This window comes from Streptomyces sp. NPDC047917 (genome assembly GCF_043204345.1).
GTDB lineage: Bacteria > Actinomycetota > Actinomycetes > Streptomycetales > Streptomycetaceae > Streptomyces > Streptomyces sanglieri.
Window position 1 is genome coordinate 108,479 of sequence record NZ_JBIDCA010000007.1, and the last position, 111,008, is coordinate 219,486.

A 111,008-nucleotide genomic window follows, 5' to 3' on the forward strand; every position below is an offset into this window, starting at 1 on the left:
CGGGTCGGCAGGCACTCGCTCTCCCTCAACGCCTTCGTCGTCCGGCATCCGGACGAGAACGACGCAGCGGTCCACCGCTGGCTGCTGGAGCGCAACCTCCGCCTCTTCGGTGTGAGTTACGCGATCGACCCGCTCGGCGACATCTATCTCGTCGGCAAGCTGCCGCTCTCCGTGGTCACCCCGCAGGAGCTGGACCGGCTGCTCGGCACGGTCCTCGAAGCGGCCGACGGCTCCTTCAACACCCTGCTGGAGCTGGGCTTCGCGAGCGCGATCCGCAAGGAGTACGAGTGGCGGGTGTCGCGCGGCGAGTCCACGCGGAACCTGGACGCGTTCACGCATCTGACCCAGCGCCCGGCCGACCGGACCGACTGACGGCTCGACAGGTCCGGCCGGTCCGCCGTCGCCCCCCGGTCCGGCCAACCTGCCCATCACCTCCCGGTTGGACCAACTAGCCGTCACCTTCCGGGAGTTCCGGCCCGAGATTCCCCGGTGCACGCCTCTTTCGGCGTCCCCCGGGGCCGTGGCATGCTCGCCGCCGACGCAGATATGAACGTCGTTCACATGGATGAAAGGCGGCTCGGATTCATGGCGATCGGATTCACCGAGAACGACCAGGGGAACATCAGCAGGCGCGGGCTGCTGGCAGGCGCCGTGGCCCTCGCCGCGGCGGCGGTCGGCGCCACCGCCGCCGGCAGCGGCCCGGCGTCCGCCACCGCCCGGCGGGCCGCGGCCGGTGCCCCGCGAGCGGCCACCCCGCTCTGGCGGGAGTTCGCCGCCGCCCCGTTCACCCACCCGCAGATCCCGTTCATCGGCCGGGCCGGTCACCGCGGCGGCTCCCGCCCGCCCCGCCGCCCCGGCCGCGGCTTCGTCGTCGACGTCCGGCGCCACGGTGCGATGCCGGACGGCTCCGCCGACGCCGCCCCCGCGATCAACCGTGCCATCGCCGTAGCAGGCGAGCGCGGCGGCGGCACGGTGCTCATACCCGCGGGCACGTACCGGATCGACGACATCATCCGGATCGGCCACAGCGACGTGGTGGTGCGCGGCGCGGGCAGCGGGCGCACCAAGCTGTACGCGACCAGGAACCTCACCGAACTGGTCGGGGCGTACGGCAGCCGGTACGGCGGCGACAAATCCAGCTGGTCCTGGGCCGGCGGCCTCATCTGGGTCTGCCCGCAGGGCCGTTGGACCTCGCTCACCGAGGCGATCCGGGCGAAGTCCTGGCCCTTCGAGGGCTGGACCGGCAACCGGCGCGACGAGTGGCGCACCCTGACCACCATCGCCCCCGCCCGCCGGGGCGACCGCTCGATCACCGTCGACGACCCGACGGGGCTGCGGCGCGGCCGGCTCGTACTGCTCCGGCTCGCCGACGACGCCGGCCACACACTCCTGGAGCACATGGCGGGCGGCGGCCCCGGCCCCGAGGCGTACCACTGGGACGACAAGACCAAGCTGACCTCCTACGTCCCCTACGAATGGCCGGTCCGCGTCATCTCCGTACACGGCCGCCGGGTCACGCTGGAGCGCCCGCTCCCGCTCGACGCGCGGCCCGAGTGGGATCCTCGGCTGACCACGCTCGTCACCCCGCTCACCGGCTCCGGCGTCGAGGGCCTCACGCTCGAAGTGGTCGAGACCCCGCAGTCGCCGCATCTGCTCGACAAGGGGTACAACGGGGTCGCGTTCCAGTGCGCCTACGACTGCTGGGCCGACGACATCACCGTCCGCCACGTCGACAACGGCTTCGGCCTGATCGCCGCCTCGGCCTGCACCCTGCGCCGCACCCGGGTCGAGGGCCGCGGCTCGCACCATCCGTACTACTGCCGCGAGGGTTCGCACGACAACCTGATCGAGGACTTCACCGTCGCGCGGCGCACCGTACCGGCGCCCGCCGGAACCCAGTTGCACGGCATCAACGTCGAGGGGCTGTCCAGCGGGAACGTCTGGTCGCGCGGGCTGATGGAGATGGGGACGTTCGACTCGCACCGGGGCATGCCGTTCGCCAACGTCCGCACCGACATCACGGTCGAGAACAACGGGCGGCACGGCGGCGACGCGAGCGCGGGGCCGCTCTTTGGAGCCCGCTTCACGCACTGGAACATCCGGGTCACCAACGGCCGGGCGGGCCTGATGCGGATCGACGGGCTCGCCCCGTACAGCGCGACGGTCGGCATCAGCGAGGTGACGGAGTTCGACCAGATCGACGTCCCCGACTTCACCGGCGACCTGCACACCAGGCTGGAGGCCTACGGCACGCCGGGGGCGGTGTGGCCGCCCAATCTGTACGAGGCCCAGCGGGCCCTGGCAGGCTGAGGGCGAGGGGCGGCGGGCGCTGCGCTCAGGCCCCGGTGCGCAGCGCCGACTCCACGTCCGCCAGGGCCGATTCGAGCTGCGGGGTGACATGCGTCCACGCCCACTCCCGGTCCTCCCGGGACGCGCGGCGCGGGACGGTCTCCACCAGCATGATCAGGTAGAGGTAGCAGCGGTAGAGCGCGAGCCGCAGCCGGACCGACGCGTCGAACGCCACCGGCCGCCCGCTGCCGTCCGCGTACCCGGCGAGGAAGTCCTCGTCCTGCGCCATGTTCCCGAACAGGGCGAGCGATACGAAGTCGGCGACCGGGTCGCCCCAGAACATCCGCTCGCCGTCGACGATCCCGCCGATGGTCCGCGCACCGGGCCCGCCGTCGACGAGGAGGTTGCCCTGCCACAGGTCGAAGTGGACCAGGGCGGAGCGCGTCACGTCGTCGAGCACCGGCGACGCGGCGGCGAGCAGGGCGCGGATGCCTGCCGTCGGGCGCGGCAGCCGGGCCCGGTAGGTGTCCGCGTCGGCGAGGACGGCGTCGGTCATCGCGGTGAACGCCTGCCGCCAGGACGGGGCCAACGGGCCCACCGCCAGGGAGGGATAGCCGAAACCGGCCGGGGTGGTGACGGTGTGCAGCCGGGCGACGATCCGCCCCAGGTCGCTGCGGAGCCGGCGCCCCTCCGCGGCCGACAGCGAGCCGGCGGCGAGCTCGTTCCACGGCTGCCCCGGACAGGCCGACATGATCACGTACGGTCCGGTCGGCGCGGCCGGGTCGAGTTCGCTGTGCAGGACGCGGGGGACCGGTGCCGCGCCGTCCGCGCAGGTGTAGAACGTGGCCTCGTTGACCAGTAGATCGCGCTCGTATCCCATCAGCGTTCCGGGGGTCGCGGGCGGCGGGATCTTCACCACCCGCTCGCTGCCGTCCGTGAGCGTCACCCGGGAGACCGTGTTGAACGTGCCTCCGGTGAGCGGTGCGCGGACGGCGATCCGGTCCTCCGTCAGGCCGACGGAGTCGAGAACGGCCGTGGTTGTCGCGTCAGTCTGCATGCGGGATCGCACCTCGGTGTCGGATGTGCTGGATTCCGGTCCCGTCAGTGTGGAGTAACGCAGCACCGGACGGCACATTCGGCGCATTCACAGGATGATCACAGCGTCGTCACGATCGCATCCCATGCCCGACTTGATTGATCATCAAACCATTTTCCGCTCATACAGTGAGCAAAACCGAACACCCTGCTCATAGAGACGGACCGGATCCATGCGTTCCACCGCCGTACGCCGTACCGCTGTTGCCGCCACCGCGGTGTCCCTGGCCCTGTTCGCCGCCGCATGCGGCGGTTCGGACTCCGGTTCCTCCGACAAAGGGAACAAGGGAGCGGACGCCAAGGGCAAGGAGTCCGCTGCCGCCGCGCCCGCGGCCGAGGCGCTGAGCGCCGCCGAGCTGGAGAAGGCCGCGCTGGCCCAGGGTGACGTCAAGGGGCACAAGATCTCCAAGGCCGCGGCCAAGGACACGGTCGCCGTCGCCGACATCAAGACCGGGAAGACGGTCTGCGCCCCGTTCGCCCATGCGCTGATGGGCGCTCAGGTCGGCGAGCCGGGCGCGTTCACCAAGCGCACGGTCGTCAGTGAGCCGAAGAAGGGCGACCTGGCGAAGCAGGACAGCGGGGACGCCGAGGAGGCGTTCAAGGCCGCGTTCGACATCACGACGACGCAGCTGGCCCTCGGTTCGTACGACGGCAAGGGCGCGCAGGAGTCGGTCGCCTCGCTGCGCACCGCGGCCACCGAGTGCGCCGGCGGCTTCGAGTTCACCGCGGCCGGTGAGAAGCAGAAGGTCAGCAAGATCACCGAGGAGCAGGTCAAGGGCGGCGAGGAGGCGGCCGCCTGGACCGTTCAGGTGGAGCAGGGCGGGGAGAAGGTCGAGTTCAAGCTCGTGGCCATGCGCCAGGGCGCCTCGTTCGCCTCGTTCTCCTCGATGAACCTGGCCGCGATGGGTGGCGGCGGGGACTTCGAGCTGCCGACCGCGGTGATCGAGGCGCAGGCCGCGAAGCTGGCCTAAGGGCTGTCCCGCCAGGAATTGCGGGACAGCCCTCAGGGACGGATGCGGGGCGCGCGAGTACCGGGCGCCCCGCACGTGAGTATTCGTACTCATGATCGGTGTTTTGCGCTCCGGGCAGGCTGGTGGCATCAGTCAGCAGCGAGGAGCGACCATGTACAGGATCAGTCGAATCAGCCGGACGGCGTCCGCGAGGCGCGGGCGTCGCGCGAGCCGTTCCGCAGCGGGGCTCGCCCTGGCAGCCGCCACCACGGCGGTACTGGCCACGGGCTGTTCGATGCAGGACGCGACCTGCGGCGGTGGCGAGTACCCGGTCATGACGATCGGGGGCACCGGATCGGCCTGCGTGTCCGACGACGAGGACCCGCCGAAGGGGTACGTCCGGTACCCGAAGGGCAAGGTCCCCGAGCACGTGGACGACAAGTGGGACAAGTACTGGCGCACCCACAGCGTGGACAAGGACGGCCGGATCATCGAAGTCCCGGCCGGTTCCTAGGAGTCGGGCCGCCGACGGCTTCAGGGCGGCGGGACGAGCTCTCGGTCGGCACCGGCTCAGGGCAGCGGGACGAGCCTCACCACGGTGACGATCAGGACGGACCCGGAGACGTAATAGAGCACGATCGCCCCGGCCACGGTCGCCTCGCGGCGGTCGCGCTCGCTCTTGACGGCCGACGAGCCGTGCCCGTACGGGTCGAGGCCCAGGGTCCGCGCCATCTCGGCGCGGAAGGTCTCGCCGTCGCGCATCTTGGCCAGGGAGTCGTCGGCGGGCGGTGCGTAGGAGATGCGGAAGCTCAAGCGACGCTCCGCCTCTCGGCCTCGTCCTGCGCCAGCCGGTCCAGGATCTGTTCGGCCTCCGGATCGGGTACAGCCTCCAGCATCCAGTGCCGCATCACGGCCTGGATCTCGTGCACCCCCGCCTCGTTGATGGCGCGGTCGAACTCCTCGCGTCTCTCCTCCGGCAGCGTGGCCCGGATGGCCGGAATGCTGTTGGGCACGTCGACCTCGGCACCGCCGACGAAGGTCTTCAGGGGCTCGCCCATGATTGCTCTCCCCGCTCTCCTTGCGTCCTCCGCACGGCCCGTCCGATCGGTTCCGCCGTCGCGCGGGCCGGTGCTCGGGACACGGTAGCGCCAGTGCCGGCGATGGACACGGAACCCCACGCGATACGTTCGCCCGGTGACAGCGACATCATGGGACATATTGCTGATAGGTGGAGCCTCGGGCGTCGGCAAGAGCCGGGCAGCGGCCCAACTCGCCGGTGAACCGGGCGGGTCGAGGGGATTCGTGGTCGAGTTCGACGACGTGGTCAGCGCCGTCGAGGCCATGACGACACCCGAACACCATCCCGCGCTCCACCACTTCGGGACCGTCCCCGACACGGCGCCGCTCTCCGCCGACCGGGTGCTGGACCTCCAGATCGCCACCGCCAGGGCCCTTGAACCCGCGGTGCTGGGCGTGGTCCGCAACCGCCTGACCGTCGACGTACCCGCCGTGATCGAGGGCGACTACCTCACCCCGTCCGCCGCGGCGGAGGCGATCCACGAGGGCCGGACGGCCGGTCGCCGGGTGCGGGCGGTCTTCCTGCACGAACAGGACCCGGAACAGATCCTCGCCAACTACACGGCCAGGGAACCCGACAGCGGCGAACAGCGCCACCGCGCCGAGGTCAGCGCCGCGTACTCGCACTGGCTCGCCGGCCAGGCGGCCCGGCACGGCCTGCCGGTGGTCGAATGCCGCCCCTGGACCGGCCTCGCGGGGCGCGTGGAACGGGCGTTGGGGCAGCACGTGGACGGCGCGTTGTCACACCCCCGCCCTACGCTCGGCCCATGAGCGTCTCCATCTACTACAGCGCCCGCCGGACCACGCCGCTGACCGCCGCCGAGTCGGCCACCGTCGAACGCATCGTCTCCGCCCGGGCGGAGACGTTCCCGTACGACGACGAGGAGGGCCTGTACCTGTACGACCCGGGCGACGACGGGGACGACCAGATCCTCACCGGCTCCACGAAACTGCCGGGCGGCGACCCCGGCCGGTGGCTCCCGGTGACGTCCCATGTGCTGGACTCCGTCACCGAGTTGCGCCGCGCCGTCGGGGGAGCGCAGTGGCACGTCCACCTGGACGACACCGACGTCCCATGGGACGAGACCGAGGGCTACGCCCTGCCGGGCATGCGGGACGAGGCACTCGCCGCCGAGCTGGGCGGCCTCTGCGACGGCTCTGGTGGGCAGAGCGGGTGAGGCCGGGGCGCGACGCCGGGGCTCATCAGGGCGGGCCGAGCACCTCGTCGGGACTGCGGGGTTCTGTCCGGGGCTGTTGGTTGAGTCTGTGGCGCTCGATGGAGGATCTCCGGTAGACCTCCTTGCGGGCCCGCATGATGTTGCCCAGGGGCGCGTGTTCGGCGGTGACCCGCCAGGGCGTGAAGGACAGCGCGTCCATCTTCTCCAGGTTCTCCGGGCCGGAGATGTCCTGCCGCGGCAGCCGCAGTGTCGCCACCGTGGTCGACGGTGAGAGCTGCTCGGGCCACTCCACGGTGGTGTCCTCCACCGGCATGCGCTCCAGGTCGGTGCAGAGCTGGACCTGGATGTCGAAGACGTAGGGCCGCTCCCGCAGTTCGGCCTGCAGGGCCGGCCGGAAGACCTCCTGAGCGGTCGGATCGATGTCTCGCCGGACCACCGCGGCGGCGGAGGACGGGTCGGGGGTGATACGGACCTTGGCGATGTAGTCCCCGTGCCGGACCGCCCCCATCGTCCAGTAGCTCGACAGCAGCAGGTTCGCCGGAGGAGTCTTCGACAGGCGCAGGAAGGCCAGGAACTCGTCCCACGCCCAGTCGTCCTGGTCGAGGGTCCCCTTTCCAGTCACGAAATCGGTGAAGAAACGATGTGCGCCGGGTCGGCCCCGGGCGAAATAGGCCGGCGCGTTCAGGAACAGTTCCTGGATGAACAGGTAGTGCTCGACCGTGTTGCAGAAGAAGACCGGTCCGTTGATGTTGGCGTAGTCGAAGGTGCCCGTGTCCGGTTCGTCCTCCAGCAGGGTCGGGCCGGGGATGCCGAAGATCTTCAGAGCCAGCCCGGTGGCAGCCCCCAGCCGCGCGTCGGCTCCGGTGTGCGGCGAGCCGTTGGAGAAGCGGATCAGCGCGTCGTGGGTTCCCGGAGTCGCGTAGATCCCCTGGGCGTACTCGGGGGGCAGCCCGTCCAGGATCTCCACTTCTCCCCGGACCAGCCCGTAGCCCTTGGCATGGGCGTCGCGCAGTGCCCGTCCGGTGCCACCGGCCTCGACCGACTCGGCGATGTAGCTCTCGGTCTTCTCGATCACCGTCTGCACGTTCCGGTCGAAGTGCGGATCGTCGTCTTCGACACCGGGCGTGTAGCGGACGAACTGTGCTGCCATGGCTTCGACCTCTCCTCGGAGACCGTGACGGGTCCTCGGCGCGCAGGAAGCGCCCTCAGTCCTCCAGTTCGGCCAGCCAGCGCAAGGCACGCAGCCCCGGCAGGAAGCAGTACTCGCCGCCACGGGTGGCCACGAAGCTGGGCAGGTTCCGCAGGCGGCGCCTGACCGGCTTCTCGGGGATGGTGACGGTGCCGGTTCCGCCGTGATGCCCGGCTACCGGATCCTTCTCGCCGGGGTAGCCGATGAAGTTGCCGTCGTTGACCCACTCGGCCTTGATGAACTCGAACTGCCGTTCAAGGTGGGCCCCGATGAAGGCGCCGACCAGGCCCCGGTCGGCGCCGTCGTCCTCCAGTACGCCCTCGGGCAGCGGCGGCCCGTAGGTGGTGCCGCGACGGATGAGGCGGTGCATCCGTGCGTCGCCGATGATGGTGGAATCGCGGGGGTTGGTGCGCCGGATGTGCGCACCGGCGGGACACCGGTAGCCGCGATCGTCGTTCTCCCGGTACAGGAAGTTGTTGACGCGGTGCGGATCTGCCGCCAGCTCCGGATCGTCGTGCTCCGGTGCCAGCGTCAGCGGCGCCCCGCTGGGCCAGCGTCCGACCATCTTCGCCGCCAGGAGCGCCTCTTCCTCGGCGCCGGAGCTGTTGGCGCGCAGGTACCGCCGCCAGGCCGCCACATCGGTGTGGACCTTGCGAACAGCCACGTACGTCCCGTTGCGCCCCAGCACATCTGGGCTGGGCATGGGCGGCAGATTGCCGGTCTCGTCGGGGTAGCCGAGGATGAACTCGCCGGCCTTGATGGGCGTCTCCTGCGGGTTGGAGCCGGGCAGTCCGACGCCCTCGATGTTCGGATGGCTGATGCCGTCACGGAAGCCGAAGGTGGTGCGTCCGGTCGGGAGCTGACGTACCTCCTGCTGCCAGATCACCTGGACACCGGGCGCGTTCTCGTAGGCGGCCCGGGCCCGCTCCAGCTCCCCGGCCAGCCGGGCCGTGTCCGAGGAGAGGGCACTCAACGCGATGTGGACATCGCCCGTTCCGAAGGGGGTCTCCCAGTGGGCCGGCGCACTCTCGCCCACGTCACCGATCAGCTCCGCCCGGGCGGCCATGCCCTCGCGGAACGCCCGCGGAAAGCTGTCCAGCGATTCCTGGGGCACCCCCAGGGCCCGCAGCCCCTGGTAGGTGAACGCCACGGCCACCCAGGCGTCCTGGCTGCGGTCGGTGCCGGGCAGGCCACCCGAGGTCACCGGGAGCAGCCGCCGCAGCAGGGCGCGCCCGGCGTGACGGTCGTCGACCCGCAGGAAGATGAACTCTCCCTCGTAGGGCACCGGCCGTGGACGCAGTGCTCCGCTCTGGACATCGTCGATCTCGACGCGCACGTCGGCCGGGCCGCCGCTTCCTGTCGCATTCATGATTTCTTGTGCCTCCACATCGGTCTCCGCCCGGAAAGCCCGGCAGCGACCGGTCCGCGTCCGCCGACGCGGTCCACGGATGTGGGGTCGGCTCCGAGAGTCGGTCGTGTCCTGGTTCTAGGCCGAGGCTTCCGCCAGCAGCTTCTGGAAGGCCGGGGCGGCCACCAACTCGGCGTTCGCCGGGTTGTCCAGCGCTGCCCGGAACTCGTCGGTGTCCAGCACGTCCTGGAACGCGTCGTCCACGCGGTGGTCCTTGTAGATCTGCTGAACGGTCAGATCGGGGTAGGCGCTGACGAAGACCCCTGCGGGTTCCTGGTGGGCGAGGAACCAGTCCTTGACCCCTGGATCTTTGATGCCGGGGAACCCTTCGCTGTGCGAGAAGACCTTGTCGAAGCGGGCCCCGACCACCGTCTGGGCGAAGTCGTCGATATAGGTGTCCCAGGAGCCGTCGAAGACGCTGGCGAACATGAACCGGGTGTCGTTGTCGAAGATCACGTGCCGTGCGTCATGCAGCGTGCCGATCTGTCGCAGCGCCGCGTGGACATTCTCGTCATTCGCCGCGTCGCCGAGCCAGGTGAGATCCTCACGCAGCGCGTCGGCCTCGCCCGGCTTGATCCTGGTGAAGACGGTGAACTCGCTGCAGACCCCGTCCGACCTGCCCGGCCGCTCGGGGTGAGCCGTCCGGGCTGCACCTGTTGCCGCAGTCATTGTGAGATTCTCCTGCCACGGATCGATGCGAGGCTCACCAAGCGCCCGAGTCATGGGGCACCATCGCCCTCACACATCAATCCTCACCAGGGACGCGCCACCTCGCATTTCGGGACGCCGGGGCGGACGCGGCACGGAACGCGACCGGCTCCCGAGGACAGATCGGGCCAGGCGCAGGAGGATGGAACCGGGACATGCCGGGTGCGTACGCGTCACCACTCCTAGCAGCCCCTTTCGCCACCCTGACTCCCGTACGGAGGCAACCATGGGCGAAGTTCTCGGTGACGTACTGGGTTTCTCGGCCGCCGTCGCGGTCAGCCCGCTCCCGATCATCGCCGTCATCCTCATCCTCGCCACACCCCGGGGACGTCTCAACGGAGTCCTGTTCACCGTCGGCTGGATCCTGGGACTCTCGGCGCTGGGCGCGGTGATGCTGGCGATCGCTTCCCCCGCAGGTGCCTCCGCCCACAATCACCCGGCCACCTGGGTGGGCGCCCTCAAGCTCGCGCTGGGCCTGTTCCTCGTCCTCTTCGGCGCCCGGCAATGGCACCGGCGCCCCAAGGACCCCTCGCAGGCCCGGCTGCCGAAATGGATGAGCGCGATCGACCGCCTCACGCCGGTCAAGGTCTTCGGACTCGGAGTGGCCCTGGCCGCGCTCAACGCCAAGAACGCCCCACTGACCATCGCCGCCGGCGCCGCGATCGGCTCGGCCGGACTGCCGGTCGGGCAGCAGATCGCATCGCTGGCGATCTTCGTCGTGATCGCCACCCTCGGCCTGCTGGCCCCGCTCGGAGTTTTCCTCCTGGGCGGACAGCGTGCCAAGACCACGCTCGGCAACTGGAAGGACTGGGCAGCTCAGCACAATGTCGCCGTGATGGCCGTCCTGTTCTTCGTCCTCGGGCTGAAACTGCTCGGGGACGGCATCGCCATCCTCGTCTCCTGACAGAGGCTCGTGACAGAGACTTCTGACGGAGGTTCCTGAAAAAGTCCCCCGACAGACCTGCCGCCGTCACCGATACGGCCCCAGGGCAGCGACAAGCCCCCTGCTCGCGGGCAATCCGCAGGCAGGGCGCTCGACCGGTCGGGGCTACTTCTTGCCCTGGTTCTTCACGGCCTCGATGGCGGCCTTCGCCGCGTCCGGGTCGAGGTACGTGCCGCCCGGCTTCACGGGGCGGAAGTCGGCGTCCAGCTCGTAGACGAGCGGGATGCCGGTCGGGATGTTCAGGCCCGCGATGTCGGCGTCGGAGATGCCGTCGAGGTGCTTGACCAGGGCCCGGAGGCTGTTGCCGTGGGCGGCGACCAGGACGGTGCGGCCGTCGAGCAGGTCCGGCACGATGTCGTCGTACCAGTACGGCAGCATGCGGTCGACGACGTCCTTGAGGCACTCCGTGCGCGGGCGCAGCTCCGGCGGGATCGACGCGTAGCGCGGGTCGTCGCTCTGCGAGAACTCGGTGCCGTCCTCAAGGGCGGGCGGCGGGGTGTCGTAGGAGCGGCGCCAGAGCATGAACTGCTCCTCGCCGAACTCGGCGAGCGTCTGCGCCTTGTCCTTGCCCTGCAGGGCGCCGTAGTGGCGCTCGTTCAGCCGCCAGGAACGGTGGACCGGGATCCAGTGGCGGTCCGCGGACTCCAGCGCGAGCTGCGCGGTGCGGATGGCGCGCTTCTGGAGGGAGGTGTGCAGGACATCGGGGAGCAGACCGGCGTCCTTGAGCAGCTCACCGCCGCGGACTGCCTCCTTCTCGCCCTTCTCCGTGAGGTTGACGTCCACCCAGCCGGTGAACAGGTTCTTCGCGTTCCATTCGCTCTCGCCGTGGCGGAGGAGGATCAGCTTGTACGGTGCGTCGGCCATGGGTCCGAGCGTAATCGAACCCGTACGAGCTCCGCGCTACCGGTCACAGGGCGGACAGCGGGCGGGCCCGGCGGCGACGGGACGGGCCCGGCGGTGGCCGGGAGCGGCGACGATTGACGGCAGGCGTCAATTGAGTGGCGGACCGGAATCCAGGATTCGTAACGTTCGGACAGCAGTCGGGCCTCTTACCGGCGCTGTCCGTTCCGTACTTCCCTGGGGGGATTCCGTATGTCTGTCGCCGGTCTCAGACGGGCCGCACGCGAATCCGTGTCCGGGCTCCCCAGGCAGTTCTGGTGGCTGTGGACCAGCACGCTGGTCAACCGCCTCGGAGCGTTCGTCGCCACCTTCATGGCGCTCTACCTGACCCTGGACCGCGGCTACTCGGCCTCGTACGCCGGTCTGGTCGTCGCGCTGCACGGGCTCGGCGGGGTCGTCTCCTCGCTGGGGGCGGGGGTGATGACCGACCGGCTCGGGCGGCGGCCCACCATGCTCATCGCGCAGACGTCGACGGCCGTGTCCGTGGCGGTGCTCGGGTTCATGGTCCACCCGGTGGCGATCGCCACGGTCGCCTTCTTCGTGGGCATGGCCAGCAACGCGTCGCGGCCCGCCGTGCAGGCGATGATGGCCGACATCGTCCGGCCCGAGGACCGGGTGCGGGCCTTCTCGCTCAACTACTGGGCCATCAACCTCGGCTTCGCCGTCTCCTCGGCCGGTGCCGGCTTCGTCGCCGAGTACAGCTATCTCGCCGGATTCCTCGGCGAGGCCGCGATGACGCTGTTCTGCGCCGTCGTCGTCTTCATGAAGGTGCCCGAGTCGCGGCCCGACAAGCCGGTGGTGTCCGGCCGCGCGGTGGACGACGGGGCGGACGAGGTCCGGCTCTCCACGGTGCTGCGCGACGGCCGGTTCATGAGCGTCGTCGGGCTGTCCTTCGTCATCGCCCTGATCTTCCAGCAGGGGTACGTGGGGCTCCCGGTGGCCATGGGGGCGGACGGGTTCTCCAGCTCCGACTTCGGTACCGCCGTCGCCGTCAACGGGGTGCTGATCGTGGTGCTCCAGATTCCCGTCACCCGTTTCATCCAGCACCGCGATCCGCGCCGGCTGCTCATCGTGTCGTCGCTGCTGGCGGGGTACGGTTTCGGGCTGACCGCGTTCGCCGGGTCGGTCGCCGTCTACGCGCTGACCATCTGCGTCTGGACGGTCGCCGAGATCGTCAACGCGCCGATCCAGAGCAGCCTGGTGGTCAGGCTGTCGCCCGCCCGGGGCCGGGGCCGCTACCAGGGCATGTACACGATGTCGTGGTCGGCGGCCGCGCTGATCGCGCCGCTGATGTCGGGCCTGGTGATCGACCGGTTCGGGGCCCAGTGGCTGTGGAGCGCGTGCGCCGTCCTGGGGACCGGGGCCGCGCTGGGCTACTGGCTGCTGATGCGGAACCTGCCGGGGGAGGACGTGGCGGTACCCGAGGGCGGCAGCCGGGTGGCGGAGAGCGGTGCCGCGGTCGCCTCCGGTGCCGCGGTTGCTTCCGGGGCCGGGGCCGGGGCCGGTGCCGACGCCGATACCGCCGACGGCACCGGGCCCGCCGTCGAACGGGCGGGCTGAGGGCGCGGGCCGCACACGGGGGCGCCCCGCCCGGAGCCGGAAGGTTCCGCGCGGGGCGCTTTCGGCATTCCGCGGCAGCCGGTCAGCCGCAGCAGCCACCGCACTGGCACGGGGCCCCGGACTGGCAGCCGCAGCCGCAGCCCGAGCCGCAGCCGCAGGCGCCGAGCAGGGTCAGGTGCACCACCTCGGCGGGTGCCTCCTGCTGTGGGTCGGTCGTGGGGGAATCGGCCATGGTTCCTCCTCAAGGCATACGACAGGGCCGCACGCCGCGAGAACGCGCGTACGACCGGGGCGTACGGACAAGGCGTGCCGCCCCACCCCATTTCATGCCCACCCCGGCGGGCGCATCAACAGCGCACATACGCAGAAACACTTGTGCGACGCGATGCGCCCGCGCACACCTGAACTCACGCCCGTGCGCACGCCCGTACGCACGCCGGCACGCGCCTCCGCCAGGCGTCTCCGCACGCGCCCTGGTCACGCGTCTCCGCCTACGCGCCCTCCACCGTCGTCTGCTGCTGGATCTCGTCGGCGTGCTCGCCCGTCACCAGGTACACGACCCGCTTGGCCACCGACACCGCGTGGTCCGCGAAGCGCTCGTAGTAGCGGCCGAGCAGCGTCACATCGACGGCCGTCTCGATGCCGTGCTTCCAGCGGTCGTCCATCAGGTGCTGGAACAGCGTGCGGTGCAGCAGGTCCATCTCGTCGTCGTCCTGCTCCAGCTGGAGCGCCAGATCGACGTCCTTGGTGATGATCACCTCGGCGGCCTTGGCCATCAGGCGCTGTGCCAGCTGCCCCATCTCCAGGATGGTGGCGTGCAGGTCGTGCGGGACCGCCGACTGCGGGAACCGCAGCCGGGTCAGCTTGGCGACGTGCTGGGCGAGGTCGCCCGAGCGCTCCAGGTCGGCGCTCATCCGCAGGGAGGTGACCACGATGCGCAGATCCGTCGCCACGGGCTGCTGACGCGCGAGCAGGGCGATGGCCCGCGCTTCCAGGTCGTGCTGAAGGTCGTCGACCTTCTGGTCCGCGGCGATCACGCTCTCCGCGAGCTTGAGATCGGCATCGAGCATGGACGTCGTCGCCCGGCCGATCGCCGACCCGACGAGCCGGGCCATCTCGACCAGCCCTTCTCCGATCGAGTCGAGTTCCTCGTGGTACGCGTCACGCATGGAAGTCCCTCTCCAGTCCTCTGTGTAAGGCCGGGGCCAGGTTCGAACCCCACGCTGCCACCCTGAGTGGCGTACGCGACAGGTTCCGGCCGCCCAAGTGAACCAACCCTTGCTCCTCGGTGAACTCTGGGCGACGAGTGTTCGGATACGCACCCGGATGGCTGGGAGAGTCGTCCGGTACCCGCATAACCTTGACGTATGGACGTGAACGCGGCAGTCGCCGCAGCTGCGGCGATCGGCGGTGCGTGTACCGGCGTGATCGCCATGCTTGCGTTCCGCTGGAGCGAGCGCGACCAGAAGAAGCCGACGCGAACCTCCATGCGGCCCGACAGCAACGCACCCCTGCCGCCCGGGGTGGACACGGTCCTGTCCGTGCTCAGCTCCTCGGCGGTGGTGCTCGACGAGAGCGACAGCGTCGTCAAGGCCAGCTCCGCCGCCTATGCGCTGGGACTGGTCAGGGGCGGCCGGCTCGCCGTCGAGGCGATGCTGAACATGGCCAGGGACACCCGCCGCGACGGTGAGATACGACAGGTGGAACTGGACCTTCCGCGGCGCGGCACGGGCCGTGGCGAGGCCCTCGCGGTCTCCGCCCGGGTCGCCCCGCTCGGCTCCCGGCTGGTGCTCCTGCTGGTCGAGGACCTCACCGAGGCCCGCCGGATAGAGGCGGTACGGCGCGACTTCGTCGCCAACGTCAGCCATGAGCTCAAGACCCCGGTCGGCGCTCTCTCGCTGCTCTCCGAGGCAGTGATGGACGCCTCGGACGACCCCGAGGCGGTGGAACGCTTCGCGGGCCGGATGCAGATAGAGGCGACCCGGCTGACCAACCTCGTACAGGAGATCATCGACCTCTCGCGGGTGCAGAACGACGACCCGCTGGAGGACGCCGAGCCGGTCCGGGTGGACGAGCTGGTGGCCGAGGCCATCGACCGCTGCCGCCAGCAGGCCGGCTCGAAGCAGATCACCATGGCGGCGGGCGGCACCGCGGAGCTCCGTATCTGGGGCAACCGCGGCCAGCTCGCCGCGGCGCTCGGCAATCTCGTCGAGAACGCCGTCAACTACAGTCCCGCCCGCACTCGAGTGGGCATCGCCGCCAGGCGGCTGTCCGTGCCGGGCGGGGACCAGATCGAGATAGCCGTGACCGACCAGGGCATCGGCATCTCGGAGAGGGACCGCGAGCGGGTCTTCGAACGCTTCTACCGCGTCGACCCGGCCCGCTCACGGGCCACCGGTGGCACCGGCCTCGGCCTCGCCATCGTGAAACACGTGGCCGCCTCGCACGGCGGGGAGGTCACGGTCTGGAGCTCGGAGGGCCAGGGCTCCACCTTCACCCTGCGGCTGCCCGAAGCGGGCGCCGTACGGGAACGGGACCGCAGCTCGGACGGACCGCCCGTCGTCAACGGCGACGAGGGCGGCCCCCATGGACCCGCTCACCCCGACACCCTTGAACCATTCCCTGCCCCGGAGGTCCTTCCGTGACCCGAGTGCTCGTCGTCGAGGATGAGGAATCCTTCAGCGACGCCCTGTCCTACATGCTCCGCAAGGAAGGCTTCGAGGTCGCCATCGCGGCCACGGGCCCGGACGGGCTTGACGAGTTCGAGCGCAACGGCGCCGACCTCGTACTGCTCGACCTGATGCTGCCGGGCCTGCCCGGCACGGAGGTCTGCCGTCAGCTGCGCAGCCGGTCCAATGTCCCCGTGATCATGGTCACGGCGAAGGACAGCGAGATCGACAAGGTCGTCGGCCTGGAAATAGGAGCCGACGACTACGTGACCAAGCCGTTCTCCTCGCGGGAACTGGTCGCCCGGATCCGCGCCGTGCTGCGCCGCCGCGGCGAGCCGGAGGAGGTCACCCCGGCCGCCCTGGAGGCGGGCCCGGTGCGGATGGACGTGGACCGCCACGTCGTCACCGTCGCCGGCGGCAAGGTCGACCTCCCGCTCAAGGAGTTCGACCTGCTGGAGATGCTGCTGCGCAACGCGGGCCGGGTCCTGACCCGCATGCAGCTGATCGACCGGGTGTGGGGCGCGGACTACGTGGGTGACACCAAGACCCTCGACGTCCACGTCAAGCGCCTGCGCGCCAAGATCGAGCCCGACCCGGGTGCGCCGCGCTTCCTGGTGACGGTGCGTGGCCTGGGCTACAAGTTCGAGCCGTAGACCGGCAGGTGTGCGAAACGGCGGAGGGCGCCCCCGGAAGGGGGCGCCCTCCGCCGTTCGGCGTGGGTCCGCGCGGCGCTCTGTCCGCCCGCGGGCCGCTGTTCGCGTGCGGGGTCAGCGGGCCTGCGTGGAGGCGGACGCGGAGTCGGTCGGGGTGACCGTGTCGCTCTCCGACTCCTCGGGGGCACCGCCCTGCGACCCGGTGGTGTTGGCGGTGGCGGAACCGGTCGGCTTCGTCGCCGGCGACTTCTCCGGCGTCTCGGGCAGCGCGCTCGGGCCGAAGCCCGTGAAGTAGCTCGTCGCCGGTACGACGGCCGCGCCGAGCGGGATCTCGCCGGCCGCGCTGAACTTGAAGACGACCCGCTGCACATTGCCCGCCTTGGCGGCCTCGCCACCGCCCTCGATCACGGCGGAGGCGTTGCCGGGGCCGCCCAGCAGCATCGAGCCGCCGGCCGGGACGACGACCGATCCTGCGCCCTTGGCGGCGTGCAGCTGCACCGAGGTGCTCGAACCGGGCAGCGTGACGGCTTCCAGGGTCTGCGGCTTCGTGCCGTTGTTGAACAGCGTCGCGACGACGACCGCCGGGCCCGTCGCGGTGGGCTCGGGCTGGGTGACGATGTTCGCGTTCTGGATTCTGATGTCACCGACGGAGGTGGCAGCATTGTCCGGCCTGACCTTGAGCGTCGCGGCGTCATTGCCCGCGGCGCACGCGGCGAGCGAGGCGATCGAGAACACGATGGCTGTGGCGGCGAGAGCGCCGTGTCGAAGGCTGCGGCTCACGGCGGCGGCAACTCCTTGAACGTTCGGACTGCGGACGGGTGGGGAGCGACGTAAAGCCGCCCTAAGGGTGTGTCAGCGGCTTCAGGCTACCGAGCCGCCCGCCCGGCTCCGCACCCGACCCGCCCCTGAGAGTGATCCCGGTCCTCCCGGCCGCTCCCGGGACTTCCCGCGGTCATGCCCTTCGGAGGCTCCCGCCCGGCAATGGTTTGCGGCCCGGCCGGCCGCCGAAACGGCCCGACACATGCCGTTCACATATCGCCGGTGATCAATTCATGGAGTGGGGCGCATTCCGCGCGCATAAGCGATCACGCCGACCCGTTGATCAATTCCATTGATCAACGGCACTTACCTCCGTACGGGTGATCGATCTCCGAACGGAGTACGGAAACTTCAGCATCCGGAACCAGGCAAAACGGGACGTTCGACCCCTTCGGAGGGCGGTCCGGATGTGTGAGACGTGTGTGTTTCGCCCTGCCCGCACAACGGCTCCGACCTGCGAATTCCGCACCCCGTGAGCCTTCCGCAGCACGTGCGTGTTGCTGTTGTCAAGCCCCGAGATATGCCCTGACCTGCGAAAACGCCATTCAGGAGAAGCAGTTCTCGTGTTACTCTTGATAGCCACGGAAGGGGTACCTGTCACATGACGTTCAAGGTTGGCGACACCGTGGTCTATCCCCATCACGGGGCCGCGCTGATCGAGGCTATCGAAACTCGCCAGATCAAAGGCGTGGACAAGACCTACTTGGTGCTCAAGGTCGCCCAGGGCGACTTGACGGTTCGTGTGCCGGCGGACAATGCGGAGTTCGTGGGTGTGCGCGACGTGGTCGGGCAGGAGGGGCTGGACCGGGTCTTCGAGGTGCTTCGCGCACCGTATGCCGAAGAGCCGACGAACTGGTCCCGGCGCTACAAGGCAAATCTCGAGAAGCTCGCCTCCGGCGATGTCATCAAGGTCGCCGAAGTGGTTCGCGACCTGTGGCGTCGTGAGCGCGAGCGTGGACTCTCCGCAGGTGAGAAGCGCATGCTCGCCAAGGCTCGCCAGATTCTGGTGAGCGAGCTCGCTCTCGCGGAGAACACGAACGAAGACAAGGCCGAGGCTCTGCTCGACGAGGTTCTCGCGTCCTGAACCGGCTCGCGCCGGTCGTAATCAATGTGCCGCGGTGCCCGCTGACAACCGTATTCACGGTTTGTCGTCGGGCGCCGCGGCATGTCTGTATTCAGCCACGGCGTGGCTGGAATCAATGCGCAGCCTGTCCGGATTGCGTCCCGACTCACCGATGCGTTGGCTTCATCGGCGATACCCCCGATACGTTGCTCGCGATCTTGCGCAGCTGATCCCGAGCACCGGTGCGGCTTGTCCGACTTCGACGGGGTGTCACGGAAAGGGCCCCGCCGAGTCAGGGCACGGCGCCCGGCTCGCTTGTGGCCATACCCACGTCCGCCGTGGAAACAAACATGCCGAAGCCCCGGAGTGCAATCGATGTCTGATCAATCGCGTCCGTACCGCACGGCCGCCGTGATTCCCGCAGCCGGCCGCGGCGTACGGCTCGGGCCCGGTGCCCCCAAGGCGCTCCGCGCGCTGGGCGGCACGCCCATGCTCATCCACGCGGTACGGGCCATGGCGGCGTCCCGTTCCGTCTCCCTGGTCGTGGTCGTCGCGCCGCCGGACGGCGCCCACGAGGTCAAGAACCTGCTCGACGAGCACGCCCTGCCCGAGCGCACCGACTACCTCGTCGTGCCCGGCGGCGACACCCGACAGGAGTCGGTGCGGCTCGGCGTCGACGCGCTGCCCGAGGACGTCTCCGCCGTCCTCGTCCACGACGCGGCGCGCCCGCTGGTGCCCGTCGACACGGTGGACGCGGTGATCGAGGCGGTACGGGACGGGGCGCCCGCCGTCGTCCCCGCGCTGCCGCTGGCCGACACCGTCAAGGAGGTCGAGCCCGGTGCGCCGGGGGATCCGGAGCCGGTGCTCGGCACGCCCGTGCGGGCCAGGCTGCGCGCCGTGCAGACCCCGCAGGGCTTCGACCGCGACACGCTCGCGCGGGCGCACCGGGCCGTCGCCGTCAGCGGTGAGGGTGCCACGGACGACGCGGGCATGGTGGAGCAGCTCGGGGCGCCCGTGGTGGTCGTGCCCGGGCACGAAGAGGCGTTCAAGGTGACCCGGCCGCTGGACCTGGTGCTGGCCGAGGCGGTACTCGCACGCAGGAGGGCGAACGATGGCTTCTGAGGAAACGACGGTTCCCGCGGAACGCACCGGTCCGGTGATCCCGCAGGTCGGGATCGGCACCGACATCCACGCCTTCGAGGAGGGCCGTGAGCTGTGGTGCGCGGGGCTGCTCTGGGAGGGCGAGGGGCCCGGGCTCGCCGGGCACTCGGACGCCGATGTCGTCGCGCACGCCGCGTGCAACGCGCTCTTCTCGGCCGCCGGGCTCGGCGACCTCGGACAGCACTTCGGCACCGGGCGGCCCGAGTGGTCGGGCGCCGCCGGGGTGACCCTGCTGACCGAGGCGGCCCGGATCGTGCGGGCCGAGGGCTTCGGGATCGGCAATGTCGCCGTCCAGGTCGTCGGTGTACGGCCGAAGATCGGCAAGCGGCGGGACGAGGCGCAGAAGGTGCTGTCGGCCGCCGTGGGGGCGCCCGTCTCGCTCTCCGCGGCCACCTCCGACGGTCTCGGCTTCACCGGCCGGGGCGAGGGCATCGCCGGGATCGCGACCGCGCTGGTATACCGCACCGGCTGACCCGCACCCGGCCCTGACCTGCCGGGACCTCTGGGGGCACGGCCTTGTTGCACATCGCTTGCACGTACGCTGGTACGGCAAGCGATGTGTCGTACGAGGACGGTGGGCTCACGGATGAGCACGACGACGGTGGTGCCGGTACGGGCCGGAACCGACGGATACGTACTGCGCACCGCCACCCCCGCCGATCTCGGCGGGGCGCGGGCCGTGATGCTCGACACCGTCTACCGCGACCTGCGGTCCGGTTACGTACCGCGCTGGCACGCCGACATCATCGATCCCGAGAGCGCCTATCTGCGCCCGGACCGCTGCACCCTGCTGGTCGCCGAGTACGAGGGCGGGATCGTCGCCACCGGCGCGGTGCGCGACCGCGGGCCCCAGGCGCCGCCCAATCCGCAGTGGGTCGCGGACCGCTTTCCGTCCGGGACCACCGCCCAGCTCTGCCGGATCTACGTCGCGCCCGGCCATCGCAGGCGCGGGCTGGCCCGGCGGCTGGTGCGTGAGCTGTGCGGCTTCGTCGCGGCGGCTGGCGGGTACGAGGCGGTCTACCTGCACACCGACCCGGCCGTGCCCGGCGCCGAGCCGTTCTGGCGGTCGCTGGCGGACGAGGTGTGCGACGAGCGCGCGTTGCCGGGTGGTGGCCAGGGCATCGTGCACTTCGAACTGCCGATGCCGGTGCCCGCCACCCCGCCCGCTAGATGACAATCGTTTTCATATAAGGTCACTGTCATGCCCTCGCCCCGACGCCGTCGCCCCGCGCTGCCCCTGACGCTCTCCGCGGCCGCCCTCCTCGTACCGCTCGCCACCGCCTGTTCGTCCACCGACGGCTCGGGCGGCTCCGCGGACGGGCAGCGGCTCCGGGTCGTCATGGCCTTCCCGCCCGCCCAGGCCATGTCCCCGTACGGCGACGACGCCGTCACCCTCAGCCGCCTCGCCGTCATCGAGGGCCTCACCACCCTCGACAAGAACGGCGACGCCAAGCCCGCGCTCGCCACCTCCTGGAAGCGCGACGACGACCGCACCTGGACCTTCACGCTGCGCGACGCCGCCTTCCAGGACGGCGGGAAGGTCGGGTCCGCCGATGTCGCGCGCTCGCTGCGCGTCGCCGAGAAGGCGTCCCCCAAGCCCCGGGTCCTCAGCGACACCCGCCTCGACGTCACCACGCCGGACGCCGGGACCGTACGGATATCCACCCGGACCCCCGACCCGCTGCTGCCCCAGCGGCTGGCCAACCCCTCGCTCACGATCCTGTCCGAGGGCGCGTACAAGGGCGGCAGGGTGAACCCCGCCGGGCACGCCACCGGACCCTTCACCCTGACGAAGGTGAACGGCGCGCTCGGCGCGACGCTCCAGCGCAACGACAGCTACTGGGGCGCCGGGGCCGAGGCGCCCGGTGTCGACGTGAAGTTCGTCGCCGACGGCACCGCGCGCGCCAACGCGCTGCGCACGAAGACCGTCGACGTCGCCGAGTACGTACCCATCTCCCAGGCGTCCCTCCTCGGCGACGGGCTCGTCCACGAATTCCCCTCCGCCCGCACCAACGGCCTCTCCCTCAACACCCGGCACGGGGTCTTCGCCGATCCGGCGATGCGCGCCGCCGCCCGCGAGGCCATCGACTCCGCCGCCCTGGTCAAGGGCGTCTACGAGGGCCGCGCCGACACCGCGAAGGGCCTCCTCGGCCCCGGCGTGCCCTGGGCCGCCGCCGGCCGCACCGCCCCCACGGACCGGGCCAAGGCGGCCGGCCGGGCGGAGGTCGCGAAGACGAAGCAGATCGTCCTCGCCACGTACACCAACCGGCCGGAGCTGCCCGAGGTCGCCACCGTCGTCCAGCAGCAGCTCACCGAGCGCGGCTTCACCGTCAAGCAGGTCGTACGCGACTACGCCCAGCTGGAGGCCGACGCGCTGGCCGGCAAGTACGACGCGTTCATCCAGGCCCGCAACACCCTCCTGGACACCGCGGACCCGGTCTCCTACCTCGCGTCCGACTTCACCTGCGACGGCAGCTTCAACATCTCCCAGCTCTGCGACGAGCGGATCGACGCGGCCGTGGACAAGGCCGCCGGCCTCGCCGGCACCGACGCCCGCCACCGCGCCGAGATGAACGCCGAGGCCGGCATCCTCGGCACCGACGCCCTCGTGCCGCTGCTCCACGAACGCTTCGTCCAGGGGTACGACGACAGCCGCGTCCACGGAGTCTCGCTCGACCCGATGGAACGCACCCTGATCACCGCCGACACCCGCGTCGGGTGACCGGGTGAAGCACCTGGCGGGGCGGCTCGGCACGCTCCTCGCGGTCCTCGCCGTCATCGGGCTGCTGCCCGCCCTGACCCGGACCGACCCGGCGCTCACGATCCTGCACGCCCGGTACGCCGACCGGCCGCCGACCCCCGAGACCCTCGACGCGATCCGCGCCGAAACCGGGCTCGACGGCGGGGCCGCGCACGTCCTCGGCGACTGGCTGGGCGGGCTCCTCCACGGCGACCTCGGCACCTCCTGGGTCTCCGGACAGCCCGTCGCCCCCGACGTGACGGCCGCGCTCGGCGTCTCACTGACCCTGATGGGCCTCTCGCTCGCCGTCGCCCTGCTGCTGGCGGCCGCGCTCTGCGCGGCCACGCTGCGGCGCGGGGCGCGGCGCCGGATCGTCACCGCGCGGGCCGGGGTGAGCGCCGCTGTCCTCGCCGCGCTGCCGGAGTTCCTGCTCGCCGCCGTCCTGGCCGCCGTCGTCGCCGTACAGCTCGGCTGGCTCCCGGCGCTCGGCTGGGGCGCGCCCGGACAGACGGTGCTGCCCGCGCTCGCCATGGGCGTTCCGGCGGGCGCCCTGCTCGGCCGGCTGCTGGACGACGCGCTGCCCGCCGCGTTCGCCGAACCGTGGGCGCGGGCCGCCGCCGCGAGCGGACTGCCCGGACGGCGCGTCGCGGGGCACGCCCTGCGCCGCACCCTGCCCGGACTGCTGCCGCAGCTCGGCCTGGTCGTGGTCGGCCTCACCGGCGGCGCCGTCGCCGTCGAGACGCTGTACGCCGTGCCGGGGCTCGGCGGTACGGCGCTGGCCGCGGCCCTCGCGCAGGACCTCCCGGTGCTCCAGGCGTGCGTGCTGTTCCTGCTGCTCCTGGGCGTCGTCGCGGGCGTCGCGGCCCGCCTGGCCGGGCGCGCGCTGCTCGGGCCCGCCCTGTCCGACGGGGCCCTCCCGGCCCTGGTGCCCCCGGTCCTGCCCGCCCGCCGGCTGCTCACCGCCGGGGCGGTGGTGCTCGCCGCGCTCTTCGTGGCCGTGACCGTCGCCGGGCTGCTGCGCGACCCGTCGCACGTCGACGCCGCGGCCCGCCTCGCCGGTCCGTCCGCCGCGCATCCCCTCGGCACGGACTCCCTCGGCCGTGACGTGCTGGCCCGCCTCGGCCACGGAGCGGCCCGTACGGTGCTGACCGCGATCGCCGTCTCCGCCGTGACGCTGCTGCTCGGCCTGGTCCTGGGAGCGGTACGGGCCGGGGCGCTCACCGAGACCGCGAACGCGCTGCCGGCGATCCTGTGCGGCCTGGTCGTCGCGGGCATCGCGGGCCCCGGCCCGCTGGGCGCCGCGGTCGCCGTGGCGGCCGTCGCCTGGGCTCCGCTCGCCGCCCACACCTCGGCCCTGTACGCGCAGGAGCGCGCCGCACCGCACATCGCGGCAGCCCGTTCGATGGGCGCCGGGCGGTGGCACCTGGCCCGGCGCCACCTGCTGCCCGCCGTCGTGCCCCCGGTCCTGCGCCACGCGGTGCTGCGGATCCCGGCGATCGCGCTGGCCCTCGCCTCGCTGGGCTTCCTCGGCCTGGGTGCCCAGGCACCGGCGCCGGAGTGGGGCCGGATGCTCTCGGAGAACCTGCCGTACGCGGAACGGGCCCCCTGGTCCGTGCTGGCCCCCGCCGCCGCGCTCGCCGCCCTGGGCGCACTGGCCGTCCTCACGGCGGCAGCGGTACGGGGGCGGGCCCGGGGCCGGGCAGGTACGGCTTGAACGGGGACGGGGCGCCCGGCGCCGGCGGGCGGGCGGGGGCGGGGCCCCTCCGGGCCGTCTCCTCGGAACCGACGTGGCACCCCGCTACGTGTGCTGGGCCGGTCATCTACGTCAGTCCCTGCGGGGACGGCCCTGCGTGGCCCCGCCCCGGCGTCGTGGGCGGCTGCGGGCCGGTGGCGCCGTCCGCGTGCGTACGGGCCCCGGTGGGGCGGCGCAGGGGTGGTCGGGTCCTTCCGGGGGTCTGCGGAAGCTCTGTTGTCCGGGGGACGCCTCGGGCCACCTCGTCGAAGCTGCCGGCGGGGTGATCCGGTGACCGCCGCCGCACCCGTCCTCGGGGCCGCCACGAGGACCACGCCCTACCTGCGGCTCCTCACCGCCACCCAGTTCGCCTTCAACATCGGCTTCTACGCCGTGCTGCCCTACCTCGCGACCCATCTCGGCACCGGCCTCGGCATGGCCGGATGGCTCGTCGGGCTCGTGCTCGGGCTGCGTACGTTCAGCCAGCAGGGGCTCTTCGTCGTGGGCGGCGCCCTCACCGACCGGTACGGGCCCCGGCCCGTCGTCCTCGTCGGCTGCGCCCTGCGGATCGCCGGCTTCGGGTGGCTGGCCTTCGCCGGGTCCACCGTGGGCGTCATCGGCGCGGTGGTCCTCATCGGGTTCGCCGCCGCGCTGTTCTCGCCCGCCGTGGAGTCCGAGACCGCCCGCGAGTCCGTCCGGTACGAGCGGGACACCGGAACCCCGCGCGCCCAGGTGCTGGCCGTGTTCTCCGCGGCCGGACAGGCGGGTGCCTTCATCGGGCCGCTGCTCGGTTCGCTGCTCCTGCTGCTCGGCGCCGGATTCCGGGCGGCCTGTCTCGCCGGTGCGCTGGTCTTCACCGGCGTCCTCGCCGGACACGCCCGGCTGATGCCCCGCCGGGCTCCGGTCACCCGGACGGCCGAGTCCCGCGGCTCCGTACGCGAGGTGTTCGGCAACCGGCCCTTCCTCCTGCTCTGCCTCGCGTACAGCAGCTACCTGATCGCGTACAACCAGCTCTACCTCTCGCTGCCGGCCGAGGTGGCGGGGGCCACCGGCGGGCAGGCCGCGCTCGGCTGGCTGTTCGCGCTCTCCTCGCTCCTGGTGGTCTGCGCCCAACTGCCCCTGACCCGCTGGGCCGCCCGCCGCGTCGCCCCGCGCACCGCGCTCGTCACCGGCCTCGGGATCGTCGCCGCCGGGTTCGCCGCCGTGCCGCTCGCCCCCGGCGGCCCCGCCGGACTGCTGCCCGGTGCCACCCTCGTCGTGCTGCTCACCCTCGGCCAGATGCTGCTGGTCCCGGCCGCGCGCGGCCTCGTACCGGATCTCGTCGACGACCGGCGGCTCGGGCTCGCCACCGGGGCGCTCTCCTCGGTCTCCGGGCTCGCCGTGCTCGGCGGCAGCGCCGCCACCGGGGCACTGCTCCAGGCGCCGGACCCGGTCCGGTGGGCGGTGCTCGCCGCCGTGCCGCTGGCGGGTGCCGCGCTCGCGCTGACCCTTCCGGTGGGCGGGAACGGGAAGCGGGAGCGCCGGGCCGGGGTTGGGGGTACGTAGAGGCACCACCGGACCCACTGGAGGACGTACGCCATGCCCGCCGCACTCCCCGCAGAACTCAAGGCGCTTCTCGACACCCCCGTCTTCGTCACCGTCGCCACCGTCCAGCCCGACGGCAGCCCCCAGGTCTCCCCGGTCTGGGTGAAGCGCGACGGCGACGACCTGCTCGTCTCGACGTCGGTCGGCCGCCGCAAGGAGCAGAACCTGCGCCGTGACCCGCGGGTCTCCGTCGTCGTGCAGCCCTTCGACGCCCCGTACACGTACGCCGAGATCCGCGGCACCGCCACCCTGACCACCGAGGGCGGCGACGAGCTCATGGACGAGCTGTCCGTGAAGTACACCGGCAAGAAATTCGCGGAGTTCAACCCCTCCGTCGACGACGCCGAACGGGTGGTCGTCCGGATCACCCCGCGCAAGGTCGTCGGACGCGTCTGAGAACACCCCCTCGGAGGACCCCCCGACGCAGGCGGAAGCGACCCGCTGTAACAAGTTGTCCCCGCGATCCCCAAGGGGTCGCGGGGCACTGGTGCGCGCCCACTACCCTTGAGGCGTGACTATTCGCCTGTACGACACCAGCGCCCGGCAGATCCGTGACTTCGTACCGCTCACAGCGGGCTGTGTCTCGATCTACCTCTGTGGCGCGACCGTCCAGGCCGCCCCGCACATCGGGCACATCCGGTCCGGGCTGAACTTCGACATCATGCGCCGCTGGTTCCAGTACCGCGGCTACGACGTCACCTTCGTCCGGAACGTCACCGACATCGACGACAAGATCATCGCGAAGTCGGCGGAGCAGGGCCGCCCGTGGTGGGCCATCGGCTACGAGAACGAGCGGGCGTTCAACGCCGGCTACGACGCGCTCGGCTGCCTCCCGGTCACCTACGAGCCCCGCGCCACCGGCCACGTCCCCGAGATGATCGAGATGATGCGGGGCCTGATCGAACGCGGTCACGCCTACGCGGCCGACGGCAACGTGTACTTCGACGTGCGCTCGTTCCCCGGCTATCTGGAGCTCTCCAACCAGGACCTGGACGATCTGCGCCAGCCCTCCGGCGACGGCGAGACCGGCAAGCGCGACCAGCGCGACTTCGCCATGTGGAAGGCGACCAAGCCGGGCGAGCCCAGCTGGGAGACCCCGTGGGGCCGCGGCCGCCCCGGCTGGCACCTGGAGTGCTCCGCCATGGCGCACAAGTACCTCGGCACCGCCTTCGACATCCACGGCGGCGGCATCGACCTGATCTTCCCGCACCACGAGAACGAGATCGCCCAGGCCAAGGCGTACGGCGACGAGTTCGCGAAGTACTGGGTGCACAACGGCTGGGTCACCATGTCCGGCGAGAAGATGTCGAAGTCGCTGGGCAACTCGGTGCTGGTCAGCGAGATGGTCAAGGCGTGGCGCCCGATCGTGCTGCGCTACTACCTCGGCACCCCGCACTACCGGTCGATGATCGAGTACAGCGAGGAGGCCCTGCGCGAGGCCGAGTCGGCGTTCGCGCGGATCGAGGGCTTCGTCCAGCGCGTCACCGAGAAGGCGGGCGAGACGGTCGGGCCCGCCGCCGAGGTGCCGCCGGCCTTCGCCGAGGCGATGGACGACGACCTGGGCGTCCCGCAGGCGCTCGCGATCGTCCACACCACGGTCCGTCAGGGCAATTCCGCACTGGCCGCCGACGACAAGGAAGCCGCCGTCGCCCGGCTCGCCGAGGTCCGCGCGATGCTCGGCGTCCTCGGCCTCGACCCGCTCGACGAGCACTGGGCGGGCGAGAGCGACCGCGGCGACGATCTGCACGGGGTCGTCGACACGCTCGTACGCCTCGTCCTCGACCAGCGCCAGTCGGCCCGCGAGCGCAAGGACTGGCCCGCCGCCGACGCCATCCGCGACCAGCTCAACCAGTCCGGACTCGTCATCGAGGACAGCCCCACCGGGCCGCGGTGGACACTCGGCCCGCGCCAGTAGTCCCCACCATGTGCCGCCCGGCGTTCCGGGCGGCACACTTCACTTACGTACGCATGTCTGAGAAGCAACGAAACAGGTAGGTCATGGCCGGGAACAGCCAGCGCAGGAACCGCCGCACGTCCAACAAGAAGGGCATGCAGGTCGGCAGCGGCGGGCAGCGGCGCCGTGGCCTCGAAGGCAAGGGCCCGACGCCGCCCGCCGAGGCCCGCAAGAAGCACAAGAAGAACCGCATCGCGACCGCCAAGGCCAAGCAGGCCGCCAACCGCCGCCCCGCCCCCCGGCGCGGCGGCGTCAAGGGCACGTCCGAGATGGTCGTCGGCCGCAACCCGGTCTACGAGGCCCTGCGCGACGGCGTACCGGCGACGACCCTGTACGTCCAGCAGTACATCGACAACGACGAGCGGGTCCGCGAGGCGCTCCAGCTGGCCGGCGCGCGCGGCAACATCAACCTGATGGAGGCCCCGCGCCCCGAGCTGGACCGGATGACGAACGGCCTGAACCACCAGGGCCTCGTCCTCCAGGTCCCGCCGTACGAGTACGCGCACCCCGAGGACCTCACCGCCGCCGCGTACGACAACGGCGAGGACCCGCTGATCGTGGCCCTCGACGGTGTCACCGACCCGCGCAACCTGGGCGCGATCGTCCGTTCCGTCTCCGCGTTCGGCGGCCACGGCGTGGTCGTGCCCGAGCGGCGTGCGGCCGGGATGACGGCGGGCGCCTGGAAGTCCTCGGCCGGTACGGCCGCCCGTACGCCGGTCTCCCGGGTGACCAACCTGACCCGGGCCCTGGAGGGCTACCAGAAGGCCGGCCTCACGGTCGTCGGCCTGGCCGCCGACGGCGAGCACACCGTCGAGGACCTGGCGGAGCTCGCCGGACCCGTCGTCATCGTCATCGGCAGCGAGGGCAAGGGCCTCGGCCGCCTGGTCGGCGAGACCTGCGACTACCGGGTCCGCATCTCGATGCCGGGCGGCGCGGAGTCGCTGAACGCGGGTGTCGCGGCCGGGATCGTGCTGTACGAGGTCGCGCGGCGCCGGGCCTGAAAGTCCACCCGGCCGGGGGGCGGCCGAGTGGAGCCTCCCCCCGCCGGAGCCCATTGACGGGCCTCGGACACATCGGGCCCGTCAAGGCAGTGTCCTAAACACAGATCACTCGGTTAGATGAGTGTGGACACCAGAACGCCTCGGTTCGACGAACAACCCGCCCTGAGCATGACCAAGGTGGACTGCGACCCTGCGCAGGTCATCGTCAACCACGCCAGCTTCCGGGTGCAGCTCGCACCGGGCCAGCGCCCGCGGCTGCGCGGTCTGGCCCCCGCCGGCGCGCCCAGGATCCCCGCCATGAGCGGCGCAGGAGCGGCCCGCGGCAGGCGCTCGCCCGTCGTGTGGAGCGGCAGGTCCGCCCCCGGCGACCCCGGCGCCACCGGGCTCCTCCAGGCCGTGCGGAACTCCACCGCGGGCCGCCCCGCCCCGGCCGGGTACGACCCCTACGCGGTCCCGGCGCGCGACGGCGGGCCCGGCACGGCCGGCACCCAGGTCATCGACCTCCTCGACGAGACCCAGCCCAACCCTGTCGTCACCGCCCCCCACCAGCCGGACCGCTACGGCAACGGGCCGCTGCTGCCGCCCATGCGCCGGGCGGTCGGCGCCTTCGACGACGACGGCGCGCGGTACGCACGGCAGGCGTACGACGACGAGGACGGGTTCGACGAGGAGAACGAGGCCCGGAGCGGGCGCCAGAACAGCGACTCGGTCCGGCACGCGTACTACCCCGGCCGCCGGATGAACCTCGGCGTCGTGCTGCTCCCGCTGCGCGTCTTCCTCGGCTTCATCTCCATCTACGCCGGCATGGGCAAGCTGTGCGACCCGGTCTACTTCGACGGCGGCGACCGCGGTTCCATGGTCAAGTGGCTGAACTCGCTGCACCCCTGGGCGATGGCCGAGCCGCTGCGCGACTTCGCGCTCTCCCACCCCGTCGGCGCCGGACTCACCGTCGCCTTCCTCCAGGTCGTCGTCGGCGTCCTCACCGTCCTCGGCCTCTGGCAGCGGGTCGCCGCCGCGTTCGGCGCGCTGCTGTCCGCCGCCCTGCTGGTCACCGTGAGCTGGCGCACCGTCGCCGCCTACGACGCGCCCGACATCATCTACCTCGCCGCCTGGAGCCCGCTGATCATCGCGGGCGCGCCCGTCTACTCCGTCGACGGGCGGCTCGCCGGTGAGGCCTGGCGCAGGCTCGGCCCGCGCTCGGCGATCTGGGACCTGCGCCGCCGGGTGCTGCGCCGGGGCGCCGTGGTCGCCTCCGTCGTCGTCGGTCTCACCCTGCTGGTGGGTGCGGTGCTCGGTGGCGCGGTCCGGTCCTCCGGGGTGGTCACCGTGCCCGGCCCGAACACCGACCCGACCAACCAGCTCCCCGGCTCCCCGCTCCCGCAGGAGTCCCGCAGCGGCCGGGCCTCGCACTCCCCGGAGGGGCAGCGCCCCGTGCCGTCCCGGAGCAGCGCCGCCACGACGCCGTCCACCACGCCGTCCACGCCCGCCGCGGGCACCGTCCGCGAGTCCGGTCAGGCGGCCGGCGCCGGCCAGCCCAGCCAGACGCAGGGCACCGGCCGGCAGGTCCCGCAGCAGACGGCCCCGCAGCCGCCCCCGTCCAGCAGTTCCGGCCCGTCGTCGTCCGGTTCCACCGGTACGGGCGGCGGCTCCACCGGCGGATCGGACGGCGACGGTGCCTCCGGCGGCACGTCGGGCGGCGGACAGAACCCCATCGGCGGCCTGCTCGGCTGAGCCGCAGGCCCGTACAGGACGGCCCGTACGAGACGGCTCGTACAGACGGAAGGGGCGGTCACCGGTATCCCGTACCGGTGACCGCCCCTTCCGCTTCGAAGGCCGGTCCTACTGCTTCGAAGGCCGGTCCTACTGCCCGAGCTCCTTGGCGGCCTCGGTGAGGTCCTTCGCCGTGTCGATCGCCCGCCAGTAGGCGCCGTGCGGGAGCGGGTACCCGGCCAGCCTGCGTTCGCGGGCCAGCCGGGGGAACGTCGTCCGCTCGTGGTCGCCCAGGTCCGGCAGCAGTGTGGTGAATTCCGGGGAGAAGACGTACACGCCGGCGTTGATCAGATACGGCGACGGCGGCGACTCGATGAAGTCGGTGATGTGCCCGAACGCGTCGGTCTCCACGGCACCCCAGGGGATGCGGGGACGGGCCAGGGCCAGGGTGGCGGTCGCATCGCGTTCGGTGTGGAACGCGGCCATCTCGCGCAGCGAGAAGCGCGTCCAGATGTCGCCGTTGGTGGCGTACCAGGGCTGTTCGGGGTCGGGGAGCCGGGCGGCGGCGTACTTCAGCCCGCCACCGCGGCCCAGCGGCTCGGACTCCACGACGGTCGTCACGCGCAGTGGCAGCACCGCCGAGTCCAGCCACTCCTGCAGCACCTCGGCGAGATGACCGCACGACACGACGGCGTCGGTCACGCCTTCGGCGGCCAGCCAGGAAAGCTGATGGCCGATGATCGGCGTCCCGGTGCCCGGGATCTCGACCATCGGCTTGGGGCGGTCGTCGGTGTACGGGCGCAGCCGCGACCCCTGGCCACCTGCCAGGACCACGGCCTGCGTCGGATACGTATGCATGCCAGGCACGATATGCCGTGCCCGGAGCGGTCGGTCAGCTGAACTGGGCGACGCCCGAGGCGAAGGACGTGTCGCAGACGGGGCGCGAGAAGCGGTGGGCGTGGGTGGGGCCGTACTTCTCCACGGCGGCGCGGCCCAGGGCCTTGGCGATCGACATGCAGTGCCGGGCGAGCGAGGGGCGGCCCTCGACGGAGCGCTGGAGGTCGGTGAGCGCGACCGTCGGGTCCTTCTCCCGGAGCTCCAGGAGCAGCCGGTCGCGAAGGGCGTCCTGCGGGGTGCGCGTCTTGGCGCGCTTGGAGATGTCGTGGGCCGACGCGGTCAGCACCTGCGGCTCGGAGCCGTGCGCTGCCCACGGCACGCTGGTGACGGCGAGGGTCCCGGAGAGGACCATCACGACGGGCAGGACGAAGGCGAGGGATCGGCCGATGCGGCGCGCGGTGTGGGTCACGCAGCGAGCGTAGCGGGCAGTGATGATATGGCGACAATTCGTCACTCTTGCGAGGGATGGTTCGAGGGTGTTTTTCGAATTCGGTGTTGACGAACGGGGCCGAAATGACCGGTGTGCCGGGGAATCCGGCGCCGTACGGGTCCAAACCCCCGGGCGTCCCGTGGCGCGCGAACGGCCCCGCACGAAGAACGTGCGGGGCCGTTGTGGTGCGGCTGTGCGGGTGTGTCAGGCGGTGAGACGCTCACCCGTCGACGTCGCGAAGACGTGCAGCTCGTCCGGGCGCGGCACGACGTGCAGCTTGGTGCCCTTCTCCGGGACGGCGCGGCCGCCGACGCGGACGACCAGGTCCTTGTGCTCGCCACCGACCTCGGCGGCGCCGTAGACGAAGCCGTCGGCGCCGAGCTCCTCGACGACGTTGACCGAGACGGCCAGACCGGCCGGGGCGTCGGCGCTGTCCTTCGAGAGGGACTTCGCGGCGGCGCCGCCGTGCTCGACGATGTCGAAGTGCTCCGGGCGGATGCCGACCGTGACGGTCGTGTCACCACGGTCCGCGGCGGCGGTGAGCGCCTCGCGGGAGACCGGGACGACGCTGTTGCCGAACTTCACACCGCCGTCGGTGATCGGGACCTCGACCAGGTTCATGGCGGGGGAGCCGATGAAGCCGGCCACGAAGAGGTTCGCCGGCTTGTCGTACATGTTGCGCGGCGAGTCGACCTGCTGGAGCAGACCGTCCTTGAGGACCGCGACCCGGTCGCCCATGGTGAGGGCCTCGACCTGGTCGTGCGTGACGTACACGGTCGTGATGCCCAGACGGCGCTGGAGCGAGGCGATCTGCGTACGGGTGGAGACACGGAGCTTGGCGTCGAGGTTCGACAGCGGCTCGTCCATGAGGAAGACCTGCGGCTCACGGACGATGGCACGGCCCATCGCGACACGCTGGCGCTGACCACCGGAGAGCGCCTTCGGCTTGCGGTCCAGGTACTCGGTGAGGTCCAGCATCTTGGCGGCCTCTTCGACCTTCGCCCGGATCTCGGTCTTGTTGACACCGGCGATCTTGAGCGCGAAGCCCATGTTGTCCGCGACGGTCATGTGCGGGTACAGCGCGTAGTTCTGGAACACCATGGCGATGTCCCGATCCTTCGGGGGCAGGTGCGTGACGTCGCGGTCACCGATGCGGATCGCGCCGCCGTTGACGTCCTCAAGACCCGCGAGCATGCGCAGGGAGGTCGACTTGCCACAACCGGAAGGACCGACGAGGACGAGGAACTCACCGTCCGCGATGTCGATCTCAAGCTGGTCCACGGCCGGCTTCGTGGAGCCGGGGTAGACGCGGGACGCCTTGTCGAACGTGACACTGGCCATGCTGGATCTTCTCCTCCACCGGCAGGAACGTGCCGGACGATCCGAGTGCGGGAGTGGTCTGGTCCACTTGGATGAACCTTCAGCGACGCTACCTGGCCATTTCGAATCTGTCAGTAGTTCGACGCCCGCGAAATTCCGGGACCGCGCGGGTGCGGCGTTGGTTACACTGCTCCGGCACGCCTCCTTAGCTCAGTTGGCCAGAGCAACGCACTTGTAATGCGTAGGTCGTCGGTTCGAATCCGACAGGGGGCTCCGCGAAGGCCCAGGACAGAGCGCATCTGACCTGGGCCTTCTGGTGTTCTGCGGCCGGACTCCGCGGGTGTGAGCCGGATCACGGTTGAGGTTGACCTCGGGTCAGGGTGGACGCTCGGCGCATCGGCAGACCGCTACGGGTGCCGATCCGGGTACGGCGGATCCAAGGGGAGCAACCACCATGTCCATCAACCTTTCCGGCCAGGACAAGAGCACGCTCGACGATGCTGCCGGGCGGGAGCGGCCGGGGCTTCGGAAAGCCCTGGAGGAGATCGTCGGTTCGGGTATCACCGGGATCACGCTGCGCGTGCACGACGAGCGGGGCGAGTGGGTCGGCAGTGCCGGGGTGAGCGAGCTGGGCGGGGCCGAGAAGCCGCCGGTGGACGGGCACGTCCGGATCGGCAGCAGTACCAAGACCTTCATCGCGGCCCTGGTGCTGCGGCTGGTGGCCGAGGGCGGGGTCGGGCTGGACGCCCCGGTGGCCGGATATCTGCCCGAGCTCGGGGTGGACGGGCGGGTCACGGTGCGGATGCTGCTCCAGCACACCAGCGGGATCTTCAACTTCACCGGCGAGTACTACGAGGACGGGACGGTGGTCGCGGGGATCCCGGCCACCACCGCGGGCAAGGAGTGGGTGGACAACCGTTTCAGGACCTATCGGCCGGCGGAGCTGGCGCGGCTGGCGCTGTCCAGGCCGGCGCGGTTCGAGCCGGGCGCGGACTGGAGCTACTCCAACACCAACTACGTGCTGGCCAGGCTGCTGATCGAGCAGGTCACCGGCCGCTCGGTCACCGAGGAGATGCGGCGGCTGATCCTGGAGCCGCTCGGTCTGTCGGGCACCGCGGTGCCCACCACCGGGACGGAGGTCGCGGAGCCGCACGCCCACGCCTACTACCGGTACGAGGACGCCGGTGAGGAGCGGACGGTCGACGTCACCAGCCTGAATCCCTCCTGGATCTCCAGCGGGGGCGACATGATCTCGACCTCCCGGGACCTGCACACGTTCATCTCCGCGCTGGTGAGCGGCAGGCTCCTGCCGGCCGGGCTGCTGGCCGAGATGTGCACGCCGCACCCGACGCCCATCCCGGGCATGGAGTACGGCCTGGGGGTGTTCGTGCAGGACACGGGCCGTGGGGGCACCGTCATCACCCACAACGGCGGCGCCGCCGGCCATGCGGCGCTGATGTACAGCACACCCGACGGGAGCCGGACCATGACCGGCACGCTGAACTACGTGGACGATGCCGCGCTGTCGCAGGCCGCGGCATTCCAGCGGGCCACGCAGCGGCTCGTGGACGAGGTGTTCTGTGACGGGGCGGCCGATCCGGCCCGGCCGGCGGGCTGAACACCGGTGCTCCGTAAGCCCGGAGAGGTGTTTCCTCACGGACTCGCGGCGGGCGGCACGCGCATCCGCGCCACACCGGGCCGAAGCGCGAGGCAGGCTTGGCGGATGAGCAATGGAGTCACGATCGGGCAGGCGGCGGCCTTCGTCGGCGTCACGGTGAAGACGGTGCGGCACTACCACAAGCTCGGCCTGGTCGAGGAGCCGGAGCGCGACAGCTCCGGCTATCGACGGTACGGCTCGGCCGACCTGTTGCGCCTGGTGCAGGCCCGCACGCTGGCCGCCGCCGGGGTCCCGCTGGCCGAGATCGGGCCGCTGCTCGATGCCGACGCCACGCGGTTCGCCGCCGCGCTCGTCGATGTCGAAGGTCAACTCACTGAGAAGATAGAGGAGTTGACTGCGCGGCGTGACACGCTGCACCGGCTCGGCGACGGCAACCGGGCGCTGCTGCCCGATCGCGCCGTGGCGTTGCTGGAGCGGATGTCCGGCCTCGGCTTCACCGCGGACGAGGTGGCGGCCGCCCGGGAGGGGCTGGTGCTCGCCCGGGCCCTGGTGCCCGAGGGCTTCGACGACCACCTCGCCCATGTCGAACAGGCTCTGCGGGACCCCCGGTTCGTCGCCTTGAGCAGGCGCGCCGCCGAATCCGCGGCCTGGGATCCCGACGACCCCCGCATCGCCGAACTCGCCACCGCCATGGTCGACCACTACCTCGCCGACCCCGCACAGCTCAGGATCGTGACCGGCCTGCAGGCCCGTACCGAGTCCGCCACCCGGTACGAGATGATCGCCCACCACGGCGGGGAAGAGGCGCCGGCGTCGGCCCGGCTGGTCGCGCTCGTCGAGGCCGGGCTCCGCGCCGCCGGTGTCCGTATCCCCGGACCGCGCCCCCGCTGACCTCAGTTGTCGTATCCGGACCGTTCGCGGAACTGTCCGAAGCGTTCGGTGACGATCGGCAGCCGGTCGGCGGCCAGGGCGTGCGCGGCGGCCCTGGGGGTGCTGTTCTCGGCCTCGGCGCGGGACAGCATCTGGTCGACCAGTGCGCGCATCGACCGGCGGGTGTACGCGAACGCCTCGTCGGCGTCGGCGCCGATGTCGCCGAACAGGGTCCACCACCACCAGGCGTTCGTACCGGAGTTGACGACGACGTCCGGCAGTACGGTGATGCCGCGGGCGGCCAGCAGTGTCTCCGCCTCCGGCACCACCGGCATGTTGGCGGCCTCGACGATCCAACGGGCGGTGATGCCCGCCTGGTTGGTGGCGTCCACGGCGTACGAGACGGCGGCCGGCACCAGTACCTCGGCGTCGGCGGTCAGCCAGGCGTCGGCCGGGAGCTCGTGGTCCTCGGCGCGCAGGGCGGCGCGGTCCACGGTGCCGTGGCCGTCGCGGGCGGCGAGCAGCGCCTCGACGTCGAGGCCGGCGGGGTTGGCGACGGTGCCCTTGATGTCGGCGACGGCGACGACGCGCAGCCCGGCGCGGGCCAGGAAGCGGGCGGTGGCGCCGCCCATGGTGCCGAGGCCCTGCACCGCGACACGGGTGTCCCGGTGGGCGACGCCGGCCCGGTCCAGGGCGGTGAGCACCGATTCGGCGACGCCGCAGCCGCCCACCAGCTCGTCCAGGCCGATGCCGTCCACGTCGATGGCGAACGCGTCGGCGAGGCGCCGCCGGGCGGCCTCCTCGTCGTCCAGGAGCGGGTAGACCGCCTGGATGGACGAGACCAGGCCCGCCTCGGCGGCCGCCCGGTCGACCAGGTCCTGGGTGAGGCCGAGGTCCTCGCCGGTGGTCCAGAAGTGCTCGATGTAGGGGCGCACGGCGCGCAGGTAGCGGACGAGGACGCCGTAGGCGGCGGGGTCGCGCGGGTCGCAGTCGATGCCGCCCTTGGCGCCGCCGAGCGGGATGTAGCGGCCCCGCGGGTCGTAGTGCAGTGCCTCCTTCATCGTCATGCCGCGGGCCAGGCCGGTGACCTCCTCCAGCGTGCAGCCGGAGCGCATCCGCAGTCCGCCGCTGGAGACGCCGCGCACCAGGCGGTCGATGACCAGGTGTCCCTGGCGCCCGGTCTCCTGGTCGGTCCAGGTGAGGGAGATCAGGGGAGGGGCGGTTGTGGCGGGGGCGGCGGAGGCGGTGGCGGTCATCGGGGGAGCTCCTCGGGGACGTGGACGGGGACGGGGGTGAGGGGGAGGGGGACGGTGATGAGGGTGGGGCCGGGGGTGTCCAGGGCGTGGCGCAGTGCCGCGGCGAGTGCCTCGGGCGAGTCGGCCCGTACGCCGTGGCCGCCGTAGGCGCGGGCCAGGGCGGGCAGGTCGACCGGTGGCAGGTCGACCGCGGTGGGGCGGTCGCCGCGGGACACCATCTCGTCGCGGATCTCGCCGTAGCCGCCGTTGTCGAAGACCACGACGGGCAGGGGGAGCCGCAGCTGTACGGCGGTGGCCAGTTCCTGTACGGAGAACTGGAGGCCGCCGTCGCCGCTCAGGGCGACGACCGGGCGGGTGGGATCCGCGGTCTTCGCGCCGATGGCGGCGGGCAGCGCGTAGCCGAGCGTGCCGAAGCCCGTCGGGTGCAGATAGCGGCCCTCGGGGGCGACGGGCAGGTGCGGGATCGCGCCGTAGTAGCAGCACTGGGCGCTGTCGGAGGTGAGCACCGTGTCCGCCGGGAGCACCGCCCTGATGGCCGCCAGGTACGGCAGCAGGTGCGCGTCCTCGCTACGGGTCTCGGCGTTCCGCTCCTCGCGCAGTGCGGCGACGGCCCGGTGGACGGTGTCGTCGGCGGGCGCCGGGACGTTCGGCAGGGCGTCGAGGAGGGCGCGCACGGTGTGGCGGGCGTCGCCGAGCAGGGGGATGTCCGCGGGTGGTCCCGCGTACATCGGGGCCGGGTCGATGTCGGCCCGCACGAGCGTGCCGGTGAGCGCGGGCAGGGGCTCCCACAGGTCGGACTCGGCGAGTTCCGTGCCGACGGCGAGCAGCACGTCGCACTCGGCCAGCCGGCGCCGGACGGCCCGGCTGTGCAGCGAGACGCCGAGCGAGAGCGGGTGGGTCTCCGCGACGATCCCCTTGCCGTTGGCGGAGGTCACCACGGGCGCGCCCAGCTGTTCGGCCAGCCGCAGGCACTCGGCGGCGGCGCCGCGCGCACCGCCGCCGAGCACGATCACGGGCCGGTCCGCCGAGCGCAGCGCCCCGGCGGCCGCCGCGAGGGCGTCCGGGTCCGCCGTCGCGGGGGAGACCGGCGGGGCGGTGCGTACCGGCCCGGCCGGTTCCGCGGCGGTGAGCAGGTCCAGCGGGACCTCGATGTGCACGGGGCGGGGGCGCCGCGTACGGAAGAGGGTGAAGGCGCGGGCGACCGCCACGCCGATCTCCTCGGCCGAGGACACCCGGTGGCTGACGGCCGCGACGCCCCGCAGCGCCTCGGTCTGGCTGCGCATCTCGTGCAGCAGGCCGGTCGACTGCCGGGGGTGGCGCAGCGGCATGCCCGGTGAGACGACGAGCAGCGGGACGCTGTCGGAGTACGCCTGGCCGACGGCGGCGGCGATGTTCAGCAGGGCCGGTCCGGTGGTGGTGATCGCCACGCCGGGCCGGCCGCTGACCCGGGCGTAGGCGTCGGCGGCGTAGCCCGCGCCCTGCTCGTGGCGGGGGTTGAGGTGCTCGATCCGGTGCGCGGCCAGGTGCCGGTAGATCTCCAGGTTGTGGGTGCCGGGAATACCGAACGCCCTGGTCACGCCGTGTGCGGCGAGTGCCCGGACCAGGGCCTCTCCGCCGGTGATCAGGGTGGGGGAGGTGGTGGCGGCGGGGGGATCCGACATGGTGGCTCCAGGCACTGCGTGGGCTCCTTACTGAATGAGCAGTCAGTATTTGGAGTGGTGGACACCCCTGTCAATGCGCGCGAGTACTGAACATTTGTTCAGTTGTCGGGGGATGGCCGCAGAGGGGGCGGAGGAGGCGGCGAGGGGGCGGAGGAGGCGGCGAGGCGGTGGGCCGGGCCGCCTCGGTGGCGTCGGCGCCGACGGCGTACGTCATGGCGGTGTCGGTTGCGCGGCTCGGTTCCGGGAAGCCGACGGTGGTGAACAGAGCGGCCGGTCGTCCGGGGAGCGGCATCGGATCGCGGCCCGGGCAGGCGAGGCCGGCCCCGCCGGGGACCGGGGCCGGCCGGGGGCGGCGCAGGGCACCCGCGCACCGGCCGTCCCGTGCTGTGCGGGCGGGCGGGCGTACGCGGAAATGACGACGCGCGGTCGCACAAAGGGGCGGATTCGCTTAACGTGCTTACCGGCCGGGCCAGTTCGAGGGCCCGGAGACCGGAGGTGCCGTGGGGAGCCAAGTCCGTTCGCGCGTGTCGGCGTACGCGATCGCCACCGTGCGGGAGCAGTTGCTGCTGACCCGGCTCTCCGCGGCCTCCCCGGTCTTCGAGCCCGGCCTCTGGCACCTGCCCGGTGGCGGGATCGACCCGGGTGAGCAGCCGCGGGAGGCACTGGAGCGTGAGCTGTACGAGGAGACCGGCCTCGGTCTCCTCGGCGCCCGGCTGGTGGACGCGCGGGCGTACACGGCCCACCGGCTCGGGATCGACTGGAATCTGGTGGGGCTCTTCTACCGCGTCGAGCTCAGGCCCGGCCCGCCGACGGTCACCAGGGCCGATGACTCGACGAGCGCCGTCGCCTGGATGCCGTTGGCCGGACTGGACGGTTCGACGCTGTCCCCGGCCACGATCGACGCGCTCGGCATGATCGACGGACTCGGCATGATCGACGCGCTCGGTGTGACCGGCGGTCGGGGGGACGGGCAGTTGCCGGGCACGGGGCCGGGTCGCTGAGGCGGGCGCCGGGACGGGGCGCCGAGGCGGGCCTCGGTGTGGGAAACGGCATCCCCGGCTCGCCGTCCGTTCGCGGCACGTGACCGGGGAGGTACTGGCGGACCTCGGGTCCGGTGCGTGAACCTCTCGGCTCCTCGCTGTGCCAGTACCTCCCCGTCCCCGAAGTCCACGGCCGGCCGATGGCCGTAACTCTGATGCGTACGCCGGTGGGAGGGCAGGCGGCGGCTCCGGAGCGTGTTGCGTCCGGCGGCCGGAAGGAATCCCTACGTTCCCCGCATGACGCTGAGAGACTTCCGTGCCCCGGGAAGAAGACGCGGGCAGAACAGGCTGGGACGTTGGGCCGCCGGCGGGCTCGGTGTGCTCGGGCTGCTGGCGGCGGGGCTGGGGCTGCCGGGGCAGGCGGCCGCCGCGCAGCCCGTGGGGGTTCCGCTGGTGGACGAGACGTTCACCGGGGCCGACGCGAACGCGGAGTTCGAGGCGTTCGGGCCCGCCTGCCTGACCGGCGCGCCCGAGGCCCCGGCGCCCGGCCCCGGCACCCATCCGCTCACCGGCTGCCCGTCCGGCGCGACCGGCCCCGTACCGCCGAACAACGCTGCGCCGCACGGCTACCTCCGGCTGACCGACGCGTCCAACGACCAGTCCGCCGCCGTGCTCTACAACCACGCGCTCCCGGCCAACCAGGGGCTGGTCACCACCTTCGAGCAGTGGCAGTACGGCGGCAACACCAACCCACCGGCCGACGGCATCTCGTTCTTCCTCATCGACGGAGCCGCGTCGCTGACCTCGCCCGGAGCCTTCGGCGGCAGCCTGGGCTACGCGCAGAAGCTCCCCGACGACAACCCGGGCGAGACCTTCCTGCCGGGCGTCAACCGGGGCTACCTGGGCGTCGGGCTGGACGTCCTCGGCAACTACTTCGGTGACTGGGAGCACCGCGGCAACGGCTGTGCCACCCGCTCACCGGCCGGTACGTCCTTCCGGATCCCGGCGCCCGGCGCGAACATGGTGACGCTGCGCGGGCCGGGCGACGGCACCGAGGGCTACTGCTTCCTCGATGCGACCACCAGCAACTTCTCGACCACCGGGCCATGGCCCTCCACGCTCCCGGGGCAGTTGCAGGGACCGACCACCTCGGTGCCGCCGACCTCCACCCCCCAGGAGGCCGAAGCGCTGCTGGAGCCCTCGCGCCGCACGGTGACCGTCGAGGTCTCCCCGGCACCGAACCCGGTGATCACGGTCTCGATCGACTTCCACGACGGCAACGGAACCCAGCAGGTGCTGTCCACCCCGGCACCCCAGCCGGTGCCCAGCACCTACAAGTTCGGCTTCGCCGCGTCGACCGGGCTGTTCACCGACGTCCACCTCATCCGGAATCTCACCGTCCACCCGGCTGCCGCGCTGCCCCGGCTCAACCTGGTCAAGCAGGTCTCCCAGGAACCGCCGCTGCCGACCCCGCTGACGCCGGGCACCAAGGTGCCCTACGAGTATGTGGTGACCAACAGCGGCAACGTCCCGCTGACGAACGTGCACGTGACCGACGACCGGGTCGCCGGCATCATGTGCCCGAAGAACACGCTGGCCGTGGGCGAGACGATGACCTGCACCGGCAGCTACACCGTCACCGAGGCGGACGGTACGGCCGGTTCGGTCACCAACACCGCCACCGCGCACGGGCGTGACAACGGCACCCAGGTCGATTCGCCACCCGACGAAGTGACCCTGGAGGTCCAGGCCGGGCCCGGGGTCCGGCTGGAGAAGTCGGCTGACGACACCCGGGTGTACGAGGTCGGCGACGAGGTGGCGTACACGTACACCGTCACCAACACCGGCCCCCAGGCGCTGACGGACCTCACGGTCACCGACGACCGGGCGGCAGCGGTGACCTGCGATTCGCGCATGCTCGCCCCGGCCGGGCAGCCCGGCTCAAGCACCACCTGCCACGGCACATACGTGATCACGGAGGCGGACGCGGAGCACGAGTCGGTCACCAACGTCGCCACCGCGCACGGGCAGTCCGGAGGCGTGCCGGTGAAGTCGGAGCCCGACGAGGTGACGGTGCTGGTCGCCTCCGAGCTGAGCCTGCATCTGACGAAGTCGGCCGAGGACCGCGTGTACCGGGTCGGCGACGAGGTGACGTACACCTACACCGTCACCAACAACGGCAACGCGACGCTGACCAATGTCGGAGTCACCGACGACCTCGTCCCGGGCGTGACCTGCCAGGCGGCCACGCTGGCCCCGGGGGCCGTCACCACCTGCGTCGGCCGCTACACCGTCACCGAGGCGGATGTCGCGCGGGGCACGATCGTCAACGTGGCCTTCGCGCATGGGCAGTTCGGCCGCACGGATGTGCAGTCGGAGCCCGACGACGTCACCCTGCGCACCGAACCCGAGACCGAGCCCGGGCTGCGGCTCGCCAAGACGGTGGACGACTCGCGCACGTACAGGGTGGGCGACAAGGTGACGTACACCTACACCGTCACCAACACCGGCTCCCGGGAGCTGACGGGGATCTCGGTCACCGACGACCGGGTGACGGGCGTGACCTGCGAGGCGACCACGCTCGCCCCGGCCGGGCAGTCCGGTGACAGCACCACCTGCACCGGCACCTACCGGGTCACGGCCGCCGACGCGAAGCGCGGCGGGGTCGTCAACCGCGCGGAGGCCACGGCCGAGAACGGCGCCGTCCGGTCCAACCAGGACCAGGCCCGCATCTCCGTCGGGAAGAAGCCCTGCGAGGGCAAGCACTGCAAGCCGAAGCCGCCCTCGAAGCCGAAGCCGTGCCACGGCAAGCACGACAAGAAGTGCAAGCCGAAGCCGCCTTCCAAGCCGAAGCCGTGCCACGGAAAGAGCCTCTGCCACTCGGCGTGACAGGCGCTCCGCGCAACTGACCGGCACGATCACGGGCACCCGCCACCACTCCGGTGGCGGGTGCCCGTCCGTCGTCGCGGTCAGTGGCGGCCGGCCAGCCGGTCCGCTGCCTTCGCGACGGGGTCCGTGCCGGGGCGCGGGGAGGTGAGTTCGCGGCGGTCGGCGGCGCGGTAGGCCGCGTACATGCCGTGGACGCCGAGCCAGCGGAAGGGCTCCGGTTCCCAGCGGCGGACCTTGTGGCCGACCCAGGGGAGGGCGGTCAGCTCGGTGGGCCCCGACTGGCCGGAGTTCTGCTGGATCAGGTCGCGCAGGGTACGGGCGGCGAGGTTGGTGGTGGCGACGCCGGAGCCGACGTAACCGCCCGCCCAGCCGAGCCCGGTGGAGCGGTCGAGCGTGACCGTGGCACACCAGTCGCGGGGGACGCCGAGGACGCCGGACCAGGCGTGATCGATGCGGGCGCCCGCAGTGGTGGGGAAGAGGCGGACGAGGATGTCCCGGAGGGCCTCGATGGTGGCGGGCCGGGTGCGGGCTGTGTCGTTGAAGTGGGCCGCGCCCGAACCGAAGCGGTACGGGACGCCGCGGCCACCGAGCGCGATGCGGTCGTCGGCGGTGCGCTGGGCGTACATGTAGGCGTGGGCCATGTCGCCGAGGGTCTCGCGGCCGTCCCAGCCGATGGTCTCCCAGACCGGGGCCGGGAGCGGCTCGGTGGCGATCATCGAGGAGTTCATGGGCAGCCAGGTGCGCCGCTGGCCCTTGATGTTCGCGGTGAACCCCTCGGTGCAGCGCAGGATGTACGGGGCGCGGACGGTGCCGTACGGGGTGTGCGCGTGCTTGGGCTTGATCTCCGTGACGGGTGTCGACTCGTGGATGGTGACGCCGAGCGCCTCGACGGTCGCGGCGAGCCCCTTGACGAGTTTGACCGGGTGCAGCCGGGCGCCGTGCGGGGTCCAGGTGGAGCCGACGGCTCCGGTGACGTTGACGCGTTCGCAGGTCTCGCGGGCGCCGCGCAGGACGCGGTCGGTCTCGCCGAAGGCGATCTCGACGGAGTGGAAGTCCTTGAGCCTGGCCAGCTGCGCGGGCGTGTAGGCGACTTCGAGGACGCCGCCCTGATGGATGTCGGCGTCGATGCCCTCCTCGGCGGCCACCCGGACGACCTCGTCGACCGTCTCGTTCATCGCCTGCTGGAGCCGGACGGCCGCCTCGTGGCCGTGGAGCCTCGCGTAACGGTCGCGGCCCGCGATGCCGTTGTAGAGCCAGCCGCCGTTGCGCCCGGAGGCGCCGTAACCGCAGAACTTGGCTTCCAGCACGGTGATGTTGAGGAAGGGGACGGCCTTCTTGAGGTAGTAGGCGGTCCACAGACCGGTGTATCCGCCCCCGACGATGCAGATGTCGGCGGTGGCGTCGCCGGGCAGAGGCTCGCGGGCGAGCGGGGTGCCTTGGTCCGCGTACCAGAACGATATGCCGCCGTTGACGGTGCTGACGGTGCTCATGTTGCCCCTGCTTTGTCCGGTGTGAAGCCCTGTGGTGTGGTCTGGCTCTGGGGGTGTCCCTGGCTTTCACTGCGTTGTCCTCGGGCGGGACGTTACTGCGCCTTCGGCGCCCCCGTCCCGTGCCGGGACCTGGCCCGCGTCAGCGGGTAGCAGGCGAGGCCGATGAGCACGGCGGTGAAGTGGCCGAGGTCGGTGAAGGTGCGGCCGGTGACGAGGGGGATGCCGTAGAAGACGAGTACGGCGAAGAGGTACACGTACCGCCAGGGCTGCGGGATGCGGTACGTGAGCACGGCAATGACCCCCGCGAGCGCGTAACTGACACCGACATCGAGGGTGTTCGCCGCCGACCAGGGCACGTGCCCGTGCCGGATCGCCCAGGCCAGTACGCCTTCGCTGACGAGGGAGGCGAGGACGTGTGCCAGTACGACGACGGCGAGCCAGCGCAGGGTGCCGAGCCAGCGCTCGGCGGGGGCGTGGAAGACGGTGTACAGCACGGCGTAGGGGATCCAGCGGCCGCCGTCGATCCAGAACGCGCTGGTGACCAGGACGCGCAGCGGGTCCTGGGTGAGTTCGTGGATGTTGGTCGAGCGCTGGCGCAGGAAGTCCTCCTCGAAGTCCGGTGACATCTGGTGGACGATGACCGTGGTGACGAAGAGCGCGACCAGCCAGATGTACGTGCCGGGTGCGCTGCGGATCCATGATCCGATGCTGCGGAGCCACGAGCCGGCGGCGGGGCGTTGCCGGGTGGGCGGTGCGGGGCTGCTCGGAGTCATATCCGATTGACGCACGGCCCGGTGATCGTCGGCGTGATCGACATTCCGGACGGGGTGCCGACGGAGCGGGTCGGTTCGGCGGGCCGTTCGGCGGTCGGTTCGGTGGGACGTCCGGCAGGCGAGTCGGCAGGCGGTTCGTCGAGCAGGCCGGTGGGCGGTCTCAGATCTGCCTGAGGCCGGGCCTTCTGGCCGTGGTGCGGCTGGGGTTCCGGTCGGTGGCGCGGGCGGGGTTCCGGTCGGTGGCGCCGCTGGGGTCCCGGGCCGTGGTGTGCGCTGGGTCCTGGGCCGTGGTGTGGGCGGGCCGGGGCTCGGACGCTCCGAGGGCGAGCACGGCCGCTTCCAGACCGCTGTTGAACGACACCTCGCTGAGCAGTCCGGGCGCCGCGACCTGGTCGCCCGCGAGATAGACGCCGTCGCCGCGGTCGATCGCGGGCCGGTCGCGCCAGGTGGTGCCGGGCCGGTCCACCGCGCCGGTGCGGCCCCGGGAGACGGACTCCCGCCGCCATTCGGTGCGCTCGCGCCAGCCCGGGTGGCCGAGGTCGAGCAGTTCCTCGGCGCGGGCGATACCGACGGCCCTGGGCTCGTCGGGGGCCAGCGGGAACTGGCCCTGGACGAGCTGCTGTCCGGCGGGGGCGAGGGTGCGGTCCTGGGCGCTGAAGCGTTCGATCCAGCCGGGGGCGTCGAGGTCGGACACGGCGAAGGCGTCGCCGCGCCGGGTCCGCAGGGCCAGGTCGATGAGCGCGGTACGGCCGCTGTCCCAGGTCAGTGCGGGGTCGCCGAGCAGCGCGCGGGCCGCGTCGAGCGAGGTGGCGACGATCACCGGGCCCTGCCGGGCCAGGGCGTCGAGCCCGTCGGCGTCCACGCGGGACGCCGTCTCGATCCGGACGCCGAGGTTCCAGGCGTGGGCGGCCATCCGGTCGATGACCTGGGCCCAGCCGCCGACGGGGTAGCGGGCCTCGGGCGGCAGTGCGGCGGCGCGGCGCAGCCGTTCCTGGACGAACGCGGCGGAGAGCGAGCCGGGGTCGTGGTGGTAGAGCGCCACGGCGGCGTAGTGCGCGGCCAGGCGGGCGGCCTCCTCGCCGGCCCGGCCGGTGGCCCAGGTGCGGAAGTCGGTGTCCACGGGGGCGTGTTCGGCCCTGAGCCGGCCGAGGCGGACGAGGGAGAGGGGCGGGGTGCGGCGCAGGGTGCCGCCGAGGCGGAAGCGGAGCCGGGTGCCTTCGAGGGGCGGGACGCCGACGACCGGGCCCAGCAGTCCCCGCCGGTCGAGCCAGGTCCAGTGGGGGCCGCGGCGGTAGAGGGCGTGCGGTCCTTCGTTGGTGCGGTACGGGCCCTCGGCGGTCCTGGCCCGGCCGCCGAGGGTGTGGTGGGCCTCGTGGAGGGTCACCAGGGCACCGGACTCGGCGGCGGTGATCGCCGCGGTGAACCCGGCGAGGCCGCCGCCGACGATGTGGATGCGCTGCATGTGTTCGGTCTCCTTCACTGACGGACGCCGATGGGCGCCTCGGGCGGACGTGCCTTCGGACGCCGACGGGCGCTCCGGGCCGACGTTCCTTCGGGCGCTGTCGGGCGCTGTTGAGTACGGGACGGTTCGCGGGGGCGCGTCTGTGACATCGGGGCGGGGGCGTTGTCAGTGGCATGGGTCACGATGGGGGGCATGGCACGCAGCAACAGCAGCAGGAAGACGGACACCATCGCGGCGGCCCGGCGGCCGGAGGTGCGGCTCCCACCGCTCGTTCCGTACGACGGGGGAGGGCTGGAGCCGGACGGCGACTACGACGGTGTGCGGTTCGACGGGGCCGATCTCGCGGACGAGTCGGGCCCGGGGGCCCGGTTCATGGACTGCGCGCTGGACGGCTGCGCCCTGGACCGCACGGAGCTGGTCAGGGCCCGTTTCATCGATTCGGTGCTGACCGGCGTACGGGGCGTGGGCACCGACCTCGCGGGGGCGTCGCTGCGCGATGTGGAGGTGGTGGACGCACGGCTGGGCGGGGTGCAGCTGCACGGTGCGGTGCTGGAGCGGGTGCTGGTGCGCGGCGGGAAGATCGACTACCTGAATCTGCGGAAGGCGCGGCTGAAGGACGTGGTCTTCGAGGGCTGTGTGTTGTCCGAGCCGGATTTCGGGGACGCGCAGCTGGTGCGGGTGGAGTTCCGCGACTGTGTGCTGAAGCGGGCCGACTTCAGCTCCGTACGGATGGAGTCGGTGGACCTGCGCACGGTCGCCGAGCTGGACATCGCGCGTGGGGTGGAGCGGCTGGCCGGCGCGGTGATCAGCCCGGCCCAGCTGATGGAGCTGGCGCCGGCGTTCGCGGCGCAGATCGGCGTGCGGGTGGAGGCGTAGTCCGCCGGGCCGGACGCGCGGTTCGGATACGGGGGAAGCGAGCCTGGGGGCCCGGACCACGGGGTCCGGATACGGGGGAGCGGGTCCGGGGGGCCCGGACCACAAGGTTCAGTTACGAGGGGAGTGGGGTCCGGCAGCCCGGATCACGGGGTTCGGTTACGAGGGAAGTGGGCCTGGGGGGACCCGGATCACGGGGTTCAGATGCGGGGGAAGCGGGCCTGGAGGTCCCGGATCACGGGGTTCGGTTACGAGGGAAGTGGGCCTGGGGGGCCCGGATCACGGGGTTCAGGTGCGGGGGAAGCGGGCCTGGAGGTCCCAGATCACGGGGTTGTCGGCGAGGCCCTCGTGCATGTCGGCGAGGTCGGCGATCAGGTCGTGCAGGAAGTCGCGGGCCTCGCGACGCAGCAGCGAGTGGCTGAAGGTGAGCGGGGGTTCCTCGCCGGGCATCCAGTCGGCCTCGACGTCGACCCAGCCGAAGCGGCGCTCGAAGAGCATCCGGTCGGACGACTCGGTGAAGTCCAGCTCGGCGAACTGCTGCCGGTGCGAGCGGTTGCCGCGCGGGTCCTGGTCGATCTGCTCGACGATGTCGCACAGCGCCCACGCGAAGTCGAGCACCGGCACCCATCCCCAGGCTGTGGACACCTCGCGGTCCTCCTTGGTGTCCGCGAGGTAGACGTCCCCGGAGAACAGATCGTGCCGCAGGGCGTGGACGTCCGCGCGGCGGTAGTCGGTCTGCGGAGGATCGGGGAAGCGCCGGGAGAGGGAGTAGCCGATGTCGAGCACGCTTCGATGGTGTCATGCCCGAAGGCGCGCCCGCGCCGGGAGGCCGCGGGCCCTACGGCAGCAGCCGCTGCTCCTTCGCCACGGCCACGGCGCCCGCCCGGGTGTCGACGCCGAGCTTGTCGTAGATCCGGCCGAGGTGGGTCTTGACCGTGGCCTCGCTGATGAACAGGGCGCGGGCGATGTCGCGATTGCCCAGGCCCTGGGAGAGCTGGGCCAGGATGTCGAGCTCGCGGTCGGTGAGGGTGGGCAGGGGCTTGCGCATCCGGGCCATGACCCGGCTGGCCACCGGCGGGGAGAGCGTCGTACGGCCCTGGGCCGCCGAGCGGATCGCGGCGAAGAGCTCCTCGGGGCGTTCGGCCTTCAGCAGATAGCCGGTGGCGCCCGCCTCGATGGCCCGGGTGATGTCGGCGTCCGTGTCGTACGTGGTGAGGACCAGCACATGGACGCCGGTGGCGGAGATGCGGCGGGTGGCCTCCACGCCGTCGATGCCCTCACCGAGCTGGAGGTCCATCAGGACGACGTCCGGGGTGAGCTTGGCGGCCAGGGCGACCGCCTCCTCGCCGCTGCCGGCCTCGCCGACGACCTCGATGTCCGGTTCGCTGCCGAGGAGGGCGAGAAGGCCGGCGCGTACGACGACGTGGTCGTCGCAGAGCAGGATGCGTACGGGCGGCGTCGCGGTCATACGAGGTCCTCCGTGGCGGTCGGCGGGGCGGTGGCGGTGAGGGGGACGGCGGCGGACAGCACCGTACCCTCGCCCGGCACCGACTCGATCGTCAGAGTGCCGCCGAGCTGGTGCAGCCGGGCCCGGATGGCGGGCAGCCCGTGACCGCGCACGCTGCCGGCGGTCCCGGTGCGTTCGGCGGGTACGAAGCCCTGCCCGTTGTCGGCGATGTCCAGGACCACCCGGTCGTCGAGATGGGTCAGGGTCAGTGCCGCCTCCGTCGCGTTCGCGTGCTCCTTCACATTGGCCAGTGCGCCCTGTGCGATGCGCAGCAGTGCGGACTGAACCCGGTCCGGCAGCGCGGTGTGCCGTTCGCCCTCCACATGGCAGCGGACGGTGAGCCGCCCCTGTCCCTGCGCCGTCTCGCGGGTGGCCAGCGCGTGCAGGGCCGCCTCCAGGCCGCCGCCCGCCGCGAGATCGGCCGGCGCGAGGTCGTGGACGAAGCGGCGGGCCTCGGCGAGGTTGCGTTCCGCGATGCCGGTGGCCGTACGGACGTGGCGGCGGGCGGTCGCCGGGTCGGCGTCCCAGGTGCGGTCGGCGGCCTGGAGCAGCATCTGCTGGCTGGACAGGCCCTGCGCGAGGGTGTCGTGGATCTCCATGGAGAGCCGCTGGCGTTCGGCGAGGGTTCCCTCGCGGCGTTCGGTGGCGGCCAGTTCGCGGCGGGTGCGCAGCAGGTCGTCGATGAGTTCGCGCTGCCGCTCGGACAGCTCGCGCTGGCGCTCGGCCTGGCGCTGCATATGGACGAAGACCGCCGTCGCGACCGCCGCGACGGCGGGCGGGGCGAGCACCAGATTCGGGTCGAAGCCCTCGGCCAGCCGGAGCTGGGCGGCGACGACGAACAGCGTGAGCAGGGCGACCAGCGCGAGCGCGGCGCGCGGCGGCAGGATGCGCAGCCCGGTGAAGAAGAGCGGCACCGCGCACCACGCGAAGCTCGGCGCGAGGACGACCAGCACCATCCACACGGCGACCAGCACCCCCAGCCACACCAGGGAGCGGGGCGTCGGGCGCGAGCCGAGCACCGGCCCGATCACGTACAGCACGGCGATGGCGACGGAGAGCGCGATGATCCACGGGGTGCGGGCCTCGCCGGGGTGGCGCAGCAGGAAGCGGGTGAGCGAGGCGCCGAGCAGCAGGAAGAACGCGGCGTGCATCAGAGCCGTGAGCCACCGGGCGTCCGGGTCGCCGGCCCGGTCCCGGACCGCGCTCCCGGGCGTCCTGCCCGCTCCCCGGGCCAGGTCCGTGTCCATGCCCGCGCCGGGCGCCGGTCGGCTTCGGTGCTTCACGTCGTACCTCTCGCTCCTCACCGCCAGCGGCGCCGCCGAGCTGCACGGATGTCCCCATGGTCACCCCGGGCGGCCGCCCCCGCATCAACCGATCGGCTGATGGGGCCGTCGACCGTCCCGCCCGCGGCGTCGAGCCGGTCCGTCGACAGTGCGGTGCCGCACGCGGCCGGAGGATTGGACCCGGGGCCGAACGAGCTCGTCCACCGCCCCACAGACCCTGATCCACCGCTGCTGAGGAGCCCACCATGAAGAAGCTGTCGCTGCGCACTCGCGTCCTGACCGGTGCCGTCGCCGTCGCCGCCCTCGGCGCGGGCACCTTCGGCGCCATGTCCGCCAACGCCTCCACCCCGGCCGCCGCCCCCGCCGCCGCCGTCAGGGCCGACGCCGCGAACGACAACCTTCAGCAGACCACCCACCTGACCGTGGCCGCCGCGACCAAGGCCGCGAAGGCGACCCTCGACGCCGCGAAGAAGGAGAACCAGCGCGTCTCCGTCGCCGTCGTCGACCGCAACGGCAACACCGTCGTCACCCTGCGCGGCGACGGCGCCGGCCCGCAGTCCTACGACGCGGCCCAGAAGAAGGCGTTCACCGCCGTCTCCTGGAACGCCCCCACCTCCGAGCTCGCCAAGCGCCTGGTCAACGCCCCCACCCTGAAGGACATCCCCGGCACCCTGTTCCTCGCCGGCGGCGCCCCGGTCCAGGTCAGCGGCGCCCCGATCGCCGGCATCGGCGTGGCCGGCGCCCCGAGCGGCGACCTGGACGAGAAGTTCGCCCAGGCCGGCGTCGCCTCCCTCGCCCGGTAGCGGGGAGCCCGCCCCGTCGAGCACACCCCCGCGACAGGAGTACGAGATGAACGCCCTCGATCGACAACTGCTCGATGCCGCACGCACCGGTGACACCAACCGGGTGCGGTCCGCGATCGAGGGCGGCGCCCGGGTCGGCTGCCGCGACGAGGAGTTGCGCACCCCGCTGCTCCTCGCCGTCCACGGCGACCATGTCGAGGCCGCCCGGCTGCTGGTCGCGGCGGGCGCGGACCCCAACGCCCAGGACCGGCGCGAGGAGAGCCCCTGGCTGGCGACCGGGGTCACCGGCAGCGTCCGGATGCTGCATGTGCTGCTGCCCGCCGGCCCCGATCTGAAGCTCCGCAACCGCTTCGGCGGCATCGTGCTGATCCCGGCGAGCGAGCGCGGCCACGCCGCCTACGTGCGGGAGCTGCTCCGGGTCACCGACATCGACGTCGACCACGTCAACCGGCTGGGCTGGACGGCCCTGCTGGAGGCCGTGATCCTCGGCGACGGCGGCCGCGCGCACCAGGAGGTCGTCGGGCTCCTGCTGGCGGCCGGTGCGAACGTGGACCTGCCGGACGGCGACGGGACGACCGCGCTGGAGCACGCGGAGCGCCGCGGCTTCGCGGACATCGCCGCACTGCTGCGGGACGCCCGGTGAAGGCGCGCCACGCGGTGGTGGCACTCGCTGCGGCCTCGGTCCTCGCGGGCTGCGCGGGCGGCGCCCCGGCCTCCCCGGCCACGCCCCGTACGCCGGACAACGCCCCGGCTCCCCCGGCCCCGTCCTCCGCCCCGTCGAAGCCCTCCGCCGCGGCCACCCCGCACGGCACGCTCCTCGTCGCCGACTTCGGCGCCGACACCGTGACCTTCGTCGACCCGGACCCCGGCCACGACCGGCACACGCTCGGCTCGGTCGAGGTCGGCACCGCCCCCTACGGCCTCGTCGTCGACGACGGGGGCATCGCCTGGGTGGCGACCGCCGAGGGCGTCGCGGTCGTCGACACGGCGACCCGCACCCGCCTCACCCGGATCCCGTACGAGACGCGGACCGGCCCCGTCACGACCGGCGAGTACCGGGGCGGCGGCATGGGCATCGCCCTGGCCCCCGACGGCCGGCACGTCTACGTCGGCGTCAACGTGCCCGGCCGCGACGGCGTGCTGGAGATCGTCGACACCGCGGCCCACGAGGTGACCGGCACGGTCCCGGTGGGCCGCCGCCCCTTCGACGTGGACGTCTCGCCGGACGGCACCGAGGTGTACGCCACCGGCCACGACTCCTTCGACGTCACGGCGGTGGACACGGCCGACCGGACGACCCGGCGCTTCGAGGTCGCCCCGTACGGCACCGAGGGCGGCCTCGGCTCCTGGCTGAAGCCGCACTACGCCGTGGTGCGCCCCGACGGCAGGCTGTTGCTGCCCTTCGAGGGCGAACGGCTCGTGGTCCTCGATCCGCGCACCGGGCGGAGCACCGTCGAGCCGATGACCGCCGACACCCACCAGCACGGCGCGACGCTCGCCCCCGACGGCACCCTCCTCGTCGTCGGCACCGGGCCGATCCTCTCCGACGACCGGGGCCCGTCGCTGACCGTCCGTACCCCCGCGGGCTCCGAGCGGGTCGTGCCGCTGGACGGGCCGCACGAGGACGTGACGGTCTCCGACGACGGCCGGACGGCGTACGTCACCGAGGGCTTCACCCGCGACGGGTACGGCAACGGCATCACCGTCGTCGACCTCACCGGCGGGAAGCGGCCGTTCGAGGTGGTCGCCGGCGCCCGCCCGCTGGGCATCGCGGTCCTCTGAATCCGCTCGGCGACATCCCCCGAATCGGACGTTCCGTACCTGGGGCCGCCCTTTAGGATCGCCGATGTGGATCAGCGAACACCCGTACGCCGCACGGCTCGTGCCGCCGCTCTCGTCCTGCTGGTGCTGACGACGTCCACCGGCTGCACCGGCGGCGTCGCGGGCAGCCCCGGTGCCGCCGGTCTGCGGGACCCGTACTTCCCGAAGCTCGGCAACGGCGGCTACGACGTCACGCACTACGACCTCGTGCTCGATGCGGACCCGGCCGCCCACCGGCTGAGCGGCACCGCCACGATCACCGCGCGGGCCACCCAGGACCTCAGCGCCTTCAACCTCGACCTGGACGGACTCACCGTGCGCTCCGCGACCGTCGAGGGCCGCCCCGCCGCGGTCAACCGGGCGGGCCACGAGCTGACGCTGCGCCCGGACGCCGGGGTCGGCGACCGTCTGCGCAAGGGCCGCACCTTCCGTACGGTGGTCCGCTACTCGGGCTCCCCGAAGACCATCACCGATCCCGACGGGTCGAAGGAGGGCTGGCTGAGGACCGCGGACGGCTCGGTCGCGCTCGGCGAACCGACCGGCTCGATGGCCTGGTTCCCCGGCAACAACCACCCCAGCGACAAGGCGTCGTACGACATCGCCGTCACCGTCCCCGCGGGGCTGACGGCGGTGTCCAACGGCGAGCTGGTCTCCCGGCGGGGTTCGGGCGCCACCACCACCTTCCGCTGGCACGTCCCCGAACCGATGGCGAGTTATCTCGCGACCGTCGCCATCGGCCGCTTCGACACGAAGTCGTCGACCACCGAGGACGGCATCGAGGTGTTCACCGCCGCGGACACGACGGTGGCGAAGGACAGCGCGCGGATCCTCGCCCGGGTTCCCGAGGTCGTGAAGTGGGAGGCGGAGCGGTTCGGCCCGTACCCCTTCTCCGCCACGGGCGCGGTCGTCGAGCGCCACGGGGACGCCGGGTACGCCCTGGAGACGCAGAACCGGCCCTTCTTCCCCGGGCCGCCGGACGCCGGGCTGCTCGTCCACGAGATGGCCCACCAGTGGTTCGGGGACTCGGTCACGCCCGCGAGCTGGCGCGACATGTGGCTCAACGAGGGCTTCGCGACCTACGCGGAGTGGCTGTGGGAGGCCGACAAGGAAGGTGTCCCGATCCAGGACCTGTTCGACGCCGCCTTCGAGGACGACGACAACTGGGCCTTCCCGCCCGCCGATCCGCCGACGGCCGCGGACATCTCGCAGGCGCCGGTCTACGGGCGGGGGGCGATGGTCGTCCACAAGATCCGCCAGGCCGTGGGCGACGACAGACGGTTCTTCGCCCTCGTCAAGGGCTGGACGAAGGCACACCGGCACGGCAACGCGTCGACCGCCGACTTCACCGCCTACGCGGAGAAAACGACCGGCAAGGATCTGACGGAGCTGTGGGGCACCTGGCTGTACGGCAGGAGCCGGCCCGCCCCGAAGGACTGACCGGCTCCCGGATCACCGCGCTGTTCGGGCTACTTCACGTTGACGCCGCTCCAGGCGGCCTGGACGGAGGCGAGCTCGGCGCTGTCCGCGCCGTACAGGTCGGTCGCCGCCTTCTCGGTCGCCTCACGGGCGCCCGCGTAGTCGGTGGACGACGTCATGTACTCGGAGAGGGCCTTGTACCAGACCTGGACGGCCTTGTCCCGGCCGATGCCGGTGACGGTCGAGCCGTCGGAGGTCGGGGAGTCGTAGTCGACCCCGTTGATGGTCTTCGCGCCGCTGCCCTCGGACAGCAGGTAGAAGAAGTGGTTGGCGACGCCGGAGGAGTAGTGCACGTCGAGGTCGCCGACGCTGCTGTCCCAGTAGTCGGCCGAGCCGCCGTCCTTGCTCGGCTCGTCCATGTAGCGCAGCGGGGTGCCGTCGCCGTTGATGTCGATCTCCTCGCCGATGAGGTAGTCGCCGACATCGGTGCTGTTGTTGGCGGCGAACTCGACCGAGGTGCCGAGGATGTCGCTGGTCGCCTCGTTCAGGCCGCCGGACTCGCCGAAGTAGTCGAGGTTGGCGGTGGACGCGGTCAGGCCGTGGCTCATCTCGTGGCCCGCGACGTCGAGGGCGGTCAGCGCGCTCTTGTTGTCGGCGCCGTCGCCGTACGTCATGCAGAAGCAGCTGTCGTCCCAGAACGCGTTGACGTACGCGTCGCCGTAGTGGACCCGCGAGTACGCGGCCTTGCCGTCACCGGCGATGCCGTCGCGGCCGAACGCCGACTTGTAGAAGTCCCAGGTCTGCGCGGCGCCGTAGGCGGCGTCGACCGCGGCGGTCTGGCGGTCGTTGCCGGTGCCGTCGCCCCAGGTGTCGTCGTCGTCCGTGACGAGGTCACCGGTGCCGCTCTCGCCCTGGTTGAGGTCGTAGGTCTTGTGGCCGCCGCGGTCGCCGTCGGTCAGCTCGAAACCGGAACCGGACGCGGTCGTCGACAGCTCGACCTCGCCGCTGTACTGGCTGTTGCCGACACCGGTCTCGACCGCCTCGTAGCTCTGGAGCTTCTTGCCGGTGATCGCGTCGGTGATGGTGTGCAGCCGGCTCGGCGTGCCGTCCTTCTGCTTGCCGGTCTTCACCGTCTCCAGGGCGAGGACGGGCTTGCCCGAGCCCGCCCAGATCACCTTGCGGGCGGCGGCCGCGGTCTTGATCTTCGGGGTCGTGGACGGCACCGATATCCGGGCCTTGGTCGCCTTGGTGACGCCCTTGAGCTTTCCGCCGGGGGCGGTGTGGGTGACGAGGTCGCCGCCGAGGACGGGCAGGCCGTCGTAGGTGCGCTCGTAGCGGGTGTGGACGGTGCCGTCGGCGTCCTTGATCACATCGCGGACGACCAGCTTCTCCTTGCCGCCGAGACCGAGCGAGTCGGCGGTGGCGGAGGCGTCGCTCTGTGCCGACTTGATGGCGGCGGTGCGCACCGAGGCCTTGTTCGCGCTGAAGGGGACAACGCTGCGAGTGGCGGAGGGAGCGTCATTTCCGTTGTCCGGCACGGCGTTCGCCGCACCGGTCTGCATGCCTACGACGACCATCGCGGCCACGGCGGCCAGGGCTGCGGCGCGACGGGTGTTCATGTGGGGGGTCATGCGTTCTCCGTTGCTCGTTCCGTGGGGGGTTACGAGCCGAGAGCGTGCCACTGAATGAGCGACATTGACGGAGTGCTAACAATTACCTCACATTTATTTGACTAGTTCTTGTCCGAATGGAATACACATGTGTCCGTTAATCGGCGGGAGTTGGGCGTTCGTGTCCGATGAGGACGCATACCGGATGGTGTGCACGGATCCGTTCGCGGCGCGCACACAGAAGCCCCCGGCCGTAACGGCCGGGGGCTCGTGAGGTGGTGCCGGTGTGTCAGAGGTTGACGCCGAAGTCCTGCGCGATGCCGCGCAGGCCGGAGGCGTAACCCTGGCCGACGGCGCGGAACTTCCACTCCGCGCCGTTGCGGTACAGCTCGCCGAAGACCATGGCGGTCTCGGTGGCGGCGTCCTCGCTCAGGTCGTAGCGGGCGAGCTCGGTTCCGCCGGCCTGGTTGATGATGCGGATGAACGCGTTGCGCACCTGGCCGAAGTTCTGGCTGCGGGTCTCGGCGTCGTAGATCGAGACCGGGAAGACGATCTTGTCGACGTCGGCCGGCAGACCCGCCAGGTTGACGTTGATCTGCTCGTCGTCGCCCTCGCCCTGGCCCGTGACGTTGTCACCGGTGTGGACGATGGTCTGGTCGGGCGTCGACTTGTTGTTGAAGAAGACGAAGTGGCCGTCCGAGACGACCTTCCCGGCGGGGTTGACCGCGATCGCCGAGGCGTCGAGGTCGAAGTCGGTGCCGGTGGTGGTGCGGACGTCCCAGCCGAGGCCCACCGTGACGGCGGTCAGGCCCGGGGCCTCCTTGGTGAGGGAGACGTTGCCGCCCTTGGACAGGCTTACAGCCATGGGAAGTCCCTTTCATCGTCGATCGCGGGCTTCGTGCCATCACGAAGCTACCGTCACAGGTCATAACGCGGGCAGAGGACCGGGAGGTTCCTGCTCCCTTTGCTTTCTTTACCTGAATGCTCCGGACGGCCCGACCGGCGGTACCGCAAAAGAAGGTGACGAACACCCTCCGGTGCGGGGAACATGGGTGTCATGTCCGGGCCCTATGTCATCCGCGGTTCGGTCTCCCTGCCGGAGGCCGAGCTCATGTGGCGTTTCTCGCGGTCCTCGGGGCCCGGCGGGCAGCACGTCAACACCAGCGACTCCCAGGTGGAGCTCCGCTTCGACCTCGCGGCGACCGAGTCGCTCCCCGAGGTGTGGAAGGAACGGGCGCTCCAGCGACTGGAGAGCAGGCTCGTGGGCGGGGTGCTCTCGGTACGCGCCTCCGAGCACCGGTCCCAGTGGCGCAACCGCGAGACGGCTCTCGTACGGCTCGCCTCGCTGCTCGCCGAGGCGACGGCGCCGCCCCCGCGGCCGCGGCGCAAGACCAGGATCCCCCGGGGCATCAACGAACGGCGGCTGCGCGAGAAGAAGCAGCGCGGCGAGACCAAGCGGGGCCGCTCCAACCGCGACTGGTGACGGTCCCGGCCCGGCCCCCGCGGTGACGGTCCCGGTGCGCCCCCGTACCGATTCCCGCGCCCGCGCCCGCGCCCGTTCTCACTCCAGCTTCCGGTACCGCCCCCGGAAGTACGTCAGCGGCGAACCGTCCCCGCTGGGCAGGGCCGCGCTCAGCACCCGGCCGATCACCAGCGTGTGGTCACCGGCCACGACCCGCTGCTCGGTACGGCACTCCAGGGTCGCGAGCGCCCCTCCGACCAGCGGCGCGGCGCTGACCTCGCCCCGGGTGTAGGGGATGTCCTCGAACAGCAGCCGGTCGCTGATCCGGCCCTTCATCGCGAACCGCCCGGCGATGTGCCGCTGGCTCTCGGCGAGCACCGACACCGCCCACAGCGGCTGCTCCGACAGCAGGTCGTCCATCCGGGAGTCGTTGCGCAGGCTGACCATCACCAGCGGCGGGTCCAGCGACACGGACATGAAGGCGGTCGCCGTCATGCCGACGTCCTCGCCGCGCCCGTTCTCGTCCAGCGGCGGCTCCTGGGCGGTGATCAGCACGACACCGGCGGCCAGCCGGGCGAGGGCGCCTCGGAACTCATCGTTGCTCACCCCCTCAGCATGGGGGATGGGCCGGGGACGCGGGGCGGGGGTCTTCGTCTGCTGCAACACACCGGGCACGCTAATCGCGCCGCGCGCGCCCGCGCATCGGGCCAGGGGACCAGTCGGGTCCTAGGACCCGCGGTCCGCCCGGGCACCGCAACGTACGGATTTGCGTTCAGGAAAAGGACGGCGCGAATTCGCGGGCCACTCCCAACCCTTCACCATCTGTTGTGACTTGAGTCACAGAGTGCAATATTTGTTGACCCTGTGTACCGACTGCGCAGCTCACTGTGATTCAGTGGCCGTGACACTGCAGTAAGTACGTCGATATGAAACCTGGAGTGCTGTCGAGGTCTCGGGGAGTGCGAGCAATGGAGGCCGAGTCGGAGCCGTACGTCCGTCTTGCGACGATGCGGCAGCTGCACCAGGCCGTCGCCGATCTCAACACGGCGCGGAGCCTGGCCGACACGCTGCAGACCGTCGCGGACGGAATCGTCAACGGTCTCGGCTACGAGCTGGCCTGCGTGAACCTGGTCCGCCCCGACGGCGATCTCGTCGTCGCCGCCTTCGCGGGCAACAGCGCGGCCGAGGCCCTGATCACCGGCCGGGTCGGCTCACGCACCTCCTGGGAGCGCCGCCTGTCGATGGGGCAGACCTGGGACGAGCTCCGTTTCATACCGCACACCGACGGCTGGGTCCTCCTCGACGACGACGTACCGCAGTGGCACACCGACGGGCCGGACCCCCGCTTCGAGGACGAGTGGCACCCCCAGGACCGGCTCTACGCCCCGATGTACGCGTCCGGCGGCGGCGCCGATCTGCTCGGCGTGATTTCCGTGGACCGCCCGCGCAACGGCCGCCGCCCCGGCGCCTGGGGCCGCGAGGCACTCCAGATGTACGCGTCGCAGGCGGCCATTGCGATCAGCAACGCCCGGCTGCGAGCAAACATGCAGCGGGCGCTGGTCCGGCTGGAGCGGGAACAGCAGGCGCTGCGGGCCAGCGAGGAGTCCTTCCGTCAGGCGTTCGAGTACGCGCCCAGCGGCATGGCCATCGCCGAGATGGGCGGCGACCAGCACGGCCGGCTGCTGCGCACCAACGACGCGCTGTGCCGGCTGCTCGGCCGCCCCGCGTCCGTCCTGCGCCGCTATTCCTTCGCCGACCTGGTCCATCCCGAGGACATCGGCACGCTGCTGCGCACCTCCGCCGAGGGCGGGCGCGCCGAGCTGCGGCTCGGGCGGCGGGACGGCACCTACCTCTGGGTCTCGCTGCGCAACTCCGTCGTCGCCGACACCGCCGACGGCCCGCGTTTCCTGCTCACCCACGTCGAGGACATAGAGGAGCGCAAGCGCCACGAGCTGCATCTGGCGCACCGCGCCTCGCACGACGCGCTGACCGGCCTGCCCAACAGCGCCGAGCTGCGCTCCCGGCTGAGCGCCCGGCTCTGCGAGCGCCCGAACGCGGCGGTGACCACCCCGGTGGAGGCGCTGGACGCGGCCTACGGCGACATCGACGACCCGGACGCGCGGACCCACGGCTACGAGGTGGACCCGGCGCCCGGCGGCCCGTACGACCACCATGTGCACTCCGTCGCACCCGACACCGAGCACGACGACGGGGCGAAGGGTCTCGCGGTGCTCTTCTGCGACCTCGACGGCTTCAAGTCGATCAACGACCGCTTCGGCCACCACACCGGTGACGCCGTGCTGATCGAGGTCGCCCGGCGGCTCACCACCTGTGTCCGCGACGGCGACACCGTGGCCCGGCTCGGGGGTGACGAATTCGTCGTCCTGGCCGACGGGCTCGGCGACGCGGACGCCGCGGACCTGGCCGTACGCCTGCGTAACGCCATCATTCCGCCCATCCGGGTCGACGGCCGGGCGGTGCGGGTGGGGGCGAGCTTCGGCATCGGCTGGGCCGCCTGCGGGATGACGGCCGAAGAGGTGCTGCGCTCCGCGGACCAGCGGATGTACGTGGAGAAGCGGTCGCGGTCGAAGGTTCACCGCAGGGCCGGCTGACGTTCACGGCGGCGCGGCCCCGGTGCTCCGCCGGGGTTCCGGTACCCCCGTCGGCAATTCTCGGTGTGGTCCGTTCGGGGTAGGCTCGGCCGGTCGGCCACGGCTGGCAATATCAGGCGACGGCTGGCGACATGGTGAGGAGTGACCCAGGGATGACGGCCGGCAACAACGGCACAAACAAGCCCGAGGACGACGATCCGTTCGGCTACCTGTACGAGGACGGACAGGCGGCGGGCGCCCAGCCGCCGAGGCAGGGCGGCTACGGCTACCCGGGACCGGCGGCCTCGCAGCCAGGTGTGCCCAGGACCTCGTACAACCAGGTACGCACCGTCGGCGAGCGCCAGTACGGCCAGCAGGTGCCGCAGCAGCCGTACGGCCAGCAGCAGGGATATGGCCAGCAGCAGGCGTACAACCAGCCGAACGCGCAGTACGCCGCCCCCGAGACGTATCCCGGCGCCAACACGCAGGTGACGCAGCAGGGCGGCCGCGGCCGGTCCGGCGGTTCCTCCGGCGGCGGACCGAACACCAAGGGCCTGCTGATCGCCGCGGTCGCGGTGGTCCTGGTCGTGCTCATCGGGATCGGCGCCGCGCTGCTCACCGGTGACAAGGACAAGGACAAGAAGAAGGACGAGGCCACCTCCTCGGCGGGCCCCGGCAACCAGGTCGAGGAGTCCCCGAAGCCCGAGCAGTCCGCCAGCTCCGATGCCCCGGCCGATCTGCCCGAGCAGGACGCGGCGACGCTGAAGCTCGGCGGTCCGGCGGTGGTCAGCCAGTCGGTCAAGGGCGCGGACGGCCCGAACGGCTCGTACGTCACGGGCTTCAACGCGGTCGGCGCATCCGTGACGTGGAAGGCGACGATGAAGGAGGAGGGCAAGTACCGCTTGACGGTGCGCTATGCGATTCCCGCCAAGGACGCCAACGCAACGCTGACGGTGAACGGGAAGCCCAATTCGCAGCCCATCGGTCTCAAGAACTTCATCCACTCGTCCGACCCGGAGTGGGAGAAGAACTGGCAGACCACCTGGGCGCCGGTCGACCTGATCAAGGGTGAGAACGAGGTCAGCATCTCGTGCCAGGACGGGAATCAGTGCGACGTGATTCTGGACTGGCTGAAGGTCACTCCTGAGCACGGATAGCTCATTGAGGGCGAACGCTCTGCGGCCTCTCCCGGTGTCCGAGCCCGGGAGGGGCCGCGTGAGCACCCTCACCCGGGCCGGGGCCGTCCGCAGCCGGTGACGAGCGCCGCCTCGGCCCCACCGGAACGGCGAGGCCGATCATCCGCAGGTTTCAACGCCCGTAACGCCTTGGCCTGAAGTCATTCCCGGTCGCTTCGAGCCGTCCCGATTCTTCCCGCCCCGGGAATGCCCTGGCCGGGCGGATGGCCCTCCCGTGCTCGACGGCCTCGACACCGGCGTCACCTGCCCTCGCCCTGCGCGGCGATGGCTGGTTCTTCGTATACGGCGGACCTCTCGGGCGAGTCGGACGCGTGGCCCGCAGGGCAGGTTCGACTTTTCGGGGGCTGCTTCACGCGCTGCTCGGGTGGTGCTCGGGTGGTGCTCCGAAACCGGGGGCCGGGGGCACCCGGCCCCCGGCCCGGGACACCGGACTCGGAACTCTGCTGCTCGGCGCGCGCGACGCGCCGGGTGCCGCGGTCAGCCCATCAGGGCCAGGAATCCCGCCACCGTCGCGGCCATCGCCTCGCGCCCCGGGGCGATGTACTTCCTCGGGTCCACGCCCGTGGTGTTCTCGGCCAGGTACGCCCGCACCGCGCCGGTGAACGCGGTGTTCAGCGCCGTGCCCACGTTGATCTTGACCATGCCGGAGGAGGCGACGGCCCGGCGGATCTCCTCGTCCGGGACGCCGCTGGAGCCGTGCAGCACCAGCGGTACCGGGACGGCGTCGCGGAGCCGGCCGATCAGCTCGTGGTCCAGGGCGGCGGTGCGCTCGGTCATGGCGTGCGAGGAGCCGACCGCGACGGCCAGCGCGTCGACGCCGGTGTCGCGGACGTACGCGGCGGCCTCGGCCGGGTCGGTACGGACACCGGGGGCGTGGGCGTCGAGCGGGGCCTCGCCCTCCTTGCCGCCGACCTTGCCGAGCTCGGCCTCGATCCAGATGCCGTGCTCGTGGCCCCAGGCCACCGCGGCGGCCGTGGCCCGCACGTTCTCCTCGTAGGGCAGCTTGGAGGCGTCGAACATGACGGAGCCGAAGCCCTCGGTGTGCGCCTGGTGCAGCAGCTCCACGGACTCGACGTGGTCGAGGTGGAGGGCGAGCGGGGCACTGGACGCGCGGGCCACGGCGGCGGCCGCGGCGGCGATCGCGGAGAGCCGTCCGCCGTGGAACTTCACGGCGTTCTCCGAGATCTGGAGGATGGCGGGCGCTCCGGCGCGCTCCGCGCCGGCCGCGATGGCCTCCGCGTGCTCCAGCGTGATGACATTGAAGGCGGCGATCCCGCGTCCCTCGGCCTGGGCGGCGGAGACGAGTTCACCGGTGCTGACGAGCGGCATGCTGACCTCTTGCTACTTCTTTCGAACCAGCGATCGCGCGGGTTCGGGACGGGCGCGGCCTATCGGGCCGCCGGTGCGTGTTCCTCGATTCCGACGCGCGGCAGCAGCTCCTCGTACGCCGCGCGGTCGAAATCACCGGCCGTCGGGGAGAGCACGGTCGCCGTCGACAGTGCCACCGCCCGTCGCAGCCGGTCCGGCCAGCTCAGCCCCTCGACGAGTCCGGACAGCAGCCCGGCCACCGCGGAGTCGCCCGCGCCGGTCGGGTTGCCCAGGACCCTGGCGGGCGGCGCTGCCTGCCAGACCCCGTCGGGGGTGACCGCCAGCATGCCGTCCGGGCCCAGTGAGGCGATGACCCCGTGCGCGCCGCGGCGGCGGGCGTCGCGGGTGGCGCGCATCGGTTCGCGGGACCCGGTGAGCTGGGCGAGCTCGTCGGCGTTCGGCTTGATCAGGTCGGGGCGGGCGGCGATGCCCCGGCGCAGCGGTTCGCCGCTGGTGTCCAGGAGTACCGGGACGCCGGCGGTGCGGGCCGACCGGACCAGTTCGGCGTAGGCGCCGACGTGGATGCCGGGCGGCAGGCTGCCGCAGAGCGCGACGGCGTCGGCCCCGGCGAGGAGCTCCTCGTACCGGCCGAGGAGGGCGGCCCATTCGTCGGCGCTGACGAGCGGACCGGGTTCGTTGAGCTGGGTGGTGTCGCCGGTGGTCCGGTCCACGACGGCGATGGTGCGGCGGGTGTTCCCGGCGACGGTGACGAGGGCGTCGGTGATGGGCGCGGGGGCGGTCGCCGCGGGGGCGGCACCGGGCTCGGGCGCGTCCGTGCCGCCCGGGCCGTGCGGGGCGTCCGGGCCGCCGGGCTCCTGTGGTGACAGGCCGGCCAGCAGCTCACGGAGCGCTGTCCCGGTGGCGCCTCCGGCGAACCCGGTGACCACGGTCCGGTGGCCGAGCGCGGAGAGCACCCGGGCCACGTTCAGCCCCTTGCCGCCGGGTCGCTCGGACATCTCGCTGACGCGGTGGCTGGCGTGCGGGACGAGTTCCGGGACGCCGTACGTCAGGTCGAGTGCCGTATTCAGTGTGACCGTGAGGATCACCGCGGCCGCTCCCTCGATCCCTGCTCCGAAGCGCGAGACCTTGGTGGAATGCGCTTTCTCCTGCTGTTTTCCAGGCGATCATGCCAAAGAGGTGGCGGTCGGCCCAGAGCCGTGGACCAACCGCCGTCTCTTCGTTACGTATTCGACCCACCGTCAACAATGGGACGGATCAGCCGATGTGCGGCTCCTTGATCCATTCGCCCTTGCGCATGACGCCCTTGAGTCCGAAGTCCGCGTCCAGGACCACCAGGTCGGCGTCCTTGCCCGGTTCCAGCGAGCCGACCCGGTCGTACACGCCGAGGAGTCGCGCCGGGTTGGCGGAGATGGACTGCACGACGTCGCCGACCGGGAGCCGGTCGACGGTCACGGCCCGGTGGAACGCGGTGTCCAGGGTGAGCGTGGAGCCCGCGATCGAGTTGCCCTCGACCAGCCGCGCGACGCCGTCCTTGACCTCGACCGCGAGCGGGCCGAGCTGGTAGAGCCCGTCGCCGAAACCGGCCGCGTCCATGGCGTCGGTGATCAGCGCGACGCGGTGGGCGCCCGCGTGGTGGTAGGCCAACTGCAGGGCCGCGGGGTGCAGGTGGGTGCCGTCGTTGATCAGCTCGACGGTGATCCGCTCGTCCTCCAGCAGCGCCGCGATCGGGCCGGGCGCGCGGTGGGCGAGCGGCGGCATCGCGTTGAAGAGGTGCGTGGCGACGGTGGCGCCGGCGTCGATCGCCTCGACGGTCTGCTCGTACGTGGCGTCGGTGTGGCCGATCGCGGCGATGACGCCGTGCTCGGCGAGCAGCCGTACCGAGTCGATGCCGCCCGGCAGTTCGGTGGCGAGCGTGAACATCTTCGCGGTACCGCGCGCCGCGTCCATCAGCTTGCGGACCTCGGCCGGGTCGGGGTCGCGCAGCAGTTCCTCGCTGTGCGCGCCCTTGCGGCACGGCGAGATGAACGGCCCCTCGAAGTGGATGCCGGCCAGGTCGCCCTGTTCCACCAGCTCGGACAGGACCCCGGCCCGGTGGGCGAGGAAGTCCATCTCGCCGGTGACCATGGAGGCGACCAGGGTGGTGGTGCCGTGCCCGCGGTGGGTGCGGATGCCGGTGAGGACCTCGTCCACGGTGCCGGAGGTGAAGGAGGCGCCGCCACCGCCGTGGTTGTGCATGTCGACGAAGCCGGGGACCACCCAGTGGCCGCTCAGGTCGACGGTCGGTGCGCCCTCCGCCGCGGCGCCGGCGATCCGGGTGCCCTCGATGATCACCCGGCCGTTCTCGACCGTCCCGGTGGGAAGCACCACCCGGGCACCTGCGAGAACTGTGCTGTCTGCGCGTCCGGCCATCAGGCGGATACCTCCGTGGAGAGAAGATCCCAGGCGAGCAGCCCTGCGCCCAGGCATCCGGCGGTGTCCCCGAGGGCCGCCGGGACGATGTGGGGCAGCTTCTGGAACGTGACCCGTTCCTCGACGGCCGCACGGAGTGGTGTGAACAAGGTTTCCCCGGCCTCGGCGAGACCGCCACCGATGATGAGCGTGCGCGGGTCGAGCAGTGTCAGCGCGGTGACCAGCCCGGCGGCGAGCGCGTCGACCGCGTTCTGCCAGACCGCCACGGCGGCCGGGTCGCCGGACTCGACGGCCTTCGCGCAGTCCGCGGCGTCCGCCTCGGGGTCGCCGGAGGCGGCGGCCCAGGCACGGCTGACGGCGGACGCGGACGCCAGGGTCTCCAGACAGCCGCGCTGGCCGCAGCTGCAGTCCGGCCCGTCCGGCCGGACCACGATGTGCCCGATCTCGCCCGCGTAACCGTGCGCGCCCGCCTCGATCGTGCCCGCGATGCCGATGGCTCCGGCGATGCCGGTGCCAAGCGGTACGAAGACGAAGCGGTCGGCGTCCCTGCCCGCGCCGATCCGGCCCTCGGCGAGCCCGCCGGTGCGTACGTCGTGGCCGAGTGCGACGGGAACACCGCCGAGCCGCGCGCCGAGCAGCTGCCGCATGGGCACGTCGCGCCAGCCCAGGTTCGCGGCGTAGACCGCGATCCCGTTCTCGGCGTCGACGATGCCGGGCACGGCGACGCCGGCCGCGACCGCGCTCTCGCCGAGGTGCTCCTCGCCGTACGCCCGCAGATCGGCGGCGAAGGCGAGGATCGACTCCACGACGGCTTCGGCGCCGCGCTCTCTGCCGGTGGCCCGCCGCGCCTCGTACAGCAGGGTGCCGTCGGCCCCGACCAGTGCGGCCTTCATTCCGGTGCCGCCCACATCGAGGGCGATGACGTGTTTCACGGGAAACAGTTTCGCCCGCGGAACCAAAAAGGTCTAGTCCACTATCCCGGTTTGTTGCGGATACATACAAAATAGCGGCCACGATGTCGCGGCCCGGGTTCCGGCCCGGCGGGGAAGGGCGGAGAAGGGTGGAGAAGGGAGGGAGAAGGGAGGGAGAAGGGCTTCGGGAGGAAAGGGCCACGAGGACTTCCGACGCGGTGGGGCCATGCTCCCGGGCCCGGCGCGACCGGGTACCGGCCCGGTTACGTTGCGAAAGCGATACCTGTCGTGGTGTAGACCATCGGCGATGGGCTGGGGGAGGATCACACCTCGTTCCGGAGGGCCCCACGACGGCGTGGCGGGTACGGGCGACTCGACGGATGAGGACGGACTGGCTGTGCGGTTGCGCCACCGGGTACTGATCGCGGCAGTGACCGCGCTGGGCATGACAGCGACGTTGTCGGCTTGCGGCAACACCGGCAGCGGCTCGGGGGACGTCACCCTCAAGCTCGTCGCGGCCGACTACGGCAACGGCCCGGCCAACAGCTCCGAGAAGTACTGGGACCGGCTGGTCAAGGGCTTCGAGGCGTCCCACCCCGGCATCGACGTCGACGTCAGCATCTACTCGTGGAAGGACATCGACCGCGAGGTCGCCGCGATGGTGAAGAAGGGGCAGGCCCCCGACATCGCCCAGATCGACGCGTACGCCGACTACGCCAAGGCCGGCAAGCTCTACCGGGCCGACGAGATGCTCTCCATCCGCACCCAGGCCAACTTCCTGCCGTCCCTCACCGAGGCGGGCAGTCTGGACCGCACCCAGTACGGGCTGCCGTTCGTCGCCAGCACCCGGCTGCTCTTCTACAACAAGAAGCTCTTCGCGCAGGCGGGCCTGGACGCCCCGAAGACCTGGGACGACATACGTGACGACGCGGCACTGCTCAAGCAGCGCGGGGTGACCAGTCCGTTCGCGCTGCCGCTCGGCCCGGAGGAGTCGCAGGCCGAGGCCACGATGTGGATGCTCAGCGGGGGCGGCGGCCTGATCGACGACAGCGGCTCGTACGAGATCGACTCGGACGAGAACGTCCGGACCTTCGACTGGCTGAAGACGAACCTGGTCGACAAGGGCCTCGTCGGTCCCGTCGCCCCCGGCGGGCTCGACCGGCAGAAGGCGTTCGACGCGTTCACCGACGGCAAGGTCGGCATGCTGAACGGCCATCCCACGCTGATGCAGGAGGCCGAGCGCAAGGGCGTCTCCGTCGGCATGGTGCCGCTGCCCGGCATCGACGGCCCGAGCGAGGGCTCGCTGGGCGTGGCCGACTGGATCATGGGCTTCAAGCAGAACGGCCACCGGGTGCCGCTGGGCAAGTTCTTCGACTATCTGTTCACCGACAAGAACGTCATCGACTTCGCCGACGAGTACGACCTGCTCCCGGTCACCGACAGCGCCTCCGCGGCCATGGAGTCCGACGCCAGGTTCAAGCCGCTGTGGAAGTTCCTGGCCGCGCTGCCGAACTCGCACATCTACCCGTACGGCAAGACGTCCTGGGCCCGGTCCAGCGAGTCGTTCAAGAAGAACATCGGCAGGGCGGTCGAGCCGAACGGCAGCGCCGAGGACGTGCTCGGGAAGATCGCGCGCGACTCGGCGGCGGCGGAGCACACGGAGTAGCGGGCGGCGCCTCCGGGGCCGGGCCTCCGGGCGGCCGGCCTTCCGTACGGGCGATATGTTGGCTGATATGACCGCCCCCACGCCCGGCCCCGACGACACGGACGGCCTCTCCGACCGGGACCGTGCCGTGCTCGCCGTCGAACGGCAGTCGTGGCCCGGCCCCGGTGCGAAGGAACGGGCGATCCGCGAACAGCTCGGCATCTCGCCCACCCGCTACTACCAGCTCCTCAACGCCCTGCTCGACGACCGCCGTGCTCTGGCGGCGGACCCGGTGACGGTGAACCGCCTGCGCCGGGTGCGGGACGCACGTCGCGAACGGCGCTGAGAGCCGGATCGGAGTTCCTTCGGCCGCCGGAGATCAGGCCTGTCGGCTCGGTGAGGCCTCTCGGCGGTCCGGGTTCGAGTGCCTTCGGCTCAGCGGGGCCTTTCCGGCAGCGCGAATTCAAGCCCCTCCGGCGATTGAGGAGCGGGGGTCCGGGGGCAGCGCCCCCGAAAACGCCGGCGCCGCCCCAACTCCCCGCCCCGGCTATAGGCTCCCCTCATGGGCAGCAACCCGGAAGCACCCGCACCCGAACCCGCACCCAAACACGCACCCGCACCGGAACCCGCACCCACACTCCCGACCCCCACCACCGCACCCGGCCAAGAGGCCCTCGCCGCGATCCTCGCGCGCCCCGACCGTGCCGTGATCGCGCTCGATTTCGACGGCACCCTCGCCGACATCGTTCCGGACCCGGAACAGGCCCGCGCCCACCCCGGCGCCGTCGACGCCCTCGTCGCGCTCGCCCCGAAAGTGGCCTCCATCGCCGTGATCACCGGCCGCCCGGCCGGCGTCGCGGTCCGGCACGGCGGCTTCGCCGGAGTCGCGGGCCTCGACCACCTCGTCGTCCTCGGCCACTACGGCGCCGAGCGCTGGGACGCGGTGTCCGGCACCGTTCATGCCCCCGCCCCGCACCCCGGCATCGCCTCGGTCCGCGCCGAACTCCCCGGTGTGCTCGACCGGTCCGGTTCCTGGCACGGCACCTGGGTCGAGGAGAAGGGCCGGGCGATCGCCGTCCACACCCGCCGGGCCGCCGACCCGCAGGCCGCGTTCGAGGCGCTGGGCGGCCCGCTCGGCGAACTCGCCTCCCGGCACGGACTGATCGTCGAACCGGGCCGGCTGGTCCTGGAACTGCGCCCGCCCGGCATGGACAAGGGCGTGGCGCTCGCCCAGTACGTACGGGAGACGGACGCCGAGTCCGTGCTGTACGCGGGCGACGACCTCGGCGACCTCGCGGCCTACGCCGCGGTGGAGAAGCTCCGTACCGACGGCGCCGACGGCATCCCCGGCCTGCTGGTGTGCAGCGGCAGCGCGGAGGTGCCCGAACTGGCCGAGCGGGCCGATCTGCTGCTCGCCGGACCGGGCGACGTCGTCGCCTTCCTGGCGGCGCTGGCCCGGCGGATCTGACGCCCGCCCCCGCCTCCGTCCCGTCTCAGTCCCGCCGCAGCGCGTCCAGCTGGTCCAGGAACCACTGCTGCGGCGGCAGCGCGACCGCCGCCGCGGCCAGACGTTCCGTGCGCGCCGTCCGTTCGTCGTCCGCCATCGTCAGCGCCTCGTGCAGCGCCGCCGCCGTCGCCGAGACGTCGTACGGATTGACCACCACCGCGTCGCTGCCCAGCTCCTCGTAGGCGCCCGCCTCCCGTGACAGCACCAGCGCGCAGCCGTGGTCGGAGACGACCGGGATCTCCTTGGCGACCAGGTTCATGCCGTCGCGGATCGGGTTGACGAGTGCGACGTCGGCCAGCCGGTACGCGGCGAGCGAGCGGGCGAAGTCGTCCTTGACGTGCAGCACCACCGGCGTCCAGCCGGGCGCACCGTACTCGGCGTTGATCTCGTCGGCGACCCGACGCACCTCGGCCGTGTAGTCGCGGTACACCGCCAGGTCCTGCCGGGAGGGGTAGGCGAAGGCGACATGGACGACGCGCTCGCGCCACTCGGGCCGCTCGTCCAGGAGTGAGCGGTACGCGAGCAGGCCGCGCACGATGTTCTTGGACAGTTCCGTTCGGTCCACCCGTACGATCGTCCTCCGGCCGGGGCCGGTCTGCTCGCGCAGTGCCGCCATCCGCTCGTCCACGTCCGCCTCGTGGGCGCGGCGGCGCAGGAAGTCCCCGTCCGCGCCGAGCCCGTGCACCCCGATCCTGGTCCGCCCGGTGCCGCCCAGGATCTGGGTGCAGCAGCCGATGAACGCGTCCGCCCAGCGCCTGGTCAGGAACGCCGCCCGGTCCGCGCCCAGGATGCCGTGCAGCAACTGCTCGGCGATGTCGTCGGGAAGCAGCCGGAAGTAGTCGACGGGCGCCCACGGGGTGTGTGAGAAGTGGCCGATCCGCAGATCCGGGCGCAGCTCGCGGAGCATGCCCGGCACCAGCGCCAGGTGGTAGTCCTGCACCAGTACCGCCGCGCCCGGCCCCGCCTCCTCGGCGAGCGCCTCGGCGAAGGCCCGGTTGTAGGTCTCGAACGACGCCCACTGCCGCCGGAACTCCGCGTCGAAGACCGGCTCCAGAGGTGTCTGGTACAGCATGTGGTGGACGAACCAGAGCACCGAGTTGGCGATGCCGTTGTACGCGTCGGCGTGCACCTCCGCGTCGATGTCGAGCATCCGTACGCCCTGCTCGGCGACCCCGCGCCGGACCGCCTCCCGGTCCCCGGCACCGAGCGCGGCACACACCCACAGCTTGTCGTCGACGGCGCTCAGCCCGGAGACGAGACCGCCGCCGCCGCGTCTCGCGTCGAGCGATCCGTCCTCTCCCAGGGTGTACGAGACCGGGCCGCGGTTGGACGCGACGAGGACCTGGGCATCGGACCGGACGCCGGATCGGGCAGCGGGCTGGGCATCGTGCTCGGAGACCATGTTGCGGAATCTAGCCCGATCACGAACCGCCCAAACGTGCGAAGTCAGACTGCGAGGCCGGATTGCGAAGTCGGGCTGCGAGGTCGGGCTGCGAGTCCGGACGAGGTCAGGCCGCGCGGCGCGAAACGTACTCCTCGATCTCGCACATCGGGGGACGCTCCTCGGTGTCCACGGCATGGGTGCGCGGTACGAAGCCGTTCTCGCCGCGCTCGAACTGGGTGAGGACCGGGCGGATCAGGTGGCCGCGGGAGAGCCTCAGCTGGGCGGTGCGGTAGATCGCCGCCGCCATCCGGCCGAGCGCCTGCCCGTCCTGGTGCCGGTGCTTGCGCACCCCCACGTCGACCTGGGCCAGCGCGTCCAGCCCCACCGTGTGCAGCGCGTCGACCAGCAGACCCAGCTCCACGCCGTAGCCGACGGGGAAGGGCAGCCGTTCCAGCAGCGAGCGGCGCACGGCGTACTCGCCGCCCAGCGGCTGGACGAAACCGGCCAGCTGCGGCCAGTGCAGATTGAGCAGCGGACGGGCCACCAGTTCGGTCACCCGGCCGCCCTGGCCCGTCGTGTCGCCGAAGGGGCGGTCGTACATCGCCTTCACGAACTGCACGTCCGGTTCGGTCAGCAGCGGACCGACGATGCCGGAGACGAAGTCCGCCGAGAAGTCCTTCAGGTCGGCGTCGATGAAGCAGACGATGTCGCCCCCGGTCACCAGGAGCGAACGCCACAGCACCTCGCCCTTGCCGGGTACGGCCGGGATCCGGGGGAGTATCGCGTCGCGGTGCACCACCCGGGCGCCGGCCTCCCGGGCCACCTCGGCGGTGGCATCGGTGGACCCGGAATCGATCACCACGAGCTCGTCGACCAGCCGGACCTTCTCCATCAGCTCGCGCCGGATCGTCGCGACGATCTCACCGACCGTCGCCTCCTCGTTCAGCGCGGGCAGTACGACACTGACGCTCCCGCGGCCCGCCTCCGCGGCCCTGGCGGCCAGCAGGCGGTCCATCGGACGGTCGGCGGCCGACCAGGAACGCCTGGCCAGCCAGCATTCGACCTCTTCCAGCACGGTCGATACTCCCTGTATGTGATCCATCTCGCGGTTCGGACGACTATCTCAACAGTCCGGTGCTTCGGTTACAGTCTTGAACAACGCGGACGACCATCGCATGCCGGGGTCCGTCCGCCGATAAATGCCCGGATCGAAGATCCGGTGCCACAGCGCTCATCCAGAGGGACTGAGGGAACGGCCCGTTGAAGTCCCGGCAACCCCCCCACCGACCGTGAGGTCCGGTGAGGAAGGTGCCAATTCCGTCTCGTGGCGAAACGCGCCGCGGGGAAGATGAGGAGAAAGGGCCTCGCCACCATGGCTGCGCAGACCGTTGCAGTAAGCACCGATTCTTCCGTCGACGCCGAAGCCGGCAACGCCGGAGCGGTCGACCTCGGCCCCGCTTCGGGCCTTTCCTGCCGCGAGTGCGGCGAGCGATTCGAACTCGGCCCGATTTTCGCCTGCGCGTCCTGTTTCGGGCCGCTCGAAGTCGCGTACGACCTGCCGAGCGGCTCCCCCGAAGAGCTGAAGAAGCGCATCGAGGCGGGCCCCGCCAACATCTGGCGCTACGCGCCGCTGCTGCCGGTCCCCGCCGACGTCGCCGAGAAGCCGAACCTGAACCCCGGCTGGACCAAGCTCGTCCAGGCCGACAACCTCGCCCGTGAGCTCGGCGTCGAGCAGGGCAAGCTGTTCGTCAAGGACGACTCCGGCAACCCCACGCACTCCTTCAAGGACCGGGTCGTCGCCCAGGCCATCGAGGCCGCCCGCGCCTTCGGCTTCACCACCCTCTCCTGCTCCTCCACCGGCAACCTCGCCGGTGCGGTCGGTGCCGCCGCCGCCCGCGCCGGCTTCCGCTCCTGCGTGTTCATCCCGCACGACCTGGAGCAGGGCAAGGTCGTCATGGCCGCGGTGTACGGCGGCGAACTGGTCGGCATCGAGGGCAACTACGACGACGTCAACCGCTTCTGCTCCGAGCTCATCGGCGACCCGCTCGGCGAGGGCTGGGGCTTCGTCAACGTCAACCTGCGTCCCTACTACGGCGAGGGCTCCAAGACCCTGGCGTACGAGATCTGCGAGCAGCTCGGCTGGCGGCTCCCGGATCAGCTGGTCATCCCGATCGCGTCCGGCTCGCAGTTCACCAAGATCGACAAGGGCCTCCAGGAGCTGATCAAGCTCGGCCTGGTCGAGGACAAGCCGTACAAGCTCTTCGGCGCCCAGGCCGAGGGCTGCTCCCCGGTATCGGTCGCGTACAAGGGCGGTCACGACGTCGTCCGGCCGCAGAAGCCGAACACCATCGCCAAGTCCCTGGCGATCGGCAACCCGGCCGACGGCCCGTACGTCCTGGACATCGCCCGCCGCACCGGCGGCGCCGTGGAGGACGTGGACGACGAGCAGGTCGTCGACGCGATCAAGCTGCTGGCGCGCACCGAGGGCATCTTCGCGGAGACGGCGGGCGGTGTGACGGTCGGTGTGACGAAGAAGCTCATCGAGGCCGGTCTGATCGACCCGTCGCTGACCACCGTCGTACTCAACACGGGTGACGGCCTCAAGACCCTCGACGCGGTTGCCGAAACCTCTCAGGCGACCGCGACGATCCGCCCCAGCCTGGAGGCGTTCCGCGCCGCCGGCCTCGCCACCAGCTGACCACCCGAGACTTCAGGAAGGGCACCCACCATGAGCGTCAAGGTCCGCATCCCCACCATCCTCCGCACCTACACGGGCGGCCAGGCCGAGGTCCCGGCCGAGGGCTCGACCCTCTCCCAGGTCATCGAGTCCCTGGAGCAGAACCACCCGGGCATCGCCGCCCGCGTCCTGGACGACCAGGGCAAGCTGCGCCGCTTCGTGAACGTGTACGTCAACGACGACGACGTGCGCTTCGAGGGCGGCCTGGAGACCGTGACGCCCGACGGCGCCGGCATCTCGATCATCCCGGCGGTGGCGGGCGGCTGCTGACGCCCCGTCCGGTCCTATCGCGTTATCGAATTGCCCCCTCCGCGTTTGAAGCGGAGGGGGCAATTCTGCATGGTTGAGCGGGGTACAGTGTGGGAAGTCCCCCCAGCTGCCCCGAGCCGCCCGCATATGAGAATGCGCCCGGCCACGACAAGATGCAGCCAAAGTGTGTGTTGGCCTTGCGGCATAAGTCGCCTTTGCCTGGCCCGACTTGCCCAGGAATCTCATGAAACCCGCATATTCGGGCGTTCGGCGCGGCCGAGAATTCTCGTCCGATTGACCTGTTGCAGAGGGCAGTTGGGCAGATACATTCAGCCGCGGTCGACGCGTTCCGGCGCACACACCCTCTCCTGTCGGAGGGTGAGTTCTGACCCGGGTCCGCGAAGTGCGGTCCTGCGCAAGGGCCAGTAATAGGGGAGTTAGGCATGGCTCAGGGCACCGTCAAGTGGTTCAACGCGGAGAAGGGGTACGGCTTCATCGCGGTCGACGGTGGTGCGGATGTTTTCGTCCACTACAGCGCGATCCAGATGGACGGGTACCGCACCCTCGAAGAGGGTCAGCGAGTTGAATTCGAGATCTCGCAGGGCCAGAAGGGGCCGCAGGCAGACATGGTCAAGCTCGCCGTCGGCTGAGTTCGACGCGGTCGGCCAACGACACCACTCACGCACTGAGGGCCCGTACCCCGGGGGTACGGGCCCTCAGCGCGTCCGGACGCGCCGCCGGGCGCCGTCCGCGGCTCGTCCACCGCTGTCCACCGCTGTCCACCGTGTTGGCCTCGTCCACCGCTGTCCGCCGCTGTCACCGTGGTCCGACGGGCCCGTCCACAGCCATCCGCCGTTGTCCACAGCCGTCCACAGCCGTCCGCCGTCGTCTGCGGCCCCGTCCGTGACCGTCCGCCGTTGTCCACATCCGGAGGGGGACGCTTGCACTCTCGGGGGTCGAGTGCTAATCATTGGCGTTAGCACTCTCCAGGTGAGAGTGACAGAACTTGGACCGGGCCGGTGAGGCCCGCAGGTCGGTGGGGCAAGGAACCACCGGTCACGCAGGCCGTCCGTCGCGGGCGCCACTCGGTCCGGAGAAATCCACCCCTGTCCGGGAGGACCACTTCACATGGCCAAGATCATCGCGTTCGACGAGGAGGCCCGGCGCGGTCTCGAGCGCGGCATGAACCAGCTCGCCGACGCCGTCAAGGTCACCCTTGGCCCCAAGGGTCGCAACGTCGTCCTTGAGAAGAAGTGGGGCGCCCCCACGATCACCAACGATGGTGTTTCCATCGCCAAGGAGATCGAGCTGGAGGACCCGTACGAGAAGATCGGTGCGGAGCTGGTCAAGGAGGTCGCCAAGAAGACGGACGACGTCGCCGGCGACGGTACGACCACCGCCACCGTTCTCGCCCAGGCTCTCGTCCGCGAGGGTCTGCGCAACGTTGCCGCGGGTGCCAACCCGATGGCCCTCAAGCGGGGTATCGAGAAGGCCGTCGAGGCCGTCTCCGCCGCCCTCCTGGAGCAGGCCAAGGACGTGGAGACCAAGGAGCAGATCGCTTCGACGGCCTCCATCTCCGCCGCCGACACCCAGATCGGCGAGCTCATCGCCGAGGCCATGGACAAGGTCGGCAAGGAAGGCGTCATCACCGTCGAGGAGTCCCAGACCTTCGGTCTGGAGCTGGAGCTCACCGAGGGTATGCGCTTCGACAAGGGCTACATCTCGGCGTACTTCGCCACCGACATGGAGCGCATGGAGTCGTCCCTGGACGACCCGTACATCCTGATCGTCAACTCGAAGATCAGCAACGTGAAGGACCTCCTTCCGCTGCTGGAGAAGGTCATGCAGTCCGGCAAGCCGCTGCTGATCATCGCCGAGGACGTCGAGGGCGAGGCCCTGTCGACCCTGGTCGTCAACAAGATCCGTGGCACCTTCAAGTCCGTCGCCGTCAAGGCCCCGGGCTTCGGTGACCGCCGCAAGGCCATGCTCGGCGACATCGCCATCCTCACCGGTGGCACCGTCATCTCCGAGGAGGTCGGCCTCAAGCTGGAGAACGCCGGTCTCGACCTGCTCGGCCGCGCCCGCAAGGTCGTCATCACCAAGGACGAGACGACCATCGTCGACGGCGCCGGTGACAGCGACCAGGTCCAGGGCCGGGTCAACCAGATCCGCGCCGAGATCGAGAACTCCGACTCGGACTACGACCGCGAGAAGCTCCAGGAGCGCCTCGCGAAGCTGGCCGGCGGCGTGGCCGTCATCAAGGCCGGTGCCGCGACCGAGGTCGAGCTCAAGGAGCGCAAGCACCGCATCGAGGACGCGGTGCGCAACGCCAAGGCCGCCGTCGAGGAGGGCATCGTCGCCGGTGGTGGCGTGGCTCTGCTCCAGGCCTCGGCCGTCTTCGAGAAGCTGGAGCTCTCGGGTGACGAGGCGACCGGCGCCAACGCCGTCAAGCTGGCGCTGGAGGCCCCGCTCAAGCAGATCGCCGTCAACGGTGGTCTTGAGGGCGGCGTCGTCGTCGAGAAGGTGCGCAACCTGGCCGTCGGCCACGGTCTGAACGCCGCGACCGGCGAGTACGTCGACATGATCGCCGAGGGCATCCTCGACCCGGCGAAGGTCACGCGTTCCGCTCTGCAGAACGCCGCGTCCATCGCCGCGCTGTTCCTCACCACCGAGGCCGTCATCGCCGACAAGCCGGAGAAGGCCGCCGCGGCCGCTCCGGGCGGCATGCCGGGCGGTGACATGGACTTCTGATCCTGACGGATCGGTAGTCCGGCACAGCTTCGCAGCTCTGCCGCGTGGGCCCCGGGACCATTTCGGTCCCGGGGCCCACGTGCGTCCTGCACCCCTGGCGCTACCGGGCGAACACCATCTCCGGGAAGCGGTCCGAGGGCCCGTCGAGCAGCCGGTCGTCGTGTCCGCGCAGCCACCGGTCGAAGAACGACGCCACGTACGCCCGGTTCGCGGCCAGGGCACGGCCCGGCGACACCGTTCCGACCGCCCCGGCCAGCCCGCCCTCCGGTACCGCGCCCTGCCGGGCCAGCCGGGGCAGCAGCACCTGGGCGTCCGTGTACGAGGCGTGCCGCGACCCGGTCAGCGTCACATCGGCCTTCCAGCCGCGGGTGTTCGCCCAGAACGCCGCCCAGGACGGCTGCTGCCGGTAGTCGCCCGAGCCCTCGCTGCCGGTCCCCATCAGCAGCAACGGCCGGTCGAGCCCGTTCAGGGCCACGCTGCTCAGGTGGGTTCCGTCCGGCTCCCGTCCGCCGACGTAGTCCATCTCGCCGTCCATGTTGACGCCCGCCAGGAAACGCCGGTCGTCGTGCATCGTCTGCGCGGCGGTGAATCCGCCCGCGGAGTGGCCGAAGATGCCGACCCGGCGCAGATCGAGCCCCCCGCCGAACCGGGTCCGGTTCAGCCGGGCCAGCTCGTCGAGCACGAACCGGGTGTCGGCGACCCGGACCGCCACGACCTTCTCCAGCAGGGCACTGATCACCTCCGGGTCGGTCGGCGGCGCCCCGTCGAAGATCCGCATGGTGGCCAGCCGGCCGTCGGGGAACTCGACCTCGGTCGCCTCATGGGTGTGGTCGACCGTGACGACGGCGTACCCCCGGCTCGCCAGGTCCTCCACCAGTGCGGTGTTCCAGGTGCGGGGGTCGCCGAGCCCGGGGGAGTACAACACCACGGGCAGTTGCCCGGCCCGCCGGTCGACGGGGGCGTCCCGGTACGCGTGGGTGGGCGTCGCGCCCCAGTCGACGCTGCCCGCCGCCATCCTCAGGTTCATGGCGGCGGCCCCCTCCGCGCTGCCGAAGTGGGCCGCGGCCGCCGCCGTCATCTGCGGCACGGCACGCGCCGCCGCGCCCGGCCGGGCCGGGTACCAGAGGCTGACCATCAGCTCCCGGCGGGCGGAGGTGCCCGGCACCCAGGGCTCGGTCCGCGAGCGGTCGACGAGGTGCAGCGCGACGGTGCCGACGGCGAACGGGCCGGTGGGGCGCGGCAGTACGGCCTTCGGGAGTCCGGCATCCGGGGGTCCGGCATCCGGCAGTACGGCATTCGGGCGTGGGGTGCGGCGGGCCGGGCCGGTCGCTGCTGTGGCGGGTGACGGCAGGGCGCTGGTGGCCAGCAACGCCGAAGCCGCCAGCCCGGTGACGAGCACCTGACGACGGCTGTGGCCACGGCTGCGGTCACGACCGGGATTGTGCGGGACGGCTGTCACGTGGGGCTCCCCGTAGGTCTGCGGTGGACGCCCCCACGATGCCCGCCGGAGCATCGTGAGCGCGTGATACCGCAGTCCCCATTCCGTCATGAGCCCCTGGCTCCCCGGTATGAGACGGGGAGCAGGGGCAAGGGAGGCAAAGGGACAAGGGGGGAGGGAGCCGGGAAGGCTGGGCAGGGGTGGGGCGATGCCCGTGCTACGGCAGGCGGTCGAGCAGCCAGGTGCAGAGTTCCTCGGTCACCAGGCTGTGTCCCTCGTTCCGGGAGGCGAACTTGAACTCGTCCAGACCGCCGGTGCCTTCCGGCAGCGAGGAGATGTCCTTGTACAGGTTCTCGTCCGTGTCCGGGTCGGCGACGTCGACCGCGCTGACGGACGGCACGAAGCAGTGCGACCGGATGCGCACATCGGTCTTGAAGCCGAGGATCGCGTTGAGGGCGTTGAGCCCGTCGGCGAGGATGCCGAAGCCCTCCAGTGAGCCGCCGGGGGCGCCATCGATCGACGGAAGCCCTTTCGTACGGACCTCGTTGGTCTTCAGCGTCACCACCCGCAGCTTGGCGACCAGCTCGTCCGGACCCGGCGCCTGCGTGTAGAGCTTGGTGCCGATGACCGACAGACCCTTGCCCTCCAGCGCCAGTTCGCCCACCCGTACGTCGGTGCCCTCGCCGTCGCCCCTGCCGTTGGCGACACCGATCAACCGGGGCCGGCGCGGCCATTCGCCGACCGCCTGCATCTCTGCCAGGAACGCGCCGCGCTCGTCGCTCTGGTCGGGGGTGCTGTCCCACTTCTCGATGTGGCGCCACAGCAACTGGCGGGCGGCCGGGCTGTTGATCTGGTCCGAGAACCGGCTGTCGAGATCCTTGATGTAGTGCGCGAACGCCTGGAGCGCGATCGGGATCCAGGCGCCCCGGTGCGGGCTGTCGTAGGAGAAGTACAGAGCCGTCCGGTGGTCCACGCCGTTCTGCTCCAGCTTGGCCAGCGCGTGCCGGGTGACGAGCCCGCCCATGCTGAACCCGCCGACCGCCAGCGGTGTGTCGCCCCGCTGCTCCTCGATGGCCCGCATGATCGCGGCCTGCGCCGTACGGGAGTTGTCCAGAATCGACGCACTGCGCTCGTCGAAACCGAGGAGGACGACATCGTGGCCGCGTCGGCGCAGCTCGCTGATGAGCGCGTAGTCGCCGAACTCCATGATCTGCCAGGAGAATTCCAGCTCGCTCGGCCCCGTGCTGAAGCCGTCGGCGAAGACGACCGGCCGCACGAGAGCGGTGTTCCCCTCGCCGTAGTAGACCCAGGCGGTACCGCCCGGCAGATCCCACACCTCGCTGGGCCGCAACGGGAGGGAACCGGGCCGCTCGGCGTCCAGGCGCGGGCCGGGGGCCAGCGCGATGGCGGGCCGGTCGCGGAGCCCGGAGACGATCTGCTCGTGGGTGGGTTCGGACATGGTTCGTTCCCCTTTGGGTGGTTCGTAACAGCCGGTGCCAAGAGGAACACGCGGAGTAGTCGACCGGTAGGGAATGGGGATCAAACCACCCCCAGGTGGGAGCCGGTTTCGGACACCGGGCGTCCTGGTCCCGCGACTTGGCCGGACGGTCCGGTCCTGCGGGTGTGGTCGTGCGGTCCGGTCCAACGGGTGTGGTCGTGCGGTCCGGTCCTGCGGCTTGGCTGCGTGGCCGGATCCTGCGGTCTGATCGTGCGGCCCGGTTCTGCGACTTGGCCGGACGGTCCGGCTCTACGGTTTGATCGTGCGGTCCGGTTCTACGACTTCGCCGGGCGGTTCGTCCGCACGGTTCGTCGGGCCAGTCCGGCCCGTACGTCGTTCATCCGGCTGTGCACGCCGTCCGCCGGCACGGCTCCGCCGGGTCCGGTCGGCGCGGCGATCTCTTCGCCCCGGCACGGCCTGCACCTGCCGCCGATCAGGGCCTCCGCGCTGCCCGGTGTGCGGCACTCGCTGCATTCGAGGGTGCGCAACACCGTTCGCCGTTGCGTCGGAGTGACTCGTTCGGGTGGCATCTTGTCGGTGAGCCGCCTGCGGACGAGGGCCGCCGCGTGGTGGACGGGGGTGGGGAGCCCGTCGGTGAGGGCGTGCAGCAGTTCCGGTTCCGAGGCGCCGCGCTCGAACCAGGCGTCGACCTGCGGTTCCAACGAGGTGCAGTCGGCCGCCGACAGGGTGAGCGAGGGGGCGGTGCGTCCGAGCGCGGCGAGGAGCGTGAACGCCCGGGACCGGGTGGGCCGTCGGGGCCGCTCGGGTGGTACGTCGCCCCGGGTGAACGCCGCCCACCACTCGTTGTCCCGCGCGGTCCGGGAGAAGAACGTCCGGGTCACCCAGAGCAGCACCTCGTCGTTGGCGACGCACTCGCTGCCGCGCCGCAGATGCCCGGCGTCCTGGAGCCTGTTGAGGGCGGTGCGTAGTGCGCACTGCCCGTACGGGAGGTGTTTGGCCAGCGTCTTCACGGAGATGTCGGCGCCTTCGGGCAGCCGGTCGATGTACGCGGCGATGGACGCCTCGCGCGGCGGCAGGTGTCCGAACTCGCGGTCGGCCGACGGATGTTCACCCGGTGCGGAACGCTTGCCGTACCCCGGATTGGCCATCGGGTGCGGGGGTGCGGGCGGGGGTGCGGGCAGCGATACATGCGGCGGGCACGGGGTAGCACTAAGCTGACTGACAGCCATCAGATCGCTCCTTCGAAGCGGTCGAAGTGGTCAGGCCCCTGTTCTGGTGTTGGTAGCACCGGCAGGGGCCGTCCTGCGTCGTGGAGCATTGCTCCGTATTCGGCACGCTAGAGCGTCACCACGGTCGGTGGCAAGTCGGTCACAAAAGGTCAACTCGCTGCTCGGGTGGGGTGGGTGGAAGGTGTCCCACCTCCCCATCCTTGAAAAGAGCGCTCGGACTTCGCGGCTTGAGCCCCGGGGAGGACCGGGGGCGATCCGGGGGCGACCCAGGGCGCTCCGCAGGAGAGCCGTACCCCGCCGGGGGCGTGCGAATGGTGGGAGTGCGCTGGCCGTGATGTGTGCGCGCCCCCTGCTGTTGAGGTGGAGAAACGGGCCGCGGGGCCAGGGGCCGTGCGATCGGACGCGAGTGGTTGTGATCTTGACGCTGCGGGCCGTCGGCCCGCCTTCCCGTTCCTCTCTCCTGTCTCCCGCACCTCTCGGAGGAGTCCCGTGCGTATCCGTTCGATCCTTTCCCTCGCCGTGTCCGCCGTCGCGACCCTGGCGCTCGCCACCCCCGCCCAGGCCGCCGACGACGGCTCCTACCTCATCCGTGACGTGAACGGCGGCGCGTGTCTCGCGGGCGGCGACGGCCCGCTCGGGGGTCACGTCGAGCCGTGCAACCCCGGCACCGTGTGGGAGATCCACAACCAGGGCAACGGCCTGGCCCGGATCGTCGAGGCCCGGGGCGAGGGCCGCTGCCTGGCGCTCTCGCCGGTCCGGATCTACCCGCCCGCGGTGTGGGTGGCCCCGTGCGGCAGCCAGCCCGACCAGTGGGCGATCCAGGACACGGGCGACGGCGAGCCCGTCGTCATCGCCCTGAACCGGGGCGAGTACGGCTACCTGTCCACGCGGGACGGCCGTGCGGTCCTGCTCCCCGAGGCCCGCCCCCAGTGGATCCTGCAGCGGCTCGGCTAGGGGCGTTCGTCTGGGCCAGGCCGGGCCGGGCCGGGCCAAGCCGGATCAGGCCGGATCAGGCCGGACCAGGCCGGATCAGGCACCCGGGCACGCGAGCCCGGGTGCCTGATCCAAACGAGAGGCCCCGGGAGCGTGGGCCGGTGACGAGCAGGCCGTCGAGGCTTGGTGGCCGGATCTCCGGCGGTCCGGGGGCGCCGGCTCCATAGGGAGGATCACGGACAGGAGGCGGCGTCGGGCTCAGTCGCCCGATCGACTGCCGAGATCCGCGGACAGCGCCGCGTAGATGTACTCGCTGCCCCAGCGATCCCCGTCGAGGTCGTTCTCGACCAGGTGCGCCTCCCGGCGCATCCCGAGGCGCTCGCAGACCCGCACGGACCCGGTGTTCTCCACATCCAGCCGTGCGTAGAGCCGGTGCACGCCGAGCGTGTCGAAGGCAAACCCGGCCAGCGCCGCGGCCGCCTCGGTCGCGTAACCGTGCCCCTGGTGAACCGGGTCGACGGTCCAGCCGATCTCGGCCTGGGCGGCGCGGGCATCGGCCAGGGCGAGGCTCACCTCGCCAAGGACCCTGGGCTCATCGCGTCGGCAGACAGCGAGCGCCAGCTTGTCCCCGTCGGCGCGCCAGGCCGTCTGCGCCGCGCGCTCGGCGGCAACCTGCTCGCTGCGCTCACGCGTGTGCGCCGGCCGGTACAAGTAGCGCGCCACGCCCGGCAGGCTCTGGTAGGCGTACAGGTCGTCGGCGTCGCCGGGGGTGAACAGCCGCAGCGACAACCGGGCCGTGGTCAACGGCAGCAGAGAGGCGACGTCCATGCGGACCTCCGGGACGCGGATGCGGATCAAGTTGCGGACTGATTTTCGCATCGCGACTGCCCGGCAGCCACGCCTTTTCAAGAGCAGCGCTCGGCAGCGCACTTCACCACGAGGCGCGGCATTCCAGGAGTACGAGGCGCTGCATTCCACGAGTTGTCCACTGACCCACGCTCCTGGCCGGCCGCACATCCCGCGACCGCGACCGGGCCCGGGGCCTGAGCTCCGGGTCCGGCCGGTCCGGTCAGTCGCGGCGGGGGCCGATGACGGTGTTGCCGTCGTGGACGGTGATCGCCAGGGCCGGGCAGATGTCGGCGGCGTCCAGGATCCGCTCGTCGGGCTCGATGCCCTCGGACCGGGCGCGGGCGTGCTCGCCGTCCAGGGCGAACACCTCGGGCACGGTCCCGGCGCACATGCCCGAGCCCTGGCAGAGCCCGTGGTCGACGCGTACGTTCCAGTTCATGGCGGTCACCACTCCACCGGCATCACGCGCGGGCCGCGTACCAGCATCTCGGACTTCCAGGTCACGTCACCGGCCGACCGCAGGTCCGGGAAGCGCGTGATGAGGGCGGCCATCGCCTCCTGGAGCTCCAGCCGGGCCAGCGGAGCACCCAGGCAGTGGTGGACGCCGTGGCCGAATCCGAGGTGCTGGTTGCCCTCGCGGGCGATGTCGAGGACGCCCGGGGCGGAGAACCGCAGCGCGTCACGGTTGGCGGCGCCGACGGCGACCAGGACCGGGCTGCCGGCCCGGACCAGCGTCCCGCCGACCTCGATGTCCTCGGTGGCGTACCGGGGTTGACCGGCGCCGCTGCCCAGGGGAACGAAGCGCAGCAGCTCCTCCACCGCGTTCGGGACGAGCTCCGGCTCGGCCCGGAGCCTGGCGAGCTGGTCCGGGTGGTCGAGCAGGGTGAGGACGAAGTTGGGGATCTGCGAGGCGGTCGTCTCGTGGCCCGCGACCAGGATGCCCACGCACAGATCGATCAGTTCGAGCTCGGAGAGCCGGTCGCCGCCGTCCCGGGCCTCGATGAGTGCCGTCATCAGGTCGTCCTGCGGTGCGCGGCGGTGCTGGTCGATCAACCCGGCCATGTAGGCGCGCAGTTCCTCGCGGCTCGCGTCGAACTCCTCGGCGGTCAGGGAGCTGGTCGACAGCGCGTCGTCGCTCCAGACCCGGAAGCGCGGCCGGTCCTCGGTGGGTACGCCCAGCATCCGGCAGATCACGGCGACCGGCAGCGGCAGTGCGAACAGGTCGACCAGATCGGCGGGCGGCCCCGCGGCCTCCATCTCGTCGAGGAGGGCGGCGGTCAGCTCCCGGACCTGGGGGCGCAGCTTCTCGACCTGGCGGACGGTGAACGCCTTGGCGACCAGCGAGCGCAGCCGGGTGTGGTCCGGCGGGTCCATGCCGAGGATGCCCCCGTCGCGCTGCCCCTCGGACTGCCGGGGCTCGTCGTGCGAGGCGGCGGCGGCCCGGCTGAAGCGCTGGTCGCCCAGGACGAGCCGGGCGTCGGCGTAACGGGTGACGAGCCAGGCCGGTTCGCCGTACGGCAGCTGGACCTGTAAGAGCCCCGACCGTTCACGCACGTGCTCGTAGGCCTCGGCCAACTGGAGCCCGTCGGGGGTGTTGAAGGGGTAGGCGAGGGGTGCGACATCTGCTGTGGTCACTGCGGCCTCCCGGATGTAAGCAGCTGCTTACAACGGTAGGAGCGGCTCTTGTGAGCAGTCAACGACGCTTTACGGCCGTTATCCTGACGGGCCGTTCGAGAGGAATGCCGCCATGGAGACCGCTTCCGCCCCGCCGCCCGAAGAGCGCCGCAGGGATGCTGCGGCCACCCGTCGCCGCTTGCTGGAGGCGGCCCGGGACCTGTTCGCGGAGCGGGGTTACGAGGGGGCGACGGTCCGGGAGATAGCGGCGCGTGCCGGCGTCAACCAGGCGCTGCTGTTCAGGTACTTCGGCTCGAAAAGGGGGCTGCTCACGGAGGTCGTCGCGCTCGGCGGGCTGGAGCAGCTGCGGGCGACGCCGCCGGAGGAACTGTTCGAGACCGCGCTGCGCTCGATGCTGACCCGGAGCACGGAGGGCCCGGAGGACCGCTCCCTGGAGGTCTATCTGCGGTCGGTCGGACGGGGCGACGAGGCGGCCGGAACCTTGCGGGAACTGGGCGAGGCGTACCAGAGCGCGCTGGCCGGGCTGTCCGGAGCCCCGGACGGTGAGCTGCGCGCGGATCTCGCCATGGCCTGGCTGCTGGGAATCGGCCTGATGCGGACGGTCGTCGCCCGGGAGCCCCTGGCCGGGGCCGATCCGGACGACGTGTGCCGGCTGGTGCTCGGGACGCTCGGCCGTCTGTGGACGGAGCCGGGGCCGGGGTCCGAGCCGAAGCCGGGGCCGGAATCGGGGCCGGATTCGGCCCCGACTTCGGGCGAGGGCGGCGAGTAGCGCCCGTACGAAGAGTGCGGCCGGGCCCGGGACTTGAGCCCCGTGCGTGGTCCGGGGCTCAAGTTCCGTGCGCTGGTCCGGGGCTCGGGCTTCGTACCCGGCCCGGAGTTCGGGCTTCGTACCGGCCCGGGGTTCGGGCTTCGTGCCCGGTCCGGGGCTCAAGCCCTCTACGTGGTCGGGGGCTCGGGTCATCGCCCGGCCCGGGGCTCAAGCCCGTACGCGGACCGAGGCGTTCGGGTCAGCGGTTGTTGCGCTCGAAGACGGCGAAGGCCGCCTCCTGGCGCCACTCGGTTGCCGCCTTCGGGTTGTCGGCGAGGTAGCGGGCGCAGCGCGTGCTCGGGTGGTCGGTGCCGGGCTGGTTGCCCCGGCAGGCGGAGACCGGTCGGTAGCCGGACCGGGCGGAGCCGGTCGCCCACAGGCTGCGGCCCTCGCGGAAGGCGTAGTCCAGCGAGGCGCGGGCCAGGTCCTTCAGCTCGGTGTAGCCGAGCCCGTACGTCTTGGCCGCGTACTGGTACTCGTGGCTGATGTCGATCCGGGAGACGCCCGGGTCGTCGGTGGCCAGCACGATCGGGACGCCGTAGCGGCGGTAGGCGTTGAACGGGTGGTCGGCGCCCGCGATGCCGAGGATCTGCTTGTTGCTGGAGAACGGCACCTCGACGGCCACGTTGCGCCGCGCCATCGTGCGGGCCAGCTGCCGCCAGTCGTTCTCGTGGACCAGGTCCACACCGTGACCGATGCGCTCGGCGCCGGCGACGAGGACGGCCTCGCGGATGTGGAAGGTCAGGTCCTTGGGCTTGACCAGGCCGGGGGCCAGCTCACCGGCGTGCAGGGTGAGGTGGGAGTCCGGGTACTGGCCGCGCAGGTACTTCAGCATCCGCATCTGGAGGCTGTAGTCGGCCAGTGCGCTCTCGCCGTCCTCCGGCTGCACGAGGTTGACCGCGAGGAACCTCGGGTCGCGCTCGGCCAGCCGCATGCCGACCGCCATCTGAGTGAACACCCGTGCCGGTGAGCTGCCCCGGGACACCTGGGAGATCCACCTGACGGGGAGCTTGCAGCCCGGGTCGGGGTGGCGCGTGTCGCAGTGCGCGGCCTTGCGGAACTGTACGTCGGTGTCGTCGGCCTCCTTGACCGCCTCGTCCACCACCCGGTCGAGCTGGCCACCGGCCACGAGCTTGCGGTGCAGGGCGGCCAGGTCGGCGTCGTAGCCCACCTTCTCGGCGAGCGCCTTGCTGGCGTCGGACGCGGGGGTGACCAGGGTCTCCAGGTAGAACTGGTTCTGCTCGACCACGGTGTTGGCCACGTTCGCGAGCATCTTGCCGCGGGTGTACCAGGTGGCCATGCCGAACTTGCCGAACGTGTCGAAGAAGTGGTCGTGCCCGGACTGGTCGGCCGGGAAGTCCTGCATGGACCAGGCCCGGATGATCCGCTGCCGGAACGCGGCGTCGTGCTTCGCGTCGGCCGCCGGCCTCTTGCCCGGCCCGCACGGCGGCGCCACGGCGGTGTCCGTCGCGTCGATGCACAGCCCGTCCTCGATCGCGAGCTGGATCAGGTACTCGGTGGTGACCGCACCCGACAGGTGGTTGTGCAGGTCACCCCCCTTGGGCAGGGCCTTGAAGAATGCCTTCAGCCGCGCCGGCCGGTTCTGCAACGAGGCGAGGCGTGCGGAGGTCCTGGCCTCGGCCGGGGTCGTGGGGCGGTGCAGCGCCTGCGCCGCGGGCCGCGGCGACGGCTCCGTCGCGGTGGAGGCGGCGGCGGCCGGGATCGCCGGAAGCAGGGTCAGTACGGCGAGCGCGCCGAACCCGGCCGCGCGCAGTGACTTGGGACGGTTGGCCGTCCGGAATGTTGAGATCACCGCCGAATGATTGCGTCCGGCGGGGCCGCTCCTCACCCAAATCGCATATATGGCCTGAAACGTCTACACGATCGGGTGGAAGGGCGGGAGGCAAGTACCTGACTCGGGGGAGGCGAATGCCGGAGGGAACGTCCGGCCCGACGCTCGGCAGGATCGCCCGCCCAGGCGTTGTCGGCGCTGGGTGATATCTGTTCTGCCATGAACATTGATCAGGCCGATCCGGCGGAGCTGGCCCTGCTCCGCAGTACGTTCGGGACCGGGGCCGCCCCACTCGGCCAGGAAGCGGTGAGCGCCTTCGAGGCCCGCCACGGCATCGTGCTGCCGGAGCCGTACCGCACGTGCGTGGCGGAGATATCCGACGGCTGCGAGCAGGGGCCGCCGGACTTCGGTCTCATACCGCTTGCCGAACTGCCCCGCGACTGGGGCGCCGGCCGCGCCGAACGGCAGCTCGCCCTGCCGTTCCCCCTCACCGAGAAGTGGATCTGGGACGCGGACGAGGATCTGGACCCGGACGAAGGCGTTCCGAGTTCCGTCTTCGACCATGGCTCGATCGTGCTCGGCACCGATGGGTGCGGCATGTACTGGCACCTGATCGTCACCGGCCCGCAGCGCGGGCACGTCTGGTGGATCAGCGGCGAGGGGGCCTACCCCTTCTCCGGGGAAGGATCCTCCGGGGACGGATCCTCCGGGGACGGACCCGGTTTCGCCGCCTGGGTGAAGCACTGGGCCGACGGCAAACCCTGGTAGCGAAACCGGTTGTTGGACGCCCTACGCGTTCTTGAGGTCCGCGACGAACGACGTCCAGGCGGTGGCCCGGAAGGTGAGTGTGGGGCCGTCGGACACCTTGGAGTCGCGGACGGGGACGATGCCGGGGTGACCGGCGGCGACTTCGAGGCAGTCGCCGCCGCTGCCCCCGCTGTAGGAGGACTTGTGCCAAGTCGCGGCGGAAAGGTCGTAGTCAGAACTGCTGATCTTCATGAGCGTAATCCTCCGCCACCGACTCGATCAGGGCCAGGGAAGCCTGGGGTGACAATGCGCTGGCCACCACCAGATCGTAGGTCAGTTCGTAGTGTCTGACGGTCGCCGGATCGTCGTGCAACGTCCCTGAACCGAGGCTCTGGAGGTACGCGAGTGGCGGCGCGTCCCGGAAGGACATCAGCTTGAGCTGGCCTTCCATGGCCATGTGGGCACCCGCGTTGAACGGCAGCACCTGCACGATGATCCGGTGTTCGCGAGCCAGCTTCAGGATGTGGCGGAGCGCCTCTGCCATCACCGCCGGGCCGCCGACCACTCGGCGTAGCACCGTCTCGTCGAGAACCGCCCAGAACATGGGTGTTGTTGGGTCGGCGAGAACCCGCGCCCGCTCCAGCCGTGCCACGACCAGGTCGTCGATGACGTCCTCCGGAGCCGTCGGTTGGTAGGCACGGATCACTGCGCGGGCGTACATCTCTGTCTGCAACAGCCCTGGGATCAGCTGCGGCGCGTATTCCCTGATGGTCTCCGCGAGAGCCTCCGCGTCGGCCGCCTCCGCGAAGTGGTCCGGGTACTTCGATTTCTTCAGGGCGGCGCAGTTGCGGACGAAGAACCCGTCCGCCTTCAGGACCTCGTCCAGCTTCTGGGCCTGGTCCAACTGCATCCGGCGTGTACCGGACTCCAGTTGTCCGATGAACGATCCGCTCACGAAGAGCGGCTGGCCCAGCTCGTCCTGCGAGAGGCCCGCGCCCTCCCTTCGATGGCGGAGTTCCGCGCCGAGCAGGGCGCGTGGCGAGGAGGACGGGTCGAGTTTCTTGGGCCCCGGCATGACAACTCCCTGTGACACATGTGCGGTTGTTGGTTCTGCGCCTCTTCCAGGTTAGCGACGCGTTGGACACGCTGGGTATGCATTGTCATTACTCAGCGTGGAAAGGAATGGATCATGACGATCAAGGAACGGCGCGTGACGGTGGAGGGCAGAGTGCGGGCAGCGGAGGACGCGGTGACGCGGTTGAAGGAGGGGTTCTCGGGTGTCGGGATCACGATGCCGTCGCTGCGGATCGACCCGGTGTCGTGTGCCGGGAGCGACCCGGCGCCGCCGCTGGTCGACCTCGGCCGGTGCAATCTCGACACGGCGCTGCGGCTGAGCGTGGTGCTGGAGGCACAGGGGCTGGCCGGCCATGAACGGTGAAGGGCGTGAATCGTGCGGGCCGGAGCCGGGTTCGTTCGCGGTGGACACGAGAGATGGGCGGGTGGGTCGTGTGATGGGGCGCGTCGGGCCGTACGTACAGCTGCGGGCGCCGGGTGGTGGGGCGGAGTGGGACTGCCCGCCGGAGTCGGTGCGCCCGGCACCGCTGGGGGAGGTGTTGCGGGCCCGGGTCCGGGAGGTCAACAGGGAGGGGAGGCTGCCGTGAAGGCGTCGCTGCGCCGGGTGTGATCCGGCGATGGATATATGGATACAGGGAAGGGCGACACCCGGGCCGGGTGCCGCCCTTCGATCGGGGCGACGAGGCCGGCCGTCGGCGGTGGGTCGCTGCCTTTCTCACACGATCGTGGGACGCTGGTGGGAGCGGCGGACTGCCGCGGAACCGTCGATCTACGCTCCTCTGACAGGCCACAGGAGAAGGGACTCGCGATGACTGCCGCGATGGTCGAGAACGACCGGACCTCTGAGGGCCGCCCGTGGGATTACCTGCTGCAGACGTGGCGTGAACTGGACGTGCCCGAGGGGTGGCGCGCCGAGATCGACGAAGGGCAGATCGTCTTGGTACCTCCGCCTCATGCGCATCACAACGGCATCGCCGCCAAAGTGCAGCGCAGGCTTTACCGGAATCTGCCCGACGAGCTGGAGATCTACCAGACCCTCGGTGTTCACGTGGCCCCGCTCGACAGGCTCTACGTGCCGGATCTGGTGGTCATGCCCTCGGATCTCATCGACGCCGCCGATCCGGAAGTCAACGACCCGATGGACGCGGCGGACGCGCTGCTCATCGTCGAGGTCACCTCGAAGGGCAATGCCCGGGACGACCGGACGAAGAAGTACCGCGCCTATGCCCGCGCGGGCGTGCCGATGTATTTGCTGATCGACCGGTTCGACACGCGCGGGGCGATGGCCACGCTGTTCACGGAGCCCAATGAGGACGGGACGTACAAGCACTCCGACCCGGTGCCGTTCGGGAAGCCGCTCAGCCTGCCCGAGCCGTTCGGTACGACGCTCCTCACGGATGAGTTCCCGGTCTGAGCGGACACGGGTGAGGGCGGCACCCGGCGACCGGGTGCCGCCCTCACTCATGTCCGCGGGCCGGGTCAGACCCCGGCCGGTTCCTTCGAGGGGGTGTCGGGCGTCGTCGGGCCGCCCGTTGCCGCGACCGTGGACTCGGCGGGTTCCTGGGAGACGTTGAACTCCGTCAGCAGGTCCTTGCTGAAGCCGAAGAAGTACGTCGCGAGGAACCCGGCGAAGTAGCCGACCAGCAGGCCGCCCGCGTAGATCGCGATCGTGGTGCCCAGGCCGTGGTTGCCGTCGAGCAGGGGGAACAGGGCCCAGCCGGACGGGCCGATGGCCGTGGAGCCGACCTTGTCACCGAGCTGGTTGAACAGGCCGATGAAGCCGCCGCCGAACGCGCCGCCCACGCACGCCGTGATGAACGGGCGGCCGAGCGGGAGGCTGACGCCGTAGATCAGCGGTTCGCCGACGCCCAGCAGACCGGCCGGGAGGGCGGACTTGATGGTGCGGCGGATCGACTCGTTGCGCGGGAGGCGGAAGTAGACCGCCGCGGCCGCGCCGACCTGGCCGGCGCCCGCCATCGCGAGGATCGGGAGCAGGACGGTGTAGCCCTGCTGCTCGATCAGAGTGGTGTGGATCGGGATGAGCGCCTGGTGCAGGCCCAGCATCACCAGGGGCAGGAAGAGACCGCCGAGCACGAAGCCCGCGCCCGCGCCGCCGTTGGAGAGCAGCCAGTCGGCGAACGTACCGATGGCGGTGGAGACCTCGCCGGCCACGTACATCAGGCCGAAGATCGTCACCAGGCCGGAGATCAGGACCGTGAGGGTCGGGGTGACCAGCACGTCCAGTGCCTCGGGCACCCAGCGGCGGCACCACTTCTCCACGTACACCGCGAGCACCGCCGCACCGAGCGCGCCGAGCACGCCGCCCTGTCCGGGGGAGAGCTTCTGGCCGAACGCCTCGATGTTCGCGACGCCCGGGAAGACGATGATCGCGGCGACCGCACCGCCCAGGATCGGCGTGCCGCCGAACTCCTTCGCCGTGTTGTAGCCGACGAAGACGGCGATCAGCGCCATGAAGCCGGACGCCATCGCGGCCAGGGCGGGGGTGACCGAGGTCAGCCAGCCCAGGTTCACCAGCAGGCCGTTGAGGCCGGCGATGATGCCGCAGCCGATGAGCGCCGGGATCAGCGGGACGAAGATGTTCGCGATCCGGCGCAGGAACAGCTTGAACGGGGTGGCGTTCTTCGCCTTCCGGGCCGCCTTCATGGCGGCGCCCTGGGCGGCCAGTTCCTCCGCCGAGACGGAGGGCGCGGCCTCGCCCGGATCGGGGGCCGTCGCCCGGCCCTCCTCCACCAGCTGCTCGAACTCCGGTGTGACCCGGGCGACGGTGCCGGGGCCGAGGACGATCTGGTACGTGTCGTCGTCGACCACTCCCATGACGGCGGGGACCGCCTTCAGGGCCTCGTCGTCGACGAGCGAGCGGTCGTGCAGGCCCAGCCGGAGCCGGGTCATGCAGTGGGCGATGGAGCTGACGTTCGCGGCGCCACCGACGAGCGGAAGGATCGCGGCGGCGGTGGCGCGGTTCTTGTCTTCTGTTGCCATGGTGCGTGGTGCCTTGCTGTGCGGGGGTGCGGAGGTGGAGCCGGTGGGTCAGGTGGTGCGGGGGGCGGCGGCGAGGGCGGCGCGGAGGTGGCCGTCGGACGCGGTCAGGAGGGAGGCGGCGGTGGGGCCGTCGACCTGGCCGAGGATGGTCAGGATGGCGTTCTTCACCTCGCCGTCGGTCGCGGCGAGGGCGGCCTCGATCTCCTCGTCGGAGGCGCCGGTGGCGAGCGAGACGATCCGGCGGGAGCGGGCGCGCAGCTTCTCGTTGGAGGCGCGGACGTCGACCATCAGATTCCCGTACGTCTTGCCGAGCCGGATCATCGTGATCGTCGAGAGCATGTTGAGGACGAGCTTCTGGGCCGTGCCCGCCTTGAGCCGGGTGGAGCCGGTGAGCAGCTCCGGGCCGACGACGACCTCGATGCCGTGCTCCGCCGCTGCGCCCAGCGCGGAGTCCGCGTTGCAGGACAGGCCGATGGTCAGCGCGCCCTTGCTCCGGGCGTGCTCGACGGCTCCGATCGCGTACGGCGTGCGGCCGGAGGCGGAGATGCCGACCACGGTGTCGTCGGCCGTCAGCTCCAGGGCGTCGAGGTCGGCGGCGGCCAGCTCCTTGCTGTCCTCGGCGCCCTCGACGGCCTTGACCATGGCGGTCGGGCCGCCCGCGATCAGGCCGATGACCTCGGAGGGGTCGGTGTTGAAGGTGGGCGGGCACTCGCTGGCGTCGAGCACGCCGAGCCGGCCGGCGGTGCCCGCGCCCGCGTAGATCAGCCGGCCGCCGCGGGCCATGCGCTCGGCCGTGCCGTCGATGGCGGCGGCTATCTCGGGCAGCCGGGCGCCCACGGCTGCCGGGACGGTCTGGTCCTCGCCGTTCATGATGCGGGCGATCTCGATCGTGTCGAGCTGGTCGATGTCGGCGAGCTCGGGCCGGAACGCCTCGGTGGTGAGCGTCGCGAGCTGGGCGCGCAGCTCGCCGTAGCCGTCGGGGGCGGTGGCGTCGGCGTCGGTGGTGGAGGTCATGGAGGGCGGCTCTGCTTTCTCGGTCTCGTGCGGTTCAGCGGGTGCGGGGGGTTCGCGGATCGGCGGGCCGGTCAGCGGGGACGCGGGGTGTGGCGATGGGCCAGCGCTTCGTAGGAGGCGGCGAGGGCCGGTGCGGCCGTCTCGTACGTACGCTGCGCGACGCCTATGAACAGGCAGTCGACGACGAGGAGCTGGCTCGTACGGCTCGACATGGCGGCGGGCCGCAGCTCGCTCTCCCGGGCGGTGGACGTGGTCAGTACGTGGTCGGCGTACTGCGTGACCGGGCCGTCGGGACGGCCGGTGATCGCGATCGTCGTCGCGCCGCGGTCGAAGGCGACCCGCAGCGGCTCGATCACGTCGACCGTGGAGCCGGAGTGCGTGATCGCGATGGCCACATCGCCGGAGCGGAGCTGCACGGCGTTGGTCACCGCGAGGTGCGGGTCCGTGTGGGAGTGCGAGATCAGGCCGATCCGGGCCAGCTTCTGCGCGAGGTCCTGGCCGACGAGGGAGGAGGCGCCCACACCGTAGATGTCGATGCGGCGGGCGGTGGCGGCGGCGGCCACGGCGGCACCGAGCTGGACGGTGTCGAGCCCGGCGGCGGTGTCGGCGAGGGTCTGCTGCTCGTCGTAGGCCAGCTTGGCGACCACGTCGGCGATCGGATCGTCGACCGCTATGTCGGCCGTGACGGAAGGGGCCCGGCCGGACTGCTGGTGCGCGGCGAGCCCGGCGAGGGCCAGGCGCAGATCGCGATAGCCGGGGTAGCCGAGCAGGCGGGCCGTGCGGACCACGGTCGCCTCGCTGGTGCCGGTGAGCTCGGCGAGACCGGTGACCGTGAGGGCTGCGCAGCCGGCCGGATCGCCGGCGACGGCCTCGGCGACGCGCTGCATGGAACGGGTCATGGACGGCGCGAGCGTACGGACCTTGGCCGCGAGGGCCGCCGGGGCGGGCGGGGAGTCAGCGTTGAAACTTTCCTTCAGGTCATGGGTCACCTTTGAAAGATATTTTCAACCGGGTTGGCCGTCAACCCCCCTTTGGTCCCCTTCTTCACCGGTCCGCGGCCGCCGCCTCCGGCAGCGCGGAATCCTCCGGCAGCGCGGCAGCGGAAACCTCCGGCAGTGCGGAAACGGGAACCTCCGGCAGTGCGGAAACGGGAACCTCCGACAGTGCGGAAACGGTGATCGTGAGCGCGCGAGGCGCATTCGCGGGCCGGGTGACAATGGGCCCATGGAGATGAATCCCTTGGAACAGGCGCTGCACACGGCCCGTGCGCTGGTCATGGCAGATCTCGCCGCAGGTGACGTCGCGGAGGCCGGGATCGTCTCGCTGGTCGAGGACGCGGTGACGCACCGCCGCTGGTGGGTCGAGCAGTGGCCCGACGGTGCCGCGTTCGTGGTGGGCCTGGTCGCCCAGGACGTGCAGGACGCGCTGCTCGAACGGTACGGGCGGTGGCCGCTCTGCCCGGTCTGCGACGCGGGCGACCCGCACGCCCTCGACGTGGAACCCGAACTCGGGCCGGACCCGCACTGGGTGTGCACCAAGGCCGCGGTGGCCGTGGCGCCGGTCGGTTCGCTGAGCGGGATACTGCGGCGGTGACGCTCTACATCGACCCGCCCGAGTGGCCGGGACACGGGCGGCTCTGGTCGCACCTGGTCAGCGATGTCTCCTTCGAGGAGCTGCACGCCTTCGCGGCGTCCATCGGCTGCCCGCCGCGCGCCTTCGAGCGGGACCACTACGACCTGCCGGAGGCGCGGTACGAGGACGCGGTGCGGGCCGGGGCCCGGCAGATCGGCTCGAAGGAGCTCGTCCGCCGGATCACGGAAGCGGGGCTGCGACGGCCCAAGGGGCGGCCCGCACCGGGCTGAGGAATCCCGGACGGATCCCGGCCGTCACCGCGCCTGAGCGGCCCGGCGCGGCCGGGACGCTCAGGCGCCCGTCGAGGGGGCGCACACCTCCGCCGGGTGCTGCGACGTCACGGCCGGGGCGCCCGCCACCAGCCGCGACGAGCCGGCCCGGACGCGCTGGAGCCGCAGCGAGAACACCACGGCCACCAGTGCCAGTACCGTCATCGCCGCCCCGGCCCACGCGGTCGCCGCGAAACCGAAGTCCGCGTCGATCACCGCGCCACCCAGCCAGGGGCCACTCGTGTTGCCCAGGTTGAACGCGGCGGTGGTCGTCGCACCGGCCAGCGTCGGGGCGGCGCCCGCGACGTTGAACATCCGGGCGTTGAGCGCCGGGGCCGTGTAGAACGCCGACAGGCCCAGCAGGAACGACAGCCCGACAGCCGCGACCTGGCTCGACGCGAACAGGGCCAGCGCGGCCAGGAAGACCGTCGAGGCCGCGATACCGCTCATCAGCACCCCGAAGAGATGCGCGTCCGCGACCCGGCCGCCGATCGTCGTGCCGACCAGCGCCCCGATCCCGAACAGCGCGAGCACCGTCGGCACCCAGCCAGAGTCCAGCCCGGCGACATCCGTCAGCAGCGGGGCGAGATAGCTGAACGCGCAGAAGACACCGCCCGCGGCGAGCGCCGTGATCACGATCGACAGCCACACCTGCCGGTCCCGGTAGATGCTCAGCTCCTGCTTGAGCCGGGGCTTCTGCTCCGGCAGCGGGATGCGCGGAATCAGCGTCGACACTCCGACCAGCGCCACGGCGGACGCCGCGCCCACGGCCCAGAACGCCGACCGCCAGCCGAGGTTCTCACCGAGGAACGCGCCCAGCGGCACGCCCAGCACATTGGCGATCGACAGACCGCCGATCATCACGGCCATCGCACGGGCCCGCGAGTTCACCGGCACCATCGCGATGGCGACGGCCGCCCCCACCGCCCAGAACCCGGCACAGGCGAACGCGCTCACCACCCGGGATGCGAAGAGCACCTCGTACGTCGGGGCCAGCGCGCCAGCGACCTGACCGAGGCCGAAGACGGAGATCAGGGCGATCAGCGTGGTGCGGCGGGGCAGCCGGAGCGTGGCGACGGCGAGCAGCGGCGCGCCGATCACCATGCCGATCGCGAAGGCGGATATGAGAAGTCCGGCGCGGGGTATCGACACGTTCATGTCGTCGGCGATGGGCGGCAGCAGCCCGGAGAGCATGAACTCGCTGGTTCCCAGGGCGAAGACCGAGAGACCCAGGATGTACACGGCCAGGGGCATGCGGGAGCGGCGAGAGACAGAGTCGGGCATGACAGCTGCCAACAGCGATCGGGGCCCGCGCATTCCCCGCTGCCGCAGGTTCCCTGCCGCCGCGCGTTTCCTGCTGTCGCGCGCCCCTGCTGCTGCGTGTTTCCCGCTGTCGCGCGCCCCTGCCGCCGCGCGCCCCTGCCGCCGCGCGTTTCCCGCTGTCGCGCGCCCCTGTCGCTGCGTTTCCCGCTGCCGGGGGCCGTGGCCGGGTCTAGTGGCTGAGCAGCTCCAGCTCGGTCAGCAGGTTCTGCCGCGCGCGCGGCTCCCAGTGCTCCGCCCCGTACGGCGTCCGGAACAGCCGGGGCAGCCCGAGCAGCTGGCGCAGCACGGTCGCCCGCCCCTCGCGGAACGCGTCGTCGGGCACGAAGCCGTACTCCTCGCGGACCTGAGCCGCGTAGGCCGCGTACTGCCTCGGGGACGCCGCGAGGATGGCCAGGTCCGCATCGCAGAGCACCTCGCCGTCGAGGTCGCCGGCCGCCGGGTCGTGCGTGACGGTGAGCCGTACGAGACGGGCCACCTCGGCCGTGACGGCCTCCGGCACACCGGCCTCGGGCAGGGCACGCTCGGCCAGCGCCGCGCTGCGCTCCTCGTTCTCGGACCGGTCGGGCCGGTACACCGCGTCGTGGAACCAGGCGGCGAGGCGCACCGCGTCCGGATCGGCCGCGTACTGGGCGAGCGTGTCGATGTGATCGAGCACCGCGACCAGGTGCGCGGTGGTGTGGTACTTGCGCTGCGGTTCCGCCCAGCGGTCCAGCAGATTGGCGGCGTACGGCAGCGGGTCCGGATCCTCGGCGCCTCCCCTGGCGGCGACGAGACAGGCGCGCCAGCGGTCGCGCAGACCGTCGTCGGTGCTGCTGCGAGGGGGTCGGGCCGTGTCGTCCATGCCCCGAGGCTAAGGCGTCCGGCCCCGGGTTTCAGGCATCCGGCCGCTTCGGGGAACGGGAGCAGGGGGTGGGCGACACGGCGTGGGGCTGGAGCGGGGGTATGGGGTATGGGGCGGGAGCGGTGTCCGCTAGCGTGCGCCCGTGATGGACGCGATGGATGTGATGGATCTGACGGACCCGGCGGGCCGGACGGCCCCGATGGATCTCAACGCGGATCTCGGTGAAGGGTTCGGGCACTGGACCCTCACCGATGACGACGCGCTGCTCGACTGCGTCACCAGCGCCAATGTGGCCTGCGGCTTCCACGCGGGCGACGCCTCCGTGATGCGGCGGGTCTGCGACACCGCGGCCGCCCGGGGCGTACGGATCGGTGCCCAGGTCGCCTACCGCGATCTGGCCGGCTTCGGACGCCGCTCGATGGATGTGCCGCCCGCCGAGCTGACCGCCGAGGTCGCCTACCAGATCGGTGCGCTGCGGGTGTTCGCCGAGGCGGCCGGTTCCGCGGTCTCGTACGTCAAACCGCACGGCGCCCTCTACAACCGCGCCGTCCGGGACGACGAACAGGCCGCCGCCGTGGTCGAGGGCGTCCGGCTGGCCGGCGGGGGGCTCGCGGTCCTCGGGCTCCCGGGGTCGCGCCTGCTCGCCCACGCCGGGGCCGCGGGCCTCACCGCCGTAACGGAGGCCTTCGCCGACCGCGCGTACACGCCCGAGGGCACGCTGGTCCCGCGCGGCGAGCCCGGCGCGGTGGTGCACGACGCGGACGAGGTCGTACGCCGCAGTGTCGGGATGGCGGTGGACGGCGGCGTCCTCGGCGCGGACGGCAGCCGGATACCGGTGGTGGCGCGCTCGCTCTGCGTCCACGGAGACACTCCGGGCGCGGCGGCACTGGCGCGCAGGGTCAGGGCGGCGCTGGAGGCGGCGGGCGTGACCGTGCGGGCGTTCGCATGAGTCCGGGCACGGGGACGGGGATGGGGATGGGGACGTGCGCGGGTGCGGGCGCGGGAGTTGGTACGGGCGCGGGTGCGGGCGCGGGGGTTGGTACGGGCGCGGGTATGGGCGCGGGGGTTGGTACGGACACGGGGGTTGGTACGGACGCGGGTGCGGGTTCGTGGGGGTATACGAGTGCGGGCGTCGAGGTGCTCCCCGCAGGGCCCGGCGCGCTGCTCGTCGAGCTGTCCTGCGGTGAGCACGCCGAGGCGTTCCACGCCGAGCTGCTGCGGCGCCGGGCGCTCGGTGAGCTGCCCGCCGTGCGAGAGATCGTCCCCGGTGCCAGGACCGTCCTCCTCGACGGCATCGCGGACCGTACCCCGGACGGCCGCGCGCGGCTCGCCCGTGAGCTCGCCTCCTGGCGGATACCGGCGCTGCGACGCGACAGCGGGGAAACCGTCGAGATCCCGGTGGTCTACGACGGCCCGGACCTCGCGGACGTCGCGGCGGCCTGGGGCGTCACCGTCGCCGAAGTGCCCCGTATCCACGCCGGGACCGAATTCCGGGTGGCCTTCTGCGGGTTCGCCCCCGGCTTCGGCTACCTCACCGGGCTCCCCGAGCGCCTGCACCTGCCGCGCCGCGCGACCCCGCGCACCCGTGTCCCGGCCGGTGCGCTGGCGCTCGCGGGGGCGTACACCGGGGTGTACCCGCGCCCGTCGCCCGGCGGCTGGCAGCTCATCGGACGGATGCCCGAGCCCGGCGGGCTGTGGAACCCGGCCCGCGAACCGGCCGCGCTGCTGAGCCCCGGGGCGCGGGTGCGCTTCGTCGCGGCGGAGGCGCGGTCGTGACCGGCGCCGTCGAGGTGGTCCGGGCCGGTGCGCTGACCACCGTTCAGGACGCCGGCCGCATCGGCTGGGCGCACCTCGGGGTGCCGCGGGCCGGTGCCCTGGACGCCCCCGCCCGGCGGCTGGCCAACCGGCTGGCCGGGAACGGGGCGGACGCTGCGGTGCTGGAGACGACCGTCACCGGCTGCGCGGTCCGCCCGGACCGGCCCGTCGTCGCCGTCGTCGGCGGGGCGCCCTGCCGGGTCACCGTCGACGGGCGGCCGGCGGCCTGGGGGGCTCCGGTACGGGTTCCGGCCGGCGCGGTGCTCGACGCGGGGCCCGCGGTCCGGGGCCTGCGCGGCTATCTGGCGTTCGGCGGTGGCCTGGTGCCGGAACCGGTGCTGGGCAGCAGATCGGCCGACCTGCTCTCCGGGCTGGGCCCGGCCCCCCTGCGCGACGGGGACGTACTGCCCCTGGGACAGGCCCCGGCAGGGCTCCCGGGCGCCGACGCCCTGCCCTGGCCGGGTGCGCCCGCCGAACTCGTACTCCCGCTGTACCTCGGCCCCCGCCACACCTGGTTCACCGACGAGGCGCTGCGCACGCTCACCACGGCCGAGTACCGGGTCTCGGCGCACAGCAACCGGATCGGGCTGCGCACCCTGGGCCCGGCCCTGAACCGGGCCCGTGCGGGCGAGCTGCCCAGCGAGGGGATGGTGCTCGGGGCGGTCCAGGTGCCGCCGGACGGGCGGCCGGTGGTCTTCCTCAACGACCATCCGACGACCGGGGGCTACCCGGTCGTCGGCGTGGTGCACGAAACCGCACTCGCGGGGGCGGCACAGGCGGTGCCGGGAACCCGGGTGCGGTTCGTGCGGGCGGGCTGAGAAGCGGGCGGGTCGGGGAGTGGACGGGAGTGGGAGGCGGGCGGGTCGGGGAGTGGGAGGCGGATGGGGCGGGAACGGGTCCTACGCCGCTGCCCTGAAGCCCCGCAGCCGCAGCGAGTTGCCGACCACGAAGACCGACGAGAACGCCATCGCGGCACCCGCGATCATCGGGTTGAGCAGTCCGGCCGCCGCAAGGGGCAGGGCGGCCACGTTGTAGGCGAAGGCCCAGAACAGGTTCGTACGGATGGTGCCGAGGGTCTTGCGCGACAGCCGGATCGCGTCCGCCGCGGCCCGCAGGTCCCCGCGCACCAGCGTCAGGTCGCCGGCCTCGATCGCGGCGTCCGTGCCGGTTCCCATCGCCAGACCCAGATCGGCCTGGGCGAGGGCGGCCGCGTCGTTGACGCCGTCACCGACCATGGCGACCGAACGGCCCTCCTCCTGGAGGCGCCTGACGACGTCGACCTTGTCCTCCGGCATGACCTCCGCGTACACCTTCTCGATCCCGACCTCGGCCGCGACCGATTCGGCCACCGCCCGGTTGTCGCCGGTGAGCAGGATCGGGGTCAGCCCCAGGGCCCGCAGCCGCCGGATGGCCTCCGCGCTGGTGTCCTTCACCGCGTCGGCGACTTCGAGCACCGCCCGCGCCTCGCCGTCCCAGGCCACCGCGATGGCCGTCCGGCCGGCGGTCTCCGCCTCGGCCTTGCGCCGGGCCAGCTCCACCGGGAGGTGGATCTCCCACTCGGCGAGGAGCTGTTCGCGGCCGACGAGGACGGCATGGCCCTCGACGACGCCCTGGACGCCGAGTCCGGCGATGTTGGCGAAGTCCTCGGGGGTGGGCAGGGGTGCGCCGGTGCGTTCGGCGGCTCCGGCGGCGACGGCCTGGGCGATGGGGTGTTCGGAGGAGTGCTCCAGTGCTCCCGCGAGCCGGAGCGCGTCGGTTTCGTCGGTGCCTTCGGCGGTGTGGATGTCGAGGAGGGTCATCCGGCCGGTGGTGACGGTGCCGGTCTTGTCGAGGACGATCGTGTCGACGCGGCGGGTGGTCTCCAGGACTTCGGGGCCCTTGATCAGGATGCCGAGCTGGGCGCCGCGTCCGGTGCCGACCATGAGGGCGGTGGGGGTGGCCAGGCCCAGGGCGCAGGGGCAGGCGATGATCAGTACGGCCACCGCCGCGGTGAACGCGGCGGTCAGCCCCCCGCCGTTGCCGAGCCAGAAGCCGAGCGTGCCGAGCGCCAGGGCGATGACGACGGGTACGAAGACGGCGGAGATCCGGTCGGCGAGGCGCTGGGCCGCCGCCTTGCCGTTCTGGGCGTCCTCGACGAGCTTCGCCATCCTGGCGAGCTGGGTGTCGGCGCCGATCCGGGTGGCCTCGACGACGAGCCGGCCGCCCGCGTTGAGCGTCGCCCCGGTGACGGAGTCGCCGACCCCGACCTCCACGGGGACCGACTCACCGGTCAGCATCGACGCGTCCACGGCCGAGGCACCCTCGACGACGGTGCCGTCGGTGGCGATCTTCTCGCCGGGGCGGACCAGGAACCGGTCCCCGACCTGGAGTTCGGCGGTCGGCACGGTCATCTCGTGGCCGTCGCGCAGCAGGGTCACTTCCTTGGCGCCGAGTTCGAGCAGCGCCTTGAGGGCCGCGCCCGCCTTCCGCTTGGACCGGGCCTCGAAGTAGCGGCCGGCCAGGATGAACGCGGTGACCCCGGCGGCGGCCTCCAGGTAGATGTTGCCCGCGCCGTCGCTCCGTCCGATGGTCAGCTCGAAGGGGTGCGTCATGCCGACCATGCCCGCCGTCCCGAAGAACAGCGCCCACAGCGACCAGAGGAACGCGGCCGTGGTGCCGACCGAGATCAGCGTGTCCATCGTCGCCGCACCGTGCCGGGCGTTGGTGAACGCGGCCTTGTGGAACGGCCAGGCGGCGTACGTGACGACCGGCGCCGTCAGCGTCAGCGAGAGCCACTGCCAGTAGTCGAACTGGAGCGCCGGGATCATCGACATCGCGATCACCGGCACGGCGAGCGCGACGGCGGTCAGCAGCCGCTGCCGCAGGGGCCGCAGCTCGTCGGCCTCCGCGGCCCCGGGGGCGCCCTCCTCGGCGGTGCGCACCGGGGGAGCGGGCTCGTGCGCGGTGTAGCCGGTCTTCTCGACGGTGGCGATCAGGTCCTGTACGGAGATGTCCTCGCCCCGGTAGCTGACCTTGGCCTTCTCGGTGGCGTAATTGACGGTGGCCTCGACACCGTCCATCCGGTTGAGTTTCTTCTCGATGCGGGCCGCGCAGGAGGCGCAGGTCATGCCGCCGATCGCGAGCTCGACCTCTGCGGCAGCACCGGTGGCGGTGCCGGTGCCGGTTGTGGCGGTGTGCGCGGACACGATGTCCTCCCTGGCGGTAACGTTCCGGTCTATACCCCTAGGGGGTATCCGTTGTTGATCCAGGTATACCCCCCTCCCCTATAAAACGCAAGGGTGGATGTGCCGTCCGGGGCGGGGCTGTGAGCGTTCGATCACGCGATGTGCGGCTGACCTCACGTATCTTCGCCTGGCGTCGAGGCTGCGCCCTCGGTGTACTGACCCGTAGGCTGGCCATTGGACTAGACCTATTGATGCTTCCTGGAGGATTGGGATCCCATGAGCAACCGTGCACTCCTGGAGGTGATCGCTCTCGACGCGGAGGACGCGATCGCGGCCCAGGCGGGTGGTGCGGACCGGCTTGAGCTGGTCACCGACATGGCGGCGGACGGCCTGACCCCGTCCTGCGCGACCTTCGCGGAGATCCGGGCGGCGGTGGACATTCCGCTGCGGGTGATGCTCAGGGTGGCCGACGGCTTCGCGGCCGGCGACATCGAGGTGCTGGTGGCGAGGGCGCGCGAGCTGCGCGCGGCGGGCGCGGAGGAATTCGTGCTCGGCTTCCTCGACGCCGAGGGACACCCTGACCTGGTCGCCGTCGAACGGCTCGTCGCCGAGCTGGACGGCTGCCGCTGGACCTTCCACCGCGCGATCGACCGGGCCGTCGACCGGGACGCCCTGCGCAAGCAGCTCGCGGACCTGCCCGGCCTGGACACGTACCTCACCGCGGGCTCGGCGAAGGGCGTCGACGACGGCATCCCGACGCTGCTGGTGGAGGCGGCGCGCAAGGGCGAACCCGGGTACGAGCCGCAGATCCTGGTGGGCGGCGGACTGCGGCTCGAACACCTGCCGGAGCTGCTGGCCGCGGGCATCGACGCGGTGCACATCGGCGGTGCGGCGCGTCCGCACGGGTGGTCGGGACCGGTGGACGCGGCGGCGGTGCGGGAGTGGCGGACGGTGCTCGACGCGTAGTGGGGCGCGCTGCGGGGCGGGTGCGCGGGGCGTTCCCGGACCCCCGCCCGCTGCCCTCGAACCCCGGACCCCCAGACGGGCGGGGGCGCGGCCTCGGACCCCCGCCCCTCAGACGCCGGAGGGGCGGGGACGTCCGCCGGAGGAGTTCAGGGGCGCAGCTCGGCCGGCAGCTCCGCCGCGTGCACCACCGTCAGGCCCGACACCGCTCGGGTCAGTGCCACGTACAACCGGCGCAGGCCCGTCCGCTCGTCCGGTTCGCCGTCGACCACCGCGGCCGGCTCGTCCAGTACCACGTAGTCGTACTCCAGGCCCTTCGCCAGCGACGCGGGGACCAGGGTCAGACGGGACTCGGCGGTCGTCTCCTCGCCCGGGGAGAGGTACGCGTGCCCCGCCGCCGTCAGGGCCTGCGCCAGCGCCGGGATCCGGGCGTCGGCCGCGATCAGGCCGATCGAGCCCTCCCGCGACAACGACTCGTCGCACGCCGCGAGCACCGCCGCGTCCAGCTCCGCAGGCCCGGCCACCTCCCGCACCTCCAGCGAACCCGGCGACTCACGCACCGACTCCACCGGGGCGAGGCCCGGCGAGATCGAGGGAAGCAGCCGCGAGGCGTACGCGATCACCTCGCGCGGCACACGGAAGCCCGCCGTCAGCTCCTCCACCACCGCGTCCGACTTGCCGAGGTGGTGCAGCGCCTGCGCCCAGCTCTGCGTCGACCACGGCGTCGTGCCCTGCGCCAGGTCGCCGAGAACCGTCGCCGAACCGGTCGTGCAGCGCCGGCCCACCGCCCGGTACTGCATGGGGGACAGGTCCTGCGCCTCGTCGAGCACCACATGGCCGAGCGAGTGCGTACGCGCCACCAGATCGCCGGCCTCGTCGATGAGCACCGCGTCCGCCGCCGACCACTTCGCCGACTTCACGCTCCGGGCCGGCTTCTCCCACAGGATCGTCTTCTGCTCGTCGCCGGTGAGCAGGCCCTCCGCGTGCGCGGCCAGGAACTCCGCGTCCGACAGCAGCCGCAGCACCAGCTTCGCCGGGTCGACGGCCGGCCAGATCGCCTTCACGGCCGCCTTCACGGCGGGGTTGCGGGCCACCGCGTTCTGCACCCGGTCGTCGGGGGCCTCGCCCGCCTCCTCCATCCGGACCAGGACGGCGTGCGCGATGCGCTGCGGAAGCGCGTCGTGGGCGGCCCCGTACCGCATGTCGCGGGCCAGCAGCTCGTCGACCATCTCCGCGATCTCGTACGCGGGCACCCGCCAGCGCCGCGAACCGCGCACCACCACGACCGGCTCCACCGGGGGCGTCACATGCGAACGGATCGCCCGCCGCAGCACCTCGGCCATCCGGGCGTCGCCCTTGACGACCGCGGCGGCCGCCGGGTCCGTACCGCGCACCTCGACGCCGGCCGTGACCAGGTCGTCGACGGTCGCCTGCTGCACCGCCAGCTCGCCCAGGGCCGGCAGCACCTGCTCGATGTACTGGAGGAAGGACCGGTTCGGCCCGATGACCAGCGTGCCGGTGCGGGCCAGCCGCTCGCGGTGCGCGTACAGCAGATACGCCACCCGGTGCAGGCCGACGGCCGTCTTGCCGGTGCCGGGCCCGCCCTGCACGCAGACCGTTCCGCCCAGCTCGCTGCGGACGATCTCGTCCTGCTCCGGCTGGATCGTCGCGACGATGTCGCGCATCGGGCCGACGCGCGGCCGCTCGATCTCCGCCTGGAGGAGCCTGCTGGTCTGCGTGGCCTCGGTGGGGTCGGTGAGGTGCTCGTCCTCGTACGCGGTCAGCTCACCGCCGGTGTAGCCGAACCGGCGGCGCTGCCCCACGTCCTGCGGGTCCTTCCTGGACGCCCGGTAGAACGGCTGCGAGACGGGCGCGCGCCAGTCGATGACCATCGGGTCGCCGTCGGAGTCGTGGACGTGGCGCCGCCCGATGTAGAACTGCTCGCCCTCCGCCCCCTCGGCCTGCTCGCCACCGACCCGGTGCAGATAGTCCAGGCGGCCGAAGAAGAGCGGGGTGTGGGCGAGATCGGCGAGCGACTTGATGCGCTCGTCGATCTGGGCCTGGAGGACAGCCGCGTTGACCCAGTTCGCGGTGACATCGCGGATGTCCAGGGCCTGGGCGTCCTCGCGCATGGCGCGCAGCGCGTCGCGCGACGCGGTGAGATGGGCGCGTTCGCGAGCCAGGGGATCGGTGGTGGTGTCGCTTTCATGTTCGTGCGCGGGCACGGTGTTGCCTCCGGCTGTTCAACGCAGGACGGCGGACCGCATCCGGCCCCGGTCGGTGTTCGGGGGCGATGCGGTCCGCTCGGGGATCGATCACGGGTACGCGCAGCAGGTGCGCGTACGGCTGTCGGCCGGTTTCCGTCCGGTCGGCGGCGCTCCCCCGGCTGCCGGCGCGGGCCCTGGCGGGCCGCCGGTACCACGGTGCGGGAGGCGGGCAGACCGGCGATTGTATCGACCGCGTCCGCCGGGGGCGAGCGAATTGATTCCGGGTCCATCCCGTAGGGGACGGCATGCGACCGCAGACCTACTCGCGCCCCCGCCGGTTTCCGCCCGTGGGTCTACCCGGGCCCCCGCCGGATTCAGCCCGCGGGCCGATGCCCGCACCGGCCGGGCGCAGGACCATGGAACACATGAGCACCGTTCTCCTGAACCCCCGCAGGACCGGCCCCGCGCACGGCGCGACCGCGGCCACCGGTCACCACCGCACCCACCGCGTCGGCGACGCGGTCCGCGCCGTCAAGGTCTTCGCCCGCGCCGCGTTCGGCGTGGTCGTGCTGGGCGAGTACGCGGAGGAGGCGGGCGTCCGCAGCCGCCGCGCACACTGAGCGTCCGCAGTCGTCGTGCGTGCTGGGCGTTCGCAGTTGCCGTGCGTGCTGGGCGTTCGTGGCGGTCGTGCGTGCTGGGCTTCCGCAGCCGTCGTGCGTGCTGAGCTTCCGCGGTTGCCGCGCGGACTGAGCACCCGCAGCTGCCGTGCCCGCTGAGCGTTCGCAGTTGCCGCGCGGACTGAGCACCCGAGCTGTCGTACGCGCTGAGCGTCCGCTGTGAGTACCAGGAGCCGCCCGGTATGAGTATCCGGCCGGAGGCCGCCCGGCCCTGCCCCGCGATTGGGTAGCGGCATGGAGAACAGCCACGTCCACGTGAGGCGCCCCGCCCCCGCCGCCCCCGCGCGCCGCCTGAATGCCTGCGTCGCCCCCATGATCGCCACGGTCCTTGCCTTCTTCATGGCCTGCTTCGGCACGTTGGCCATCGGCTTCGCGACGATGGCCACCGACAGCTGCGGCCCGGACAACTGCTCCTCGGACATCACGGTTCCGCTGGGCCTCATGGCCTGCGGGCTGTACGTGACCCCGTTCATCACGCCTCTCGCCCTGATCGCCGCCTGGGTGCTGGCGTGCCGGCGTCCCCACCGGACCACCGCCCGCCTGTGTGCAGCGGCGATCGCCGTGCTGCCGGGGCTGACGACGGTGGGCGGCCTGGTCCTGCTCCTGGCGCTGGACGGCTGACCCGGTCGGTCGCTCATCGGCCGACCCGGTCCAGGACGCAGCCGGTCCGCGCACACGGACCGGCCACCGGCCTCAGTTGTCCGTCAGCAGCTCGTCCGCGTCCACGATCCGGTACGCGTACCCCTGTTCGGCCAGGAACCGCTGGCGGTGTGCCGCGAAGTCCTGGTCGATCGTGTCGCGCGCGACCACCGAGTAGAACCGCGCCTCGTGCCCGTCCGCCTTCGGCCGCAGCACCCGGCCCAGCCGCTGCGCCTCCTCCTGGCGGGAGCCGAACGTCCCCGACACCTGGATGGCGACGGTCGCCTCCGGCAGGTCGATCGAGAAGTTCGCGACCTTCGAGACCACCAGGACGTTGAGCTCGCCCTCCCGGAACGCGTCGAAGAGCTTCTCGCGCTGGGCGTTGCTCGTCTCGCCCTTGATCACCGGGGCGTTCAGGTGCTCACCCAGCTCGTCGAGCTGGTCGATGTACTGCCCGATGACCAGGGTCTGCTCGCCGCGGTGCTTGCGCACCAGCGCCTCCGTCACCTTCCGCTTCGTCGCCGTCGTCGCGCAGAACCGGTACTTCTCCTCGGCCTCCGCGGTCGCGTACGCGAGCCGCTCCGAGTCCGTCAGATTGACCCGTACCTCGACACAGTCGGCCGGCGCGATGTAGCCCTGCGCCTCGATCTCCTTCCACGGGGCGTCGAACCGCTTGGGCCCGATCAGCGAGAAGACGTCCGACTCGCGGCCGTCCTCGCGCACCAGGGTCGCCGTCAGTCCGAGCCGCCGCCGGGCCTGGAGATCGGCGGTGAACTTGAAGACGGGCGCGGGCAGCAGATGCACCTCGTCGTAGATCACCAGCCCCCAGTCGCGGGAGTCGAACAGCTCCAGGTGCGGGTAGACGCCCTTGCGACGGGTCGTCAGCACCTGGTACGTGGCGATGGTGACCGGCCGGATCTCCTTGCGGGTACCGCTGTACTCGCCGATCTCGTCCTCGGTCAGCGAGGTCCGCTTCACCAGCTCGTGCTTCCACTGCCGGGCCGAGACGGTGTTCGTCACCAGGATCAGCGTGGTCGCCTTGGCCTCGGCCATCGCACCGGCCCCGACCAGCGTCTTGCCGGCACCGCAGGGCAGCACCACGACACCCGAGCCGCCGTGCCAGAACCCCTCGACGGCCTGCTTCTGGTACGGCCGCAGCGCCCAGCCGTCCTCGGCCAGCTCGATGGGGTGCGCCTCGCCGTCCACGTAACCGGCGAGGTCCTCGGCCGGCCAGCCCAGCTTCAGCAGCGTCTGCTTGACCTGCCCGCGCTCGGACGGGTGCACGGCCACGGTGTCCGGGTCGATCCGCGCCCCGACCAGCGGCTGCACCTTCTTCGAGCGGAGGATCTCCTCCAGCACGGGCCGGTCGGTGGAGGTCAGCACCAGCCCGTGGACCGGGTGCTTGGAGAGGGTGAGACGGCCGTACCGGGCCATCGTCTCGGCGATGTCGACGAGCAGCGCGTGCGGAACGGGATAGCGGGAGTACTGCACGAGTGCGTCGACGACCTGCTCGGCGTCGTGCCCGGCCGCCCGCGCGTTCCACAGCCCGAGCGGGGTCAGCCGGTAGGTGTGGATGTGCTCGGGCGCACGCTCCAGCTCCGCGAAGGGCGCGATCGCACGACGGCAGGCATCGGCCTGGTCGTGGTCGACCTCCAGGAGGAGTGTCTTGTCGCTCTGGACGATGAGGGGTCCGGTCACGCGCGTCGGCCCTTTCTGCGGGGTGTGGCCACGGATGCGGCCAAACGTCCAGTGTGCCGCATGCCGCGGCCGCGGCGCGTGTGTTGTCGGGCACGGGTTCGGTGGGGGTGTTGGCGTTGGCGTCCTGGGCCACCGTTCCGGGCCGGCGGACGGTCCGTCGGTCGGTGCCTCCGGTAGTCGGCCCCTTCGGCGGTCGGTCCCTGCGGTAGTCGGCCCGTCCGGCGGTCAGTCCGTCCGGCGGCGGCCGCGTCCTTCAGGGAACTGTCCCAGGTGTACGGCGCAGTGGGCGGTCACCGCCAGTTGCTGGGCGTCCTCGGTGAAGGTGTCGATGCGGATCCTGCGTCCATCGGTCAGAACGATGTTGCAGGTGAAGCCCATCCCGCGGGCCTCGGCCAGTGGCCGGCCGTCCTCGCCGCGCGCGCCGACGGACGCGATGTCCTGCCACGGGATCAGAGTGGCGGTGCCCGCCACGCGGTGGGTGAGCCCCCGTTCGTGGACGTCGAAGCACTGCTCACGGGTACGGAACCCCTGGATCAGCCGCCAGATGCCCAGCCCCAGCCCCGCCAGCCCGACGCCGAGCAGCAGCCCGGCCAGCTGCGGAGCCCCGTGGGTGGTGCCGATCGACGCGACGGTCACGGGCACCCCGAAAGCCATGCCCACCGCTCCGACGACGAGCATGATGCCGGCCTGCCTCAGCCGTCTGCCCCCGTCCGTACGGTGCTCGCGGACGAATCCCCCCAGCTGTTTTGCCGCTTCGGTGCGCCGCATGACATCCCCCTCCAGCGTCGTGAACACGTCAGAGTTTGCCCTGCGGCCGCCCGGCCCGCCCCCGGTTCGCACGCACTGCCACGTTCGGCGGCGGCCGATGGGGCGGGAGATGCCGGTCGCCTCGCGTGCCCAGGTGCCGGAGTGAGGCTGATCAGGGCCGGCCCTCCCGTTGTTCTGCGGCGCCGGTCCGGGCCATGCGGAGGTTCGGCAACTTGTCCCGCCACATGTGCCGCTCACCTGTGTATGTGAACCCGTAGTGCTGGTAGAAGGTGATGGCCCGCTTGTTGTAGGCCGTGACCCACAGGCGGATGGGTGCGTCGTCGGCCCAGGTGAGGAATGCCGCCATCAAGCGGCGCCCAATGCTTCGGCCCTGCACCTGGGGCAGCAGGTACATGGGCCCGAGACTGACCTCTTCATCCCGGCGCCCGCACAGGAAGCCGACGATCTCGTCCCCCTGGCGCACGACATGGCAGAAGCGGTGCGCGGGCCGGCGCTCGACCTCCTCGATGAACTCCCGCCACTGGGCAATGCCCTCGTTGGTGACCACGTTGCCGCGTTGCGCCCGGATCCATGCCTCGTCGATCCCCGCGTCCCGGTTGGGGTACGTCAGTAGCCAGGCCGCCAGCAGGACATGGGCGAGGGCTGGGGCGTCCTCCACCTGGGGGGTGTCGATCACGAAGTCCACCCGGGCATTGTTCAGCGCGGCCCTGCGGGCTGTCTCGCGAAATACGTCGCCCCACGCACCGGATGATCGCTTACTGCTTACTGCTTACTGCTTACTGCTTACCGCTTACCGCTTCGGGCCGGGTCGAGGTGAAGGGTGAGGACTGCCTGCACGAGGTGGGTGACGCGGGTGGTGCCGCAGCGAAGCTTGCGCAGGAGGCGCCGGGTCTCCAGCGTGGCCATGGCCTGCCCCTGGAAGACTCCGGACCGAGCCGGTAGGGCCGGAGGGGGCCGCCGGCCGTCTCTGCTGCGGGCCGGTCGCTGACGTGTCCCGTCCTCACGCCGTCGCGTCGTCCGCCAGTTCCGCGACGCCCGTGATGCGGTGCAGCGGATACGTGCGGACCTCGTCCGCCGTGTGGTCGTACGCCGTGACGAAGCCGCCCTCGACCCGGACCGGGGCGATGACCCGCTGGCTGGCGGCGCCGTCCGCGTTCACGTAGCCGATCCAGAGCGCCGAGCCGGTCATCGCGGCGGCCTGCACGGTGGCGAGGGTCTCGGCGGAGGTCGTACGGGGCAGCGAGCCGGGCGCGGCCGCAGGGGCGCCGGGGGCCTCCGGGGCGTCCTTGCGGACCACCGTGGCGGCCGTGTCCCCGGCGCGGATCGCCCGTACCGCCGCGCCGAGCAGGGTGGCGTCCGGCACCGGAGGGCCCTCGGGCACGGGGACGGGGGCGGTGCGGGGCGGGGTGCGGCGGGCGCCCGCGCGGGTGATCAGGACGTCGCCCTCGGCGGACTCGGCGGCCGGGGCGTAACCCATCTCGCGCAGCCCTTCGAGCAGGGACGCCGGGTCGACCTGGGCGGCCAGGGCGGTCGGCGCGAGACGGCGCAGCCGCAGGGTGACCGAGCGCTTGTCGGCCAGGATCTCGTTCAGCACGGCCTCGTCGTCGCAGCGCACGTACGAGGAGGCGGCGCCGATCCGCAGATGACCGTGGCGGCGGGCCACGTCGTCGATGAGGTAGCTGAGCGGCTGCGGGACGGGCGTGCGGCTGTGCGCGGCGAGGAAGGCGTGCAGATCGGTCGCGGACTGCCCGGCGTCCAGGGCGCGGCGCACCGAGCCGGGGGTGAAGCGGTAGACCGTCGCGCCGCCCTTCGACTCGATGTCCGCGAGGGCGGAGAGCATGTCCGCCAGCGGGCGCTCCAGCGGGCCGGGGGCGACGGCCGTGAGGTCGGCCTGGAGCAGGACGTGGTCCAGCGGCTCCGGGATGAGCGGCGCGAGCAGCGCGGCGGCCTCGGCCGGTCCGGCGCCGAGCAGGGCGCGGGTGTGCGTGGCGAGTGCGCCGCGGCCGGTGATGCCGAGCAGTTCGGACTCGTTGAGCGTCCACAGGGCGATCCGGGACCGCAGATCGGTGGTGTCCCCGGCGGAGACGGAGGCGCCGCGCAGGGGACGCTCCCAGCGCAGCCGGGCGAGGACGGTCTCCGGGTCGGCGGCGGTGCCGGGCTCCAGGGCGGCGAGCAGGGCGAGGACCCGGTGGCGCACCTCCGGGGCGGCGGAGCGGTCGAGCTCGGGGCCCAGCGCGGACAGGGCCCGGCCCTTGGCGTCCTGGCCGCCGACGAGGCCCGAAATGCGGGTCGCGGCGAGCCAGGCGGTGGCGAGGTGCGCCCAGCGGTCCTGCGCGGGGAGTTCGGCCCAGTCGTCGTACGCGGGCGTCGGCGCGTACCGCTCGTCGGCCTCGCCGTCGGAGGCCAGCAGCCCGGCAGCGAAGGCGAGTTCGGCCCAGAACGCGGCGACCGGCTCGGGGACCTCCAGGGCGGTGGCGGTCCTCTTCAGCTCGCGGACACTGAGCCCGCCGGCCCGCAGTATCGGGGGCCCGCCGCCGTTCCAGCTCTTCAGCAGCTCCTCGACGGTGTTCACGGCCAGCAGCGCCTGACCGGCCGCCGCGCTGTCCACAGCCTGTGGATCGCGGACGGCGACCGCTTCCACGGCCGGCGGCCGCGGCTCCGGCACGCGGTGGGCGCGGCCCGCCCGCAGGTGCAGGGCGGCCTCGCGGGGCAGCACCACGGTGCGGGTCGACACCGGCAGCAGCAGCCCGTGGTCGCGCAGCCACTTCACCGGCGGGGTGGGGTTCGGGGTCACCTCCCCGTACGGCGGCCCCCAGACCAGCCGGTCCAGCACGGACAGGGCCTCGGCCGGGGCGGAGTCCAGCAGCTCGCCCATCCTGGTCCGGTCGGTGAAGAGAGCGGCCAGGGCGGTCACGGCGGAGACCGGGTCGTGGGTGGCGGGCAGCCCGGCCGCGGCCAGGATCTCCTGGAGGCGGCCCGGGGACATGCCGGAGGTCGCCTCGGCGACGGTCGGCCCGAGACCGGTGGGGGAGGCGTGCTGCGGGGACGGCGCGAGGATCTCGCGCGCCGTGCGCACCAGCCGCAGCCGCTCGTCCTCGCCCCAGACGAGGGCCTGCTCGCGCAGCGTGGCCAGGGCGCCGGGCAGCGCGTCGGAGATCGCCGCGCCCGCGTCGTCACGGTGCTCGCCGTCGTCCCGGCCGTCGCCGGTGAGCAGCCCGAGCAGCGTCTCGTACGGGGCGGGGTCGGTGGCCACCGCGAGCGCCTCGGCGGTCTGCAGCGCGAACCGGTCCAGGTGCTCCAGCGCGCGTACGACCGAGGCACGGGTGCCGGCCCTCGTCGCGAGCTGGGTGATGTCACCCGGCACCGGGTTGAGGAGATCGGGGCGGGCGCGCAGCAGCCCGGCCAACGACTCGTCGTCCCGGGCCCGGAGAGCTTCGGCGAGCGTCCGCGGTGGTGTGGTCATCCCCATCCGTCCCACGGTAGTCGCTCCGGACAGGCCCGAGGGCGCTACCGTCGGTGCA

The 111,008-nt window shown here is 71.9% G+C and carries 104 protein-coding genes, 1 tRNA gene, 1 pseudogene and 1 riboswitch (1 of these 107 cut by a window edge); of the genes and pseudogenes, 55 read left to right on the forward strand and 51 right to left on the reverse strand.

All coding sequences use genetic code 11. The features are described from left to right. Together ACGF8B_RS18270 and ACGF8B_RS18275 are read left to right on the forward strand one after the other, a co-directional pair. Nucleotides 1-372, forward strand: partial view of a YbjN domain-containing protein gene (locus ACGF8B_RS18270; protein ID WP_392739504.1) — the 3' portion only. 195 nt of this gene lie to the left of the window's left edge; the window shows 372 of its 567 coding nt (coding positions 196-567); the start codon falls outside the window, past its left edge; its stop codon occupies nt 370-372. A 189-nt stretch (nt 373-561) separates the two neighbouring features. After that, entirely contained in the window at nt 562-2,310 is a 1,749-nt protein-coding gene (locus ACGF8B_RS18275; protein WP_392739506.1) for a glycosyl hydrolase family 28-related protein, read from the forward strand. A 25-nt stretch (nt 2,311-2,335) separates the two neighbouring features. On the opposite strand, the gene ACGF8B_RS18280 is transcribed toward ACGF8B_RS18275, so the two are convergent. Continuing rightward, entirely contained in the window at nt 2,336-3,346 is a 1,011-nt protein-coding gene (locus ACGF8B_RS18280) for a phosphotransferase family protein (RefSeq protein ID WP_392739508.1), read from the reverse strand. A gap of 211 nt (nt 3,347-3,557) precedes the next feature. Here ACGF8B_RS18280 and ACGF8B_RS18285 point away from each other — a divergent pair, with 211 nt between their 5' ends. Next, nucleotides 3,558-4,355, forward strand: a complete 798-nt coding sequence (locus ACGF8B_RS18285; RefSeq protein ID WP_392739510.1) for a hypothetical protein — start codon at nt 3,558-3,560, stop codon at nt 4,353-4,355. Nucleotides 4,356-4,506: 151 nt separating this feature from the next. Further along, a complete protein-coding gene (locus tag ACGF8B_RS18290) occupies nt 4,507-4,848 on the forward strand; it encodes an SCO0607 family lipoprotein (RefSeq protein WP_392739512.1) in 342 nt (113 codons plus the stop codon). 56 nt (nt 4,849-4,904) lie between these two features. Here the strand turns inward: ACGF8B_RS18290 and ACGF8B_RS18295 are convergent, their stop codons facing one another. Further along, entirely contained in the window at nt 4,905-5,147 is a 243-nt protein-coding gene (locus ACGF8B_RS18295; protein WP_093540259.1) for a hypothetical protein, read from the reverse strand. Then, nucleotides 5,144-5,392, reverse strand: coding sequence for a hypothetical protein (locus ACGF8B_RS18300; protein ID WP_189545668.1), 249 nt, complete (start codon nt 5,390-5,392; stop codon nt 5,144-5,146). The genes ACGF8B_RS18295 and ACGF8B_RS18300 overlap by 4 nt, the downstream gene beginning before the upstream one ends. Before the next feature lie 136 nt (nt 5,393-5,528). On the opposite strand from ACGF8B_RS18300, the gene ACGF8B_RS18305 reads away from it, so the two are divergent. Continuing rightward, complete coding sequence (locus tag ACGF8B_RS18305; RefSeq protein WP_392739514.1) at nt 5,529-6,182, forward strand: AAA family ATPase; 654 nt, start codon at nt 5,529-5,531, stop codon at nt 6,180-6,182. After that, on the forward strand, nt 6,179-6,589 hold the full coding sequence (locus ACGF8B_RS18310; protein WP_392739516.1) for a hypothetical protein: 411 nt from the start codon (nt 6,179-6,181) through the stop codon (nt 6,587-6,589). The genes ACGF8B_RS18305 and ACGF8B_RS18310 overlap by 4 nt, the downstream gene beginning before the upstream one ends. A 25-nt stretch (nt 6,590-6,614) precedes the next feature. Here the strand turns inward: ACGF8B_RS18310 and ACGF8B_RS18315 are convergent, their stop codons facing one another. The 3 genes from ACGF8B_RS18315 to ACGF8B_RS18325 form a co-directional block, all read right to left on the reverse strand. Further along, entirely contained in the window at nt 6,615-7,739 is a 1,125-nt protein-coding gene (locus tag ACGF8B_RS18315; protein ID WP_392739518.1) for a catalase family protein, read from the reverse strand. Between the two features lie 55 nt (nt 7,740-7,794). After that, entirely contained in the window at nt 7,795-9,147 is a 1,353-nt protein-coding gene (locus tag ACGF8B_RS18320; protein WP_392739519.1) for a Dyp-type peroxidase, read from the reverse strand. 117 nt (nt 9,148-9,264) lie between these two features. Continuing rightward, nucleotides 9,265-9,855 carry a hypothetical protein gene (locus ACGF8B_RS18325; protein WP_392739521.1) on the reverse strand — a complete coding sequence of 197 codons (591 nt, stop codon included), beginning with the start codon at nt 9,853-9,855 and terminating at the stop codon, nt 9,265-9,267. 265 nt (nt 9,856-10,120) lie between these two features. Between ACGF8B_RS18325 and ACGF8B_RS18330 the strand changes: the two genes are divergently transcribed. Continuing rightward, complete coding sequence (locus ACGF8B_RS18330) at nt 10,121-10,798, forward strand: GAP family protein (RefSeq protein WP_392739523.1); 678 nt, start codon at nt 10,121-10,123, stop codon at nt 10,796-10,798. A 144-nt stretch (nt 10,799-10,942) separates the two neighbouring features. Here the strand turns inward: ACGF8B_RS18330 and ACGF8B_RS18335 are convergent, their stop codons facing one another. Further along, nucleotides 10,943-11,701 carry a phosphoglyceromutase gene (locus ACGF8B_RS18335; protein WP_259931485.1) on the reverse strand — a complete coding sequence of 253 codons (759 nt, stop codon included), beginning with the start codon at nt 11,699-11,701 and terminating at the stop codon, nt 10,943-10,945. Between the two features lie 228 nt (nt 11,702-11,929). Between ACGF8B_RS18335 and ACGF8B_RS18340 the strand changes: the two genes are divergently transcribed. Beyond that, nucleotides 11,930-13,297: an MDR family MFS transporter gene (locus ACGF8B_RS18340; protein ID WP_392739525.1), complete on the forward strand. Its 1,368-nt coding sequence runs from the start codon at nt 11,930-11,932 to the stop codon at nt 13,295-13,297. Between the two features lie 82 nt (nt 13,298-13,379). Here ACGF8B_RS18340 and ACGF8B_RS18345 read toward each other — a convergent pair whose 3' ends face one another. Next, complete coding sequence (locus ACGF8B_RS18345; RefSeq protein ID WP_177328251.1) at nt 13,380-13,529, reverse strand: hypothetical protein; 150 nt, start codon at nt 13,527-13,529, stop codon at nt 13,380-13,382. 259 nt (nt 13,530-13,788) lie between these two features. Beyond that, nucleotides 13,789-14,466: a phosphate signaling complex protein PhoU gene (phoU, locus tag ACGF8B_RS18350; RefSeq protein ID WP_266416142.1), complete on the reverse strand. Its 678-nt coding sequence runs from the start codon at nt 14,464-14,466 to the stop codon at nt 13,789-13,791. 198 nt (nt 14,467-14,664) lie between these two features. Here phoU and ACGF8B_RS18355 point away from each other — a divergent pair, with 198 nt between their 5' ends. Together ACGF8B_RS18355 and ACGF8B_RS18360 are read left to right on the forward strand one after the other, a co-directional pair. Then, nucleotides 14,665-15,942: a sensor histidine kinase gene (locus tag ACGF8B_RS18355; protein WP_392739528.1), complete on the forward strand. Its 1,278-nt coding sequence runs from the start codon at nt 14,665-14,667 to the stop codon at nt 15,940-15,942. Then, nucleotides 15,939-16,619 (forward strand): response regulator transcription factor, encoded by a 681-nt coding sequence (locus tag ACGF8B_RS18360; protein WP_072487966.1) that lies wholly within the window; start codon nt 15,939-15,941, stop codon nt 16,617-16,619. The genes ACGF8B_RS18355 and ACGF8B_RS18360 overlap by 4 nt, the downstream gene beginning before the upstream one ends. A 114-nt stretch (nt 16,620-16,733) precedes the next feature. Here the strand turns inward: ACGF8B_RS18360 and ACGF8B_RS18365 are convergent, their stop codons facing one another. Further along, nucleotides 16,734-17,399, reverse strand: a complete 666-nt coding sequence (locus tag ACGF8B_RS18365) for a DUF461 domain-containing protein (protein WP_392739530.1) — start codon at nt 17,397-17,399, stop codon at nt 16,734-16,736. A 640-nt stretch (nt 17,400-18,039) separates the two neighbouring features. On the opposite strand from ACGF8B_RS18365, the gene ACGF8B_RS18370 reads away from it, so the two are divergent. The 11 genes from ACGF8B_RS18370 (at nt 18,040) to ACGF8B_RS18420 (ending at nt 30,404) form a co-directional block, all read left to right on the forward strand. Then, nucleotides 18,040-18,522, forward strand: coding sequence for a CarD family transcriptional regulator (locus tag ACGF8B_RS18370; RefSeq protein ID WP_006380568.1), 483 nt, complete (start codon nt 18,040-18,042; stop codon nt 18,520-18,522). Between the two features lie 354 nt (nt 18,523-18,876). Beyond that, nucleotides 18,877-19,623 carry a 2-C-methyl-D-erythritol 4-phosphate cytidylyltransferase gene (gene ispD, locus ACGF8B_RS18375; RefSeq protein WP_392739532.1) on the forward strand — a complete coding sequence of 249 codons (747 nt, stop codon included), beginning with the start codon at nt 18,877-18,879 and terminating at the stop codon, nt 19,621-19,623. Then, nucleotides 19,613-20,134, forward strand: a complete 522-nt coding sequence (ispF, locus tag ACGF8B_RS18380) for a 2-C-methyl-D-erythritol 2,4-cyclodiphosphate synthase (RefSeq protein WP_392739534.1) — start codon at nt 19,613-19,615, stop codon at nt 20,132-20,134. Before ispD ends, ispF begins: the two co-directional genes overlap by 11 nt. Nucleotides 20,135-20,248: 114 nt before the next feature. Continuing rightward, nucleotides 20,249-20,836, forward strand: coding sequence for a GNAT family N-acetyltransferase (locus ACGF8B_RS18385; protein ID WP_392739536.1), 588 nt, complete (start codon nt 20,249-20,251; stop codon nt 20,834-20,836). A 27-nt stretch (nt 20,837-20,863) separates the two neighbouring features. Beyond that, complete coding sequence (locus tag ACGF8B_RS18390) at nt 20,864-22,384, forward strand: ABC transporter substrate-binding protein (RefSeq protein ID WP_392739538.1); 1,521 nt, start codon at nt 20,864-20,866, stop codon at nt 22,382-22,384. 4 nt (nt 22,385-22,388) lie between these two features. Further along, complete coding sequence (locus ACGF8B_RS18395) at nt 22,389-24,116, forward strand: ABC transporter permease subunit (protein ID WP_392739540.1); 1,728 nt, start codon at nt 22,389-22,391, stop codon at nt 24,114-24,116. A gap of 309 nt (nt 24,117-24,425) precedes the next feature. Then, nucleotides 24,426-25,679, forward strand: a complete 1,254-nt coding sequence (locus ACGF8B_RS18400) for an MFS transporter (protein ID WP_392739542.1) — start codon at nt 24,426-24,428, stop codon at nt 25,677-25,679. A 33-nt stretch (nt 25,680-25,712) separates the two neighbouring features. After that, the gene (locus tag ACGF8B_RS18405; RefSeq protein ID WP_342286795.1) at nt 25,713-26,114 is read left to right on the forward strand and encodes a PPOX class F420-dependent oxidoreductase; all 402 of its coding nucleotides are present in this window, start codon (nt 25,713-25,715) and stop codon (nt 26,112-26,114) included. A gap of 115 nt (nt 26,115-26,229) precedes the next feature. Continuing rightward, nucleotides 26,230-27,633, forward strand: a complete 1,404-nt coding sequence (gene cysS, locus ACGF8B_RS18410; protein ID WP_392739544.1) for a cysteine--tRNA ligase — start codon at nt 26,230-26,232, stop codon at nt 27,631-27,633. An 83-nt stretch (nt 27,634-27,716) separates the two neighbouring features. Beyond that, nucleotides 27,717-28,673 (forward strand): 23S rRNA (guanosine(2251)-2'-O)-methyltransferase RlmB, encoded by a 957-nt coding sequence (gene rlmB / locus ACGF8B_RS18415; RefSeq protein ID WP_124717238.1) that lies wholly within the window; start codon nt 27,717-27,719, stop codon nt 28,671-28,673. Nucleotides 28,674-28,790: 117 nt separating this feature from the next. Then, nucleotides 28,791-30,404 carry a DoxX family membrane protein gene (locus tag ACGF8B_RS18420; RefSeq protein WP_392739546.1) on the forward strand — a complete coding sequence of 538 codons (1,614 nt, stop codon included), beginning with the start codon at nt 28,791-28,793 and terminating at the stop codon, nt 30,402-30,404. A 129-nt stretch (nt 30,405-30,533) separates the two neighbouring features. On the opposite strand, the gene ACGF8B_RS18425 is transcribed toward ACGF8B_RS18420, so the two are convergent. The 3 genes from ACGF8B_RS18425 to ACGF8B_RS18435 all read right to left on the reverse strand — a co-directional run bounded on the left by ACGF8B_RS18425 (nt 30,534) and on the right by ACGF8B_RS18435 (nt 33,051). Continuing rightward, on the reverse strand, nt 30,534-31,241 hold the full coding sequence (locus ACGF8B_RS18425; RefSeq protein WP_124717236.1) for a nucleotidyltransferase family protein: 708 nt from the start codon (nt 31,239-31,241) through the stop codon (nt 30,534-30,536). 34 nt (nt 31,242-31,275) lie between these two features. Continuing rightward, complete coding sequence (locus tag ACGF8B_RS18430) at nt 31,276-31,689, reverse strand: hypothetical protein (protein ID WP_124717235.1); 414 nt, start codon at nt 31,687-31,689, stop codon at nt 31,276-31,278. Between the two features lie 225 nt (nt 31,690-31,914). After that, a complete protein-coding gene (locus ACGF8B_RS18435) occupies nt 31,915-33,051 on the reverse strand; it encodes an ABC transporter ATP-binding protein (protein ID WP_392739549.1) in 1,137 nt (378 codons plus the stop codon). A 178-nt stretch (nt 33,052-33,229) separates the two neighbouring features. Between ACGF8B_RS18435 and ACGF8B_RS18440 the strand changes: the two genes are divergently transcribed. From ACGF8B_RS18440 to ACGF8B_RS18450, 3 genes are all read left to right on the forward strand, one after another. Further along, nucleotides 33,230-33,303 (forward strand) — tRNA-Thr (locus tag ACGF8B_RS18440). 181 nt (nt 33,304-33,484) lie between these two features. Then, the gene (locus tag ACGF8B_RS18445) at nt 33,485-34,648 is read left to right on the forward strand and encodes a serine hydrolase domain-containing protein (protein ID WP_392739551.1); all 1,164 of its coding nucleotides are present in this window, start codon (nt 33,485-33,487) and stop codon (nt 34,646-34,648) included. Nucleotides 34,649-34,753: 105 nt separating this feature from the next. Continuing rightward, complete coding sequence (locus ACGF8B_RS18450; protein ID WP_392739553.1) at nt 34,754-35,539, forward strand: MerR family transcriptional regulator; 786 nt, start codon at nt 34,754-34,756, stop codon at nt 35,537-35,539. Nucleotides 35,540-35,541: 2 nt separating this feature from the next. On the opposite strand, the gene ACGF8B_RS18455 is transcribed toward ACGF8B_RS18450, so the two are convergent. Next, nucleotides 35,542-36,774, reverse strand: coding sequence for a Glu/Leu/Phe/Val dehydrogenase dimerization domain-containing protein (locus tag ACGF8B_RS18455; RefSeq protein ID WP_392739555.1), 1,233 nt, complete (start codon nt 36,772-36,774; stop codon nt 35,542-35,544). Then, nucleotides 36,771-38,435 (reverse strand): 5-guanidino-2-oxopentanoate decarboxylase, encoded by a 1,665-nt coding sequence (locus tag ACGF8B_RS18460; RefSeq protein ID WP_392739557.1) that lies wholly within the window; start codon nt 38,433-38,435, stop codon nt 36,771-36,773. Before ACGF8B_RS18460 ends, ACGF8B_RS18455 begins: the two co-directional genes overlap by 4 nt. A 500-nt stretch (nt 38,436-38,935) precedes the next feature. Here ACGF8B_RS18460 and ACGF8B_RS18465 point away from each other — a divergent pair, with 500 nt between their 5' ends. Further along, on the forward strand, nt 38,936-39,436 hold the full coding sequence (locus ACGF8B_RS18465) for an NUDIX hydrolase (RefSeq protein WP_392739559.1): 501 nt from the start codon (nt 38,936-38,938) through the stop codon (nt 39,434-39,436). 276 nt (nt 39,437-39,712) lie between these two features. Further along, complete coding sequence (locus ACGF8B_RS18470) at nt 39,713-42,304, forward strand: hypothetical protein (protein WP_392739561.1); 2,592 nt, start codon at nt 39,713-39,715, stop codon at nt 42,302-42,304. An 80-nt stretch (nt 42,305-42,384) separates the two neighbouring features. Here the strand turns inward: ACGF8B_RS18470 and ACGF8B_RS18475 are convergent, their stop codons facing one another. From ACGF8B_RS18475 to ACGF8B_RS18485, 3 genes and pseudogenes are all read right to left on the reverse strand, one after another. Beyond that, nucleotides 42,385-43,794 (reverse strand): NAD(P)/FAD-dependent oxidoreductase, encoded by a 1,410-nt coding sequence (locus tag ACGF8B_RS18475; protein WP_392739563.1) that lies wholly within the window; start codon nt 43,792-43,794, stop codon nt 42,385-42,387. A 92-nt stretch (nt 43,795-43,886) separates the two neighbouring features. Beyond that, nucleotides 43,887-44,567: a rhomboid-like protein gene (locus ACGF8B_RS18480; protein WP_392739565.1), complete on the reverse strand. Its 681-nt coding sequence runs from the start codon at nt 44,565-44,567 to the stop codon at nt 43,887-43,889. A gap of 307 nt (nt 44,568-44,874) precedes the next feature. Continuing rightward, nucleotides 44,875-46,029 (reverse strand): annotated as a pseudogene (locus ACGF8B_RS18485) (NAD(P)-binding protein); the annotation flags it as partial. Nucleotides 46,030-46,221: 192 nt separating this feature from the next. On the opposite strand from ACGF8B_RS18485, the gene ACGF8B_RS18490 reads away from it, so the two are divergent. Next, entirely contained in the window at nt 46,222-46,905 is a 684-nt protein-coding gene (locus tag ACGF8B_RS18490) for a pentapeptide repeat-containing protein (protein WP_392739567.1), read from the forward strand. A gap of 285 nt (nt 46,906-47,190) precedes the next feature. Here ACGF8B_RS18490 and ACGF8B_RS18495 read toward each other — a convergent pair whose 3' ends face one another. The 3 genes from ACGF8B_RS18495 to ACGF8B_RS18505 are packed head-to-tail and all read right to left on the reverse strand — an operon-like array spanning nt 47,191 to nt 49,656. Continuing rightward, the gene (locus ACGF8B_RS18495) at nt 47,191-47,688 is read right to left on the reverse strand and encodes a hypothetical protein (RefSeq protein WP_392739569.1); all 498 of its coding nucleotides are present in this window, start codon (nt 47,686-47,688) and stop codon (nt 47,191-47,193) included. A gap of 52 nt (nt 47,689-47,740) precedes the next feature. Next, nucleotides 47,741-48,370 (reverse strand): response regulator, encoded by a 630-nt coding sequence (locus ACGF8B_RS18500; RefSeq protein WP_385818349.1) that lies wholly within the window; start codon nt 48,368-48,370, stop codon nt 47,741-47,743. Next, nucleotides 48,367-49,656 (reverse strand): sensor histidine kinase, encoded by a 1,290-nt coding sequence (locus ACGF8B_RS18505; protein WP_392740117.1) that lies wholly within the window; start codon nt 49,654-49,656, stop codon nt 48,367-48,369. Before ACGF8B_RS18505 ends, ACGF8B_RS18500 begins: the two co-directional genes overlap by 4 nt. A gap of 281 nt (nt 49,657-49,937) precedes the next feature. On the opposite strand from ACGF8B_RS18505, the gene ACGF8B_RS18510 reads away from it, so the two are divergent. The 4 genes from ACGF8B_RS18510 (at nt 49,938) to ACGF8B_RS18525 (ending at nt 53,753) form a co-directional block, all read left to right on the forward strand. Continuing rightward, nucleotides 49,938-50,495 (forward strand): heme-binding protein, encoded by a 558-nt coding sequence (locus ACGF8B_RS18510; protein ID WP_392739571.1) that lies wholly within the window; start codon nt 49,938-49,940, stop codon nt 50,493-50,495. Between the two features lie 46 nt (nt 50,496-50,541). Then, entirely contained in the window at nt 50,542-51,138 is a 597-nt protein-coding gene (locus tag ACGF8B_RS18515) for an ankyrin repeat domain-containing protein (RefSeq protein WP_392739573.1), read from the forward strand. Between the two features lie 14 nt (nt 51,139-51,152). Continuing rightward, the gene (locus tag ACGF8B_RS18520; RefSeq protein ID WP_392739575.1) at nt 51,153-52,277 is read left to right on the forward strand and encodes a beta-propeller fold lactonase family protein; all 1,125 of its coding nucleotides are present in this window, start codon (nt 51,153-51,155) and stop codon (nt 52,275-52,277) included. Between the two features lie 66 nt (nt 52,278-52,343). Next, on the forward strand, nt 52,344-53,753 hold the full coding sequence (locus ACGF8B_RS18525; RefSeq protein WP_392739577.1) for a M1 family metallopeptidase: 1,410 nt from the start codon (nt 52,344-52,346) through the stop codon (nt 53,751-53,753). A gap of 29 nt (nt 53,754-53,782) precedes the next feature. Here ACGF8B_RS18525 and ACGF8B_RS18530 read toward each other — a convergent pair whose 3' ends face one another. Together ACGF8B_RS18530 and ACGF8B_RS18535 are read right to left on the reverse strand one after the other, a co-directional pair. Then, nucleotides 53,783-55,363 carry a M4 family metallopeptidase gene (locus ACGF8B_RS18530; RefSeq protein ID WP_392739579.1) on the reverse strand — a complete coding sequence of 527 codons (1,581 nt, stop codon included), beginning with the start codon at nt 55,361-55,363 and terminating at the stop codon, nt 53,783-53,785. Between the two features lie 268 nt (nt 55,364-55,631). Next, on the reverse strand, nt 55,632-56,207 hold the full coding sequence (locus ACGF8B_RS18535; RefSeq protein ID WP_327369042.1) for a TerD family protein: 576 nt from the start codon (nt 56,205-56,207) through the stop codon (nt 55,632-55,634). Nucleotides 56,208-56,390: 183 nt separating this feature from the next. On the opposite strand from ACGF8B_RS18535, the gene arfB reads away from it, so the two are divergent. Beyond that, complete coding sequence (gene arfB, locus ACGF8B_RS18540; RefSeq protein ID WP_342284415.1) at nt 56,391-56,825, forward strand: alternative ribosome rescue aminoacyl-tRNA hydrolase ArfB; 435 nt, start codon at nt 56,391-56,393, stop codon at nt 56,823-56,825. A gap of 78 nt (nt 56,826-56,903) precedes the next feature. Here arfB and ACGF8B_RS18545 read toward each other — a convergent pair whose 3' ends face one another. After that, nucleotides 56,904-57,410: a flavin reductase family protein gene (locus ACGF8B_RS18545; protein WP_392739581.1), complete on the reverse strand. Its 507-nt coding sequence runs from the start codon at nt 57,408-57,410 to the stop codon at nt 56,904-56,906. A 362-nt stretch (nt 57,411-57,772) separates the two neighbouring features. On the opposite strand from ACGF8B_RS18545, the gene cdgB reads away from it, so the two are divergent. Continuing rightward, on the forward strand, nt 57,773-59,416 hold the full coding sequence (gene cdgB / locus ACGF8B_RS18550; RefSeq protein WP_392739583.1) for a diguanylate cyclase CdgB: 1,644 nt from the start codon (nt 57,773-57,775) through the stop codon (nt 59,414-59,416). 152 nt (nt 59,417-59,568) lie between these two features. Further along, entirely contained in the window at nt 59,569-60,552 is a 984-nt protein-coding gene (locus ACGF8B_RS18555; RefSeq protein WP_392739585.1) for a CBM35 domain-containing protein, read from the forward strand. Between the two features lie 516 nt (nt 60,553-61,068). Here the strand turns inward: ACGF8B_RS18555 and ACGF8B_RS18560 are convergent. The 4 genes from ACGF8B_RS18560 to ACGF8B_RS18575 all read right to left on the reverse strand — a co-directional run bounded on the left by ACGF8B_RS18560 (nt 61,069) and on the right by ACGF8B_RS18575 (nt 65,261). After that, complete coding sequence (locus ACGF8B_RS18560; RefSeq protein ID WP_392739587.1) at nt 61,069-61,920, reverse strand: ketose-bisphosphate aldolase; 852 nt, start codon at nt 61,918-61,920, stop codon at nt 61,069-61,071. Nucleotides 61,921-61,979: 59 nt separating this feature from the next. Then, complete coding sequence (locus tag ACGF8B_RS18565; RefSeq protein WP_392739589.1) at nt 61,980-63,005, reverse strand: 1-phosphofructokinase family hexose kinase; 1,026 nt, start codon at nt 63,003-63,005, stop codon at nt 61,980-61,982. A gap of 169 nt (nt 63,006-63,174) precedes the next feature. After that, nucleotides 63,175-64,329, reverse strand: coding sequence for an N-acetylglucosamine-6-phosphate deacetylase (gene nagA / locus ACGF8B_RS18570; RefSeq protein ID WP_392739591.1), 1,155 nt, complete (start codon nt 64,327-64,329; stop codon nt 63,175-63,177). Beyond that, nucleotides 64,329-65,261, reverse strand: a complete 933-nt coding sequence (locus ACGF8B_RS18575; protein ID WP_392739593.1) for an ROK family protein — start codon at nt 65,259-65,261, stop codon at nt 64,329-64,331. The genes nagA and ACGF8B_RS18575 overlap by 1 nt, the downstream gene beginning before the upstream one ends. Before the next feature lie 424 nt (nt 65,262-65,685). Between ACGF8B_RS18575 and ACGF8B_RS18580 the strand changes: the two genes are divergently transcribed. The 3 genes from ACGF8B_RS18580 to otsB all read left to right on the forward strand — a co-directional run bounded on the left by ACGF8B_RS18580 (nt 65,686) and on the right by otsB (nt 68,353). Continuing rightward, complete coding sequence (locus ACGF8B_RS18580) at nt 65,686-66,906, forward strand: ABC transporter substrate-binding protein (protein ID WP_392739595.1); 1,221 nt, start codon at nt 65,686-65,688, stop codon at nt 66,904-66,906. A 67-nt stretch (nt 66,907-66,973) separates the two neighbouring features. Continuing rightward, nucleotides 66,974-67,231, forward strand: a complete 258-nt coding sequence (locus tag ACGF8B_RS18585; protein WP_392739597.1) for a DUF3263 domain-containing protein — start codon at nt 66,974-66,976, stop codon at nt 67,229-67,231. A 216-nt stretch (nt 67,232-67,447) separates the two neighbouring features. Further along, on the forward strand, nt 67,448-68,353 hold the full coding sequence (gene otsB / locus ACGF8B_RS18590; protein ID WP_392739599.1) for a trehalose-phosphatase: 906 nt from the start codon (nt 67,448-67,450) through the stop codon (nt 68,351-68,353). Between the two features lie 25 nt (nt 68,354-68,378). Here the strand turns inward: otsB and ACGF8B_RS18595 are convergent, their stop codons facing one another. Both ACGF8B_RS18595 and ACGF8B_RS18600 read right to left on the reverse strand, forming a co-directional pair. Continuing rightward, nucleotides 68,379-69,794, reverse strand: a complete 1,416-nt coding sequence (locus ACGF8B_RS18595; protein WP_392739601.1) for a trehalose-6-phosphate synthase — start codon at nt 69,792-69,794, stop codon at nt 68,379-68,381. Between the two features lie 106 nt (nt 69,795-69,900). Beyond that, entirely contained in the window at nt 69,901-70,851 is a 951-nt protein-coding gene (locus ACGF8B_RS18600) for a glucosyl-3-phosphoglycerate synthase (RefSeq protein WP_266689448.1), read from the reverse strand. A 153-nt stretch (nt 70,852-71,004) separates the two neighbouring features. Next, nucleotides 71,005-71,131: riboswitch (SAM riboswitch) on the forward strand. 17 nt (nt 71,132-71,148) lie between these two features. Between ACGF8B_RS18600 and thrC the strand changes: the two genes are divergently transcribed. The 4 genes from thrC to groL all read left to right on the forward strand — a co-directional run bounded on the left by thrC (nt 71,149) and on the right by groL (nt 75,513). Then, on the forward strand, nt 71,149-72,474 hold the full coding sequence (gene thrC / locus ACGF8B_RS18605; RefSeq protein ID WP_392739603.1) for a threonine synthase: 1,326 nt from the start codon (nt 71,149-71,151) through the stop codon (nt 72,472-72,474). A 30-nt stretch (nt 72,475-72,504) separates the two neighbouring features. After that, complete coding sequence (locus ACGF8B_RS18610; protein WP_317866360.1) at nt 72,505-72,783, forward strand: MoaD/ThiS family protein; 279 nt, start codon at nt 72,505-72,507, stop codon at nt 72,781-72,783. A 422-nt stretch (nt 72,784-73,205) separates the two neighbouring features. Continuing rightward, nucleotides 73,206-73,412, forward strand: coding sequence for a cold-shock protein (locus tag ACGF8B_RS18615; RefSeq protein WP_003967346.1), 207 nt, complete (start codon nt 73,206-73,208; stop codon nt 73,410-73,412). Between the two features lie 478 nt (nt 73,413-73,890). Beyond that, the gene (groL, locus tag ACGF8B_RS18620) at nt 73,891-75,513 is read left to right on the forward strand and encodes a chaperonin GroEL (RefSeq protein ID WP_124717206.1); all 1,623 of its coding nucleotides are present in this window, start codon (nt 73,891-73,893) and stop codon (nt 75,511-75,513) included. Between the two features lie 100 nt (nt 75,514-75,613). On the opposite strand, the gene ACGF8B_RS18625 is transcribed toward groL, so the two are convergent. From ACGF8B_RS18625 to ACGF8B_RS18635, 3 genes are all read right to left on the reverse strand, one after another. Then, the gene (locus ACGF8B_RS18625) at nt 75,614-76,972 is read right to left on the reverse strand and encodes an alpha/beta hydrolase family protein (RefSeq protein ID WP_392739605.1); all 1,359 of its coding nucleotides are present in this window, start codon (nt 76,970-76,972) and stop codon (nt 75,614-75,616) included. Between the two features lie 196 nt (nt 76,973-77,168). Further along, entirely contained in the window at nt 77,169-78,410 is a 1,242-nt protein-coding gene (locus tag ACGF8B_RS18630; RefSeq protein WP_392739607.1) for an esterase/lipase family protein, read from the reverse strand. A 314-nt stretch (nt 78,411-78,724) separates the two neighbouring features. Then, nucleotides 78,725-79,558, reverse strand: coding sequence for a hypothetical protein (locus tag ACGF8B_RS18635; RefSeq protein ID WP_392739609.1), 834 nt, complete (start codon nt 79,556-79,558; stop codon nt 78,725-78,727). A gap of 570 nt (nt 79,559-80,128) precedes the next feature. On the opposite strand from ACGF8B_RS18635, the gene ACGF8B_RS18640 reads away from it, so the two are divergent. Next, nucleotides 80,129-80,593 carry a hypothetical protein gene (locus ACGF8B_RS18640; RefSeq protein WP_392739611.1) on the forward strand — a complete coding sequence of 155 codons (465 nt, stop codon included), beginning with the start codon at nt 80,129-80,131 and terminating at the stop codon, nt 80,591-80,593. A gap of 237 nt (nt 80,594-80,830) precedes the next feature. Here ACGF8B_RS18640 and ACGF8B_RS18645 read toward each other — a convergent pair whose 3' ends face one another. From ACGF8B_RS18645 to ACGF8B_RS18655, 3 genes are all read right to left on the reverse strand, one after another. After that, nucleotides 80,831-81,400: a GNAT family N-acetyltransferase gene (locus ACGF8B_RS18645; protein ID WP_392739612.1), complete on the reverse strand. Its 570-nt coding sequence runs from the start codon at nt 81,398-81,400 to the stop codon at nt 80,831-80,833. A 241-nt stretch (nt 81,401-81,641) separates the two neighbouring features. Next, nucleotides 81,642-81,860, reverse strand: coding sequence for a ferredoxin (locus ACGF8B_RS18650; protein WP_392739614.1), 219 nt, complete (start codon nt 81,858-81,860; stop codon nt 81,642-81,644). A 5-nt stretch (nt 81,861-81,865) separates the two neighbouring features. Further along, nucleotides 81,866-83,056: a cytochrome P450 gene (locus ACGF8B_RS18655; RefSeq protein WP_392739616.1), complete on the reverse strand. Its 1,191-nt coding sequence runs from the start codon at nt 83,054-83,056 to the stop codon at nt 81,866-81,868. A gap of 112 nt (nt 83,057-83,168) precedes the next feature. Here ACGF8B_RS18655 and ACGF8B_RS18660 point away from each other — a divergent pair, with 112 nt between their 5' ends. Continuing rightward, nucleotides 83,169-83,825 (forward strand): TetR/AcrR family transcriptional regulator, encoded by a 657-nt coding sequence (locus ACGF8B_RS18660; protein WP_392739618.1) that lies wholly within the window; start codon nt 83,169-83,171, stop codon nt 83,823-83,825. Nucleotides 83,826-84,063: 238 nt separating this feature from the next. Here ACGF8B_RS18660 and ACGF8B_RS18665 read toward each other — a convergent pair whose 3' ends face one another. Then, nucleotides 84,064-85,677: an adenosine deaminase gene (locus ACGF8B_RS18665; RefSeq protein WP_392739620.1), complete on the reverse strand. Its 1,614-nt coding sequence runs from the start codon at nt 85,675-85,677 to the stop codon at nt 84,064-84,066. 198 nt (nt 85,678-85,875) lie between these two features. Between ACGF8B_RS18665 and ACGF8B_RS18670 the strand changes: the two genes are divergently transcribed. Next, a complete protein-coding gene (locus ACGF8B_RS18670) occupies nt 85,876-86,424 on the forward strand; it encodes an SMI1/KNR4 family protein (RefSeq protein ID WP_392739622.1) in 549 nt (182 codons plus the stop codon). A gap of 21 nt (nt 86,425-86,445) precedes the next feature. Here ACGF8B_RS18670 and ACGF8B_RS18675 read toward each other — a convergent pair whose 3' ends face one another. Next, complete coding sequence (locus ACGF8B_RS18675) at nt 86,446-86,655, reverse strand: DUF397 domain-containing protein (RefSeq protein WP_392739624.1); 210 nt, start codon at nt 86,653-86,655, stop codon at nt 86,446-86,448. Then, nucleotides 86,636-87,478: a helix-turn-helix transcriptional regulator gene (locus ACGF8B_RS18680; protein WP_342284326.1), complete on the reverse strand. Its 843-nt coding sequence runs from the start codon at nt 87,476-87,478 to the stop codon at nt 86,636-86,638. The genes ACGF8B_RS18675 and ACGF8B_RS18680 overlap by 20 nt, the downstream gene beginning before the upstream one ends. 114 nt (nt 87,479-87,592) lie before the next feature. On the opposite strand from ACGF8B_RS18680, the gene ACGF8B_RS18685 reads away from it, so the two are divergent. The 3 genes from ACGF8B_RS18685 to ACGF8B_RS18695 all read left to right on the forward strand — a co-directional run bounded on the left by ACGF8B_RS18685 (nt 87,593) and on the right by ACGF8B_RS18695 (nt 88,891). Next, nucleotides 87,593-87,841, forward strand: a complete 249-nt coding sequence (locus ACGF8B_RS18685) for a hypothetical protein (protein WP_392739626.1) — start codon at nt 87,593-87,595, stop codon at nt 87,839-87,841. Further along, a complete protein-coding gene (locus ACGF8B_RS18690) occupies nt 87,831-88,064 on the forward strand; it encodes a hypothetical protein (RefSeq protein WP_266913742.1) in 234 nt (77 codons plus the stop codon). Before ACGF8B_RS18685 ends, ACGF8B_RS18690 begins: the two co-directional genes overlap by 11 nt. A gap of 221 nt (nt 88,065-88,285) precedes the next feature. Further along, complete coding sequence (locus ACGF8B_RS18695) at nt 88,286-88,891, forward strand: Uma2 family endonuclease (protein ID WP_342284324.1); 606 nt, start codon at nt 88,286-88,288, stop codon at nt 88,889-88,891. A 65-nt stretch (nt 88,892-88,956) separates the two neighbouring features. Here ACGF8B_RS18695 and ACGF8B_RS18700 read toward each other — a convergent pair whose 3' ends face one another. The 3 genes from ACGF8B_RS18700 to ACGF8B_RS18710 all read right to left on the reverse strand — a co-directional run bounded on the left by ACGF8B_RS18700 (nt 88,957) and on the right by ACGF8B_RS18710 (nt 92,480). Further along, on the reverse strand, nt 88,957-90,477 hold the full coding sequence (locus tag ACGF8B_RS18700; protein ID WP_392739629.1) for a PTS transporter subunit EIIC: 1,521 nt from the start codon (nt 90,475-90,477) through the stop codon (nt 88,957-88,959). A 48-nt stretch (nt 90,478-90,525) separates the two neighbouring features. Further along, on the reverse strand, nt 90,526-91,491 hold the full coding sequence (gene murQ, locus ACGF8B_RS18705; protein WP_392739631.1) for an N-acetylmuramic acid 6-phosphate etherase: 966 nt from the start codon (nt 91,489-91,491) through the stop codon (nt 90,526-90,528). A gap of 71 nt (nt 91,492-91,562) precedes the next feature. Continuing rightward, nucleotides 91,563-92,480 (reverse strand): MurR/RpiR family transcriptional regulator, encoded by a 918-nt coding sequence (locus ACGF8B_RS18710; protein WP_124717189.1) that lies wholly within the window; start codon nt 92,478-92,480, stop codon nt 91,563-91,565. A gap of 235 nt (nt 92,481-92,715) precedes the next feature. On the opposite strand from ACGF8B_RS18710, the gene ACGF8B_RS18715 reads away from it, so the two are divergent. Together ACGF8B_RS18715 and ACGF8B_RS18720 are read left to right on the forward strand one after the other, a co-directional pair. Beyond that, complete coding sequence (locus ACGF8B_RS18715) at nt 92,716-93,084, forward strand: hypothetical protein (protein ID WP_072487914.1); 369 nt, start codon at nt 92,716-92,718, stop codon at nt 93,082-93,084. Continuing rightward, nucleotides 93,081-93,353: a DUF4031 domain-containing protein gene (locus ACGF8B_RS18720; RefSeq protein ID WP_392739634.1), complete on the forward strand. Its 273-nt coding sequence runs from the start codon at nt 93,081-93,083 to the stop codon at nt 93,351-93,353. Before ACGF8B_RS18715 ends, ACGF8B_RS18720 begins: the two co-directional genes overlap by 4 nt. A 60-nt stretch (nt 93,354-93,413) precedes the next feature. Here the strand turns inward: ACGF8B_RS18720 and ACGF8B_RS18725 are convergent, their stop codons facing one another. Further along, nucleotides 93,414-94,646, reverse strand: a complete 1,233-nt coding sequence (locus tag ACGF8B_RS18725; protein ID WP_392740120.1) for a Cmx/CmrA family chloramphenicol efflux MFS transporter — start codon at nt 94,644-94,646, stop codon at nt 93,414-93,416. 238 nt (nt 94,647-94,884) lie between these two features. After that, complete coding sequence (locus tag ACGF8B_RS18730; RefSeq protein WP_392739636.1) at nt 94,885-95,556, reverse strand: hypothetical protein; 672 nt, start codon at nt 95,554-95,556, stop codon at nt 94,885-94,887. A gap of 199 nt (nt 95,557-95,755) precedes the next feature. Between ACGF8B_RS18730 and ACGF8B_RS18735 the strand changes: the two genes are divergently transcribed. The 3 genes from ACGF8B_RS18735 to ACGF8B_RS18745 all read left to right on the forward strand — a co-directional run bounded on the left by ACGF8B_RS18735 (nt 95,756) and on the right by ACGF8B_RS18745 (nt 98,189). Next, on the forward strand, nt 95,756-96,505 hold the full coding sequence (locus ACGF8B_RS18735) for a LamB/YcsF family protein (protein ID WP_392740123.1): 750 nt from the start codon (nt 95,756-95,758) through the stop codon (nt 96,503-96,505). 188 nt (nt 96,506-96,693) lie between these two features. Continuing rightward, complete coding sequence (locus ACGF8B_RS18740) at nt 96,694-97,332, forward strand: allophanate hydrolase subunit 1 (protein ID WP_392740125.1); 639 nt, start codon at nt 96,694-96,696, stop codon at nt 97,330-97,332. Beyond that, entirely contained in the window at nt 97,329-98,189 is an 861-nt protein-coding gene (locus ACGF8B_RS18745; RefSeq protein ID WP_392739638.1) for a biotin-dependent carboxyltransferase family protein, read from the forward strand. The genes ACGF8B_RS18740 and ACGF8B_RS18745 overlap by 4 nt, the downstream gene beginning before the upstream one ends. Before the next feature lie 81 nt (nt 98,190-98,270). Here ACGF8B_RS18745 and ACGF8B_RS18750 read toward each other — a convergent pair whose 3' ends face one another. Beyond that, entirely contained in the window at nt 98,271-100,556 is a 2,286-nt protein-coding gene (locus tag ACGF8B_RS18750) for a heavy metal translocating P-type ATPase (RefSeq protein WP_392739640.1), read from the reverse strand. A 255-nt stretch (nt 100,557-100,811) separates the two neighbouring features. On the opposite strand from ACGF8B_RS18750, the gene ACGF8B_RS18755 reads away from it, so the two are divergent. Further along, entirely contained in the window at nt 100,812-101,501 is a 690-nt protein-coding gene (locus ACGF8B_RS18755; protein WP_392739642.1) for a copper homeostasis protein CutC, read from the forward strand. 146 nt (nt 101,502-101,647) lie between these two features. Here the strand turns inward: ACGF8B_RS18755 and ACGF8B_RS18760 are convergent, their stop codons facing one another. Beyond that, nucleotides 101,648-103,723 carry a HelD family protein gene (locus tag ACGF8B_RS18760; protein ID WP_392739644.1) on the reverse strand — a complete coding sequence of 692 codons (2,076 nt, stop codon included), beginning with the start codon at nt 103,721-103,723 and terminating at the stop codon, nt 101,648-101,650. Between the two features lie 407 nt (nt 103,724-104,130). On the opposite strand from ACGF8B_RS18760, the gene ACGF8B_RS18765 reads away from it, so the two are divergent. Further along, nucleotides 104,131-104,325 (forward strand): hypothetical protein, encoded by a 195-nt coding sequence (locus tag ACGF8B_RS18765; RefSeq protein WP_342287324.1) that lies wholly within the window; start codon nt 104,131-104,133, stop codon nt 104,323-104,325. A gap of 291 nt (nt 104,326-104,616) precedes the next feature. Next, nucleotides 104,617-105,003, forward strand: a complete 387-nt coding sequence (locus ACGF8B_RS18770; protein ID WP_392739646.1) for a hypothetical protein — start codon at nt 104,617-104,619, stop codon at nt 105,001-105,003. 72 nt (nt 105,004-105,075) lie between these two features. Here ACGF8B_RS18770 and ACGF8B_RS18775 read toward each other — a convergent pair whose 3' ends face one another. The 5 genes from ACGF8B_RS18775 to ACGF8B_RS18795 all read right to left on the reverse strand — a co-directional run bounded on the left by ACGF8B_RS18775 (nt 105,076) and on the right by ACGF8B_RS18795 (nt 110,956). Next, nucleotides 105,076-106,719 (reverse strand): DNA repair helicase XPB, encoded by a 1,644-nt coding sequence (locus tag ACGF8B_RS18775; protein WP_392739648.1) that lies wholly within the window; start codon nt 106,717-106,719, stop codon nt 105,076-105,078. A gap of 225 nt (nt 106,720-106,944) precedes the next feature. Then, nucleotides 106,945-107,487 (reverse strand): hypothetical protein, encoded by a 543-nt coding sequence (locus ACGF8B_RS18780; protein WP_392739650.1) that lies wholly within the window; start codon nt 107,485-107,487, stop codon nt 106,945-106,947. A gap of 151 nt (nt 107,488-107,638) precedes the next feature. Beyond that, nucleotides 107,639-108,172, reverse strand: coding sequence for a GNAT family N-acetyltransferase (locus ACGF8B_RS18785; protein ID WP_392739652.1), 534 nt, complete (start codon nt 108,170-108,172; stop codon nt 107,639-107,641). Between the two features lie 98 nt (nt 108,173-108,270). Then, a complete protein-coding gene (locus ACGF8B_RS18790) occupies nt 108,271-108,393 on the reverse strand; it encodes a hypothetical protein (protein ID WP_392739654.1) in 123 nt (40 codons plus the stop codon). Between the two features lie 94 nt (nt 108,394-108,487). Beyond that, nucleotides 108,488-110,956: a helicase C-terminal domain-containing protein gene (locus ACGF8B_RS18795; RefSeq protein ID WP_392739656.1), complete on the reverse strand. Its 2,469-nt coding sequence runs from the start codon at nt 110,954-110,956 to the stop codon at nt 108,488-108,490. Between the last annotated feature and the right edge of the window lie 52 nt (nt 110,957-111,008).

Excerpts from the sequence above, each read along its gene's own strand:
- ACGF8B_RS18275 (WP_392739506.1), top strand. The coding sequence starts at position 562 with ATGGATGAAAGGCGGCTCGGATTCATGGCGATCGGATTCACCGAGAAC.
- ACGF8B_RS18280 (WP_392739508.1), bottom strand. The coding sequence starts at position 3,346 with ATGCAGACTGACGCGACAACCACGGCCGTTCTCGACTCCGTCGGCCTG.
- ACGF8B_RS18285 (WP_392739510.1), top strand. The coding sequence starts at position 3,558 with ATGCGTTCCACCGCCGTACGCCGTACCGCTGTTGCCGCCACCGCGGTG.
- ACGF8B_RS18290 (WP_392739512.1), top strand. The coding sequence starts at position 4,507 with ATGTACAGGATCAGTCGAATCAGCCGGACGGCGTCCGCGAGGCGCGGG.
- ACGF8B_RS18300 (WP_189545668.1), bottom strand. The coding sequence starts at position 5,392 with ATGGGCGAGCCCCTGAAGACCTTCGTCGGCGGTGCCGAGGTCGACGTG.
- ACGF8B_RS18310 (WP_392739516.1), top strand. The coding sequence starts at position 6,179 with ATGAGCGTCTCCATCTACTACAGCGCCCGCCGGACCACGCCGCTGACC.
- ACGF8B_RS18315 (WP_392739518.1), bottom strand. The coding sequence starts at position 7,739 with ATGGCAGCACAGTTCGTCCGCTACACGCCCGGTGTCGAAGACGACGAT.
- ACGF8B_RS18320 (WP_392739519.1), bottom strand. The coding sequence starts at position 9,147 with ATGAATGCGACAGGAAGCGGCGGCCCGGCCGACGTGCGCGTCGAGATC.
- ACGF8B_RS18325 (WP_392739521.1), bottom strand. The coding sequence starts at position 9,855 with ATGACTGCGGCAACAGGTGCAGCCCGGACGGCTCACCCCGAGCGGCCG.
- ACGF8B_RS18330 (WP_392739523.1), top strand. The coding sequence starts at position 10,121 with ATGGGCGAAGTTCTCGGTGACGTACTGGGTTTCTCGGCCGCCGTCGCG.
- ACGF8B_RS18335 (WP_259931485.1), bottom strand. The coding sequence starts at position 11,701 with ATGGCCGACGCACCGTACAAGCTGATCCTCCTCCGCCACGGCGAGAGC.
- ACGF8B_RS18340 (WP_392739525.1), top strand. The coding sequence starts at position 11,930 with ATGTCTGTCGCCGGTCTCAGACGGGCCGCACGCGAATCCGTGTCCGGG.
- ACGF8B_RS18345 (WP_177328251.1), bottom strand. The coding sequence starts at position 13,529 with ATGGCCGATTCCCCCACGACCGACCCACAGCAGGAGGCACCCGCCGAG.
- phoU (WP_266416142.1), bottom strand. The coding sequence starts at position 14,466 with ATGCGTGACGCGTACCACGAGGAACTCGACTCGATCGGAGAAGGGCTG.
- ACGF8B_RS18355 (WP_392739528.1), top strand. The coding sequence starts at position 14,665 with ATGGACGTGAACGCGGCAGTCGCCGCAGCTGCGGCGATCGGCGGTGCG.
- ACGF8B_RS18370 (WP_006380568.1), top strand. The coding sequence starts at position 18,040 with ATGACGTTCAAGGTTGGCGACACCGTGGTCTATCCCCATCACGGGGCC.
- ispD (WP_392739532.1), top strand. The coding sequence starts at position 18,877 with ATGTCTGATCAATCGCGTCCGTACCGCACGGCCGCCGTGATTCCCGCA.
- ispF (WP_392739534.1), top strand. The coding sequence starts at position 19,613 with ATGGCTTCTGAGGAAACGACGGTTCCCGCGGAACGCACCGGTCCGGTG.
- ACGF8B_RS18385 (WP_392739536.1), top strand. The coding sequence starts at position 20,249 with ATGAGCACGACGACGGTGGTGCCGGTACGGGCCGGAACCGACGGATAC.
- ACGF8B_RS18390 (WP_392739538.1), top strand. The coding sequence starts at position 20,864 with ATGCCCTCGCCCCGACGCCGTCGCCCCGCGCTGCCCCTGACGCTCTCC.
- ACGF8B_RS18405 (WP_342286795.1), top strand. The coding sequence starts at position 25,713 with ATGCCCGCCGCACTCCCCGCAGAACTCAAGGCGCTTCTCGACACCCCC.
- rlmB (WP_124717238.1), top strand. The coding sequence starts at position 27,717 with ATGGCCGGGAACAGCCAGCGCAGGAACCGCCGCACGTCCAACAAGAAG.
- ACGF8B_RS18420 (WP_392739546.1), top strand. The coding sequence starts at position 28,791 with ATGAGTGTGGACACCAGAACGCCTCGGTTCGACGAACAACCCGCCCTG.
- ACGF8B_RS18425 (WP_124717236.1), bottom strand. The coding sequence starts at position 31,241 with ATGCATACGTATCCGACGCAGGCCGTGGTCCTGGCAGGTGGCCAGGGG.
- ACGF8B_RS18435 (WP_392739549.1), bottom strand. The coding sequence starts at position 33,051 with ATGGCCAGTGTCACGTTCGACAAGGCGTCCCGCGTCTACCCCGGCTCC.
- ACGF8B_RS18445 (WP_392739551.1), top strand. The coding sequence starts at position 33,485 with ATGTCCATCAACCTTTCCGGCCAGGACAAGAGCACGCTCGACGATGCT.
- ACGF8B_RS18450 (WP_392739553.1), top strand. The coding sequence starts at position 34,754 with ATGAGCAATGGAGTCACGATCGGGCAGGCGGCGGCCTTCGTCGGCGTC.
- ACGF8B_RS18455 (WP_392739555.1), bottom strand. The coding sequence starts at position 36,774 with ATGACCGCCACCGCCTCCGCCGCCCCCGCCACAACCGCCCCTCCCCTG.
- ACGF8B_RS18460 (WP_392739557.1), bottom strand. The coding sequence starts at position 38,435 with ATGTCGGATCCCCCCGCCGCCACCACCTCCCCCACCCTGATCACCGGC.
- ACGF8B_RS18470 (WP_392739561.1), top strand. The coding sequence starts at position 39,713 with ATGACGCTGAGAGACTTCCGTGCCCCGGGAAGAAGACGCGGGCAGAAC.
- ACGF8B_RS18475 (WP_392739563.1), bottom strand. The coding sequence starts at position 43,794 with ATGAGCACCGTCAGCACCGTCAACGGCGGCATATCGTTCTGGTACGCG.
- ACGF8B_RS18480 (WP_392739565.1), bottom strand. The coding sequence starts at position 44,567 with ATGACTCCGAGCAGCCCCGCACCGCCCACCCGGCAACGCCCCGCCGCC.
- ACGF8B_RS18490 (WP_392739567.1), top strand. The coding sequence starts at position 46,222 with ATGGCACGCAGCAACAGCAGCAGGAAGACGGACACCATCGCGGCGGCC.
- ACGF8B_RS18500 (WP_385818349.1), bottom strand. The coding sequence starts at position 48,370 with ATGACCGCGACGCCGCCCGTACGCATCCTGCTCTGCGACGACCACGTC.
- ACGF8B_RS18505 (WP_392740117.1), bottom strand. The coding sequence starts at position 49,656 with ATGGACACGGACCTGGCCCGGGGAGCGGGCAGGACGCCCGGGAGCGCG.
- ACGF8B_RS18510 (WP_392739571.1), top strand. The coding sequence starts at position 49,938 with ATGAAGAAGCTGTCGCTGCGCACTCGCGTCCTGACCGGTGCCGTCGCC.
- ACGF8B_RS18515 (WP_392739573.1), top strand. The coding sequence starts at position 50,542 with ATGAACGCCCTCGATCGACAACTGCTCGATGCCGCACGCACCGGTGAC.
- ACGF8B_RS18530 (WP_392739579.1), bottom strand. The coding sequence starts at position 55,363 with ATGACCCCCCACATGAACACCCGTCGCGCCGCAGCCCTGGCCGCCGTG.
- ACGF8B_RS18535 (WP_327369042.1), bottom strand. The coding sequence starts at position 56,207 with ATGGCTGTAAGCCTGTCCAAGGGCGGCAACGTCTCCCTCACCAAGGAG.
- arfB (WP_342284415.1), top strand. The coding sequence starts at position 56,391 with ATGGGTGTCATGTCCGGGCCCTATGTCATCCGCGGTTCGGTCTCCCTG.
- cdgB (WP_392739583.1), top strand. The coding sequence starts at position 57,773 with ATGGAGGCCGAGTCGGAGCCGTACGTCCGTCTTGCGACGATGCGGCAG.
- ACGF8B_RS18555 (WP_392739585.1), top strand. The coding sequence starts at position 59,569 with ATGACGGCCGGCAACAACGGCACAAACAAGCCCGAGGACGACGATCCG.
- ACGF8B_RS18560 (WP_392739587.1), bottom strand. The coding sequence starts at position 61,920 with ATGCCGCTCGTCAGCACCGGTGAACTCGTCTCCGCCGCCCAGGCCGAG.
- nagA (WP_392739591.1), bottom strand. The coding sequence starts at position 64,329 with ATGGCCGGACGCGCAGACAGCACAGTTCTCGCAGGTGCCCGGGTGGTG.
- ACGF8B_RS18580 (WP_392739595.1), top strand. The coding sequence starts at position 65,686 with ATGACAGCGACGTTGTCGGCTTGCGGCAACACCGGCAGCGGCTCGGGG.
- ACGF8B_RS18585 (WP_392739597.1), top strand. The coding sequence starts at position 66,974 with ATGACCGCCCCCACGCCCGGCCCCGACGACACGGACGGCCTCTCCGAC.
- otsB (WP_392739599.1), top strand. The coding sequence starts at position 67,448 with ATGGGCAGCAACCCGGAAGCACCCGCACCCGAACCCGCACCCAAACAC.
- ACGF8B_RS18595 (WP_392739601.1), bottom strand. The coding sequence starts at position 69,794 with ATGGTCTCCGAGCACGATGCCCAGCCCGCTGCCCGATCCGGCGTCCGG.
- thrC (WP_392739603.1), top strand. The coding sequence starts at position 71,149 with ATGGCTGCGCAGACCGTTGCAGTAAGCACCGATTCTTCCGTCGACGCC.
- ACGF8B_RS18610 (WP_317866360.1), top strand. The coding sequence starts at position 72,505 with ATGAGCGTCAAGGTCCGCATCCCCACCATCCTCCGCACCTACACGGGC.
- ACGF8B_RS18615 (WP_003967346.1), top strand. The coding sequence starts at position 73,206 with ATGGCTCAGGGCACCGTCAAGTGGTTCAACGCGGAGAAGGGGTACGGC.
- groL (WP_124717206.1), top strand. The coding sequence starts at position 73,891 with ATGGCCAAGATCATCGCGTTCGACGAGGAGGCCCGGCGCGGTCTCGAG.
- ACGF8B_RS18630 (WP_392739607.1), bottom strand. The coding sequence starts at position 78,410 with ATGTCCGAACCCACCCACGAGCAGATCGTCTCCGGGCTCCGCGACCGG.
- ACGF8B_RS18635 (WP_392739609.1), bottom strand. The coding sequence starts at position 79,558 with ATGGCCAATCCGGGGTACGGCAAGCGTTCCGCACCGGGTGAACATCCG.
- ACGF8B_RS18645 (WP_392739612.1), bottom strand. The coding sequence starts at position 81,400 with ATGGACGTCGCCTCTCTGCTGCCGTTGACCACGGCCCGGTTGTCGCTG.
- ACGF8B_RS18650 (WP_392739614.1), bottom strand. The coding sequence starts at position 81,860 with ATGAACTGGAACGTACGCGTCGACCACGGGCTCTGCCAGGGCTCGGGC.
- ACGF8B_RS18660 (WP_392739618.1), top strand. The coding sequence starts at position 83,169 with ATGGAGACCGCTTCCGCCCCGCCGCCCGAAGAGCGCCGCAGGGATGCT.
- ACGF8B_RS18670 (WP_392739622.1), top strand. The coding sequence starts at position 85,876 with ATGAACATTGATCAGGCCGATCCGGCGGAGCTGGCCCTGCTCCGCAGT.
- ACGF8B_RS18675 (WP_392739624.1), bottom strand. The coding sequence starts at position 86,655 with ATGAAGATCAGCAGTTCTGACTACGACCTTTCCGCCGCGACTTGGCAC.
- ACGF8B_RS18680 (WP_342284326.1), bottom strand. The coding sequence starts at position 87,478 with ATGCCGGGGCCCAAGAAACTCGACCCGTCCTCCTCGCCACGCGCCCTG.
- ACGF8B_RS18685 (WP_392739626.1), top strand. The coding sequence starts at position 87,593 with ATGACGATCAAGGAACGGCGCGTGACGGTGGAGGGCAGAGTGCGGGCA.
- ACGF8B_RS18690 (WP_266913742.1), top strand. The coding sequence starts at position 87,831 with ATGAACGGTGAAGGGCGTGAATCGTGCGGGCCGGAGCCGGGTTCGTTC.
- ACGF8B_RS18695 (WP_342284324.1), top strand. The coding sequence starts at position 88,286 with ATGACTGCCGCGATGGTCGAGAACGACCGGACCTCTGAGGGCCGCCCG.
- ACGF8B_RS18700 (WP_392739629.1), bottom strand. The coding sequence starts at position 90,477 with ATGGCAACAGAAGACAAGAACCGCGCCACCGCCGCCGCGATCCTTCCG.
- murQ (WP_392739631.1), bottom strand. The coding sequence starts at position 91,491 with ATGACCTCCACCACCGACGCCGACGCCACCGCCCCCGACGGCTACGGC.
- ACGF8B_RS18715 (WP_072487914.1), top strand. The coding sequence starts at position 92,716 with ATGGAGATGAATCCCTTGGAACAGGCGCTGCACACGGCCCGTGCGCTG.
- ACGF8B_RS18725 (WP_392740120.1), bottom strand. The coding sequence starts at position 94,646 with ATGCCCCTGGCCGTGTACATCCTGGGTCTCTCGGTCTTCGCCCTGGGA.
- ACGF8B_RS18730 (WP_392739636.1), bottom strand. The coding sequence starts at position 95,556 with ATGGACGACACGGCCCGACCCCCTCGCAGCAGCACCGACGACGGTCTG.
- ACGF8B_RS18735 (WP_392740123.1), top strand. The coding sequence starts at position 95,756 with ATGGATCTCAACGCGGATCTCGGTGAAGGGTTCGGGCACTGGACCCTC.
- ACGF8B_RS18755 (WP_392739642.1), top strand. The coding sequence starts at position 100,812 with ATGAGCAACCGTGCACTCCTGGAGGTGATCGCTCTCGACGCGGAGGAC.
- ACGF8B_RS18765 (WP_342287324.1), top strand. The coding sequence starts at position 104,131 with ATGAGCACCGTTCTCCTGAACCCCCGCAGGACCGGCCCCGCGCACGGC.
- ACGF8B_RS18770 (WP_392739646.1), top strand. The coding sequence starts at position 104,617 with ATGGAGAACAGCCACGTCCACGTGAGGCGCCCCGCCCCCGCCGCCCCC.
- ACGF8B_RS18780 (WP_392739650.1), bottom strand. The coding sequence starts at position 107,487 with ATGCGGCGCACCGAAGCGGCAAAACAGCTGGGGGGATTCGTCCGCGAG.
- ACGF8B_RS18790 (WP_392739654.1), bottom strand. The coding sequence starts at position 108,393 with ATGGCCACGCTGGAGACCCGGCGCCTCCTGCGCAAGCTTCGCTGCGGC.
- ACGF8B_RS18795 (WP_392739656.1), bottom strand. The coding sequence starts at position 110,956 with ATGGGGATGACCACACCACCGCGGACGCTCGCCGAAGCTCTCCGGGCC.